This window comes from Oleiharenicola lentus (assembly GCF_004118375.1).
Classification (GTDB): domain Bacteria; phylum Verrucomicrobiota; class Verrucomicrobiia; order Opitutales; family Opitutaceae; genus Lacunisphaera; species Lacunisphaera lenta.
The window spans coordinates 2752536-2866560 of the sequence record NZ_SDHX01000001.1 but is presented as its reverse complement, the minus strand read 5'-3'; the positions used below and the strand labels follow the sequence as shown (position 1 = coordinate 2866560).

The window sequence follows — 114025 nt, the reverse complement described above, 5'->3', positions numbered from 1 at the left end:
CAGCGCAACCGATGCGCAGGATTCCGGCTTCCCGCGCGACCGGTCATCCTGTGTCTTAAGCAAAACAAACGGTCCTTTGGCCGGTCATGGAAGTATTCCGATCGCCCGGTGTCTAATTAGGCATTAACCTCCCCACGATACGCTTTGTTTCCCCATGAACGCCTTTCTCCTTCTGTCCGCTCCGGTCTGCTATCGCCGGCTTGTTTCCGTCCTGCTCGGTCTGCTGCTCCCAGCCGGCTCGCTGCTCGCCGGCAAGAATGACGCCATCGCCATCTGCTCCACCGCGGCTCCGGGCTATGTCCGGCCGCTCGACGAGAAGGGCAAGCCGGTGCCCGAGACCTACGTCTTCATGGAGGGCATTCACCTCGAGGGGGGCACGCGGGACCGGAGCGAGGAACGGATGACCTACGAGGAGATCACCCGCACCTTGGCCGTCAACCTGGCGCGGCAGAATTACTTTCCCACCCGCGATGTTTCCGCCGCCCAAGCGCTTATCCGCGTGTATTGGGGCACGACGCAGATCTATGAGGACCCTCAGCGGGATCAAAACCTCGCGGCGCTCAACAGCGCGATGGCCAATGCGCAGTCCCAGATGGAGAGCGGTGGGCAGGTGGATACGACCGAATTGAAGCAGGCGATCAACGACAATGCCCTGGCGGCGGACGGGGTGGAGGGAGCCATCGAGCGCAACGCGCGTCTGCTCGGCTACAAGCGCAGCCTGCTGAAGGAGGAGAAGAACATGATGGCCAGTGTCGCCGAGCAGACCATGCGCATGGAATTGTCGGAGGAGCGGTACTTCGTCGTCCTGATGGCCTACGACTTCCAGTTCATGAAGCGCGAGAAGAAGCCGAAGCTGCTCTGGGTTACGCGGCTGAGCATCCGCACCCCGGGCAACAATTTCACCGAGGCGCTGCCGGCGCTCGCGGTCGCCGGCGCGGAGGTTTACGGCCGCAACCTCGACGGTCTCGAGCGCATCAAGGTGCGCGACCTGCCCGGCGGCGAGGTGATCCTCGGTGACCTCAAGGTGATCGGGGTCGAGGAGAAGCCGGTCGAGAAGAAGGCGGAGAAGTGATTCGGCCTCCAAGTCACTAAGAGGTGGAACCATCGCTCCGCGCAGGTTTTCCGAACCAGCCCGCGCGGAGCGCGGACTCCACCGGTAGTGCGATTGCTCCGGCAATTCACGATTCTCCATCTCTCCCCTTGACAATCTAGGGGAGGACGGGCTCTCTCCTAGAAAATCTAGGAAAGACCATGCCGCAAAACAAAGCCGACCTCCTGCAGGGCACCCTCGACCTGCTCATCCTCAAATCGCTCCAGAACGAACCGATGCACGGCTTCGGCATCTCGCTCCGGATCCAGCAAATGTCGAAGGAGATGCTGACGGTGGAGCAGGGCTCCCTCTATCCGGCGCTCTACCGGCTGGAGGACCAGGGCTGGATCAAGTCGGAGTGGGGCGTCTCGGAGAACAACCGGAAGGCCAAGTTCTACACGCTGACGACCTCGGGTCGGAAGCAGCTCGCGACCGAGGAGCAAAGCTGGGCAAAGCTCTCTCTCGCGATCAACCACGTGCTCGGGAACGCCTGAGGCTTCGGAATTTTCACCACCAAGACACAGAGGCACCAAGGAAACCCCTGATTCGAACTTAGTGCCTTCGTGGTTCAAAATCGTCTGATTAGTTTCCCATGATATTTATCCGCCGTCTCCGCGCCCTGTTTCGGAAGGACCAGCTTGATTCCGAGATGAACGATGAGATGCGCCTGCATCTCGAACTGCAGACGGAGCGCAACAGGGCGGCCGGCATGTCGGCCGAGGACGCACGATTCACGGCGCTGCGGCAGTTCGGCAACGTGGCCAGCGTGCAGGAGCAAGCCCGGGAGCAACGCGGTTTCATCTGGATGGAGCAGATGGGCCAGGATTTCCGCTTCGGGGCGCGACAATTGCGGCGGAATCCCGGATTTACCGCCACTGCGATCGCGACTTTGGCCCTCGGCATCGGGGCCACCACGGCCATCTTCAGCGTGGTCAACGGCGTGCTGTTGAAGCCGCTGCCGTATGCGGAGCCCGCGCAGTTGGTGCAGGTTTTCGAGACCTGGGGGCCCGGCGGGCATAACCCCGCTTCTCCCGGCGCCATGCTCGACTGGCGCGAACAAGGCACGCTTTTCGAGGGTTTTGCGGCGTATACGAACGTCGCGCTCAACCTCACAGGCACGGGCGAACCGGAACGCGTCAATGGCGTGCGGATGACGGCGAACGCCCTCCACCTGCTGCGGGCGCGACCGGTGTTGGGGCGATTGCTCGCGGCGGACGAGGACCAGGCCGGCGCGCCGAAGGTCGTCGTGCTGGCCCATTCACTCTGGCAGCGCCGATTTGGCGGAGATCCCGCCATCATCGGGCAATCGGTGCAGTTCAATGGCGAGAGCCACACCGTGGTTGGCATCCTTCCTCCCGGCTTCCTGGCGCAGTCCACGCAAGAATTTGTGATCCCGTTTGTCTTCCCCAAACAATGGCGCGAACAGCGCGCCGGACACTTCCTTCAGGTCATCGGCCGCCTGAAACCGGGCGTCAGCCTCGAGCAGGGCCGGGCTGAACTTGCCGCCATCCGGCAACGGACCGATGCCCTGTATCCCGCATGGAAAAAGTCGTGGGGCACCGACCTCGTGCCGCTGCAGGAGCATCTCGCCAGTGAGCTCAAGCCGGCCTTCCTGGTCCTGCTGGCCGCGGTCGGCTGCGTCCTGCTGATCGGGTGTGCCAACATCGCGAATCTGCTTCTCGCCAAGGCGGCAACTCGCGGCAAGGAGATGGCGGTCCGCGCCGCTCTCGGCGCCAGTCGCGGACGGATCGTGCGACAATTGCTGTCCGAGAGCCTGCTGCTGGCGCTGGCGGGTGCGGTGCTCGGATTGCTGGTTGCCGTCTGGGGCGTGGATGCGCTTCGCCGGACGGTGATCGCCCTGAATGCTCCCCGGGCCCACGAAATCGTCGTCGACCCGGTGGTCTTGGGGTTCGCCTTGGGCGCCGCGATGCTCACCGGTTTGGGCTTCGGACTGGTGCCGGCCTGGCACGCCGCCCGGCCGCAGTTGCGCGACGCCTTGCAGGGGGCGCCCCGGGGCTCGACGGGCACGGGGGACCGCACGCGTCACCTGCTGATCGTGGGCGAAGTGGCCCTCGCGTTCATCCTGCTGGTCGGAGCCGGCCTGACGCTGATCAGCTTTTACCGCGTGATGAGGGAGTCACCGGGGTTCGATCCCCACCAAGGGGTGACGATGCAACTGTCCCTGCCGGAGCAGAAATACCGGAACAACGCCCAGCGCGCCGACTTCTATGCCCGGTTGCTGGAGCGGGTCGCGGCGCTGCCGGGCGTCGAGGCCGCCGGCGTTGGGAACGCGTTGTCACTCCAGGGCGAAACGCCCGATCAGTTTTTCCGCATCCCCGGTCGCTCGCCGCAGGCCGAACCCGGCTATGCCGCGGACTACATCAACTGCACTCCGGGCTTCCTGGAAGCCCTGGGCGTGCCGCTGCGTCGCGGCCGGACCTTTGCCCGGGGCGACACGAATGCGGCGCTGATCGGCGCCGCCATGGAGCGGGAACACTTTGTCGGCGAGGATCCCCTCGGTCGCCAGGTCGCACTCGACAACCAGACCTGGGAAATCGTGGGCATCGTGGGCGATTTGCGCACTCGTGGCATCACGCGGCCGGCGCGCCCGGTGGTTTTCCGGCCCATTTCCGCGGCGGACGCTCCGCGCCTCGGACACCTGGTCGTGCGCTCCACGTCGGGCAACGCCTCCCTCGTGGCGGCAATTCGCGAGGTGTTGCGCGACCTCGACCCCGCGCTGCCGATCGCCGCGGTGCGCACGCTGGAAGATGTCGTCGAGGGCTCAGTGGCGCGGGGGCGGCTGACCTTCCTGCTGCTGGCCGCTTTCGCCGGGACCGCGTTGCTACTGGCCGCGATCGGCCTCTACGGAGTGATCGCCTACACCGTCACCCAACGCACCCGCGAGATTGGCATCCGGCTCGCCCTCGGGGCGTCCCCGCGCAGGGTGCTCCGACAGGTGCTCGGCCAGGGACTGAAGCTCGTTGTCCTCGGCCTGATCCTCGGCGCGCTGGGCGCAGCCGGATTGACGCGCCTGCTGGCCTCGTTGCTTTACCAAGTGAGTCCCGCGGATCCGCTGGTCTTTGGCGGCATGGCCTTGTTGCTCCTCGCCGTCGCTCTCGCAGCGGCCTGGCTCCCGGCGCGCCGGGCGGCGAAGGTGGACCCGATGGTCGCGCTGCGCGTGGAGTGAGGAGCGAAGTAACAGGTAACAAGGATCAAGTAACAAGAAATGAAATTGCCCCGTAAATTTCTGAATCTCTTCCGTCGGAGGGAACTCGACGCCGAGATGGCGGAGGAAATGCGGCTGCATGTGGAGCTGCAGACGGAGCGCAATCGCGCGGCGGGCATGAGTCCAGAAGAGGCGCGCTACGCGGCGCTGCGGTTGTTTGGCAACGTGGCGAGTGTGCAGGAGCAGGCGCGGGAAGGGCGGGGCTGGGTGTGGCTGGAGCAGGGGTGGCGTGAATGGGGGTTTGCGTTCCGGGCGCTGTCCCGGGCGCGGGGATTCAGCCTCGCGGTCATCGGGACGCTGGTGCTGTGCATCGGGCCTAACACAGCGATTCTCTCGGTGCTGTATTCGCTCGTGCTCAAGCCGCTGCCTTTTCGCGACGAGGGGCAGCTCGTTCGGATCACCAACGTGGCGGAAAAAAGCGGCGGCGCGAAATACCAGTCCACGCTAGCCCAGTATCGGGACTTTCGCGCGAACGCGGATCGCTTTGAAAGCTTCGCCCTCTGGTCGGGGCAGAACCATACGATCGGCGACGGAAGCACGCCGGAGCGGGTCTGGGGCGCGCAAGTCACGGCGGATTTCTTCGGGCTTCTGCAGGTCAAGCCATTGCTCGGCCGCTTTTTCAGCTCCAAAGAGCAGGTTCCGGGGCAAGACCGCGTGCTCGTGTTGACGCAGAGTTTCTGGGAATCGCGCTACCACAAGGATCCCACGATTCTCGGGCGGGAAATCCTCGTAGCCGACCAGCCGTTCGTAGTGATCGGGGTGGCGCCGCGCCAGGTGGAGGCGCTTGATGCGCAGGTTCGCTTTCTGAGGCCATTCGTGGAAACTCCCGCGCGAGCCGACCCCTTGTCGCGTTATGAGGCCGAGGCCATCGTGCTGGGGCGTTTGCGAAAGGGTGTCACAGTCGAGGAAGGGCGGGCTCAGCTTCAGGTGCTGGAGCAACGATTCTACGAGGGCAGCGCGGATGCCCGCTTGCGCCGGTGGCATGATGAGGGAGGTTATCGGATCGGCGTGGGACGGGTGAGGGACGAGGAAACCGCCGGTTTGAGGTCTCGCCTGCTGATGATCCAGGGAGGGGCTTTGCTCGTGCTGCTGATCGGGTGCGTCAACGTGGTGAATCTCTGGCTCGCGCGGGTGAGCGCAAAGCGCATGGAATTTGCGGTGCGCTATTCTTTGGGGGCCGGACGGGTAGCATTGTTGCGTCAGATCTTATGGGAGAGCCTGCTGCTGACTTCTGCGGCCACCGTGGCCGGGGTCGGGTTGGCGTGGGGCGGACTGCAGATTTTCAACCAGTATCTGGCGGCGATCCAGAAAACCATCCATCCCGTGACCCTGGAACTGGGCGTCCTGGGATGCGTTTTGGCGGGGGTGGCGACCGTGGCCGTCATCGTGGGCGTGCTGCCCTGGGCGTTGCTCTCGCGGTCGGACCTGAGTGTGACCGCCTCGCGCACGGCTTCGGCCGGGCGAGTGGTCCGGCGCCTGGGTGGGGCGCTGGTGATCGCCCAGGTGGCGATCTCGATCGTGCTGCTCGTCGGGGCGGGGCTGTTGCTGCGAAGCTTTGCGCACGTGCTCGCGGTCAAACCGGGCTTCGATGCGTCGCGGATCGTTCAGGGGCGGGTCGCATTCCCGAAAGGGTATGAGGACGCCACCATCAACGTGGCAACTCAGCAACGGGTGTTGGCGGCGATGAAAGAGATTCCCGGCGTGGAGAGCGCGGCGAGCGTATCGGATTTCGGCGTCATGCCGGACTTCGGCACGCTTTCAGTGGTGGTGCGCGGCGCCGACCCGGTGGCTGGCGGACGGCAGGCAACGGGACAGTTCGTGTCGCCCGAATTTTTCGCGACGATGGGGATTCCGATTTTGGAGGGGCGGGCGTTCACCGGGACGGATTTTCTTCGGGACGGCACGGCGGTGATCGTGGACGAGGCCTTTGCCGAGCGTTACTTCCCGGGACGGAGCGCCGTGGGTCAGGAAATATCCTTTGATGCCGGCGGTCCGCCCGAAGGCGCGCCCTGGCTGCGAATTGTCGGCGTAGTCGGGCGCGCCCAGCTCACGGGACTGGAGCAGCGCGATGGGTTGCCCTTTGCTTACGGGCCGTTCAGCGGCGCGCCGGCACCGGCCATCACCCTGCTTTTGCGCACGTCGCGTCCGCTCTCCGATGTGTTGGCCGAGATGAGGGAGAAGCTCCGCGCCATCGACGCCCGGTTTCCGCTCTACGAGACGACGACCTTGCAGGACGTGCTGGATGGCTTGCTGACACCACGGCGCGGGCTCGTGCTCCTGCTGGGGATGTTTGCCGGATTGGCGCTGACGCTGGCCGGCGTCGGGCTATACGGTGTGCTCGCCTACGATGTCGCGCAACGCACGAAGGAGATCGGAATTCGCAGCGCGATCGGCGCGACGCGCGGGCAGATCGCCGGTTTGATCCTCCGGCAAGGGGTGGGCAAATCCTGTGCGGGCATCGGGCTTGGCCTGATGGGCGCATTCTATTTCACGCGTTTCTTGGAAAGCTTCCTGTTCGACGTGAAACCGACCGACCCGCTCGTGTTTCTGGGCGTGTCAGCGCTGCTGCTGGGAGTTGCGGCAGCGGCGAGCTGGCTGCCCGCGCGGCGCGCGGCGAAGGTGGACCCGGTGGTGGCGCTGCGGGCGGAGTGATCTGCGGTCGTTGAACCATTTTCATTTTCCCGGTCCTTGCAGCCCGGGAAGCCAAGAGGCTGAAAAGCCACGGGAAGGTGCCCGATTTTATCGGGGTTGGGTGCCTTCCTTATCCGGGGCCGGTTACTAAGCCTGCGGTGGGTTCGAATATTCGGGCGGGATCGGGTCCGCCGGCCTGAGGTGGTGCGAGAGGTGGCTATAGAACAGCCAACGGCCCAGGGCGGGCATGAGCAGCATCGCGCCGAGCATGTTGAAGAAAAAGAGGAAGCTGAGCAAAATGCCCATGTCGGCCTGGAACTTCAGCGCGGACCAGGCCCAGGTGCCGACGCCGACGGCCAGCGCGCTGCCGGTGAACATCACCGAGGTGCCCATCGTGGCGAAGGCGAAGCAGAGGGCGTCCTCGAAAGTCTCGCCCTGCTCGAGGCGCTCCTGGATGGCCGAGAAGAGGTAGATGCCGTAGTCCACGCCAATGCCGACACCGAGCGCGATGACCGGCAGGGTCGAGGTCTTCAGGCCGATGTTGAGGTAATATTTCAGCGCGTAGCCGAGGTAGGAGACGACGACAAGCGGGACGATGACGCAGAGCGCGCCACGCCAGGAGCGGAAGGAGAGCAGGCAGAGCACGATGACGGCGGCATAGACCCAAAGCACCATGGGAGTCTGGGCAGCGGCGACGACCTCGTTGGTGGCGGCCATGACGCCGATGTTGCCCGTGGCGAGGGCGAACTTGACGCGGTCGGACGTGTGGGCGGCGCGGAACTCCTTCACGGCGGCGATGACCCGCTTGATGGTCTCGGCCTTGTGGTCGTGGAGATAGATCATCACCGGAATCACGCTGCCGTCGTTGTTGAGAAAACCGGTGGCGGTCTCGACCGGGGAAACGGATTGCGCGAGCGCGGCGGGGTTCCGGGGGATGACCCGCCACTTGAGAGCGCCCTCATTCCAACCGGCGTTGATGGTGCGGGCGTAGTCGGTGAGCGCGGCGGTGGACTGGACGCCCTCGATGTTGCGCATGTGCCACGCAAAGCGGTCCACCAAAGACATGACGTCGTAATCGACGACGCCGTTGGGCACGGTCTCGGCCAGCACGGTGATGACGTCCACGCCAATGCTGAACTCGTGGGTGATGACCGCAGTGTCCTGGTTGTAGCGCGAATCTTGCCGCAGCTCGGGCACACCGGCGTGGAGGTCGCCGATCTTGACCTCATGCGACTTGAGCCAGCCGAAGACCAGGAGGGCCAGCGACAGGACGATGATGACGACCGAGCTGACGGGCCCGGTGGTGAAATTGGTCAGGCGGCGCCAGTAAGGCTGCAAGGCGAAGCGCCGGAAATTCACCCGCCGGCGGAAGCCCGGGGACATCTTCGTGTATGAGACGAGCACGGGCAGCAGAAACCGGTCGGTGAAGATGATGAGGAACACGCCGAGGCTCGCGGTGATGGCGAGTTCCTGGATGGTCGGCACATGAACAAGGTAGATTGTGCTGAAGCCGACGGTGCCGGTGAGGATGGCGATGCAGCCCGGCACGAAGAGATTGCTGAACGAGGCGCGGGCGGCGGCGGGTTCGTCCTTGCCCATGTTGATCTCGTAGCGGAACGACCGGAGCATCTGCGTGGCGTGGCTCAGCGCGATGGCGAAAATCAGGAACGGCACGAGAATCGAGAGCGGATCGATGCCGAAGCCGAGGAGGTTGAGAATGCCGAACTGCCAGACGACCGCGCAGAACGACGTGAGCAGGGGCAGCACCGTGAGCATCACCGACTGCGAGAAATAATAGAGCAGGACGGCGGAGATCACGAGGGCGATGCCGAAGAACACGAGAACGCCTTTGGCGCCGTCAGTGATGTCACCGATGACCTTGGCGAAGCCGATGATGTGAACGCTGATGGTGTCGGTCTGGAATCTGCCGCGGATCTTTTCCTCGAGCGCCGTGGCGACCTTGGCGTAGTCGAGCGCGCGACCGGTCTGCGGGTCTACTTCCTGCAGCGAGGCGATGACGGCGGCGCCGGTGTAGTCGTTGGCCACCAGCATGCCGAGGCGGCCGGACTTCACGATGTTCTGCCGCACCTTTTCAAAGCCGGCCGCGTCGGGCGCAAAGTCGGCGGGGATGACGTTGCCGCCCTGCAGGCCTTCCTCGACGACCTCGATGTAGCGGACGTTGGGCGTGAAAATGGACATCACCTGCGCGCGATCCACGCCGGGCAGGTAGTAGGCCTCGTCGGTGACCGCCTTGAGGGTCTGGAAGAATTCCGGGGTGAAGATGTTGCCCTGCTTCGCGACGAGGGCGATGACCACGCGGTTGGCGCCACCGAACTGCGTGCGGTGCTTGCGGAAGTTCTCGATGTATTCGTGGTCGGTGGGCAGCTGCTTGTCGAAGCTGGCATCCACGCGGGTCTTGGCGGCGAACCAGCCGAGGAAAAGCGTGATGGCAGCAAAGACCGCCAGCGTGACCAGCCGGTGGCGGAAGATGAGTTCCTCGAGGCGGGCGATCATGGGGATGTCATCGCGAGCCCGGTTTGGCCGGGCGTGGCGATCCAGCTGGATTGCTTCGTCGCGCTGCTCCTCGCAGTGACAGGCAGGGCGATCATGGGGTGCAGCGGCGGTCTATGACCGCCGACGAAAGTGACGGGGCGCACGAGCGGCGGTCATAGACCGCCGCTACAAAAGAAGGATGGCCAATGTCGGATGGGTTCATGGCAGCGTGAGGCGGGCGACGCCTTTTTCACCGGCGACGAGCAGGGCGCTGTCCGCGGTTTCCAAAAGGGCACTCACACCGCCGGTGTATTCGGTCGGTTGCCAGTGCCGAAAAGTCGCGCCGTCGTCGCGGCTGACGTGGAAATTGCCGCCGAGTCCGGCCAGCACGACCCCGCCGGATTTCAGGCGCACCCCGGCGGCGATGAGCACGGGGGGGTGCGTATCGCGGGGAGCCCAATCGGTGCCGAGATCGGCCGAGGCGAAGACCCGGCCGCGCAGGCCGTAAATCAACAGACCCTGCTCACCGAGCGGCAGCAGGCCGTAGAGCGATCCGTCGTAGGGAACCTCGAGGCGCTCCCACTTGCGGCCATCCGGGGTGACCATGAGCGTGCCGGCTTCGCCGGGCAGGTAGAGCCGACCGCCGGGGCCGGCGACGATGGCGTTGAAATGCGATTCGTCCTCCGAAACGGCAAGCGCCGTCCAGGTGCGGCCGGCGTCGGTGGTGGCGAGGCATTTGCCGTAGGCCCCGACGGCGAAGCCGCGCGTGGCATCGAGAAAGAGGACGTCGAGCAGCACGGCCTCCAGATCGAGACCGGAGTTTTGCAGGGTCCAAGATTCACCGGCATCGGTGGTGGCGAGGATCACGCCGTCGTGACCGACGGCCCAGCCGTGGCGGGTATCGCCAAAGGACACGCCGGTGAGCATGGCGCGCGTGGGCACGATGACTTGTCGCCAGGTGCGACCCTCATCGTCGGAGAGCAGCACATGGCCGCGGTCGCCGACCGCAACGAGGCGGTCGCCCGCACGGGCGAGGTCGAGCAGCAGGGATTTCGCGGCGAGCGGAGCGGGCTCGGAGGATTCAGCGGCGCGAATGGGAAGTGCGAAAGTGAGGGCGAGGATGGCCAGCATACACAGCGGGCCCATCCTGTAGCGGCGGTCTGTGACCGCCGACGGATTTTCCCGGTGGTCACAGACCGCCGCTACAGCCTGAGGCAGGCGAGGCATGGTTGGATGCTGTTTTGGGATCACGTTGGGGCAAGCCTAAGCACCGTGCATAAAATGAAAAATCCGGCCGGAGAATTGTCCGGCCGGATCGAAGAGCAGTAATCGTTGTGGGCGCCTGCTGCGCGGGCGAGGTCGGCCCAAGGGCCGACCCTAAAGCGGAACATGCCCGTTCAGCGCACGCCTTCCTGGCGGAGTTTCTGAGGCGTGTAGTCCTGCGGGGTGCGCTTCAGGTTGTAGTCATACATCTTGTTCTCGTTATCGAGACCGATGGCGAGGTAGCGGCCGGCGAGGAGGTCGGTGTGCACCTCGAGTGTGCTCCAGAAGATCTGCGCGTCATAGTAGTTGATGCAGTGCGCTTCGGAGACGCGCCAGAGCTGGCCGCGGCCGTCGTATTGGTCCACGGCGAGCACCTGCCAGCTGTCCTCGTCCACGTAGAAGGTGCGGCGCGAATAGACGTGGTTGGTGCCGGGCTTGAGTGTGGCCTCGACGACCCAGACACGGTGCAACTCGTAGCGGGTGAGGTCCTGATTGATGTGGAGCGGCTTCAGGATGTCGGCCACCTTCACGCTGTCGCTGTGCAGTTTGTAGGAGTTGTAGGGCACGAACATTTCCTTTTTGCCGACGAGCTTCCACTCGTAGCGGTCGGGGGCGCCGTTGAACATGTCGAACTGGTCGGAGGTGCGCATACCGTCGGCGGCGGTGCCGGGGTTGTCATATTCGACCGAGGGGGCGAGGCGCACCCGGCGCTGGCCGGCATTGTAGATCCAGGCGCGGCGCTTTTCCTTCACCTGGTCCATGGTCTCGTGGACGACGAGAATGGAGCCGGCGAGGCGGGCGGGCGCGGTGACGGCCTGCTTGAAGTAGATGAGCACGTTCTGCTCGGTGAGTTCCCGGGCGAGCTGTTCCTGCGGGATGTCGTCGCGGCAGTAGTTGAAGAGGAACTCGTCCTCGAACTGCACGAGGTTGTAGCTGCCGTCGCGCTGCGGGGCGGCCTGGCCGATGAAGCGCTCGGCGGCGACGCCGCGGTAGCGCACGAGGTGGTTCCAGATCACCTGGAGGCCGTTCTCGGGCTGGGTGAACGGAATGCCGACGACGCAACCGGAGATGCCGTTGCCGCCGTCGGTGAGAGCGGCGGTCGCGGCGTATTGCCGGGTGGCATCATAGATGCGCTGCGGATTCGAGGCGGAGCGGTGCGTCTTGTAGACCGGGATGGTGTAGGTCGGGTAGGCCTTGAGGAGCGCCTGCTGGCCGGCGGTAAGCTTGTCGGCGTATTGTCCGGCATTGGCCGCGGTGATGGTGAAGAGCGGCTGCTCCCCGGCGAAGGGATCGGGGTGGTGCATGCCGGGCGCGTAGCCGGCAGGGGCGGTGGTCAGGCCGCCGGACCAGGCCGGGATGGAGCCATCGGCATTGCCGGCCTTTTCGCCGCCGAGCGGCGTCAGGTCGGCCCCGAGGCGGGCGGGGTCAGCCGCGCAGACCGCGGCCACGGAGGTCAGAAAACAGAGGACGGAGGACAGGGTTTTCATGGATCGGGAGGTCGCGGTTTAGAAGGAATACTTGAGGGTGGCAGAGACGTAGTCGCGGTCGCCGAGCAGATTGTAGCGACCGGCGCCACCGAAGTTCACGTAGCGCAGTTCGACCGCCCACGCGTTCTGGTAGGTGAAGTCGGCGCCAACGGTGATGGTCTTGCGGCCGTGGAGGAAGTTGCCGAGCGGGAGCGGCGTGTTGCCGCCGACATCGTGGGCGAAGACGAGCAACGGGGAGACGTTCACGCCCGCGAACACGTTGTTGTAGTCGAGTCGGCCGACCAGCTGGTAGCCCCAGGAAAACTCGTCGGCAAAGGCGCTGGACGGTTCGGAGAGCGGCAGGGTGCCGGCGGTGTTGCTGCCGGAGCCGTTCATGTAAGCGATCTCGCCGCCGACAAACGTGCCCTGGCCGTCGAAGCGCAGGACGCGCTTGGCCGGCAGGTCGGCGCGCACAAAGCCCACTTCGCCGAGCAGGGTGGACTGGGCGGCGCCGAGGATGCCGCGGCCGACGCGGGTGGCGGTGAGCTGGCCGGTCCAGACCTTGTGGCGGCGGTAACCCGTGATGTGGGTGTTGAGCTGGCCGGCAAAGTTGCCGAGCTGGTTGTTGGTGCCGTAGGTCGGGTTGATGGAGGAGAGCGCGGCGAACAGCAGTTCGACGTCGTCCACCTGCAGGGGTTGGTTGGAGCGGTAGCTCAGCTCGCCTTGGAGGGCGATGCCCTTGATGCTGGTGTTGAAGCTGGCGCCGACGAGCCGGATATCCTCGGGGAACTCAATCAGGTAGTTGGCCGTCTGGGCGGAGGAGAGGAAACCAATGGTGCGCGCGCCGGAGGCGATCTGCGCGGCCGCCGGGTAGAAAGGCTGGAGGGTGGGGGGGAGGGCCGAGGCGGGCACGCCGGTGAGGGCGGCGCCGACCACGGTCTGCATGCCGACCGGGGCGGTGGTGCTGTTGAACAGCCCGCTCGCGATCATCGCGGGCACCAGGTTGGCCGTGCCGAGGCCGAGGGCCGTGGACTGGACGAGCGCCGGGCTGATCGCCGAAGTCGGCGTGCGGGCTGAGATCGCGGGCAGCCGGCTGTGGTAGTTCATGAAGAAGAAGCCGAACTCCGTGCTGTTGAGATCTTCCGCCAGCCAGCGCAGGTTGACGCCATACTGGCCCTGCTTGTCGGGTTCGCCGTCGGGTCCGCGGGTGACGGCGCCGAGCCCGGCGCTGTCGGCGATCGCGCCGAAGCCCAGATAGACCTTGGTGCCGCCCTTGGCGACAAAGTCGTTGGTGCTGAAATAAGTGCCGGGCGGATCAACGCGGGTGCGTTTCCAGTCGAGCAGGTAGAAGGCCTCGAGCGTGACCGTGTCGGAGAGGCTGAGCGAACCGGAGACCATGTTGACCGGCAGGAGCGCTTCCTTGAGTTCGGAGCCGGGCAGGCGGAGCTTGGCGACGTCGATCGGGTTGACCGAGTTGATGCCGTTGGGGATGAAGGTGCTTTCGCCCCAGCTCAGCACCTGCTGGCCGATGCGAAGCGTGGCGGGCATGCCGCCGACGTCGGCCTTGAAGTAGAGGTAGGCGTCGAGCAGCTCGGCGCCTTCGGCGACCAGCTTCTGGGCTTCCTTGCTCAGGGCGGTGCGCTCGCGCGTGCCGTTGGAGTTGACGAAGTCGTTGAAGTAATAGCCGCGGACGAACAGGCCGCCGTTGCGGTGATCAACCTGGAGGTCGTGGTTGGCCTTCACGAGGAAGGAGGCCATGCCGCGCTTGTAGTTCAGGTTGCCGTCATCGGCGTTGCCCGAGCGCTGCAGGCCGCCGGCGCTGATGCTGTAGTAGTCGCGCTCGGGATTCTGGAGGCGGTAGAGTCCGCCCACCGACAGCGTGGTGTCGAAGCTGCCCTTGAACTCGCCGAATTCGAAAACGAACGCGGAGGCGGTCGGCAGGGCCGTGGCCGCAGCGGCAAGCGCGAGCAAAACTGGGGCGCGCAAGCGACGGTTGATGACATGACGTAGGTTCATAAGAGTGTTCAATGAATCGATACGGCCCGGGGTAGGGCGGAGGGGTAGGGATGCGGGCATTGCGCCCGCTTATGACATGAGCATGAAGCTGCTTCCGGCACTTGAACTCAAGTTCTAAACGGCCCTGTTGGCGCAGGGACAATTTACCCCTTTGACGCGCGCACCGAATCGACAAGGTTCAGCGCGTGGACGCCGCCACTCACATCCATGTCAAGGGAGCCCGGGAGCACAACCTCCGGAACCTCGAGCTGCGCATCCCGCGCGGCAAGCTGGTCGTGCTCACGGGACCGAGCGGATCCGGCAAGTCGTCGCTCGCCTTCGACACGATCTACGCAGAGGGCTACCGGAAGTACATGGAGAGCCTCTCCGCCGCCGCGCGCCAGGTATTGGAGCAACTGAAACGGCCCGACGTGGACTTCATCCACGGGCTCTCGCCGGTGCTGGCGATCGAGCAGCGCACCGGCGGCGGCTCGCCGCGCAGCACGGTGGCGACCGTCACCGAGGTCGCCGACTATGCGCGGTTGCTCTGGGCGCTCTGCGGCGAACAGCGTTGTCCCAAGGACGGCGGGCGCGTCGAGAAACGTTCGCTCGACGACTGTCTCAACCAGCTTTTGCGCGACGCGCCCGGCGAACGCGCCATTTTCCTGGCGCCGTGGATGCACGCCAAGCCGTCGGTGTTGCGCGACGAGCTGCCGCGGTTGCGTCAGCGCGGCTTCCAGCGCGTGCGGATCGCCGGCGAGATCAAGTCGCTCGACGAGCCCAAACTCGTGCCCAACGGCGCCGAAGCGATCCCGGTCGAACTCGTGGTGGACCGAGTGGTGATCGCCGCCGACCAGCGCAGCCGGCTGGCCGACTCGTTGGAACTGGCCTTTCGCGAGGGGCAGAACCGGGCGCTCGTGCTCGTGCAGAAAAACGCCGAGTCGCCTTGGCGCGAAATTCACCTGAGCCAAAACCTGAGCTGCGTGCACTGCGGCGATGTGTTCGAGCCGCTCACGCCGCGGCATTTTTCCTTCAACCACTCGGAAGGCGCCTGCGCGGAGTGCGGCGGGCTCGGCCGCAAGCTGACCTTCAGCGAGGAACTGATCGTGCCCAAGCCGGAGAAGGCGGTGCGCGAGGGCGCGATCAAGCCGTGGCGCATCGGCGGGAAGAATCTCATCATCCGCCACAACGCCATCCTCAAGCAGCTCGCCGAGCAGCTGCCGTTCGACGCCGAAACGCCGTGGCAGGAGCTGCCGGAGGAGACGCGCCGCGCCCTGCTGCACGGCGCGGGCGAGCGGCTCTTTGTTTTCCGGCTGCGCAAGAACCAGAAGACCGAAGCCCAGCCCTTTCCCGGCGTGATCGCGCTGCTGGATGAATCGCGCCGCGAGTCGCGCAGCGACGGCTACCGGGCGCGCCTGGCGACCTTCATGGCGAGCGGTGACTGTCCGTCCTGCCATGGTCTGCGCCTCAACGCCCGCAGCGCGGCGGTGCAAGTAGGGCCGGTCTCAGACCGGCCTCTGGGTGTGACTCAAGCCGGGAACCAGCCGTTCGGAGACCGGCCCTGCCTCGGCTTCGCCGATTTCCTGCGCATGGACATCCGGGCCGCGCTTGGCTTCATGCGCGGGCTGCCCGCCACCCTGCCGGCGACCGACGCCGTACGCGAGGTGCTCGACGGGGTCACGCAACGGCTCCATTTCCTCGCGGAGACCGGGCTGGGCTACCTGACGCTTGATCGCGAATACACGACTCTCTCCGGCGGCGAGGCCCAGCGTGTGCGGCTGGCCACGCAGCTCGGCATGGGGCTGGTCGGCGTGATCTACGTGCTCGACGAGCCCAGCATCGGCCTGCACCCGCACGACAACCAGCGCCTGTTGGCCACGCTCCGCGAACTGCGCGACCGCGGCAACACCGTGCTCGTGGTCGAGCACGACGCCGACACGATGCGGATTGCCGATGAGCTCATCGAGCTCGGGCCCGGCGCCGGCACCGAAGGCGGCGAGATTCTTTTCCACGGAACGCCGGCCGAGTGCGCCAGGCTTTCACCGTCCGCCTCGCGCACCGGCGCCTATCTCGGCGGCAAACTGGGCGTGGTGAAGGATGCGAAGACCAAGGCGCCCGACGATCGCTGGCTCGTGATCAAGGGCGCGACCGAGCACAACCTGAAGGCGGTTGAGGCGCGGTTCCCGGTCGGCCTTTTCACCTGTGTCACGGGCGTGTCCGGCTCCGGCAAGAGTTCGCTCGTGAACGACATCCTGGCCGTCGCCGCCGCGCGCAAACTCAACGGCGCAAAAACCCTGCCCGGCCGCCATCGCAGCCTGAGCGGGTTGGAGCATTTTGAGAAGGCCGTGCAGGTGGACCAGGAACCGATCGGACGCAGCCCGCGCTCCAATCCGGCCAGCTACGTCGGCCTGCTCGACCTTTTGCGCGACCTCTTCGCCAAGCTGCCCCTCGCCAAGGTGCGCGGTTACAAGGCCAACCGTTTCAGCTTCAATGTCCGCGGCGGCCGTTGCGAGCGCTGCCAGGGCGACGGCCAGATCCGGCTCGACATGCAGTTCATGGCCGACGCCTACGCGCCGTGCCCGAGTTGCGACGGCCAGCGCTTCAACCGCGAGACGCTCGAGGTGCGCTACCACGGCAAGAGCATCGCCGATGTGCTCGTCCTTACGGTGCGCGAGGCGCTGGAGCTTTTCCGCGCCCATCCGCGCATCGTCGAGAAGCTCGCCACGCTCGACGCGGTCGGCCTCGGTTACCTGCAGCTCGGGCAGTCGGCGACGACGCTCTCCGGCGGTGAGGCCCAGCGCATCAAGCTCTCGCTGGAGCTCAGCAAGCGCGAACAGGGCACCACGCTGTACATCCTCGACGAGCCGACCACCGGCCTGCACTGGACCGACATCCAGCGACTGACCGACCTGCTCTTCAAGCTGCGCGACGCCGGCAACACCCTCGTGGTCATCGAGCATAACCTCGATGTGATCCGGCTGGCCGACTGGCTCATCGACCTCGGACCCGGCGGCGGACCGGATGGCGGAGAAATCGTGTATGCCGGCCCGGTGTCGGGGATCACAAAGGACGCCCGGTCGCTGACGGGTCAGGCGTTACGGTAGGTCTTTGGCCCAGAACGAAGCTGCGCGGCCAAGGGCGGCCGGGAACAACCGCGATTACCCCTGGAGCCCGGCGAACTGCGGGTGGCTCTCGATCCGTTGCTCAAAAGCGGCCTTGGCGGCGTCATCCAGTCCGGTCGGGAACTTGGCCTCGCTGCGGCGCCAGCGGGCGAGCCACTCGGCGGCGAGAAGCCTGGGGCCTGCCGGATCGTCGGGTTGGCTTGCCGGGTGCGTGCAGGCCACGGTGGTGGTGGCCTTGGGGCCGGTGCCCACGCCTTCCGCGACGAAGAAGCCGGCGGACAGCATCGCGGCGCGAACGCCGGTGCCGGCGGCGTAGGTGTAAAGTTCGGCCGGGCGGCTCCGGCAATGTTGGTGCAGGCGGGCGAAGACCCCGGGTTGCCAGAGGGCGGTGTCGGTCTTGGCTGAAAACGGATCGTAGTAGATCAGGTCGGGCGTAGGCGCGCCCTCGAGGTGATCGAGGAAATCCCCGCGCAAAAGACGCCACTCGATGAGGCCGGAGGCGTGCGCCCAGCGGCCCAGGTTAAGCAGGTCGTGCGGCGCACCGTGGCGCAGGTGCGGGAAGTGGGAGGCATGGCGCGCGGCGAGAATGAGCGGATCGAGATCGCGCTCGAAACTGATCAGCTGGAGCGGGCGCAGCGCGGCGGCGCCGACGGCCGAGAGTTCGGCCTCCAGGCGGTGGATCGCGGCCATGGCGTTCGAGGCGGCGCCGAGGCCGACGTCCCAGACCACGAGCGGCTGGTCGTCTTCCGGCGTGCGGCGCCGGAGGCGCAGCGCGAGGCGGGACTGGTCGATATAAAGGCGGTTGGCTTCGTCCGCGGGGGCGGAGACAGAGTGCATCACCTCGCCGGAGCTGCGCTGGCGGATGCTGGAAAAGCCCTGGGGCGAGGTCTGGATTTCGTAGTCACCGCGGTGCGGTGCGGATTTGGGGCGGGGTTTGGTGCGAAGGACGGAGGGATTGGCTTCGTCCTCGCGTCCGAGGACGAGGCGCTGCCGTTCGTAGTAGGCGAGAAACTCACCGCCGAGGATGGCGGCCCGGATCTCGGCCATCAGGCGCGTGTAAAAGGCGAGGTTGTGGATCGACAGCAGCTGCCAGCCGAGAACCTCGTCGGCCTTGTTGAGGTGGTGCAGGTAGGCGCGGGAGTATTTTGCGCAGGTGGGGCAGGAGCAGGCGGCGTCGAGGGGTTCCTCGGAGAACTTGTAGATGCCCCGGCGGCAGTGGATGCGGCCGTGCGAAGTGTAGGCCGTGCCGCGTTGGGCGAGCTGGGTGGGGATGATGCAGTCGAACATGTCCACGCCCCGGTGCACGGCCTCGAGGATGTCGAGCGGCGTGCCGACGCCCATGAGGTAGCGCGGGAGGTGGGCGGGCAGCTGGTCGGTGACGAGGCCGGTGAACTCGTAGCGTTGGGCGTGGGTCTCGCCGACCGCGAGTCCGCCAATGGCGAGACCGTCGAAGGGCAGGGCGCGGAGAAACTCGGCGCTGCGCAGGCGAAGGTCGCGGTGACAGGCGCCCTGGATGATGCCGAACAGCGCCTGCGCGGAGTCGCCCCGGGCGGCCAGGGATCTCTCGGCCCAGCGGTGGGTCAGGTGCATCGCCATCTCGGTCTCGGCGTGGGAGGCGGTCGAGGCGATGCACTGGTCGAGCACCATCATGATGTCGCTGCCGATGTCGCGCTGCATGGCGATGCTGGATTCGGGCGAGAGAAAATGAACCTGGCCGTCCACATAGCTGCGGAACTGGGCGCCGGCCTCGGTCATGACCCGCGAATCGGGCAGGGAAAAAATCTGGAAACCGCCGGAATCGGTCAGGACAGGCCGGTCCCAGTTCATGAAGCGGTGGATGCCGCCGAACTTCCGGAAAACTTCAGGGCCGGGACGGAGCAGCAGGTGGTAGGTGTTGGCGAGCAGGACCTGGGCATCGACGGCCTTCAGGTCCTCGACGTCCAGGTTCTTGACCGTCGCCTGGGTGCCCACGGGCATGAAAACGGGCGTGCGCACCGGGCCGTGCAGCGTCGTGAAGCGGGCGGCGCGGGCTTTGGAGCCGGGAGATTCCCTTTCGAGGGTAAAGGCGAGGCGGGACATGCGGTGGTGCGGCGCAACCACTTGGGCGGGCCGGGCCGCAATGGCAAGGGGGTCCTGCGCAATTATCTGCAACTCGGCCGCGCCCCGACGTGTGATGGAAGCACGACGACACCCCATCCACCCTCAATCCATTGTCCTCCATGAAATCCCTCCGCCTCCTCACCGCCGCTGCCAGCCTGGCTGCGGTTCTTGCTGTTTCCGCCTTCGCCGCCGAATCCGAAGCCGGCTACGTTGACATCGGGCAGCTCGTCCCCGCTGCCAAGGGCGAGTTCGTCGAGATCAACCTTTCGCCCGGCCTGCTCAAGTTTGCGGCCAAGATCGCCGCCAAGCAGGAACCCGAGGCCGCGGCGCTGATCGCCAATCTCAAGCGCGTGCGGGTCAACGTCGTCAGCCTGGATGACTCCAACCGCAAGGCCACCATCGAGCAGATCGAGGCCGTCCGCGCCAAGCTCGAGTCGCAGGGCTGGACCCAGATGGTCACGGTCCGCGAGCGTGAGGGCGGCGACAACGTCACCGTCCACGCCAAGCAGAAGGGCGACGACGTGATCGAGGGCCTGGTGGTCACGGTGATCGACGGTAAGGGCGAAGCGGTGTTCGTGAACATCGTCGGTCTCATCAGTGCCGACCAGATCGCCACCATCGCCGAGCAGCTGAACATCGAGCCCCTGCGCCACGTGAAGGTGAAGATCAAGCAGGACAAGTCCTCCGACAAGGACGAGGCCTGAAACCAATCACGAAGCATGAAGGAAGCCTGACGGGGTGTGAGCCATCCACCGACCGACTTCCGGACATTCCCCTAACTTCCTTCTCCCTTTTTCCTTTCCGCCATGAACTCTCCCGTTCCTCCCGTTACTCCGGCGGTAGCCAAGTCCGAGCGCCGGCTGGCCCGCTGGATCATCCTCGCCCTGCTGGTCATGGTGACGCCCGTCATGGTGGTGGCCCTCGGGGTGGCCTCGATGTTCCGGCTCAATGGTGAGGCGGCGCTGCTCCGCAAGGAGGTCATGACGGCCAGCAATTCGGAATGGAACACAAAGGTGCAGATCAGCGCCGGCTGGTGCGCCCTCACGACGGCCCGCACGATTTTGCGGGTGGTTGAGCACGAACACCGGGACGAGGCGCAGCTGGCCCTGGCAGCCGTGCGCCGGGCCAGTGTGGGCGTCTATGAACGCGTCGGCCGGGCGGGCGAGATGTCAGCCGGGCGCATGGTCACGGAGATCGACCGCAAGATGCAGACGCGGGGCTGGAGCCGGCTGGTCGGCGTGATGGAACGTCACGAGACCGTCCTGGTTTACACCTCCGATGAGCTCGAAACCGGTGACAAGCTGGAGATCTGCGTGGCAGTGCTCAATGGCGACGAAATGGTCGTCGTTTCAACCAAGGTTGACGCCGGCAAACTCCTCGAGCTGGCCAGCAAGCATCTCCCCGCCGAGGGATTCCGGTCCAAGCTGCTCCGGGAGACCATCTGAGCGGACAGGCGGGGCTAGGATTTGGTTTCGCGGAGACTGGCGTCGAGGCTGACCCGGTCGTCGAAGACGAAGCAGGCGCCCTCAAAGTGCGCGGCTCCGCATTCCTCGAAATATTTGAGAATGCCGCCGTCGAGTTGGAAGACGTTTTTAAACCCGGCTTGCAGCAGATACGGCGCCGCCTTCTCGCAGCGGATGCCGCCGGTGCAGAAGGTGACCACCGTCTGATCCTTCATTTCGCCCGGCAGGGCGTCGGCCGCGCGCGGAAAATCCCGGAAATGGCGGATGCCGGCGGGCCGGGCGCCGCGGAAAGTGCCGGCGGCGATCTCGTAGTCGTTGCGGGTGTCGAGCAGCGTGACCGGACGGCCCTCGTCGAGCCATTGGCGGAGGGTGCGCGGGGCCAGGCCGGGAGCCGGATGTCGCGCCGGGTCGATTCCCGGCACACCGAAAGCGATGATCTCGCGCTTGATCTTGACCAGCATGCGCCGGAAGGGCTGTTGCGCGCCGGCCGACTCCTTGGGCGTCAGGTCGGCGAGTCCTGGCACGGCGCGAATGGCAGCCAGCAGGGAGTCGAGTGCGGCGCGTTCACCCGCGACGAAGAGGTTGATGCCCTCGGGGCTGAGCAGGATCGTGCCCTTGAGCGATCCGGCTGCGGCAACCGCCTTGAGCTGGTCCCGCAACGCCGGCAGATCCGCGAGCGGCGCGAACTTGTAGGCCGAGAGATTGACGCAGGCGGGCATGGGGTGGGAGCGGAACGATCAGGTCGTTTTGACGAGGGCACGGGTGACCAGCGTCAGCAACCGTTCCGTTTCGTGCGCCGACGTCTTGGCCACAAAGCCGCGCGCATGGGCGAAATGAACGTCGGGCTCGGCGGCGATCCGCGTGAAGTCGAGCGCCGGGTGGTCGCGAAAACGTCCGAGACCGTAACCGGTGCTGCGCCGGTCGGGATAGATCAGACCGACGATTTCGCCGACGAGGTTTTGTTCCTCGATGTATTCGTCGAGGCCGAGGGAAGGTTCGTCCGGTAGGGGCTCGGTGCGCGGGACGAACAGGACCTTGCCGACGGGCGAGAGCGGCCAGAGCCGGGCGTGTTGGCCGATGAAGCCGAGCCGGGCGCGGAGGGTGCGCACGTAGCTGACCAGATCCTCGCCGACCATGCGCATCATTTCCCAGAGCGGGTCGCCAGGCGTGAGGCGCGTGGCGAGCGCGAAGCGGCGGAGCAGGGTGACGTCGATCGGGGAGTTGAGCTTGGGCAGCACGTCATCGGCCACGCCCAGCCAGCGCGCGGTGGTGACGGCGCCGCGGCAGTCGAACCACTCGGCCGATTCCAGCCACGGGCAGAACCGGCGCGCATCGGCGTAAAGGCCGAGGTGCTGGAGCACCAGCGAGAGCGAGCAGGTCGGGGGATGGTCCTTGGGCAGTTGGTGGTGGTCGAAGTTGTTGCGCTCCGGAGCGTGCTCGTGGCCAACATCGACGACGCACACGGCCGGGTCGGCCAGATCGGCCGGGGTCGGCTCGCGGCGCACGACCGGCACCGGATGCAGGGAGAGAAGCACGGAGCAGGCGAGGAATTCGTCCTTATGGGCGCCGCCGGGGTGGGTGAGGATGGTGGAGAACTGAATCATGCAACGGGCCGCTGAAAAGCGCGGCGATTTCCTTCGGACGCGAGGGAAAAATGCGCCGACGGTGTAGGGGCGTGGCTCGTCCACGCCCTCCGACCCCGGTCATCTATCGGGCGCGCACAAGGCGCGCCCCTACGCTGCTCCGCCGCCTCAGTAGAACACGTTGCGGTCCAGCGAACGGTATTGGATGGCCTCGAGCAGGTGGGGCTGCTGGATGCGGTCGGATTCGGCGAGGTCGGCGATCGTGCGGGCGACCTTGAGGATGCGGTCGTAGGCGCGGGCGGAGAGCGACAGTTGTTCCATCGCCTGCTGGAGCAGGTCGCCCAGGGTGGAGTCGAGCGGGCAGAAGCGCCTGATCTGCGACGGGGTCATGCGGGCGTTGGCGGTGAGCCGCGTGCCGCGGAAGCGGATGAGCTGGTGCTGGCGGGCCAGGTCGATGCGTTCGCGCATCACGGCGGTGGATTCGCCCGGCTGGCTGCTGCGCAGTTCCGCGATCGACAGGGCCGGCGCCTCGATGTGCAGGTCGATCCGGTCCAGCAGGGGACCGCTGATGCGGGCCCGGTAGCGTTGGATCTGGGCCGGCGAGCAGCGGCACTCGTGCTTGGCGTCGCCGAGGTAGCCGCAGGGGCACGGGTTCATGGCCGCCACGAGCATGAAGTGGCAGGGCAGGGTGACCTTGCCGGCGCTGCGGGAAATCGTGACGTGGCCGTCCTCGAGGGGTTGGCGCAGGACCTCGAGGGCGGAGCGTTTGAACTCCGGCAACTCGTCGAGAAACAGCACGCCCTGGTGCGCGAGGGAAATTTCTCCCGGACCGGGCACAGTGCCACCGCCCAGCAGGCCGACATCGGAGATGGTGTGATGGGGCGCGCGGGCGGGACGTTGCAGGAAGTGGAGACCGCCCTGCATGGTCTGGCCGGCGGCGGAGTGGATGCGCAGGATTTCGAGGTATTCCTCCAACGTGGGCTGGGGCATGATGCCGGGGATGCGGCGGGCGATCATGGATTTTCCCGAGCCGGGCGGTCCGATCATGATCAGGTTGTGCCCGCCCGCGACCGCGACCTCCACGGCCCGCCGGACGGCGTGCTGGCCCTTGATGTCGGCGAAGTCGGTTTCCGGCACCCCGGCCGGCTCGGTCGCCGTGCGCCGCGGCGGGGCCACGGGGGAAAGCTTGGCGCGGCCATCCAGGAAACGGGCTGCCTGGTCCAGGGACGTTATCTCGTAAACCTCGATGCCCTCGACCAAGGCGGCTTCCTGCGCGGCGAGCGGAGGGAGCAGGACCGTTTTACGGCCGGTCTCCCGGGCCAGGACGGCCATGGCCAGCCCGCCTTTGATCGGGCGAGTGGCGCCGGAGAGGCTCAGTTCGCCGGCGATGAGGTGACGGTTCAGGCCGTCGCAGGCCAATTGGCCGGTGGCGATCAGGATGCCGAGGGCGATGGGCAGGTCGTAGATCGCACCTTCCTTGCGCAGGTCGCCGGGGGCGAGATTGATGGTCGTGCGCGTGCGCGGCATCTTGAGCCCGGAATTGCTCAGGGCGGAGAAGACACGGTCCTGCGACTCCTTGACCGCGGTGTCGGGCAAGCCGACCAGGATCAGGTTGGGTACGCCGGACTCGCCGGTGTTGACCTCGATTTGGACAGGAACGGCATCAATGCCCAGCAACGCGGCTGAGCCAACGGTGGCTAACATGGACAGGGGACGGAAACGGACGGGATGGAATTAGACCAATCCTTCCTGCAAACGCCGGCGGACCTCGATGATGTTGTCCTCCACTGCCTGCAAATACGGATTGGTTTGGCCCGCTGTCGTCAGATAGCGATGCACACCGCCGGCCTCAAAGTCCAGCATTGGCCGCACATAATTTGTCCAAAAGGCCGGGGTCATCTGCATCATTTCCCGCAGACTGTGGTAGGGACGCTTCTCGCCGGGGATCTGTTCGAAGTCGAACGCCTCCTGGAATTCCCGGTAGAGGGCCTTGAGCTTGTCCACGTAGTCGGGCGCGCTCATCTGGGCGAGGTAGTCGGCCGTCACCAAAATGAAGGCGAAGTGCCGGGCCTCCTCGCAGCGGAAGGAAATTTGGCTGATCTTGTTGCGCGGTCCGGTGCAGATGATGGCCGAGCAGATGTCATCGATCTCGGTGGCCGTGGCGCCCATGCGCGGCAGGTAATCGCGGGCGAATTCGCAGCTCCGACGCTCGTGGACAAAGGTGTAGCGGGCGCCGCTGCCACCGAGATCGTCGTTCTTCTTGAGGTAGCCGGTGTCGTGGAGCAGGGCGGCCATGACGGCGAGCTCCCAGTCCCGCTTGGTCAGCACGGGCTTGTCGGGAGTACGGCTGCGGCCGGCGAGGATATGCACCATACAGAGCGTCGCCTGCAGCGTGTGCTCGTAGTCGTGATAGTGCATGTCGATCCGCTGGTAGCCGGCGTATTCGCCGGAAAACATGCTCTGCACATCGCTGAAGAGCCGGTCCAGGAGCGGGTAACTGGCCTGCGCGCCAATGCCAGCAAAGGCTTCCTTGACGGCTTCGACCACGGCGGCGGGGTTCTTCGTGTCGATGGAGTGCGGAGGGACCATCCGGATTCACAATTAGGGGTTGCCCGGCTTCTGCCGCAAGCCCATTGTCCGCGCCAAGAAAGAAATGCTCACCAGCACCAACCTGATTGTTGGGCTCACAGGCGGAATGGGATGTGGAAAATCGACGGCCGCCGCCCTGTTTGCCGAGCGCGGATTCCGTCGGTTGGATGCCGATCAGACAATTCGCGACGAAATCCTAACCGATGCCGCGGTGGCCCGCGCCGTCGGGCAACGGCTGGGAGCGGACACCCTGGATGCCGAGGGGCGGGTGCGCCGGGACCGCGTGGCCGCGGTGGTTTTTAACGAGCCGGCCCAGCTGAAATGGCTGGAGGAACTGCTGCACCCCCGCTTGCTGGCCCGCTGGCGGGAGCTGTTCGCCGCCGCCCGCGACACAGCCTTCATCGTCGAGGTGCCGCTGCTCTTTGAAAAAGGGCTGGAGAATTGGTTTGATTTCATCGTCTGCGTGACCGCAGACTCTGCGACGCAATTGAGGCGGCTGGAGCAACGTGGCATCCCCCCGGAACTCGCCCGACAGCGCCTGGTCAAGCAACTGCCACTGGCCCGAAAATGCGAGCTGGCAGACCATGTTCTCCTAAACGACGGCTCTCCTGAGTTTTTAAGGGAACAGGTCAATGCCCTGGCCGACCGCCTCTTGAACAAACAACCCCTCCGGTCCCACGACCGCCTTCATGTCCGTCCCGCCTAAATCCGAAGAGGATAACAGCAAGTCCGGCTCCTCCGAGTCATCCGAAACCAAGCGCAAGCCGCGCACCCGCTCGCGCCTGCAGCGCACCAAGCGGAGCCCCAAGGCTGCGGCGTCCACCAAGTCGGAGGCCGCCCCGTCGGCCGAGCTCCCGTTCGAGCCGGCTCCAGCCCCTGTGGCCGAGGCGCCCGCGCCGGCGCCGGAACCCGTGCGCGAATCCGCCCCGCCGCCGGCGCCGGAACCGGTGCAGGCCCCGGCGCAGCAGGTGGCGGCCCCGACGGAATCTTCCGAGGCCCCGGCCCAGCAAGCGCAGCCCGGTGGCCAGGGCGGATATGATGACGGCGGCAACCAGGGCGGGGGACAGTTCCAAGGCGGCGGAAAATGGAAACACCGCCAGCGCGGCAAACACTTCCAGCCGGGCGGCGGCAAGTGGGGCAAACCCGGCGGCTTTCAGGGCGGCGGTGGCGGCAAGCCCCCGCAACCGCTTCCACCCAAGGAGCAGATCATCTACGGCGACCTCCCCGACCCGTCGCGTTTCGCCAATCTGGAGGCGGTCGAGAAGATCGCGGGCGAGATCGTCGATCCCAAGGCCGACCCGATCTGGCTCAACGAACTTTACGCGCTGAATCACGCCGACCTCACCGCCTTTGCCCGCAAGCTCGGCGCCAAGATCGAAGGCGTACCCAATCGCAAGCAGCTCCTCACGCTCGTGTTCGCTGCCGCGGCGGAGCAAAAGCTCCCGCTCCTGGATCGCGGCTACATCGACATGACCGATCGTGGACTGTGCTTTATCGTCCACGAGGACGTTAATTACCGGCTCTATCCCGAGGACGCCATCCTGCCCGACATCTTCGTCAAGCAGCTCGGCCTGCGCCGCGGTCATCAGGTCGAGGTCCAGTGTCAGGCCCCGCAGGGCAACGAGCGCTGTCCCGCGGTCGTGGCGATCCGATCGGTCATGGGCGGCAAGGCGACCGAGATCGCCAAGGTCCAGCCCTTCGAGGAACTCACGCCCTATTACCCGCTCAAGCGCATCTGGCTCGAGGTCCAGGGCCTCAAGGACGTTTCCATGCGCATGGTGGACATCGTCACGCCCATCGGCTTCGGCCAGCGTGGTCTGATCGTCGCGCCGCCGCGCACCGGCAAGACGATCCTCATGCAGAACATGGCGAACTCGATCGCGGAGAACTCGCCCGAGGCCAAGCTGATCATCCTGCTCGTGGACGAACGTCCCGAGGAGGTCACCGACTTCAAGCGCCACTGCAAGGGCGAGGTGGTCAGCTCGACCTTCGACGAGGCGCCGGAGAGTCACATCCACTGCGCCGAAATGGTCATCGAGAAAGCGCGCCGGCTCGTCGAACACGGCGAGCATGTGATCATCCTGCTGGACTCGATCACCCGTCTGGCGCGCGCCTACAACGCGCTCGCCTCCAACAGCGGCAAGATCATGTCCGGCGGCCTCGAGGCCAACGCCCTGCAGAAGCCCAAGCGCTTCTTCGGCTCGGCCCGCAACATCGAGGGCGGCGGCAGCCTCACCATCATCGGCACCGCGCTGGTGGACACCGGCAGCCGCATGGACGAGATCATCTTCGAGGAGTTCAAGGGCACCGGCAACATGGAGCTCCACCTCGACCGCGACCTCGTCAACAAGCGCATCTTCCCCGCGATCAACATCGACAAGTCCGGCACGCGCAAGGAGGAGCTCATCTATCACCCCGACGAGCTCATCAAGATCTACTCCCTGCGCCGCGCCATGCAGGGTGTGCCCGCCGCCGACTCGATGGACATGCTCATCGGCCGGCTCAAGAAGACCAAGACGAACACGGAATTCCTCCTCAGCCTCAACCGCTGAGCCTCCGGCCCCGCTTTTCGCCGCCGATTCCATGGAGCCTGTCTTACCCAGTCTCACCGGAATCGGAGGCGGAACCGGTTTGGCGGAGTTGGCCGGGGCCGCGGGCCTGCGGCGGGTGGAACTGGGCGAACGGTCCATCGCGGCGGATATCCTGGCCGCGATCCCGCGCGACCTGGTGTTTGCGCACACGGTCATCCCCTTTGCGCGCGAGCGTGGCGTGCTGCAGGTCGCCGTGGCGGATCCGGCGGCGGTTGAGGTGCTGGATGACCTGGCCTGGACCGCCGGCGAACCCGTGCAGGCGAGCTTGGCCGATGAGGCGGACATACGCCGCGCCATCACGCGTTGTTACAACGACCACCTGCGCGACGAAGCCGCCACCGCGGCGGATTCGCGGGCCCCGTTGCCGGGGGGCGGCCAGGAACTGGAAGTGGCGGAATCCGACGCCCCCGTCATCCGGCTGGTGCAGGACATGATTGCCGATGGCATTCGCCGCCGCGCGTCGGACATTCACCTCGAACCGCTGGCGGGCCGGCTTCGCGTGCGGCACCGGGTGGACGGAGTTTTGCAGGAGGGCGAAACGCCGCCGCGGCGACTGCAACTGCCCGTTGTCTCCCGGCTCAAGATCATGGCCGGTCTCAGCATCGCCGAGAAGCGCCTGCCGCAGGACGGCCGCATCGCGGCCGAGGTGGATGGCCGCCGGCTGGACTTGCGCGTCTCGTCGCTGCCCACGACGCACGGCGAAAGCATCGTCATGCGCGTGCTCGACAAGGAGAGCCTTCGCCTCGGGCTGCCGGAACTGGGTTTCCTGCCCGACGATCAGGCGGTTTTTGAGCGCCAGATCGCGTCGCCCGACGGCATGGTGCTGGTGACCGGACCGACCGGATCCGGCAAGACCACGACGCTCTACGCCAGTCTGCACCACCTTAACCAGGCGGACCGCAAGATCATCACCGTCGAGGACCCGGTCGAATATCAGATCGGCGGCATTAACCAGGTGCCGGTGAATGCGACGACCGGGCTGACCTTTGCCACTGCCCTGCGTGCGATGCTCCGCCAGGCCCCGAATACCGTCATGGTCGGTGAGATTCGCGACGCCGAGACCGCCGAGATTGCGCTCAATGCCTCGCTCACCGGTCACATGGTCTTCAGCACGCTGCACACCAACGATGCGCCCAGCGCCATCACCCGGTTGATCGACATCGGCGCCAAGCCCTTTCTGCTCTCGGCCGCGCTGCGGGCGGTGGTCGCTCAGCGCCTGGTTCGCCGGATTTGTGCGCGTTGCCGGCGGCCGCATCAGCCGGCAGCTTGGGAACTGCAGCTGTTGGGCTTGGATGAACGCTGCCGCCTCGAAGCCCGGTTCGCGCGCGGGACGGGTTGCGCCGCCTGCCAGGGCACGGGTTACCGCGGACGGTTGGGGATTTTTGAAATCTTTCTCGTCCACGACGGAATCCGCGCCATGCTCGGAGGCCAAGTCACGGCCGCCCGCCTGCGCCAGCAGGCCCGCGCCGACGGCATGCGCACCATGAGAGAAGACGGAATTCGCAAAATTTTCGCCGGCCACACCACCATCGAAGAGGTTGTGTCCGCGACCGTGACCGATCAACTTTAGCCATCCTCAACCCATCCATCGCATGAGCTATGAAATGAACGACCTCCTCGAGCTGGTCGTCGAGCAGAAGAGTTCCGACCTTCACCTGCAGGTGGGCGTGCCCCCCTGCCTGCGCCTCCGCGGCAGCATGACGCCCATCGACGGCCCCGAGCTGAAGCCCGAGGACACCGAGCAGCTCATGCTCTCGATCACGCCGGACAACCACATCCAGAACGTGAAGCTCAACGGCGGCACCGACTTCGGCTTCGCCTACGGCGACAAGGCCCGCTTCCGCGTGAGCGTGCTCAAGGCCAAGGGCAACTACGGCCTCGTGCTGCGCCAGATTCCCAACCAGCTCTTCGACCTGCGCACCATCGGCATGCCCGACAAGATCAAGGAGCTGCTCTACCGCCCGCGCGGCTTGTTCCTCGTCACCGGCCCGACCGGTTCCGGCAAGTCCACGACGCTCGCCTCGATGATGAATTACATCAACGAGAACCGCGACGGCCACATCATCACCATCGAGGACCCGATCGAGTATTACCACCCGCACAAGAAGTGCGTCGTCACCCAGCGCGAGGTCGGCTCCGATGTGCCTAGTTTCTCCGAGGCCATCCGCCGCGCCCTGCGTCAGGACCCCGACGTCATCCTCGTCGGTGAGTTGCGCGACCTCGAGACCATCGAGGCGGCCATCTCCGCCGCCGAGACGGGCCACCTGGTTTTCGGCACCCTGCACACCAACAGCGCCGCCAAGACGGTGGACCGCATCGTGGATGCCTTCCCGGCCAACATGAAGGAGATGATCCGCACCCAGCTCTCCACCTCGATCATCGCCGTCATCTCCCAGACCCTCTGCAAGAAGAAGACCGGCGGACGCATCGCGGCCTACGAGATCATGGTGAACACCTCGTCCATCGCCTCGCTGATCCGCGACAACAAGACCTTCCGTATTCCGTCGGACATCCAGACGGGTGCGAACCTCGGCATGATCACGCTCGACACGCATTTGATGAGCCTGGTCAACCGCGAGCTGATCGACCCGGACGAGGCCCTGGAAAAATCGCAGGAACCGGTCGCGATGAAGGACAAGCTGATCAGCATGGGCTTCAAGCTGCGCGAAGTCTGATTTCCCAAACCTAATCCGGCCGGGCCAGGCCGGGTTTCCTCATGTTCGAGGGACACGACCTGGCCATTCAGCAACTGCTCACCGCCCGAGGGCTGGTGGGATCCGGCGCGCTGCAGCAGGCGGCGTTGGACAGCGGAGCAAGCGGGCGTCCTCTGGCACGCACCATCGTTGACCTCGGTCTGGTTGACCAGGCTGTGCTTCTGCGGGAGGTGGCCGGTTATCTCGGGCACGGCTACGTGGAGCAGCTGCCGGAGGTGCTGTCGGCGGATATCGCCGGGCTGCTGGACGGCGAATTTGCACGGAGCCGGGGCGTCGTGCCGGTGGAGGCGGACCCCGGGGCGGTGTCTTTTGCGACGACCCATCCATTCGATGGGCAGCTGGGCGACGATCTCGCCTTCAAAATCGGGCGACAGGTCAGGTTGCTGGTGGCCGATCCCGAGCAGGTGCAGCTACTGTTGCGTCGCTACTACGGTGGTGAGTTGAACGCGGACGAGGCCGCCCACGGTTTTTCGGTCACGCCGGATGGGGCGCTTAGCGACACCGACCTGGAGAAGATGGCGGGCCAACCGCCGATCGTCCGTTTCGTGAACCTCGTGCTCGGGCAGGCGGTGCGGGACGGGGCCTCGGATGTACACTTTGAGCCGTTCGAGGGGGAGTTTCGCATCCGTTGCCGGGTGGACGGCACGCTGCGCGATCTGACGCCCCCGCCGCACTCGCTCGCCTTGCCCGTCATCTCGCGGTTGAAGGTCCTGGCCGGGCTGAACATCGCCGAACGCCGCCTGCCACAGGACGGACGGCTGCGTCTGAAGCTGGCGGGGCGTTCAGTGGACCTCCGGGTCTCCACGCTGCCCACCCAGTTCGGCGAGAGCGTCGTGCTGCGCGTGCTTGATCAGTCTGCGGTCCGGCTGGAACTGAACCAGCTTGGATTGCCGCCGGCCATGCTCGCGGGCGTGGAGGCGGCCATAGCCCGGCCCAACGGCATCTTTATCGTCACGGGGCCGACCGGCTGCGGCAAGACGACCACGCTTTACAGCTGCTTGAACCGGCTGAATCAGCCCGAGGCCAAGCTGCTCACCGTGGAGGACCCCGTGGAATACGAAATCGACGGTGTCATGCAGGTGCCGGTGAACAACGCGGCCGGTCTGGGCTTCGCCCGGGCCTTGCGCACCTTCCTGCGGCAGGACCCCGACATCGTGATGGTGGGCGAGATTCGCGACGCCGAGACCGCGCGCATCGCCATCCAGGCGTCGCTCACGGGACATCTCGTGCTCACGACATTGCACACCAACGATGCCGCCTCGGCCATCACACGCCTGGTGGACATGGGCATCGAGCCGTTTCTGCTGGCCTCGACGGTGGAGGCCGTGCTCGCGCAGCGGCTGGTGCGGCGGAATTGTCCTTCGTGTCGCTCGGCGTATGTGCCGCCGCCGGAGACATTGTGTTCGCTGGGCTTGGCGGCAGGAGCCGGCGCACCGCCGGTGTTTCAGCGGGGCCAGGGCTGCGCGGCGTGCGACGGCACGGGTTTCCTCGGGCGCATGGGTATCTTTGAGTTTCTGCGCATGACCGAGCCGTTGCGCGAGGCGGTCGCGCGCGGGGCCTCGTTGATCGAACTGCGGCAACTGGCCGCGGGCGAGGGCTTGGCCGTGTTGCGACAGTCCGGCCTCGCCGCCGCGCTGGCCGGCGAGACGGCCCCGGAGGAAGTGCTCAGGTTCACCTGAAAGGAAGCACGCAATGCCAGCATTCAGCTACAGTGCGATGGACGGACAGGGACACGAGCGGACGGGGGCTTTGGAGGCCGCGGATGCGCGGCAGGCGGCGGTGGTCCTGCGCGGGCGCGGCCTGTTTCCGACGCGGGTTACGGCGCGAGAAGGTGAGGGGGGCGCCAAGGCTGGGCCCACAGGGGCGGGGGCGATGACACTGGCCGTGTTCGGTTCCTTGAGCGCCAAGGAACGGGCCTCGTTCACACGGCAGCTGGGAACGCTCCTGCATGCGGGCATGCCCCTGCTGCGCGGCTTGGAAGTGCTCGGCCGGCAGGTTAAGAACCCGGCCTTCGCAAAGGTGATAACGGCCCTGGCGGATGGCATTCGTTCCGGCGAGGCCCTGTCCGAGGTGATGGGCCGGCATCCGCGGGCGTTTGACCGGCTTTATGTAAGCATGATCCGGGCGGGCGAGGCCGGCGGTCTGCTTGATGTCGTGCTCGACCGGTTGGCGCAGTTTCAGGAAAAAAGCCTGCAAGTGCGCGGCAAGGTGAAGGCGGCGATGGTCTATCCGTTCATCGTGCTCGGCGTGGCGGTGGGCATCCTCGTGGCGTTGCTCGTGTTTGTCGTGCCCAAGTTCCAGCAGATTTTTGCCGATCTGCTCAAGGGCGCCCCTCTGCCGCCGCTGACCCGGGCGGTCCTGACGGTGAGTGACGTGGTGCGCAACCACCTGCTGCTGGTGGTTGTGGGGAGCGCGGTTGCCATGGTCGGGTTTCAGCTCTTCCGGCGGAGTCCCGCCGGAGCGAGGATCATCGACACGCTCACCATCCGGATGCCGCTGTCCGGCGAGCTCTTCCTGAAGGTCGTGGTGGCGCGCTTCGCCCGCACGCTGGGCACCCTGTTGTCGAGCGGCGTGCCGATCCTGCCGGCGCTGCTGATCACGCGCGACACCTGCGCTAACGCCCGCATCGCCTCCGCTATCCAGGCAATTCATGACCGCGTGAAGGAAGGTGCCTCCGTGGCCCGACCGCTGGAAGCGGCGGGTGTTTTCCCGCCCATGGTCGCCAGCATGGTCGAGGTCGGCGAACACTCGGGCCAGCTGCCCGAGATGCTCCAGAAAATCGCCGACATCTACGAGGGCGAGGTGGACAACGCCGTGGCCGGCCTCAGCTCGCTCATCGAGCCAATCCTGATCCTGTTCCTCGCCCTCGTGGTCGGCACGATCGTTATCGCGCTGTTCCTGCCCATTATCCGCATCGTGCAGATGCTGACATGAGCTAACGTTCTTCTGGTTTGTCTTGGGCGTTCCTACCCCAGATCAATCGGATCAACAGCGCTACGCAGAGCTCTAGTTCATAGGGGACAACGATCCAGAGCGCTCCGATTATCAGTGCATTGAGCCATGTTGGCAGCAGGTGGTCAAAAAGCCAAAAAGTGCAGGAAAGTGTATGAAAGGAATGCGAGCCCGACCAAAACGGTGGCAATCATTTCCTTCCCACGTTTTGTGCCGGACAGCTTCCGCGGCTGCTCGTCGTAAGATTTCATTTTTGCGGCTTCGTCAGCAGCAGCTGCGAGTTCAGGCCGAGGTGGCGGTCGGAGAATTGGTCGGCTTCGCCGGCCTGGCGGAGGAGGCGCTGGACCATGCCCATCTTGGCGTCGAGGTCGTCCACCTTGGCGACAAAGACGGCCTCGGGCGTGGCGGCGATGACGGCGGCGCCCCATTCGAGTTCGCCCTGATGGCTGAGCACGATATGTTCGAGGCGCTCGAGGAGGTCGCCGTTGAGCTTGGACTTGATGCCGGCCTTGCGGACGAGCTGGTAGCCGAGCACGACGTGGCCCTGGAGGATGCCCTTGCGGCTCTTCGCGGTGACGAGGTCACCCTGGTATTCGATGACCTTGCCGGTGTCGTGGACGAGCACGCCGGCCATGGCGAGGTCGGCGTCCACCTCGGGGTAAAGCGGGAGCAGCGCCTTGGCGGCGCGGGCCATGTGGACGGTGTGCTCCAGCAGGCCGTGGCGATACGCATGGTGCATGCTGACGGCAGCGGGAGCGGTGCGGAACTGCTCCCCGATCTCGTCGAAGAGCGCCTGCACGGTGGCGCGGAGTTCGGCGTGCTGGATGGAGGCGATGTGCTGTTGGAATTCGGTCCAAAGCGCGTCGGCGTCTTCAGGCGCGGTTTCCACGAGATTGGACATGAGCGGCGAGCCGGCGAGCTGCTCGTTGGAAATGGCCTCGGCGCGCAGCAGGCGGGGGGAGAGACGTTCCTGGAAAAATTCCACCTTGGCCTCGATGCGCACCACGCCGCCTTCCTTGAGGCCGGTAAACAAGTCAAAGGCCGGGCTGTCGCCGAAAACGTTTAAATTGAGGCTGCCGGTCTTGTCGCCCAGTTCGACGCTGAGGAAGGCGTTGCCGTTCTTGGCCGTCTTGCTGGTCACGCGGCGCACGAGGAGCACGCTGCTGAAGGTGTCGCCGCCGGAGAGGGTTTTCAGATCGCGGACGGTGAGCGGAACGGGGTGGTCGGACATGGCGGCAGCGAATGCGCAAGTAACAAGGATCAAGTAACAAGTGGCAAGAGGGCAAATTCGAGCCGGCTATCCGTCTGCGGGGGCAGTCAGTCCTTGGCCCGAAATTAAACGGGCGGTTCGCGAACCATGGTGGTCCGGTCGACTCCTGATACTTGGTCCTTGCTACTTGGTCCTTCGCGCATGGCGCCTCAGCGCTTGAAGTAAGTTTCCCGCGCCTTCACCTGCACGATTTTCTTTTCGGGCAGGATGTAGGCAGTGAGGAAGCCGCCCAGCACGCAGGCGGTGTCGATGCCGAGGGTCCATTTGGTGCGCACGACATCCTCGCGCGGGGTGTGGCCATAGACCACGAAAGGTGGCCCCTCCCAGAGCGAGGACCAATGCGGGGCGTCGGGCATCTCGGAGCGCTTGTGGGGTTCGCCGTCCTTGCCGACCACCTGGATGCGCGTGACGATGCGTGCCGGCTGCCGTTGCCAGGGGCGGTCGGGCAGGAAACCGCCATGCACGAAGACCACGCCGAGTTCCTCGTCCTCATAGGTCAGCTTCATCTCCTCGAGGTAGTCCCAGTCCTTGCCGCGGAGCTGTTCCATCGTGGCGTAGTCGTATTTTTTGAGATGGGTCGGGTCGTCGGTGCGCCGGTAGTTCAGGTGGCGCAGCTCGTGATTGCCCAGCAGCGAAGCCGTGGCGTATTTCCGCGCCAGTTCGACCACCTTGCCGCTGTCGGGACCGCGGCTGATGAGGTCGCCCAGCAGGATCAGCCGGTCATCCTTCCTCAGGTCCAGCTTGTCGAGGAGGTCCTCGAATTCCTTGTGGCAGCCGTGGATGTCACCCACGGCGATCAGGCGTCCGTTCATCGCAGAAATTGACTAGCTTTCACCGGGTGCGGGGGTAAACAAGAAATCGCCCATGGAGCTGAATCTTCACGCGATTGCCACAAAGTGCTACGTCAGCGGACGCGACTTCGCCGAGAACGACCGTGTCGTGAGCTACCTCGTGCGCGAGGCCTCGGGCGAGGTCGCCCGCCGCGACTTGCTGGAGAGCGAGGACCCGTCTTCGCCCGGCTCCGCCGAGGCAAACGGGCCCCGGTGGATGCCCCCGGCGTTTATCTTCTGCCGCTGGGTCGTGGCCTTCAAGCCGCGGCGCGGGGACGAGAATTCCGAGCGCAACCTCAAGCTCACGGCCGAAAACCTGTTCCTCAACCTCGCGATTCCATCCGGTGCGACGAGCGAGACGATCGACGACAGTTCGCAGGGCATCAACACGCCGCTGCTCCAGTTCCTCGCGCTCATGATGGAGCGCAAGCGGCTCATCAAGCCGATCGGCCTCACCGAGGATGGCGCCCGCCAGATCTACGAGCACCGCGCTTCGCACCAGCGCTACGAAGTGCCGGTCGGCGACCTCAACCAGGAATTTTTCATGAAGATCCAGGAGCATCTCGGCGTGCTCGTTGGCACACCCAAGCCCAAGGCCGCACCGGCGACGGAAGCGGCGCCGGCCGCCGCGGCGACACAGAAAGTGCCGGCCGATTCGACGGCCTGATCGCGACTCAGATCACCCGCTCCGGCGGAGCGGACAGGGCGGCGATGCGGTCCATGATGCGCTGGGCCGCGAGTTCGTAACGGGCCTTGCCGGCCTTGGGGTCGTCATAGTCGGAAGCGGGAATGGGCGGACCGAACACAATGCTCACCGGGGTACCGAAGCGCGGGATGCTCGTGCCCTTGCCGAAGGCCTCGAAGGAACCGAAGAGCCGGCAGGGCACCACGGGCACGCCGGTCTTGCAGGCCATGAGGCCGACCCCGGGCTTCGGTTTTTGCAGCTGACCGTCCTGCGAGCGGGTGCCCTCGGGGAAGAGCACGACGGCGCGGTTCTCGGCGAGGGCCTGGAGCACGCGTTTGATGGCGCCGATGTCGCCGCTGTCCCGTTCGACGGGGATGGTTTCCACCTGGTTCATCCACCAGCCGAGCATACGGTTGTTCCAAAGGCTCTTGCGGGCAAAGAAGCGCATCTGCCGCGGCACATGGCTGCCCACGAACGGCGGGTCGAGGTGGCTGGCGTGGTTGGAGGCGATGAGGAACGGGCCGTCAGTAGGGAAATTTTCTGTGCCGGCGACTTCGCCGCGGAAGCACATGCTGTGGATGGTGGCCGCCAGGTAGTGGAAGAAGCCGTAGAACGGCGTCATCGTGAGTTGGTCGGGAGTCTGCGGCATGCGGGTCAGAGATCAGAAGTCAGCTTTCAGAGGATGGAGGGCGCAGGATTGAATGGCGGCGCTGGTGTGTTGAGTCAGGTCAGTTTCGGCGCAATCAGCCCGGCCAGTTTTTCCACGACCTGTTCGAGGGTCAGGAAGGTGGAGTCGATGTCGATGGCGCCGGGCGGGCAGGCGAGGGGGGCGGTCTTGCGCGAGGAGTCGAGGCGGTCGCGCTCGGCGATGGAGTCCTGCCGGCCCTCGGCCGCGCGGCGCTTGACGCGTTCGGCGGGATCGGCGTGCAGGAAGAAGCGGAAGTCCGCGTCGGGGAAGATCACGGAGCCGATGTCGCGGCCCTCCATCACGAGACCGCGGAAGCCATGCTGCTTCGCGACCTCGGTTTGACCGCGCTGGTAGTCGAGCAGGATCGCGCGCACCTCGGGCACGGCGGCGTAGTGGGAGACGTGTTCGTTGACCTGCTGGCTGCGGATCTCGTCGCCGGCCGGTTGCCCGCCGATAAGCATGCGGGCGGAGCGGCCTTCGAGCCGGGTGGAAAAGTTGAGCGAGGGCAGGGCGGCGAGCAGGGCCGTGCGCTCGCCGGAGGGCACGTTGCGCCGGAGCAGTTCCCAGGTGATGTGACGGTAAAACGAGCCCGTGTCCACGTGCAGCAGGTTGAAGCGCTCGGCGAGCAGGCGCGAGGTGGAGGACTTGCCGGACGCGGCGCCGCCGTCGATGGCGACGATGATGAGAGGAGGTGAGCCCATGCTGTGGCTCAATGAGAGCCCGCGCGCAGCCCCGCCAGCAAGTCAAAGAATGCCGGGAAGGTCTTGGTGCAGCAGGCGGGGTCCTTGATCGTCAGCCAGGGCTGGCCGTCGCCCCGCAGGTCGTGGCACCCGAGGATGCCGAAGCTCATGGCGAAACGGTGGTCGTGGTAGGTCTCGATTTCCACTCCCGGGACGAGGGGGCGCGGGTGAATTTCCAGCGAATCCTCGGTCTCGACGACGTGCTGGCCGAGCTTGGTGAGTTCGCGGGCCATGCCGGCGACGCGGTCGGTCTCCTGCTTGCGGGTGTGGGCGATGCCGGCGATCTTGGTCGGGCCGTCCAGCAGCGGCGCGATGGCGGCAAGCGAGAGAAAGGTATCCGAGAAGTCGTTGAAGTTGGCGATCACGCCGTGCCGGGCGGGAGCGTGGGAGACGTGGCGACCGTTGCAGCGGATCAAGCCGCGCGCCGTCAGCAACCGGTAGAACTCAATGTCGCCCTGCAGCGCGTCGGGCGCGGGGTTGAGGCCATTCACCTCGACCGAACCTTCCGTGACGATGGCCAGTGCGGCGAAGTAGCTGGCTGCGGTCGCGTCACCCTCAATGGCGTAGTCAGCGGGCGAGGCGGCGAATTGGGCCACCATGCGCTCGGTCATGGTGACGAAGGGCTTGGAGACGGTTTCGCCCTTGAGGCTGACCGTGAGCGGCGATTTTGCATGTGGGGCTACCATCAGCAGCGCCGAGAGCAGCTGGCTGCTTTCCGAAGCGTCGAGCAGCACGGTGCCGCCGGGCAGCCCGGCCGTGCGCAGCGTGAACGGGAAACTGCGGGCGCTGGCGCGGGCGCCTTGGGCTTCGAGCGCCTCGAGGAGCGCGCCGATCGGGCGGCGACGCATGGCCTCATCGCCATCGAAGTGATAGACGCCGTCGGGCCGCAGGCAGACGAAGGCGGTGAGAAAGCGCGCGGCCGTGCCGGCGTTGCCGACCTCGATTTTGGCCTCGCGCACGGGGATCTCGCCGCCGCGTCCCTCAATGCGAATGGTCAGCGCGGATTCATCGGTTGCAACGGCGAAGCCCAGCTGGCGCAGGGCGGCGACCATGATGCGTGTGTCGCGGCTGAAGAGAGCGCCGCGCAGCGTGACGGTCTCCCGGCCGAGGGCGGCGAGGATGAGCGCGCGGTTGGTGATGCTCTTCGAGCCGGGCAGGGTGGCACTGCCGCGCACCGGCCGGGTGAAGGGCGGGATGGGAAGTTTTTCCGGGTAGGTGCTCACGGAATGGGGCGGAATTGTTCCCGGTAGGCGCGGCCGCGCTCGAGGATGGCCTGCACTTCGAACCAGTCGCGGTTGGCGAGGGCTCGCTCCATGCCGTGCAACTCATCCTGGTAGGCGCGCAGGGCGCGAAGCACCTCGTCGCGGTTTTGCTCGAGGATGGTTTTCCAGAGCTTGGGATCGCTGCCGGCAATGCGGCTGGTGTCGCGCAGGCCGCCGCCGGAGTAGTTGCGCCACTTCGGGTCGCGTTTCGCCAGACTCGCGCAGAGCGTCGAGGCCAGCACCTGCGGCAGGTGGCTGATGTGCGCCACGATCTCGTCGTGCGCGTCGGGCGCAAAGCCGGCAACATCCGACCCCAGCGCGGTCCAGAAGGCGGCCACGGCTTCGGCGGCTTTCGGGTCGGTCTCGGGCAACGGGGTGACGAAGGTCACGCGGCTCTGGAAAAGGTCGGCGCGCCCGTGCTCCCAGCCGGTTTTCTCGGATCCCGCCATGGGGTGGGAGCCAACGAAGTGCCGGCCGGCCGGCAGGGCCTTGTGGCCTTGGCGGCAGATCTCGCCTTTGACGCTGCCGACATCGGTAACGATCGCACCGGCGGGCAGGGCGGGGGCGATCTCGCTGGTGAGGGCGACAATCTGGTCCACCGGGGCGCAAACCACGGTCAGGCTGGCCTGGCGCGCGGCGTCGGCCGGGGTGTCGGCCACGGCGTCGCACCAGGGTTGCGACTTCAGCTGCACGCGCACCTCCGGGCGCCGGGCCCAGAGCGTGATGCGGCGGGCGGCGCCGAAATGGCGGGCGGCCCGGGCCACGGAGGCGCCGAGCAGGCCGGGAGCGAGAATGGCGAGGTGATCGATCACTGGCGTGACGAAAGCGGGCGCGGCGGGTTTGTCGAGCCCCGGGCGGGTCAGCCGGAGCCGAGCTTTTTGATGCGGACAAACTCGGCGGACTTGAGCGGCATCACCGACAGGCGGCCTTGGCGCACCAAGGCGATGTCCTTGAGCACGGCCTCGGCCTTGATCTGGGCAAGGGTGACCGGCTGCTTGAGCGGGGCGACCGGTGCGAGCTCGACGGCCACCCAGCCGTCTTCGTCGGCCGTGGTGTCGGGGAAGGCGGGCTTGGTCACCCGCGCGATGCCGACCACGCACTTGCCCTCGTTGCTGTGGTAGAAAAGGACTTCGTCGCCGGGGCGCATGGCCTTGAGGTGGAGCCGGGCGGCGTAATTGCGCACGCCGGTCCAGTCGGTGCGCTTGTCGCGCACAAAATCGGCCCAAGAATATGTCTCGGGTTCGGACTTCACGAGCCAGTATTGCGTTGTCATCAGGGAGAGGTGTTGGTCGGATGCGGCCAATGAGCGAGCAGCCGGACCCCGAGCTAGAGAAAAAAGCCCAGCGGGCACAAATGATTCTTTATGGGGTCATGCTGTTCATGCTCGTGCTGCCCTTTGTCTTGCTGTGGTTGAAGAACCGCGGAGTATTCGGCCAGCCCTGACCCCGTCGCATGAACAAGACCCTGCTCGTCATCCGGTTCATCTTCATCTTCCTCTGCATCGCGGCGAGCTGGCTGGTGTGCTACACGATCAAGGAATGGGATGACCACCGCGGCCTGGCGATGGCCATAGGGCTGCTGATCGGTGTCTTGGTCGTGCTGGTGGACGTATTGCTGAAGGGATTTTCGCTGCGTGGCCTGACGGCCCTCACCTTCGGCCTGGGCATGGGGCTGGTGATCTCCTGGATGCTCAGCAATTCGCCGCTGCTGGAGGAAGGGGATCCGCAGGTTCTTTATCTGGTGCGGCTGGCTCTGTTTGTCATCTGCACCTATCTGGGGACGGTTATTGCCCTGCGCGGCAAAGACGATTTCAACCTTGTGATTCCCTACGTGCGCTTCGTGCCGCACGAGGTGGACGTGCCGCTGGTGGTCGTGGACACCAGCGCCCTGATCGACGGGCGGATCGCCCGGCTCTGCCAGAGCCAGTTCTTCAGCTCTGCCCTGATCATTCCAACCTTTGTGCTCAACGAGCTGCAGCAGGTGGCGGACTCGCCCGACCCGGTGAAGCAAGCCCGGGGCCGCCGCGGTTTGCAGGTCCTGAACGAGCTGCGCGCGATCAAGCACCTCGACATTCGCATCCATCCAAGCGAAGTCGCCCGCCGGCAGGACATCGAAGCCAAGCTGGTATTCCTCGCGCAGTCCATGCGCGCCAAGCTGCTCACCACCGACACCAACCTCGCCTCGATGGCAAAATTTCAGGGCGTGCCGTGGCTGAACGTGCATGCGCTGGAAGAAGCGCTCAGGCCCGAACTCGTCATCGGCGAAAGCATCACCGTGGAACTGCTCAAGCCGGGCAAAGACGAGGGCCAGGCGGTCGGCTATCTGTCCGATGGCACGCTGGTCGTGGTGAACAGCGGCCGGGCGTTTGTAGGCAAACGCGTCAGCGCGGAGATCATCGGTGTGCTGCCCAGCGGCAACGGCAAGATGATCTTCGCGAACCTGCTGGGTGAGGCTACTGCGGCCTGATCGGCAAGACGGCGTGCTTTGCGCAGAACCGGTGGGCAAACCCGCGCAGGAGCACAGGCCCCCCATCTCAAAAAGTCCCAAAAAACGCTTGCCGTTCTAACTGTACTAGTGCAACTAGAACGGCATGCTCCCGTTCAGCATTGAGCTCAAACCCGGCCTGCCGATCACCGAGCAGGTGATCTTCGCGGTGAAGAAGGCCGTGGTGGCCGGGCGGCTGAAACCCGGCACGGCCTTCCCTTCCGTGCGGGCGCTGAGCCAGGAACTGCGGATCAACCCCAACACCGCGCACAAGATCACTGCGACGCTGGTGGCCGAGGGGGTGCTGGTGACCACGCCGGCCGTCGGCAGCATTGTGGCCGAGCCGGCCGGTGACGACCAGCGCGCCAAGACCGCGCTGCTGGAGGACGAACTGGAGCGCCTCGTCGTGGAAGCCAAGAACCTCGGCCTTGGTCTCGACGAAGTGCAAACCGAACTTGCCGCCCACTGGAAGCGTCTCGGCAAAAAATGATTTCCCCATGAACGCCATCGAAACCCAAAATCTCTCGCATCGCTACTGGCGCACGGAGGCGTTGCGCGATCTGAACCTGGCCGTGCCGGTGGGCAGCGTGTTCGCCCTGCTCGGGGCCAACGGGGCCGGCAAGACCACGGCCATCAAGGTGCTCATGAATCTTCTCCGGCCCAGTGCAGGGGTCGCCCGGGTCCTGGACACGGATTCGCGCCGCCTGGGCGAACGCGAGTTCGCCCAGATCGGTTATGTGTCGGAGAACCAGCAGCTGCCGCTTTGGATGACCGTGCGGCAGTTGCTGGACTATTGCCGGCCGTTCTACCCGACCTGGGACCGGGCGCTGGAGGCGAAGCTGCTGGCGCAATTCGAGCTCCCGCCGGAGCGAAAGCTGAAACAGCTCTCCCGTGGCATGCTGATGAAGGCGGCGCTGCTTTCGTCACTTGCTTACCGACCCAAGCTGCTGGTGCTCGATGAACCGTTCAGCGGGCTCGACCCGCTTGTGCGCGAGGAGTTCACTCATGGTCTGTTGGAAACCTCCCGCTTGGGCGACTGGACGGTGTTCATCTCGTCGCACGACATCGAGGAGGTTGAACGGCTGGCCGACCACATTGCGTTGTTGGAGAACGGAAACCTCCGTTTCACGGAAACAACGGAAAGCCTGCTCAGCAGATTCCGGCGAATTGAAGTGACCTTCGAGGGAGCAGTGCCGGCAGGCATCCTGCCGGCAAGTTGGCTGGGATGGCGAGGCGAGGCAGGACGGGCGTCATTTATTGAGTCCGCCTACAACCGGGAGGCGACGGAGCGAGCTTGCCGCGAACATTTCCCCGAAGCCGCCGTTCAGGCGCATCCCATGAGCCTGCGCGAAATTTTCATTGCATTGGCGCGTGCCAAGTCGATCACCGCGAAGGTGTCGGCCGTATGAAGCTGACCTGGCACATAGTCTGGAAAGACTTTCGGCGCCTTGCCCTGCCACTCGCCCTCTGGCTGGGGCTTACCTTGGCGCATACGTTTTTGCTCGCGGCTTACTGGGGCGACAACCAGGTGGGTGGGGAGGCTTTCGAGGGACTGCGCTACTATGCCTTCAGTCTGGGCGCGCTGATCATGGGTGTGGGTTTCGTGCTCGCGGCCTGGCTGGTGATGGAGGACAATCTGGTGAGCACGCGAGCATTCTGGCCAACCCGGCCGATTAGTGGAGGACGGCTGCTGGCCGCCAAGGCCCTCGGGGCTATCCTGATGTTCAGCGTGGCCCCAGTGTTGGTGTTGCTGCCGGTGTGGATTGGATGCCGTTTTTCTGGCTATGAAATCGGGTGCGCGGCATGGCAGTTGGCCTCGTCGCAGGGCCTGTGCTCGGTTGCAGCCTTCGTGATTGCCGCGGTTACGGCGAACAGTCGGCAGTTTTTGGTGCGGGCCGTGGGAGCCGCGATCATCCTGCCGATGTTGCCAGCGCTGCCGGCGATCCTGAGCGACAAACTCGGCGTGCCCCAAGCGAATCTGAGCCCAGGCGTCCTAGTTTCGCAGAGCTGGCTCATCCTTGCGACGGCTTTCATCGCTCCTCTGGTCCTGATCGTGCATCAATACCTGAGTCGATTGACGTGGCGAAGCTGGGCTTTGGGTGGATTGGCTCTAGTGGTGATCGTGGTTTTGCCATTCATCTGGAAATGGGACATCAGCGATCTAGTCCAACCGAGCGGGGGGCAGGACATCGCCGAGGAAGCATACGCCCGGAATGTGAAGGTGGCTATCGTGAACTCACAGATCAGCCCCAGTATGAGCAGCCCGGAGCGAAGGCATATTGTCCTCGCGGGAACGGTGAGCGGGGCGTCGGCCGGCACGTATGTGCAGTTCAAAGTCTCACGGGCGGAATGGCGGGCCGGTGACCGGAGGGTGGCGTTGCCCCGTTTTATGCGGCCGCGACCGGAGGCCAGCCAGAGGATCTCAACGCTGGCTTTGCAGGTGGCCGGTTTGAGTCTTCATGCGCAGGAGGAGGAAAGCGCACCGTGGTCGATGGAGACTGACGAAGAGGCCGGGAGTGTGGCGACCGCACTTCGCACGAACCGGTCGCTGGCGGTGACCCTCGATTTAAACCTTATGCGCGGGCAGGTGGTCGGTGAATTGCCCCTGCAGGTGGGCGCCGAACTTCGGACCGGTGCATGTCTCACGCGCCTCATCGGTCTCGAGCGCGACGGGGAAAAGATTTCTGTGCGCCTGGAGGATAGGGATTTCAGCTCAAACATTCTCTTTGCGTCCACGCGCCCGGGCGGCGGGCCAAGCTTGATCCCACACCGGCCGGGGGAGGATTGTTTTATCCTCGTTTACCGTGGTCCCGTGAAGGACGTGATCGGAGGGCTGCAGGCCACGACGGGAGGCAAAATAGGGGCGCTGCATATCAATGCCATCATGGTTGGGCAGCGCGCATTGAATCTCACGGTGCCTGCCCGCCAAGAAAATGGGACGCTCGTCGAGATTCCCGATTGGGAAAAGGACTCCGTTCTTCTCCAGGTCCGTTTCCGGCCCGACGTTTCCTTCACCCGGTTGCTGACGACCAAATCCTTCGCCCCATGAAACACATCTGGCACCTCATCAAGTATGACGCCGCGCGCGATGGCGGAGCGCTGCTGCTTTGGGCGCTCCTGTTTGTCGGGCAGGTGGTGCTCGGCGTTGTGGCTAGAAACCCACGCGAGTTCGATCTCAATCAGACCGTCTATCTACAAATGGGTAACACGGGTCTGGTCATGGTGCAGATAGTCATGGGTTATGTGCTCGTTGCCCGGCTGGTCCAGGCAGACACACTTGCAGGGACGACGGCCTTCTGGCGGACGCGTCCGATTTCATCGCGCCGACTGCTCGTCGCCAAGGCACTGGGCTCGTTTCTGCTGTTTGGCTTGATGCCGGTTATGCTGTTGTTGCCTTGGTGGCTGTATTGCGGCTTTGGTTGGAGGGAGATTCTCTGGGCTGGGATCGATACACTTGGCTGGCAGTTGCTGATGATTGCCCCGGCTTTTTTGATCGCTTCGCTGACCGATGAGCTGGGCCGACTCCTGCTGTGGAGCTTCATGCTGCTGATTGGCCTTTTGTCTTGGGCGCTGCTATTGCAGGTGGTTTGGGGTTCAGTGGAATGGCGGGGGCGCGTTATTGGACTTGGCGCCGGTGTCATGTATACCCGGCTGTGGGTGGGTGCGTTGGTTTTCGTGTTAGGTGCCGGGGCGATTGCCGTGCATCACTATCTGACTAGTCACCTTCTGCGATCGATAGTTTTGGTGGCTGGTTGGCTTGGCTTGATTTGCGTGGTCGGACTTGGAGTGACCTGGAATTGGAGCGGAAGATTCGCAACGTTGGCCGAACTCAAGGCAGAACAGATCGCCAACCCGGAAGAAAGAGTGTCCATCAAATGGGAGTCGGCGACGGGGAACATGGTGCGCTCGACCAGAAAGGGCGTGGTTTCGACAGAAGAAGCCCGGCTTCAGGTGATATTGCGAGCGAGCGGCATTCCCGACGACACGCGCCTTGATGTGCAATCGGCTCAACAAAACTGGACATGGGCTGGTGGCCCCACCCTCAGTCGTGGCGGGTTCTTCGGAAACGAATACCAAGGCTACGTATTTCCCGACGGAGATCACACCCAGGCTGGGTTCATCCGTCTCCGGTATTCGTTGCCGACTCCTGAGCAGGACGAGGAAACCCGCCAGGCATTGGCGGTTACGCAGCAAAAAATGGATGAACGAGCGCGGGCTAGGGGGGTGAACATTTCACGACCGCTGTCCCTGCCGGAGGACAAACAAGGCCTTTTATTCGATCAAACCAGAGTGCCGAACTCCCTTTTTGCCAAGATGCAGGCGGAACCGCCGGCGTATGAGGCGAATTTGCGCTGTGTGCTTTATCGCCCGGAAGTCACCGTCGCAGTGTCCGTCGCCGATGAGTCCGATGCTACTGGTCAAGGCGAAGCTCTGCATTTTCGCCGTGTGGGCAAAGACGATGAAGCGCTGGTCGTGACTCTGCCGTCGGTGCGGGTTTCGGGCCTCTGGTTTTCGAACACCGTGAGCGAGCGGACTCGTGGTGCACGATGGAAGCGTAATATCCTACAGGTGAATCGGGTTACCGGCGACGTCGTGGTGGGACGTAATCTCATGCGAGCCCAAGCCCAGATGGCGATTGCGGGGGTCTCGCTCTATTGGTCTGTCTTCGACCTGAAATCGCCGAAGACTCTTCGCAAAGGTAAGCTGGTCGCGAAGTATCCCGAGTGGCAAAGGGATACCTTCCTGGCCATGATCGTTGAGCGTGAGGTGGGACGATTCGACCAGACGGTGAGGGTTGAGAAGTTTGAAGTGACAACCCAAGCGGATGGTCTCTGACCCTTGCCTTCAGGACTTGGCGCTCGCGGCGCCAAGCCAGTCGCGCAGATCGGCTTCGCCGTCGATTTCGCGGTAGAACTGGTAATCGGCGGCGAGCAGACTGGCGTAGGAGGGCTCGGCGAAGCGGCGGCAGTGGAGCAGGACCTTGGCGCGCTGGCCGGGGGCGCGCACGAGGCGGCCGAGGGCTTGGTTCACCTTTTGCAGGCCGGGAATCTGATAGACGCGCCGGAAGGCGGCGTCGCGGCCGAGAGCATCGAATGCGGCCAGCTTTGCCTTCTGCACGGCGTTGACCTCGGGGAGGGCCGGACCGACGACCATCGCGTGCGTGATGCGTCCGCCGAGCAGGTCGATGCCTTCGGCAAAACTGCTGCCGAGCACGAGGAAGAGGACGTCGCTCAAGGCGAGGTTTTCCTCCACCCAGGCGGTCTGCGCGGCGAGATCGGGCAGCTTGGGCTGAAGGGCAACCCGCAGGGTTGCGCCGTAGTCAGCGAGGGTCTTTGCAAGCACCTCGGCGTAGGCGTAGGACGGAAAGAACACCGCGATAGCGCCGCGGGCGGCTTCGTGCACGGCCACGATGGTCGCGGCGGTGTCGGCGTAGTGGTTGGCGCGTTGGCGAAAGGTCGTGTTCACCCGCAGGTCCACCGCGATGTCGTAGGCGCCGGCGCGCCAAGGGGTGGGGGCGGAGTGGGTGGTGTAAGGGTGGAGCGCAGCTTCCACCTCAAGGCCGCAGGATTCCGCAAACTCCGCATACGGCTGCAGCGTGGCTGACATGAGAATCGCGCCGCCGAACAGGCGCAACGTCTCGCCGATGGCGGGGGCGGCGTCCACGCAGGTGAACTCCAACTGCCCGGGGCGGGAGACCCAGAGGAGCTTGGTCAGCTTCGTGTCGGCCAGGAACCCGGCGAGCGCGGCAAATTGCCAGAGTGTCTCGCTGTGGTGCGGGCCGAGAGCGGCGTAGTCCAAGGAGGACTCGGTCGCGAGCCGGGCGAGGCGCTCGAGCAGATCGCCGATCTCAGCTTCTGTGACCGGGTCGAGGGATTCGCTCGGTTGCAGGGAGTCGAGCAGGCGCACCCATCCCTCAAGCGCAAGCACGAGCGTGGCGGGCGCATCGAGGTGATCGAGCTCGGCGAGCAGGAGATGGGCGTCGCTCAGGTTCGCGGTGTGAGAGTAGGCTCCGGCGACGCGGGACGGCAGGTTGTGCGCTTCGTCCACCACGAGCAGCGTCTCGGCGGGGTCGAAGCCGGGGCGTTCAAAGAAAATGCCTCGGTTGTCGGGGGCGAAGACGTAGTTGAAGTCGCCGACCCATACGTCGTGGAAGGGCAGGGCGGCGCGGGTGATTTCGTAGGGGCAGATCTTGGCGGCGCGGCCGGCGGCGCGCAGGGTGTCGAGGTCGCGTGGCTGCTGGTCGTCGGCGTAGAACCGGGCGAGCCCGCTGCCGGGCCAGCGCTCCGCGCAGTCGCGGAGATAGTCGCAGCCGTCGCGGACGCAGTGAAACTCATGGTTCACACAGTGCTCGGATTTGTTGCGCACCTGCCAGGCGGGCAAAGGAGAAACCTGAGGCTTGAAACCTGAAACCTGAGGAGAGGCAGGCGATGAGTGCGTGGTCATCTGGTGCAGCGTGTGCATGACCTGGATCTGGCCGGTGGATTTGCCGGTCAGCCAGACGAGGCGGGCGAAGCGTCCGGACTTGAGCTGGCCGAGCGCGAACTCGAGCACGCAGCCGGTCTTGCCGTAGCCGGTGGGAGCCTCCAGGAGGAGAATTCTTGATTTTTGATTCTCGATTTTCGTTTGGTCGAAAAAAGCAGCCAGGTCTTGCTGGATCGTCTCCTGGCCGGGGCGGAGCGTGGTGAAAGGGGAGTGAAACTGCAGCGCGCGACGACGCTCGGTGGCGCGCAGGCGCAGGTTGAGGAACTCGACGATCGCGTCGAGCTGGTGAAACACCAGAGCCTCGTCGAAGGGCGTGAGCGCGACGGTCTGAACAAATCCCGAGCCGGTTTCAACGAAGAGTAACTCGGCGCCGCTGGCCGCTTGGCCGAGGGTGCGCCGCATCACGGCATAGGCGGCGAGCTGGAGAAAGTAGTCCGGATAGTCGGTGCGCAGGGCGGGCTCGTCGGCGGGCAATGGGCGGGTGACGCTTTTCACTTCGCGCAGCAGCCCGCCGATCTGCTGGTCAATGCGCCCCTGCAGGTCGAAGTGCCAGCCGCGGTGGGTGAGACGGCCCTCGATCGGGATTTCGAAACGGACATCGGCGCGGACGATTCCGTCGATGCTGAATTCCTGCTCGGCGCGTTTCCGCAGTTCGTTGTGCCAATGCTGGCCGAGTTGCGCGCGCCAGAGTCCCTGCGGACCTCCGCCGCTCTCCTGCGGCCCGAGACGAAAGCCGGCGAATTCGCCGACGCTCAGGCTGACAGTGCGGTGTTCGAGGGAGAAATGCATGCAGGGGTGCCCACGGAACACACGGAATACACGGAAGGGAAGAAGGAAGGCGCGCAGCGGCCCGAAGAATTGGGAGAACACCGTTAAGCGAAGCAGCCAAGGGACTCGGCGTGGTCCCCGATATCATTCGCTCCTTAGCAGCTTGTGTTCTCCGCCTACAGTCGGATCTCGGTTTCGGCGGCGACCCAGTCCTCGAGGCGGCGGACGATGCGGGCGACGTCCGCCGTGCCTGCGGTCTGCGCGGCGAGGGGCTGGTTCAGCAGGTGGGCGGCGGTGTCGCGGTCGCTCTCGGCAAGTTGCGGCCACCATTGCTGTTTCACCGGATAGCCTTCGTCGCGGAGGAGACAGTAGAGGGTTTTGAGCCAGACGAGGTCAGGGCGACCGCCGGCGGCGAGGGCCGAGAGGCTGGTGCGAAGCAAATCGGTGACGGCGGGGCGCGATTCGTCGGGCACAGGATTGCGCGACAGGAGGGAGCCAACCGCAGCGGCGGTCTTGAGCGCGTCGTAGGAACGGCCGATGCCTTCGTGGCGTTGCAGGTGCCGGTGTTCCTTGATGAACCAGGTGCGGCCCTGGCTGGGGGATTCGAGCCAGAGTTCGGCTTCGTCAAAAAGATCCAAGGGCGTGGCGGACGTCTTGCTCTGTTTGAGTCGGCGGAGCAGATGCAGCACGCCGTGCTCGGCGGAGAAAGCGGTTAGCTGCTCGAAGGTGTCCGAGCCCGAGGGCTGGCGGGCGAGGATGAAGCCGGCGGTCTGGAGCTGCTGCCCGGGCATGGCGAAGGAAAGAAGACGGGAGACTGAGGGCGGTCCGGCCGCGCGGGAGCTCGGCCCTCCATCAGGATTGGCGGAGCGCCTCCTTGGCGGCGGAGGGGTCGGACCAAGCGGGCAGCACGGCCCCGCAGGAGATGATGGTCTTCATGGCGTCGCCGACGGGCAAGTCGAGTTCCACGATCTCGGAGCGGGGCAGATACATGAAGAAGCCGTTGACCGGGCTGGGGCAGGTGGGGATGAAGACCGCCCAGTGTTCGGTGGCAAAGTGCGCGTGCGGTTCGCCGCGGGCGGTGTTGGTGAGGAAGCCGAGGCTCCAGGAACCGGCACGCGGGAACTGTACGAGCACGACCTTGTTGAACTGGGTGCGGTCCTTCGTGCCGAAGGTTTCGATGAACTGTTTGACGCTGGTGTAGAAATTACCGACGCCGGGGATGCTTTGGATGAAACGCTCGGCTGCCGCGCCGAGAAGCCGGCCGAGGAAGAGCCGCGAGACGTAACCCAGCAGGGTGATGAGCGCGAGGGCGATGATGGTGGTGACGACATCCCAGAAGATCGCCGGCAGGTGTTGCAGGGTCTCGGGCAGATAGGGGGCGAAGAGCGGCGTGATGGAGCCGCCGACCATGCCAATCAGGGCGCGGACGGCCCACACGGTGACGACCAAGGGAGCGACCAGCAGGAGGCCGGTGAGGAAGGCGTTGCGGAGGGAGGTGAACCGGGTTTCGGACATGAACTCTGGAGTGAACCACAGTCAGGCGCGGTTGCACACTGATTTTTATGGAGCGAGTCGCAGCTGCGCCGGACGGCGGTCACAGCCCGCCGCTACAGAAACCGGAAGGAGGGCATGGCCTTGGCGGCGTGCAACAGCTTCATCGCCCGCGCCTCGGCGGCGCGCATGCGGCGTTTCTTGGCGGGTTGCAGGTCGTCGTAGCCGGCAAGATGCAACCAGCCATGGACGACGTAGAGCGTGAGTTCGGCGGAGAAGGCGGCCTGGAGGGTCGGCCTCCGTGCCGACCGTGGCCGGTGCGGAGACCGGCCCTCCACCAAGCCCACATACTTCCACGCCGTGTCGGCCGACACACAGACTTCTCCGGCAAGACCGGCGGTGGCGTCGCCCTCGAAGGTGATGACGTCGGTCGCGGTCGGGTCGTCCATGAAATCGGCGTGGATTTGGGCGAGGGCGGAGTCGGTGAGGAAGACAAGGGAGAGCTCGCCGGGCGGGCAGCCGCCGAGGAACTTGGCTGCGTGCGAGTCGAGCAAAGTTATCGCGCCGGCGATTGCGCGGCGGTCAAGGCGCAGGCGCGGGTGGCGGTTGGTGATGGCGATTTCGCGCGTCATCGAGAGGCCCCTGTTGGGTGGGGCGCGGCTCAGCTGGAGCTGAGCCCTCCACTTTCGGCCGTCTTTGCCTGTTCGTAGGCGTCGATGATCTTCTGCACGAGCGGGTGACGCACGACGTCGGTGGCGGTGAAGTGGTGGAAGTCGATGCCCGGGATGTTGCGGAGGATGCGCGGGGCCTGCACGAGACCCGAGGCCTTGCTGCGGGGCAGGTCGATCTGGGTGATGTCGCCCGTGACGATCATGCGCGACTCGTCGCCGAGGCGGGTGAGGAACATCATCATTTGCTCGGGCGTGGTGTTCTGCGCCTCGTCGAGGACGATGTAGGCGTTGGCGAGGGTGCGGCCGCGCATGTAGGCGAGCGGGGCGATCTCGATCAGGCCTTTTTCGGAAAGCGTGGATACATCCTCGGGTTCGAGCATGTCGTGCAAGGCGTCGTAGAGCGGGCGGAGGTAAGGCAGGATTTTTTCGCGCAGGTCGCCGGGGAGGAAGCCGAGAGCCTCGCCGGCCTCGACGGCGGGGCGCGTCAGCACGATGCGTTGCACCTGGTTTTTCAGCAGCGCCGAGATGGCGGCGGCCATGGCGAGGTAGGTCTTGCCCGTGCCCGCGGGACCGATGCCGAAGACGATCGGGTTCTTTTGGATCGATTGGAGGTAGAGTTTCTGCCCGAGCGTCTTTGGGACGATGCTCTTGCGGCGGGTGGCGATGACGACGGGATCGTTGATCAGTGAACGCAGAGCAGCGCCGTCGCGGGCAAAGAGGTCGAGCAGACGGAGGAAGTCGGGCGTGCGGTAGGCCATGCCCTGGTTGCGGCCGGTGTTGAGGAGCGTGAAGAACTCCTCCGTCCGCGCCACGGCCTCGGCGGGGCCGTCGAGCTTCACCCAGTCGTCGCGCGTGACGAGGCGGACGCCGAGGGCCTTTTCGGTGCGGGCGAGGTTGTCCTCGCTGCCGCAGTAGAGCTGACTGGCGTGGCGGGCGCTGGGGTAGGTGAGGGTCTTGGAAGCGGGCACGGGGTTTTCGAGAGAGGGTGTTCGAAGGTCGGGTTACCTGGCCGAGGGAGAGAGGTTGTCGGCGCAGGTCTTGAGGCGGGCATACATGGCCTCAAGCGACTGGGGCAGGACCCTGGTTTTGCCGATGACGGGCATGAAGTTGGTGTCCCCGTTCCAGCGGGGGACGATGTGGGCATGCAGGTGCGGAATGCTGCCCCCGGCGGCGGAGCCGAGGTTGAAGCCAACGTTGAAGGCGTGAGGATTCACGGCGGCTTTGAGCGCCTCTTTACCGAGGATGATTTCGTCCATCAGATCGGCGCGCTCGGCAGCGGTGAGTTCAGTGAGGTCCGTGGCGGCCCTAAACGGGATTGCGAGCAGATGGCCCGGATTGTAGGGATACCGGTTGAGCATCAGGTAGGAAAGCGGGCTGCGATGGACGATGAGGGCCTCGGCGTCGTTGCCGAGCTTGGGGAGTTCGGCGAAGGGATTGGCGCCCTCCGGCAGGCGGGGGGCCTCGATGTATTCCATGCGCCAGTAGGCGTGCAGGTGGTCCATGTTCTCGGCGCAGGTTTGCGCTGCGGGCGGGGGATGTCAAAGCGGGTTTGGTCGCTCGACAGGCAGGCGGGGGTGGGGTTTGTTGCCGGGATGTCGGACATCCTATTGCAGGTGGCGGGCAAACGCGGTGTGCCGGTCCCGCCGCCACCGCACACGCCCGCCGTCATGGGCGAACTGGCGGCGTCCATCTTCCTCCATCCGATGCGCGTCACCCGGCGCATGCCGCGGGAGCTGGCCTATCTCGAAGGGGCACGACGGCGAACGATGCCGACCTCGGCCGGCGACCTGGCCGCTTGGGAGTGGGGTGAGGCCGGGCGACCGCTGGTAGGGTTGCTGCACGGCTGGGAGGGACACGGGGCGCAACTCGGCGCCTTCGCCGCGCCACTGCTGGCGGCGGGTTTTCGGGTGCTGACCTTCGATGCGCCGGGGCACGGGGACTCGCCCGGCGATGAATGTAGCGCGCCACTGCTGGGGCGGTTGCTGGTGGAGATCCAGGCCCAGGCGGGAGGAATCTTTGCGCTGGTGGCTCACTCGATGGGCTGCGCGGCGGCGGCCATGGCGGTGGTGAATGGAGTGTCCGTCAGGGGCTTGGTGTTTCTGGCGCCGCCCGTGAGCCAACTGGACCGGGTTGAACGGATGTGCCGGCGCATGGAGATCAAGGCCGAGACGGCCGGATATTTTCGGGCGGCGGTCGAGCGCCGGACGGGAATGCTTTACACGGAGGCGAACATGTTCCCGGTGGCGCAACAAGCGCCATGCCCGCTGCTGGCGCTGCATGATCCGGCTGACGACAGCACCGACTACGCCGCGACGGAGCAATTCGTGGCGCAATGGCGTGGGGCGCGGCTCGTGCCGTGTCCGGGCCGGGGGCATTATCGGCTGTTGTCCACGCCGGAGGTAGTGAGGCAGGCGGTGGAATTCATCGCCGGCTTGCGGTGAGAAGGCGCGCGCGCATGCTCCGGCCGTGCTGCAAGAATTCAAACGTGTGAAACAGGAGCCGGGTGTGAGCGGTCGGCGCCGTTGGTTTCAGGGAGCCGCAATGGAGTTGATCGTCTGGCTGGACACCGATGAGCAGCCGGAGGGGTTTCAGATTTGTTACACCGGTTTCGGGCAGCAGGAGCACGCGCTCACCTGGAAGCGGCAGAGCGGCTTCGTGCACAACCGGGTGGACACCGGGGATACGCGACCGGACAAAAATCTCACGCCCATACTGGTGACCGACGGGGCGGTGCCGTGGGAGCGGTTGCGGCGAGATTTTTTCGAAGTGAGTGAAGGGGTCGATGCAGCCTTGAGGCAGTTCGTGGCGGCGCGGCTGGCGGAGGGAGGTCGCTGATGGACCGGAGACTTATCTGGTTTTGCGTATTGCTCGTCCCGGTGCTGGCCTGGTCGGCCATCGGGCCGCATGACCGGCTAACTTGGTTTTTGGAAGTTGTGCCGGTGCTGATCGGGGTTCCGATTGCGTTGGCGGTCCAAGGACGGTTTCCGCTCTCGTTACTGCTGCTGGGGCTTCTTTGGCTGCACAGCGTGATCCTGATCGTGGGCGGTCACTACACCTACGCGCGCGTGCCGTTGGGCGACTGGGCGATGGAGTGGTTCGGTTGGACGCGCAACAATTACGACAAGATCGGACACTTCGCGCAGGGCTTCGTGCCGGCGATCCTGGCGCGTGAAATTCTATTGCGGACATCGCCGCTGGGCAACCGGGGTGAGGGCAAGGCCAGCCGGTGGCTGCCCTTTTTATGCGGGAGCGTGTGTCTGGCGTTCAGCGCCTTTTATGAGTTGATCGAATGGTGGGTGGCCGAGGCGAGCGGTGCTGCGGCCGATGACTTTCTGGGCACTCAGGGCTATGTGTGGGACACGCAGTCGGACATGGCCTGGGCTCTGGGTGGGGCGATGGCGGCCTTGGTTTTGCTCGGTCGCTTGCACGATCGGTCCATGCGCAAACTCAGGCCCGGGGCCTGACCGCGGCGTCGGAAACAGATGCAGCATTGACTTTTACGCGGGATTTAAGTTTCTGTCTGGCCGGTTCCGGTTGGTGTAACACACCTGCGTCTTGCGCTGTGTCGGCGGGAGCGTCTCTCCCAAGCATTTCACCCCCGGTAAGATAGTGCTTCCGACCGTTCCCGGATCATAGCTAGGCAACTCAGCGTTTCAGCCGACTTGGCAGTAATTGTCCCGACAAGCGCTGCGCAGGAACCCCGTGGACTGGAATCCAGTCCTAAATATTGTCGGTCCTATCGGTTGTTAGCCCCCAAACCTCATCATGATCGCAACCGCATTCATCATCGTCGCAATCACGCTGGCCAGCGCAGCGGTGATTGTCTTCCTCCTCAATCTGGCGCGTGCGCCGGAGGGAGTGGAGGACGAGGCGGGCTTTCACTACGTGCAGCAGCCCGTGGTTGAAAGCACCCGTCACTACCGGGCCAAGGTTTCAAGCCGGCCCGCGACGAAGGCTACTCCCCGCCTCAAGGCGCACATCCCGGCGGCTTGAGCAGTAGCGCAACCCGGCCCGATGTGGGCCGGGGAGGCTTTTGATTTTTTGCTTCTAAGCACTGCAGAAGCCGGAAACAGTCCGGCATGTCCGTCAGCCTGAAACTCAAGCCCAACGCCAATGCCCGGGTTCTCAAGGGCCATCCGTGGGTGTTTGCGAACGAATGCGAGGCCCTGTTGCCCGCTGAACACGACGGCAGCGTTGTCGAGTGCCGCGACCGCACCGGACGCCTGCTCGGCACCGGCATCTGCAACAGCAAGTCGCAGATCGTCTGGCGCCGGCTGAGCCGCGAACGCGTGACGCTGGACGAGACCTTTCTACGGGGCGCGCTGGAAAAGGCCCTGGCGCGACGACAAGGCCTGGGCAGTTTCAGGCGGCTGGTGTGGTCGGAGTCCGACGATCTGCCGGGGCTGGTGGTGGACCAGTTTGGCGACACGCTGGTCGTACAGATCCAGACGCTCGCGATGGACCGGCAGGCTGCACGGCTCGCCGACCTGCTGGCCGGGCTGACCGGCGCGGCGGAGATCATCTTTCGCAACGATTCGAACCTGCGCAAACTGGAGGGGCTGGCCCCCTCGGTGACCACGCGTTCCGGGAAAAACTGGGAGCCGCGCTGGGCGGAGATCGACGGATTTCAGTACTGGCTCGACCTGCAGGGCGGACAGAAGACCGGATTCTACCTCGACCAGCGTCTGCAGCACGCCGCGGTGGCAAAGTATGCGTCCGGCCGGCGCGTGCTCGATGCGTTCTGCAACCAGGGCTCATTTGCGCTGCATTGCGCGAAGGCGGACGCGGCGACCGTGCTCGGCCTCGACAGCGCATTCGACGCCGTGGCCCAGGCGAAGAAGAACGCCGACCGCAACGGGCTGAAGGCGGATTTCCAGGGTGTGAACGTGTTCGACTGGTTCACCGCGCAGCGCGATGCGGCCCCGGCGTGGGATTTGATCATTCTCGATCCGCCGCCGTTCGCCAAGTCGAAGTCGGCGCTCGAAGGCGCGCTGCGCGGCTACAAGGAGCTGAACCTGCGGGCCATGAAAGCCCTTACGCCCGGCGGCGTGCTGGCGACCTACACCTGCTCGCATCACATGCAGGATTCACAGCTTCGTGAAGTGCTCGCCGACGCAGCCGCCGATGCCAAGCGCCGCGTGCATGTGCTGGAATTCTGCCACCAGCCCGCGGATCATCCGGTGCTCGTGACCATGCCCGAGAGCGAATACCTGCGGGGGTATATCCTGCGGGTGGAGTAAAAGCCAGGCGGCCGCCGCTTAAAACCGCTGCGCGGCCGGATCGTCGAGGTTGCGGCGGGTTTTGCGCAACTGCTCGATCTCGGCGGCCATCATCTTCCGTTCCTCGATCGTGGCCGGGCGCTTCATGGCCTCGAGAACCATGCGTTCCTGCTCAAGCAGCATGACGCGGCTGGCGGCGACAGCGGAGAGGTGCTCGGCCGAGTTACCGCCAAAGATGGCGGCGGCCTTGGCGAACTTCTCATTGTTGAGGGTCTTGTCGAGTTCGGTGGGTTTGATCTTCTTCCGCTCGCGGGCGATCAATTTGTCCAAGCGCTTGAGCTCCTTGTCGATTTCCTTGGCGCGCTGGGCGGTGACTTCCAGCTTGGGCAGAACCATCACCTCATCCTTGGGCGCAGGCGGCGTGACGGGCTTGGTTTCCGCGGCGAGGCCGAGGCCGGTGCCGAGGGAGAAGACGATGGTGAGCAGGAGCAGGCGATGAGTGCGAGAATCCACGTTGTGAGTGTGTTGCTGGACTGAGGTCGGGCAAGATAGATGCCCGGGGCGGAGCGAAGTTCCCCAAAAGGAAAAGGCCGGGCGTCTTGCGACGTCCGGCCTTACCTTGGTGTGTGTTCTTACGGTGCCGAGGGGTAGGCGGCGTCGTAAAGGATTACAGCTGGCCGCCGTAGATCGCGGAGGCGCCGAGCTCTTCCTCGATGCGGAGGAGCTGGTTGTATTTCGCGACGCGGTCGGTGCGGGAAGCGGAACCGGTCTTGATCTGGCCGGCGTTGGTCGCAACGGCGATGTCGGCGATGGTCACGTCCTCGGTCTCACCCGAGCGGTGCGAGATGATGGTCGTGTATTTGTTCTTCTGCGCGAGCTCGATGGCGTCGAAGGTCTCGGTCAGGGAGCCGATCTGGTTGACCTTGACCAGGATCGAGTTGGCGGTGCCGGTCTCGATGCCCTTCTTGAGGAACTCGACGTTGGTGACGAAGAGATCGTCGCCGACGAGCTGCACGCGATCGCCGATGGCGTCGGTGAGTTTCTTCCAGGTCGTCCAGTCGCCCTCGGCGCAGCCGTCCTCGATCGAGACGATCGGGTATTTGGCGACGAGGTCCTGGTAGTAGGCGACGAATTCGTCGCCAGTGAAGCTGCGGCCGTCGGACTTCTTGAAGACGTAGGTCTTCTTCTCCTTCACGTAGAACTCGGAGGAGGCGACGTCGAGGGCGAGGAAGATGTCCTTGCCCAGCTTGTAGCCGGCGCCCTTCACGGCCTCGGCGATGGCGTCGAGCGCGTCGGTGGTGGAGGCGAGGTTCGGGGCGAAGCCGCCCTCGTCGCCGACGGCGGTCTGGAGGCCCTTGGACTTGAGCACCTTCTTGAGGGAGTGAAACACCTCGGCGCCGGCGCGGAGAGCCTCGGAGAACGAGTTGAAGTTCTTCGGGACGATCATGAACTCCTGGAAGTCGATGGGGGCGTCCGAGTGCGCGCCGCCGTTCATGATGTTCATGAGCGGCACGGGGAGCACCTTGGCGTTGGGGCCGCCGAGGTATTTGTAGAGCGGGACATTCAGCGCGGCGGCCGAGGCCTTGGCGACGGCCATGGAGACGCCGAGGATCGCGTTGGCGCCGAGCTTCGACTTGGTGGAGGTGCCGTCGAGCTTGAGCATCGCACGGTCGATGCCGAGCTGGTCCTGCGCGTCGTAGCCGATGAGCGCGGGGGCGATCTTGGACTTCACATTGGCGACGGCCTTGAGCGTGCCCTTGCCGAGGTAGCGCTTCTTGTCGCCGTCGCGGAGCTCGATGGCCTCGTGCTCGCCGGTGGAGGCGCCGGAAGGCACGGCGGCGCGGCCGAGGTGGCCGGAGGCGAGGCGGACATCAACCTCGACAGTGGGATTGCCGCGGGAGTCGATGATCTCGCGGGCGGTGATGGCAGTGATGCTGGTGTTCATTCTGTTGGGAAAAGAAGGGCGGATTGGAGGCAAAACCCCAGCAGGAGGCGAGCCGCAAAGCTGGCATACGTCATTTTCGCCAAGAAACGCCCAACGGGCGGCGGCTCAGCCGAAAGGCGGGCGCGAAAATCCGGTTTTGTAGAGGATTTTCTGCACCATGCTCGGCGGCTTGGGGCGAAACTCCACCGGCAGCTGATCGGTGTGGCCGTTGTGGATGGCGGCCCCGATCGGGGTGCCGCCGGTGTAATTTCGGATCGTCAGCGTGGCCTGGTTCAGGAACTCGCGGGGCACATCCTTGAGGTGGCCTTCCACGGCGGCGGCATGGAGTGGGGTGTCACCAAAGTCGTTGCGGGAAATGAGCAGATCGAGGGTCAGCCGTTCGCGCGGAATTTGTCCGAGATTGCCGGACTCGGCGGCGGCATGGATGGGAGTGTGCCCCGACTTGCTGGCGAGCACCAGATTCTGATGGGTTAAAAATTCGGGCGGCACCTGGTCAAGGTGGCCGGAAATGGCCGCGGCATGCAGGCAGGTGTCGTGGTTGGCGGTCTTGCGGAGGAGGGTGTCGGCGGTCAGCAGTTCGCGGGGCACCTGGTCGAGGTGGCCGTTGAGCGCGGCGACGTGCAGCACGGTTTCGCCGCTGACGTTGGTCGAGGTGAGCGTGGTCAGGGTGATAAACTGCGTGGGGATCCGGTTCAGCGCCCCATTCTCGGCCGCCTCGTGCAGGAGCGTGTTGCCGGTGTCGGTCCGGGTGAGCAGCAGCTCCATGGTCAGCAGGCCCGCGGGCAATTGGTCGAGAAAGCCGGAGGCGGCGGCCTGGTGCAGCGGGGTGAGTCCGCTGTTGGAGCGGGTCAGCAGGTAATCGCGGGTCAGCAGCGCAGGGGGGACTTCCGCCAGGGTGCCTTCGCGGGCAGCCAGATGGAGCGGGGTGTAGCCGGCGTCGTTTTTAACCAGCAGCAGATCGGGCGTGAGCAGGCCGGTGGGCAGCTGGCTCAGGTGGCCGTATTTGGCGGCGATGTGCAGCGGGGTGTTTCCGGAGGCATTGCGTGCGGTCAACGCCTCGGCCGTCAGCAGACCAGGGGACAGTTCGGCAAAGCCACCCTTGCGGGCGACGGCGTGCAAATCGGCTTTCTCCATGCCGGCCAAAGCAAAGAAAATACCGGACGCGGTAGCAAGCCTCATAGTGCTCCATGTCCACGCCGGACAAGGATTTGAGTTTGCCAACCTGCGCGGGCGTTTCCACGATGCAGGAGAAAATGACCACTCCCACCTCTGCGACCGAGACTCCGAAGGCCAAGCTGGGGGCTGTGCTGCTGGTGGACGACGAGAAGCCCTTGTTGGAACTTTATGCCGAGGCGCTTTCCCCGTATTTTGATGTGGCGGTCGCGACCAGCACCAAGGAGGCCGGTTATCTCCTGCACAAACGAGTATTCAAGGTTGTGGTGAGCGATCATCTCATGCCCGGAGGCAACGGCCTGAGCTTCCTGGTGGACGCGCGCGAGGAATACCCGGAAATGCAGCGGGTCTTGGTAACCGGATACATGAAACCGGAAATGCTCCTGCGCAGTGTGAACGAAGCCGCGCTCTATCGCTACCTGCTCAAACCGGTGTCACTGCCCGAGCTGATCAAGACGGTGCAGGAAGCCGCCAAGCTCTACGATCAGGCGACGGCGGGTCGCGCCTGAACCAGTCCATGGCCGAAGCCGCTCCAGTCTCCCGGCCGGCCCTTTTGCTCGTGGAGGACGAGGCGCCGCTGGCGGCCGCGCTCAGCGAAAATCTCAGCATGGAGTATGAGGTGGAAATCGCCGGCACCGTTGAGGAGGCGCGCCTGCTGCTCAGCACACAGAAATTCGCACTGATTCTCTCCGATCACATGCTGCCCGGCCGGGCGCAGGGGCTGGATTTCTTGGTGGAGGCCTTGCAACGTCAGCCGGAGGCGAAACGCATCCTGATGACCGGCTACCTGAACCCCGATTTGATCGGTCGCAGCGTGTCCCTCGCACAGCTCAGCGCCTGTCTCATCAAGCCGGTGGACATCGCGCGATTGAAACAGGAATTGAGGCGGGCGCTCGCCGGTTGAGCCGGCGGCCTCCGGCTCAGTCGTAGCGGCGGCGCAGGTTGCTCGGCAGCAGGCCGAGTTCCTCGCGATACTTGGCCACTGTGCGGCGGGCGATCTTCAGGCCCTTCTCATCGAGCAGACCGACAATCTCCTGGTCGCTCCGCGGCGCGCCGGGATCCTCTGCGGCGATGATGTCGGCGATCATCTCCTTCACGCTGGTGTTGGCCACCGCCTCGCCGGCCTGCGACTGGTAGCCGGAGGTGAAGAAGAATTTCATCTCAAAAACACCGTGCGGGGTCTTGATGTATTTGTTGGCGAGGGCGCGGCTGACCGTGGTCTCGTGGACGCCGATGATATCCGCGATCTGGGTCATCGTGAGCGGCTTCAGCTTGGAGACGCCCTCCTCGAAGAATTCGTGCTGGTGCTTGATGATCTCGCGGGTGATGCGCTCGATGGTGCGCTGGCGCTGCTCGATGGCGTTGATGATGAACTTCCCCGAGCGCAGCTTTTCCCGGAGGTAGTCGCCCTCCTGCTTGGAAAGTTTGCCCTTCGCGATGAGATCCTTGTAAGTGCTGCTCAGGCGCAGGCGCGGGATGTAGTCCTGGTTGAGGAAAACCTGCCACTCGCCATTTTCCTTTTCGACGCTGACGTCGGCCACGACGACGCGGTTGGAGTCGTCGGCGAAGCGCCGGCCGGGGGCGGGGTCGAGCGTGCCGATGATCTCGACGGCTTCCTGGATGATTTCAGGCGACAAGCCCATCTTGCGGGAGAGATCGGGGATGCGGCGACGGACCAGCAGGTCGAAGTGGTCTCGCACGATACGGGCGGCAACAGATTTTCCGCGGCCTTGGTGCTGGAGCTGGGTCAGCAGGCAGTCGCCCAGATTTTCCGCCCCGATGCCCGGCGGGTCAAAGCTCTTGAGCAGCTTCGAGGCGGCCTGCACGGTGTCGAGGGGCAGGGTGCTGAGCAGGGCAATGTCGGCGAGCGTGGCGGTCAGGTAGCCGCGGTCGTCGAGGCTGCCGACGAGGTAGCGCAGCGCCTCCAGCACCCCCGGCGGGCAGTCCGCCAGCTCGGCCTGCTGCATGAGATGCTGTTGCAGGGAAGTCTCCGTGGTGAGCGAGTCGTAGAAGTGCTGGCGGCGTTCCTCCTCCTCACTGGAACTCTGCCGCACGCCGCCCGTGTCGGACATGTGGTCGCGCCAGTCCTGCCCGATTTTTTCGAGCATCTGGAAGTCCTTGCCGAAATCCATCTCCGCGCGCGGATCGTCGTCGGGCGCGGCGCCCTCGTCGTTGTTCGGGGTGGTCTTCTCGAGGCTGACGTCGTCCATCGGCATCTCCTCGAGGGTGGGGTTGGCCTGCAACTCCTCCTGGATGGTGGCGCGGAGATCGAGTGCCGCCACCTGCAGGATCTTGAGCGACTGCCGCATCTGCGGCGCCAGCATCAGTTGCTGGGTCTGCCGCTGCTGGAAGCTCTGGTTGAGTCCGGGGCCGCTCATGAGGACGGAAGAGCGCCGTTAGCCGCGGGTTTGATAGGAGGCCGGGACAGAGGGGGTGGTGTCGGGCTTGTCGGGCGGGAATATCTCGGCGAGATATACCGCCAGCTTCTCGTTGGTGGGGCCGTAGCGGTCGCTGTAGAGGTAAAGCTCCAAATCCGTCAGCATCTCGTAGGCGTTCTGATAACGCTTGTCGCGGTCGCGCTGGAGCGCCTTGAGCAGGATGGTCTCGAGTTTGGGGTCGATGTCCGCCCGGAGCGTCGCGAACTTCGGCAGCGGCATCGTGAGGATGTTGCGCCGGGACTCGAGGCGGCTGGTGCCGCGGAAAATGTTCCGGCCGAGCAGCATTTCGCTCAGCACGATGCCCAGGGCAAACAGGTCGGAACGGCCGTCGGTCACCGCGTAGCTGGCGCCCTCGGTGGAGAGATACTCGTCCTTGCCCGGGATCACCTTGCCTTCCTCATTATACATGAGGTCGAGGGCCTTCGCGATGCCGAAGTCGGTGAGCTTCACGTCGCCCTCGATGGCGAGCATGACGTTTTTGGGGTTCACGTCGCGGTGGACGATGCCGAGGAGGCGGCCGTCGCTGTCGCGTTTGCTGTGGGCGTAATTCAGGCCGCGGCAGACGCGAGAGGCGATGAAGGCGGCGATTTCTACCGGGATCTGCCGTCCCTGCTCGGTGTGGCGCTCGATGAACTGCTCCAGATTAACCCCCCGGACGAATTCCATCGTCATGAAATACTGCCCGCCCACCTGGCCGAGGTGATACGTCTGGACGATGTTGGTGTGGATGAGGTCGGCCACGAGGCGGGCCTCGCCGATGAAGTTCTTCTGGAACTCCGGGATGCTGGAGTACTCCTCCCGAATCAATTTGATGGCCACGACCTTGCGGAAATTGCCGGAGCCGCGCTGGAGGGCTTCATAGACAAGCCCCATGCCGCCTTCGGCAATCTTCCGGGTCAGCTCGTATTGGATTTCGTTGAAGATGTGTTTGAGGCCGGACACAGGCTTACAAAAGCGCCGGCCATGCCGCGTGGCAAGAACTCTGCATCAATATTGCACGATTCCTGCTGTGTGCTTGATTTGCCTGCAACCCGACGGGTTGACAGGCATGAAGCGCATCGTAGGTTGCGCCGCATGATCACCCTTACTTCCCGCGCGGCCCGTCAGGTGCAAAGCATGCATGCGGCCCAAGGTGACGCGCAGAAAAAGCTGCGCGTCTTTGTGGAGGGCGGTGGCTGCTCCGGATTTCAATACGGCATGGCCTTCGACCTGCCCAAGGCGGACGATCAGACCATCGAGACCGAGGGCGTGCAGGTGCTCGTTGATCCGACCAGCCTGGCCTACCTTAGCGGCACGAGCATCGATTTCGACGACGGACTGCAGGGCAAGGGCTTTGAAATTCGCAATCCCAACGCGCAGAGCACCTGTGGCTGCGGCAAGTCGTTCAATTGATTCGCGCATCGGCGCGACTCATCCTGACCGAGACCGAAAGATCTGATCAGGCGACGGCTTCGTGCAGGGCTACGATGCCGAAAGTCAGCGGCATGGCCCGCACGACAGTGAATCCCGCGCGACTTATTTCCATGCTCATGGCCTCGCGATTGGGGAATTTCTCGATCGAACCGCACAGGTATTCGTAGGCCGAGCGGTCGCCGGTCACGATGCCCGCCACGAGGGGGAGCACGAATTTGAGATAAGCGTAGTAAACCGGGCGGAACCAGAAAAAGGGCTGAGAAAATTCCAGCACGAAGAGGCGCCCGCCCGGCCGCAGCACCCGGCGCATCTCGGAGAGGGATTTGTGCCGGTCGGCCATATTGCGCAGGCCGAAGGAAATCGTGACCACATCAAAGGTCTGATCGGGCAGGGGCAGGGCCATGCCGTCGCCTTGCCGGAATTCGATGCCGGACCACCGGTTGTAGCCGGCCTGCTTTTTAACCGCCTCATCCAGCATCGGTTGGCAAAAATCCATGCCCGTGATTCGCGCACCCTCAGGCAAACCGTCTGCCAAGGCAAAAGCCACATCGCCACTGCCCGTAGCGAGATCTAGGAGCGCGCTGGGTTTGGTGTCGTGCACCAAGCGGACGAGACGCTGGCGCCACCAATAATCCACCCCGCCACTCAGGAGGTGATTGGCGATGTCGTAGCTCCCGGCGATGCGGGCAAACATGCTGTTTACGGCCTTGGGATCGGGCATGGATGAACCTTGGTCTTTGTGCGGCTTTGCGATTGACGCAAGCACTGGGTAGTGAATTATTTGTGCCGTAAGACTCCCACGAACTTAACTTTAACCCCAGCTCGCCATGTCCACCAACCTGACAAAACGTGAGATCGTTCTGGAAATCTACGAGAAGACGGGATTTCCGCAGAAGCAAATCCAAGACACGGTGCAGATGACCCTTGATATCGTGATGGATGCGCTGGCCGCCGGCCGGAATGTCGAGCTACGCAATTTCGGCGTGCTCGAGGTTCAGGTTCGCAAGGCCCGCGTCGGCCGCAACCCGAACAAGCCCGAAACCGAGGTCGTCATCCCGGAGCGCGCCGTGGTGAAGTTCAAGTCGGGCAAGATTTTGAAGCAGAAGATCAAGGCGCTGAGCCTCGAGAAGCTGAAGGCCAACCCGCCGGCTCCGGCCTCGGCTGATGGCGAAGACGACGAGGCCTGAGCCCGCGTCTTCTCGCTGTAGTCCGCAATGGCCGGTTTTCAGTCGCTTCCAGGCTTCCGGGAGTTCTACCCGGAGGATTTTTCCCGTCGTCAGCATATTTTCCACGGCTGGCGCAAAGCCGCCAATGCGTTCGGCTTCCAAGAATACGACGCGCCCGTGCTCGAGCCGCTTGAGCTCTATACGACAAAGTCCGGCGACGAGATCGAGGGTCAGTTATTTGCCTTTACGGACAAGGGTGATCGTCAGGTTTCGCTGCGACCGGAGATGACCCCGACGGTGTGCCGCATGGTCGGCGCCAAGGCCGGAGCGCTGAAGCGCCCGATCAAGTGGTTCAGCATCGCGGAATTCTACCGCTACGAGCGCGCGCAGAAAGGCCGGCTTCGGGCTTTCAACCAGTTCAATGCCGACATCTTCGGCGAGGCCGGCCCCGAGGCCGAGATCGAACTCATCGCGTTGCTTATCCAGTGCCTGGCCGGGTTCGGGCTGACGAAAGAAGATTTCTACGTGCGGCTCAGTGATCGGAATCTTTGGTTCTATTACCTCGAAGCGCTTGGATTCGACGAGGCCCAGACGCGCGGCATCCTCTCGGCGGTGGATCGCTTCGAGAAGATGGGCGACGACGCCTTCAAGGGCTACGTGGAGGCGCACGGTGCGCTCGCCGACGACAAGCAGGCCAAGGTGCTGGCTTTCCTGAAGATCAAGAGTCTGGCGGAACTCGAGGCCGCGCTGGCGCCCTTCAATTCAGAGAAACTTGCCGCGCGCCTGTCCGACTGGCGCAAGGTCCTCGACGGCGTCGCCGCGATGGGCTTGGCCGAGTTCATCGCGGTGGACCTCGGCGTTGTGCGCGGGCTGGCCTATTACACGGGTTTCGTGTTCGAGGCCTTCGACCGCAAGGGCGACTTGCGCGCCCTGGCCGGCGGCGGCCGCTACAACGATCTCGTCAAGAAACTCGGTTACGCCGATCTGCCGGCGGTGGGCTTCGCGATTGGCGACGTCACGACCGGTTTGCTGTTGGAGCAGCGCAAACTATCTCCGGTCTACGTAGGCGGCCCAGAAATCTACGTGGTCATCGGCGGCGAGGCGGAACGCAAGGCCGCCTTCGCCGATGTGCAGGCGCTGCGGGCCACGGGCCTGCGGGTCGAGTATCCCTTCAAGGATCTCGCCTTTGGCAAGCAGTTCAAGGCGGCCGCGGAGTCCGGCGCGAAGCTGGCTCTCATCTACGGCGGAGACGAACTCGCCAAGGGGGTCGTGAAAATCCGCAATCTCGCCGACCGCAGCGAACGCGAAGTGCCGCGCGCGGAGGTGCTTGCCGATGTAAGGAGCGCGCTCGGCAAGGGTTGAGGCCTGCCGTTGCACATTGGAGTGGATTCTTCGTTATGCGCAGAGTGACATGCTGAAGATGCCTGACATTCTGCTCAGTCTCGGTCGCATCCTGATCCTCCTGGCCGGCGTCTATGTCATTTGTGCCGTCGGGGCTCACTTTCTCGCGCGATCAATGCTCTTCCCGCGTCCGCCGCTGAAATACTCGCCCGGACCGGAATACATCACGCTCACCGCGCCGGACGGCGTGAAGATCATGGCGCGTCACTGGCCCAATTCCACGGCCAAGCACACGCTGTTCTACCTGCACGGCAACTACGAAGACCTCGGCAGTCTCGGCGAATACCTGCCCGAGTTCGTGAAGGCCGGTTATGCGGTTTTTGCGTTCGACTACCGGGGCTACGGACTCAGCGGCGGGACTCCGGATGAATTGAACGTCTCTGCCGACTCGCGGCTGGCTTACGACCACCTGCGGACGAAGCTTGGTGTGCCGGCTGAGCAGATTGTCATTTTTGGTTACTCTCTGGGGGGCGGGCCGGCGGTGGACCTGGCGAGAAACCGACCTGTGGCCGGGGTTGTCCTCCAGGGCGCATTCGTGAGCGCCTATCGCGTGATGACGCGCATCCCGGTCTTCCCGGCCGACAAGTTCGAGAACTTGGAAAAAATTCCGGAGCTGCGCAGTCCGATCATGATCATTCACGGCACGGCCGATGACACGGTTCCGTCCTGGCACGGGGAGCGGCTTTACGACGCTATCACGGCGCGCAAAGCCAAGCTCATGGTCGAGGGCGGCCCGCACAGCGGCCTCGCCGACTTCACGGGCCCGCGTTACTGGGAAGAGCTGAGGAAGTTTACGGATTCGCTCTAGTTTTCCGATCCGGACGGCTCGCAGCAGGGCCCCTCTGGGGCGACCGTGCGCACGAGGTCGCCGCAAGCGGCGACCCTGCATGGAATCACTTCAAATCCTCCGGCCCGAATGCCGCCGGCAGCAGTGATCCGATCGAGCCGTCAATGCGGTCGAGTCCGTCACAAAAGGAGTGCACCCGAATCTTCCGGCCGAACTCGTAGATCACCTGCCGGCACGCGCCGCAGGGCGCCGTGGCGGTCTTGGTCGGGGTATAGACCACGACGCATTTGAACTCGCGCTCGCCGGCGGCCACGGCGCTGAAAAGCGCCGTGCGTTCGGCGCAGTTGCAGAGCCCGTAGGAGGCGTTCTCGACGTTGCAGCCGCGGAAAATCTTGCCCGTCTTCGTGATGACCGCCGCGCCGACCCGAAACTTGGAATAGGGCGCGTAAGCCTTCGCCGCGGCCGCCTTCGCGGCGGTCCGGAGTTTCTTCAGCTGGGCGGGCGAGGGCATGTCAGAAGCCAAATTCCTGCTTCACTTCGGCGAACTTCTCAATGGCAAACGCGAGATCTTCGCGACTGTGGGCGGCGGACACCTGGGTGCGGATGCGGGCCTGGCCTTGGGCTACAACCGGGAAGAAAAAGCCCACGGCGTAGAGCCCCTTTTCCAAGAGGCGCGCGGACACTTTTTGCGCGAGCACGGCGTCGCCGAGCATGATGGGCACGATGGGGTGTGTGCCCGGCTTGATCGTCAGGCCCGCCTTGGTCAGGCCTTCGCGATAGAAACGCGTGTTCGCGTGCAGTTTGTCGCGCAGGGCCGTCGAAGCGCTCAGCATTTCCAGGCACTTGAGAGCCGCGCCGGCGACGGCCGGTGGAATGGTGTTGGAGAACAGGTAGGGGCGCGACCGCTGACGCAACAGGTCGATGATCTCCTTGCGCCCGCTGGTGTAACCGCCGCTGGCGCCACCGAGGGCCTTTCCGAGCGTGCCGGTGAACACGTCCACGCGGCCCATGACGCCGCAATGTTCGTGCGTGCCACGGCCGGTGGCTCCCATGAAGCCGGCGGCATGGCTGTCGTCCACCATGAGGATCGCCTGGTATTTGTCGGCGAGATCGCAGATGCCGCGCAGGTCGGCGATCGTGCCGTCCATGGAGAACACGCCGTCGGTCGCAATGAGCTTGAAGCGCGCCTTGGCCGCGTCGGCCTCCTGCAGCTTTGCCTCCAGGTCGGCGAGGTTGTTGTTCCGGTAGCGGTAGCGCTGCGCTTTGCACAGGCGGATGCCGTCGATGATTGAAGCGTGGTTCAGCTCGTCGGAAATGACGGCGTCCTCCGCCCCAAGCAGCGTTTCGAACAGGCCGCCGTTGGCGTCGAAGCACGAGGAATAGAGGATGGTGTCGTCGGTGCCGAGGAAGCGTGCGAGCGCAGTCTCCAGGTCGCGGTGGATTTGCTGCGTGCCGCAGATGAAACGCACCGAGGCGAGCCCGTAGCCCCAGCGGTCGAGGGCCGCGTGGGCTGCCGCGATCAACTCCGGGTGGTCGGCGAGGCCGAGGTAGTTGTTGGCGCACAGGTTCAGCACTCGGCGCTCCGCCGACCCCGAGCCTGTCGTGGGGCTTCCAGCCACGGCAATATGCGCGGTCTGGTGCGTGGTGATGATGCGCTCGCGCTTGGTCAGGCCGGCGGCGTCGATCTCAGCGAGGGTCTTCTGCAGGTGGGCGGTGAAGGAGAGATTCATGATTGGTGGCTTTGGGGAGGGCACATCGCCTGATGTGCCGCGGCCCAGCGGGAGCTGGGCCCTCCAGGTGGGTTCAAAATTAATCCCAGCTCAGCACGATCTTGCCTGAGCGGCCGGAGCCCATGAGGTCAAATCCCTGCTGAAACTCCGCGATCGGCAGGCGGTGGGTGATGACGGGCGTGATGTCCATGCCGCCGAGCACGAGGGCGGTCATCTTATACCACGTCTCGAACATCTCGCGGCCGTAAATGCCCTTCAGGTGAAGCATCTTGAAGACAATCTTGTTCCAATCGACGGTCGCCTCGCCGGGATGGACGCCGAGCAACGCGATGCGTCCGCCCATCACCATGTTGTCGATCATCTGGTTCAGGGCGCCAGAATTGCCGGACATCTCCAGCCCGATGTCGAAGCCCTCGGTCATGCCGAGTTCGTTGTGCCAGACGTCGGACAGATTTTCCTTGGCGACATTCACCGCACGGATCGGGCCTAGTTTCTTGGCCAGTTCGAGGCGCGAGTCGTTGACATCGGTGATGACGATGTGCCGGGCGCCGGCGTGCTGCGCGACGGCGATGGCCATGCAGCCGATCGGGCCGGCGCCGGTGATGAGCACGTCCTCGCCGACCATGTCAAACGAGAGGGTCGTGTGCACGGCGTTGCCGAGCGGGTCGAAGCAGGCGACGACGTCGGTGTTCAGGCCGGCCGGCACCTTCCAGACGTTGGTGGCGGGGATGGAAACGTATTCGGCAAAGGCACCGTCGCGGTTCACACCGACGCCGACGGTGTTGGGGCAAAGGTGGCGCCGGCCGGCGAGACAGTTGCGGCAGTGTCCGCACACGATATGCCCTTCACCGGTCACGAGCTGGCCCTTGGTGAAGCCGGTCACGCCGTCGCCGCACTCCTCGACCGTTCCAACGTATTCGTGGCCGATCACCAACGGCGGCTTGATGGTGCGCGCGGCCCAGGCGTCCCACTTGTTGATGTGGACGTCGGTGCCGCAGATGGCGGTCTTGCGGATCTTGATGATGACATCGTTCAGGCCGGGGCGGGGAACCGGCACGTCGCGCATGACGAGACCGGGACCGGCAGCTGGCTTCACGATGGCGCGCATGGTTTGGGGCATGGGGCAGGTTTGGTTGCCGTTGAACTTAGGTCCAACGCCTTATGACACAACAGCGAAGGCGATGTCTGAGCAGAGACCACGGGTTAGGGACAACAGACCACCGAGGCAATTAGGGGCACCAGCTGACTGTCTTTTATCGCGTTGTTGTTGCGGTCAGTGGTCCGTTGTCAGTGGTCTGTCTTCACTCGACCTCACATCAGCCACAGCCGCGCGATGCCGAGGAAGAAGCCCATGCTAGCCACGTCGGTCGCGGTGGTGAGGAAGATGCTCGAGGCCGTCGCCGGGTCGGCGCCGAATTTCTTGAGGGTGATCGGCACCATCACGCCCGACACACCGCTCAGGAAGCAGCTGCCCATCATCGCCAGAAACACAATCGTGCCGAGTTGGTAGGGCGACACGGCGGTCTGCTGCCACGTGGCGTAGAAAAACATGCCCAGGCCGGCGGTGATGCCGACGAGCGCGCCGTTGGCGAGGCCGAGCGCGGCCTCCTTCACGAGGAACTGGCTTTCGCGGCCGGCCTTGAGTTCGCCGAGCGTGATGCCGCGCAGCGACACCGCCAGCGCCTGGCAGCCGGTGTTGCCCGACTGGCCGGCGAGCACCGGCAGGAACACCGCGAGCACGACGATCTGGTCGATCGTGTCCTCGAACAGCCCGACCACCGCGGCCGCGATGAAAGCGGTGAGCAGGTTGAACTGCAGCCAGGGGTGCCGGAACTTGAGGCTGCGGAGGAACGGCGTGTTGACGCGTTCCTCGCTTTCGACACCCACCATCGCGCCGGGCTGGGCGCTGATCTCGATGGCCTGTTGCTCGAAAATCCGCGAGCCGCGGGCGATGCCGAGGAGCAGGCCCTGATCGTCGCACACGGGGTAGGACGGGTAGTGCCGGTTCACCGTCTGACGCATTGCCTCCATCAGCGGGTACTCCGGCCGCAGCACGAAGGGGTCCTTAAGCATGAAGGAGTCTAGCCGCGTCCCTTTCTCATGCAGCAACAGATCGCGCATGGTGACCACGCCCTTCAGCACGCCCTGCGGATTGACGATGTAACAATAGGTGAACAGTCGCTTGGCGGCGAGTTCTCGCACGCGTTCGGTCGCCTCGGCGACGGTCAGGGACTCGGGAAAGACCGCGATGGGATCTTCCATGAGTCGGCCGATGGTGTTCTCGGGGTAGGTGCCGGGGCGGAATGGCGCGGAGGTCTCTTGCATGGAGGGATGAAGGGAAAAATCAGGGAGTGTCGAGGTGCCGCCAGAGATACCAGCTGGCAACCGAGCGATACGGCTGCCAGCACCGGGCGTGCCGGAGGATCACGGCGGGCGACGGGTCGATACGCTTGCGGTAAAGCTGCTTGAAGGCGAGCCGGATAGCGAAGTCGCCGGTCGGCATCACGTCGGCCCGGCCGAGGGTGAAGATCAGCAGCATGTGCACGGTCCACGGACCGATGCCGCGGACCTCGGTCAGTCGCTCCTCCAACTCGGCGTCGGTGAGCCGGCCCGCATCCTTGAGCGAGGGCACGGTGCCCGCCAGGCACTTGGCGGAGAGATCGCGGACGGCCAGCAGCTTGGCCCGCGAGAGGCCGGCCGTTCGCAGGGCTTCGTCGGAGACGCGGATAAGCGCCTCGGGGATCGGTCCACCATGCTGGCGCAATTGCGCCAGCACGCGTCCGTGAATCGTGGCCGCCGCCTTGCCGTGCAGTTGCTGATAGACGATGGAGCGCAGCAGGGCCTCAAACAGGCTGTGGGAAGGCGTGAGCTTGAGTGCGAACGGCCCCACGCGCTTGGTCAGCGTCGCCATGACCGGATCAGTCGCGCGCAGGTGCGCGACGGCGTCGACAGGATCAAACTGGAAACGTTGCCTCATGGCTTAATTGTCATCGCGAGGGCGGCAAAGCCGCCCGTGGCGATCCAGTCCCTCGACAGGCTCGGGACCTTGAGCTTGTCGAAACAGCTGGATTGCTTCGTCGTGTCGCTCCTCGCCATGACAGGATTCATTCCGACAACAGCTCCGCGCCTTCGAGCACGAGCAGACGGGTCTTCGTGCGCACGCCGCCGGGGGCGGAGAAGCCGGTCATCTTGTCGCTGGCCGACACCACGCGGTGACAGGGCACGATCAGAGGCCAGGGATTGGTGGCGAGGGCCACACCGACGGCGCGCGCCGCTTCGTTGCCGAGGGCCATGAGCTTCGCGATCTCGCCGTAGCTCTTCTTGTAGCCGGGCTTGATGGCCAGCGCGTGGCGATAGACGGCCTGCTGAAAATCGCTCACCCGGGACCAGTCGAGACGCGCCTGCTCGAAGTCCTGCAGCTTGCCGTCGAGGTGCTGCTGCACGCGGGTGATGAGCGCCTGCACCCAGTCGGGGGTGGGGCCGGACTCGCCGGTGAGGCGGTCCTTCGCGGCGATATGCTGGTCGGTCAGTTCCTCGGTTGCCTCGGGCAGTTGGAAGCCCGTGAGCCCGGTGTCGTTCCACGCAATGCCACAGGTGCCGAAGGCCGTGGGGAAAAGCGTGTGAGGCATGGTCGGCAGGCTAGGGGGCGCGTTCAGGCGTGCAAGCCTCCGCCGGGTGGCCGATCGGCCAAGGACGGTGCTACGGACCACAGACCACTGACTACAGACAACGGACCCGGCCCGGAACCGGGATGATTGTGACTTCGTTGGGCTGGCATGGACGGTTCGGCTGCAAGGGCGGGTTCAGGTCCGTGGTCTATGGTCCGTTGTCCGTGGTCACGCTCCGCCTCACTGCCATTCCGCTCGCCTCGGCGGCGGCGGCCTGTTTTCGTCCGCGTTCACCGCCATGCCGACAAACCGGTTCTATAACGAGTTCGACACCCAATGCTGGAGCTCCAGCCGGAAGCCCGACTACCGCACACCGTTCCAGATCGATCGCGACCGCATCATCCACGCGCACGCCTTCCGCAAGCTCCAGTCGAAGACCCAGGTGTTCCTCAGCGGCGAATACGACTTCTACCGCACGCGCCTCACGCATTCGATGGAGGTCGCCCAGATCGGCCGCTCCATCTGCAGCTACCTGCTCAGCCGCGGCGACCCGTTGTCGGATGACTTCTACATCGACGCCGACCTCGTCGAGGCGAGCTGCCTGTCGCACGACATGGGGCATCCGCCGTTCGGCCACAGCGGCGAGCGCACGCTGCAGGAGCTGATGAAGCGCCGCGGCGGCTTCGAGGGCAACGCGCAGACGCTGCACCTCCTCTGCGAGACCATCTACCAGAACGAGAGCGGCGTGAAGGGCATGCAGCCCACGCGCGCGCTCCTCGACGGCGTGCTGAAATACAAGAAGCTCTACACCGAGTTCGCCACCCCGCCGCTCAACCACTTCATCTACGACGGCCAGGGCGGCATCCGCGACTGGGTCTTCGCCGGCGCCCGCATCCCCGGACCGCTCATGCGCGGCGAGGCGCTGAATGACTTCAAGAGCGTCGAGTGCCAGATCATGGACTGGGCCGACGACGCGGCTTACTCACTCAACGACATCGTGGACGGCGTGCGTGCGGGCTTCCTCACGGTCGAGCGCGTCGAGCGCTGGGCCGCCGGCGAGGCCATCGGCGCGATCGAACAGAAGCACCTTGACTCGTTCTTTGACGCCGTACGCAAGGACCGGCTCGAAAACACCTTTTCCAAGAAGATCGGCCACTTCATCCAGGCCTGTCGCCTGAAGACGCGCGACAACTTCATGGCCGAGAAGACGAATCGCTACAAATACGACCTCATCATTGAGGAGACGGCGCGCGGCGAGGCGGAGTTCTTCAAGAAGATGGCCAACGACATCATCTTCGAGAGCCCGCAGCTCGAGCAGCTGGAGCACAAGGCGCGCGTCATCATCAACGCCCTCTTCAACGCCATCTGGGAAAACTACGTCCAGCGCAACGAGCGCATCATCCGCATCCTTCCCGGCAACGTCAGCCGCCTGATCGAGGCGGAGAAGACCCAGGACGGCAAAGCTCGCCGCATCTGCGACTTCATCGCCGGCCAGACCGACGGCATGATCGTGCGGACCTACCGGCGGCTGTTTGATCCGGAGTTTGGGAGTTTCAGGGATTTGAGCTGAGGAGGTTCTTCACAGCAGTCACGCAATCCGCGGCGTGGGTCATGGCAATCAAGTGGCCACCGTCGATCACATGCTCGACATGCTTTGGCAGTGGTATGACCAAGTCGTGCCGGCCATGGATGCGGTGGATTGGCACGTATTTTTCGATGCCTTTCCAGTTCACGATGGCCCGACACATAGCACGAATGAAGTCGGGGTCGCTGTCTTTGAACATCTGCATCAAATCCATCGGAGCTTTGCCTGCGAGTTGCTGAATGAATGGCAACGGGGCGAGGTCGATCAACGGCGAAACTGCGCGCAGCAAAGTGCTGACTTCGTCTGGTGACCGAGCGCTGCCAATCAGTATAATTCCCCTGAGCGGCACCATCATCGCTATTTCGGTCGCTACCATGCCACCGAGTGAAGAACCGGCCAGCCATGCACCCTCTTCGATCGAATGACGGCGAACGACGCTCTCCGCTATTTCGCTCAATGATTGTTCGCCCGAGTAGTCGGGCCAGTTAAGGAAGGAGCAATCAGGCAGAGTGTCCCACGGTGCTGGATACATACGCCGGTCGGCACCCATACCGGGAAGAACATAGATCATACTCAGTCTATCCCCTGCATCGCACTGAACGCCCGTGAGCGCAGTGGCGCGTGGCGGATGAGGTCGGCGTTGGTGAGGCCGCGGACGGCATCGGCAGAGGGCGGGACGTATTCGAGGCGAAAGCTGGCGTTCCAATCCCAGTTATCCCTTTGCGACATAGCGGCAGGGGGGATTTCCGGTTTGGTGATGTCTCGAATCCACCAATCCCGATCCGTGAGATCGATCTGGATGGCAAGGCTCTCGCCGGGTTTGAGCACGATGATGTTCTCCGCCCGGGGGGCCGGCACCGCAAAGTCCGCGGGCGGCGCCCACACGAAGCGGTTGTGGTTCATGAGCGCATTGGGCACGAGGCGGAAGGAGCGGCCGCCGGGGAGATCCACGATGGCGAGGTTCTTGTCGCCGTAGTTGTGCAGCGTGGCGATGACGGCGTTGATCGGACGCTGGATTTGTTGCGACGGGCGGGTCGGGTCGCGCGATTCCGTCGGCGGCCGCTGCAGCGTGATGGTCAGGCCGAGCGGTTCCCAAGCGAAGTTCTTCAGCACGGCGGTGCCATTGCCGCCGACGGCAACCGAGACGGCCATCGGGGCGCCGGCCCTTTCCTTGATGGCCATGGATTCGGTGCGCAACGCGGCTTCCTTCGACATGAACATCGCCTCGATGCCGTAGCGCACGCGGATGTCGTCATGGTCCACGCTTACCACGCGGCCGCGCAGGAACGGGCCGCTTGCGGGCGGTTGGTCGCTGAGCGCGACCAACTCGGCGATGCCGTGCTCGTTGATCTTCAGGGCGGCATAGACCACGCGGTCATGCAGCCGGCGCTGCTGTCGCCAGTCGCCGGTGAACTTGACCCATTTGGCCGTCTCGCCCCGGCAGAGCGCGGCGGGCACGACGCTGATGTCGTAATTGAGTCGCACGTAGGCGCCGCGCATCGGGTCGTTGGGATCGATGGGGGCGGTGCGCAGCGTGAGCGGCGTGCCGGTGTGCATGATCCACTCGCGCTGCCCGGCCATGAAGGCGAGCACGAGCACCTGCAGGACGGCGACGGTGATGACGAGTTTCAATTTCATGCGCCGCCTCCTGTTTCGCGCCGAACTTTTCGGTAATACATCGCCTCGGCGAAGAAGATGCCGCCGAGGATGATGAAGGCCACGCCGCGCGAGGCCATGCTCTCAAAGAGGTCGAAGTAACGGGCAAACACCACGAAGCTCAGCAGCACCGAGCCGAGCACCGTCGGTCGTAGCAGGCTCTCGCGACAACCGCGCCACATCCACATGATGGCCACGCCGAGCAGCATCAGATTGAATGACCAGGCGACGAAAAGCTCCAGCGCCTGCACGCCGATCACCGCCAGACCGAAGCAATAGACCAGCGCGATGGGCAGCAGCCAGTCCTCGACCGGGACCGAGATGCTTTTCAACACGAGGGCGCGCCGGGCCAGCAGCACCCAGGCGATCAGACCGGCGGCAAAGAGGCTCCAGCCGAAGCCCGCGGCAAGAAAGACATCGGAACCGTTGCTATTCGACCAGTCGAGCAGGTCGTCGGCCGCCTCATGAAACGATAGCACGTAGGCGCACACGAGAAACGCGCCCCAGCCGAAGAAAGCCATCACGCTGGCACCGCCGCCAAAGTCGGGCCGATAGATTGTGCACCAACGGGCGGCGGCCAGCAGCAGCACGCCGAGCGCGAGGCTGGTAGTCAGCGAGTGAGCTTCGCCACCCCAGTAGGTGGCGTTGACGGCGATGAGGAACTGGATGACGGCCAGAGCGGCGGCGAGCAGGAGGGCGGAGCGCTGCCGCCACGCCAGTGGCACGATGCCACCGACGACCAGCAGCACGGCCCAGTATTGGGCGTTGTTGAAGCCAAACGTCTCACTACAGCCCCAGATCAAGATCAGCACCGTGGCCATCAGCCCCTGAGCCGTCGAGCGAAGCGCCCAGGCCATGGCGAGTGCGCCGAGCGCCCAGAAGAGGAAGCCGTTGGGGTAGTGTTCGTCGATGTGGTAGATCTGTGCGACCAGCCAGATGCCGGCGCCGTAGAGCATGGTGCCGAGCACAGTCAGCGCCTCGCCCAGTTTCGCCTGCCAGCCCGCACGCGCGAGCAGCCGGATGCCGAACGTGTGCGCGGCGATCACCGAGCCGAGGACGAGGGCCAGCTTGCCGAACTTGGAAATTTCATCCCAGTTGTAGGCGAAGAGGAGAATCACCCCAAGGCCGACGACGATTGCGCCAGCCGTGGCGAAGACCAAAAGTCCCCACGGAACTGCAGGAGCAGTGGAGGCGTAGCGGGCACGGAGCTTTCCGGCCTGTTCGACGGACACAACACCCTCCGCCTCCCAGCGGTCGATCTCGGTCATGAGCCAACGAACGTGTTTTTGCATGAGGTAAGCGGCCCGCTTGTCAGCCCAGCCAAGCGGGGGTTCGAGCGGCCGGCAACGCCATTTATCTCTTGGGACTCACAGCACCAGCTCCCAATATCCGACGTCGATCCACTGGTTGAACTTCCAGCCGACTTCCTTGAAGTGGCCGATTTTTTGGAAGCCGAGTTTCTCGTGCAGGGCGATGCTGCCGGGGTTGGGGATGGAGATGCCGCCGATGAGGGCGTGGTATTTCTGGGCGCGCAGGGCCTCGATCAGGGCGGTGTAGAGCTTGCGACCGAGACCGCGGCCGGTGGCGTCCTGGTCGAGATAGACCGTCGTCTCGAGCGAGTAGCGGAACGAGCAGCGCGACTTCCATTTGCTGGCGTAGGTGTAGCCTAGCACGCGGCCGTTATCCTCCCACACCAGCCACGGGATGCCGGCGCCCTGCACTTCGCGGATGCGGGAGACAATCTCGTCGGTGGTCACGGCCTCCTCCTCGAAGGTCACGATGGTGTGCAGGACGTAGTGATTGTAGATCGCCGCAATGGCGGCGGCATCGGCAGAAGTGGCGGCGCGGAGCATGGGAGGAAAGGGAAGAAAAACCTGAAACTTGAGACCTGAAACCTGAAGATTGAGAAGGGCAGCGACGGACTCGAAATACACGAAGGGGCACGAAATCCAAGTCAGGGTTGACCATCGATGACACAGATGAGCACGGATTGGAACGGGGCAGTCTCTTCTTCGTAGGGTCGTTGCTTGCGACGACCTGGCTCGGCAATCGCGACCGAGGTCGGCGCAAGCGCAGACCCTACAATCGAGCCAGCCCGCGCAGAGCGCGGGCTCCACCATTTGGGAGTCGGTCGGTGCGGAGACCGAACCCCTCTACTTCGCGGTGAGGCTGACTTCGGTTGGGGCGAGGCCGGGGGAAGTGGCGCGGAGGGTGATCGGGCCGAACTCGCCGGTCTTGGTGCGGATCACGACCAGCACCAGGCCGTTGAAGGCGGCGCGCTCCTTGGACTGGAACGACTCAAAGCTCGTCGGGTCACCGTTGTCGGTGGCGATGATCTCGGCCGGGCCGCTGACCGCAAAAGCCACGCGGTTGGCCGCGCGCGGGGCGAGCACGCCGTCGGCGTCCTCGATACGCACGGTGACGAATGAGAGGTCCTTACCGTCGGCGGTGATCTCGCGGCGGTCAGGCATGAGCTTCAGCCTCGCGGCGGGACCGGCGGTGCGTTGCACGGTTTCGGCCCATTTGGCGCCGGCCTTGTAGGCGACCAGCCGGACTTCACCAGGGGCGTATTTCACGTCGTCCCAGCGCAGCCGGTATTCGCCCTTCGCGAGTTTCTTGCGGCCGAGCGACTGACCGTTGACCCAGAGCTCGGCCTCGTCGCCCGAGGTGTAGGCGTGGACCGGCGTGACATGGCCGACGCGCTCGGGCCAGGTCCAGTGTGGGAGCAGGTGGGCCATCGGCAGGTCGGGGCGCCAGCGGGCTTGGTAGAAGTAGTAGCGGTCCTTCGGGAAGCCGGCGAGGTCCACGATGCCGAAGTAGGAACTGCGCGACGGCGTCGGGATGCGGCCGAGCTCCTCCAGTTGCTTCTTCTGGCGTTCCTTTTCGGCGGGGTCGGAGAAGTTGAGCAGGTTGGTGAGGTCAGCGTTGTAGGGGGTCGGTTCGCCGAGGTAGTCGAAGCCGGTCCACACGAACTCGCCCGCGTAGCCGGGCACGGCGTCGGCCGCGCGCCACTCGACATCGGGCGGCGTGGCCCAGGGTGCCGCGTAGAGATCGTAGCTGCTCACCTGGAAGTCGGCGCGGCTGGCGGGGTCGATCTTGTTGTCGCTGATCGGGAAGAAGTACACGCCGCGCGAGCTCAGGGCGGACGCGGTCTCGGCGCCGAAGAGCGGGACGGTCGGGTTGATCTGTCTGAAGCGGGCGTATTCGTTGATGCGGTAGTTGTAGCCGATGGCGTCGAGCACATGCTGGAAGCCGTTGTAGCCGCTGATCTCGCCGTTGAAGCCGGCGCTGACGGGGCGCGTGCGGTCCTCCTCGCGCATGATGCCGGCGAGGCGGGCGGCAAGTTTCCAGCCTTCCTGGCCGTCGGCCCACCACTGCTCGATCACTTCGTTGCCGATGCTCCAGAGGATGACGCTCGGGTGGTTGCGGTCCCGGCGCACGAGCGCGCGGAGGTCGGCTTCGTGCCAGTCGGGGAACTGGACGTGGTAGTCCTGACGGTTCTTGCCCTTGCCCCAGCAGTCGAAGGCTTCGTCCATCACGAGGAAGCCTAGCTTGTCGCACAGGTCGAGCAGCTCGGGTGCGGGCGGGTTGTGGCTGGTGCGGATGGCGTTGCAACCCATGGCACGGAGAATCTCCAGCTGGCGCTCCAGCGCGCGGACGTTGATCGCGGTGCCGAGCGCGCCGAGGTCGTGGTGATTGCATACGCCGCGGATCGGCACGACCTCGCCGTTGAGCAGCAAGCCGCGGTCGGCGTCGAAGGCGATGCTGCGGATGCCGAAGGGCGTCTCGATACGGTCCACAACGCGGCCGTCCTGGCTGATGGTGGTAACGGCGACGTAGCGGTGTGGTGCGCTCACGCTCCAGAGCTTGGGTTGCGTCACGACCAGCGACTGCGTGGCCGAGGCCTGTCGGCCGGGTTCGATGCCGACCGAAACCGGAGCGCCAGTGGCGGCTGGGGCGGAGGATTTGCGGTCGCTGGCATCGAGGGCGAAGACTTCGGTGGCGATGCTCAGGCTGGCCTTCGCCGCGGAGTCGTTGTCGGTGATGACCTGCACGCTCACGTGTGCGGCGTCGGCTGTGATCTTAGGAGTGGTGACGACGGTGCCCCAATGGGCGACGTGGATGGGGCCGGTCTTGGTGAGCCAGACGTTGCGGTAGAGGCCACCGCCGGGATACCAGCGCGAGGATTCGGTCGGGTTGTCGAGGCGGATGGCGATGACGTTTTTTTCGCCGGGTTTAACGAACGGGGTGAGGTCGAGCTGGTAGGAGGTGTAGCCGTAGGGCCAGCCGCCGACGAAGTGCCCGTTGAGCCAGACGAGCGAGTGGGCCATGGCGCCGTCAATCTCGAGAACGAGCCGGCGGCCTGCATCGCTGGCGGGCACGTCGAAGTGCTTGCGATACCACGCGACACCCCACCACGGGAGCTTGCCGGTGTCGCCGGGGTATTCCTGCTTGAAGGCGCCCTCGATGCCCCAGTCGTGCGGGAGGTTGAGTTTGCGCCAGTCGCTGTCGTCGAAACCGGGCTGGGTGTGCGTGAAGTGTCCGCCGAAGTTGCCGCGGGGCTGAGTGATCCGCGGGCTGGTGGGACCGAAGAGATCGGCCGCGGAGGCGAGGAGCCAAGGTTTGGAGTAGGCGTAGTCGAGCTGACCGAGCACCCATTCGGCGTCGGTGCGGCTGAAGAGCCAGCCGTCGTTAAAGGAGACGCGCTCACGGGGCGGGGCGTCGGCCCGTTCGACAGGCTCAGGGCTGGCGGCGATAACACGGAGCGAAATCAGGGCGAACAGGGCGACGAGGATCAGGGGCGTGCGCATGGCGGGGAGGGGGATGCTCCAAGTCTGGCCGCGTGGGAGCGAAGTGGCGAGGCCACCGGCATGCCGTCCGCTGGCTTTTGCTGCCCGGATTTTGCGGGGAATTTCAGGAGGGCTGGCTGCCGGGCCAGCCGCGGTCGGTGCGGAGACCGACCCTCCACCTCAAGATTTCGGACCCGGGGCGAGGTGGCCCTTGGCGACGGCGTCGTCGATCATCTTCACGGCGTATTCCCAGATCGCGGTAGAACCTTCGGCGACGTGGGCGTTGCGGGCGCGGACGCGGTCGTGGGTGACGCCGTGCTTCTGCCAAGCGTGGCCGTCGGTGAGGCAGTTGAGCAGCATCGGGTGAAACCGGTCGCAGGCGGCGGCGAAGCGTGCCTCGGGAGTCGCCCGCGCTTCAAACTCGTCCCACAACGCGCGAAACTCCGCGGTTTGGTCCGGCGGCAGCAGGCCGAAGATCCGGTCGGCGGCGCGGGCCTCGCGCGCGTGCTGGTCGGCCATGTTTTTCGTGTCGTAGGCAAAGGTGTCACCGGCGTCGATTTCCACGAGGTCGTGGATGAGCACCATCTTGAGGATGCGCAGCACGTCGAGCGGCTGGTGGTTGGAATGCTCCGCGAGCACGATGATCATGAGCGCGAAGTGCCAGGAGTGTTCGGCGCTGTTTTCGGCGCGGCGGCTCTGCGTGAGGATGGTCTGCCGAAAAATCTCCTTCAGCTTGTCCACTTCGGTGATGAAGGCGATCTGACGGCGGAAACGTTCGGCGGGGGAGAGGGATGATGGGTTGCCCACGGAAAACACAGAAGACACGGAAACCGGGGAAAGGAAGAATTAAGAAGGAGGAAAGAAGAAGTCAGAGAAGCAGAAGAAGCTCTTCCGACCTAACACTTACTTGGCCGTGATATGCGGCGCGAGGACCTTGGTCCAGATGGCGTAGCCGGCGGGGTTGAGGTGCAGCTGGTCCTCGACGAACAGTTCCGGACCGGGGGCGGGTTTGTCGCCGGCCATTGGCGTGTTGATGTCCACGAAGGTGCAGCGCGGGTCGGTGGCGCAGTCGGCGGCGATGAGCCGGTTGGCCTTGCGCATGGCGTCATGGATATTGGCCCGTGAGGGCGCGAGCGTGATGGAAAGGTAGAGCAGCTTCGCCTCGGGCAGCGCGGCGTGCAGCCTGGTGCGGAAAGCCTTGAAGTCGGCGGCGACCGCCTCGGGCGTCCTGCCGTTCTTGAGGTCATTAGTCCCGGCGAACACGACCACACGTCGCGGCTGGTAGGGCAGCACGACGCGATCGAGGTAGAAAACGCTGTCGGCCAACTCGGACCCGCCAAACCCGCGATTGATCACCGGGACGCCGGGAAAATCCTCGGCCAGTGTTTTCCACAGACGGATGGACGAACTGCCCACAAAGACGACGCCGCCCTTGGCCGGAGGCTGGGTGGCGTCGTGGGCGGTGAGCGCGTCGATTTCCTTGAGCCAGGCCTCGGGCGCGGCGGACGCGAACAGGGCGAGCAAAGTGGAGAGCAGCGTGAAGTGGAGAAGCAGGCGGGGCAGGACGGGGTGTTTCACGGCTGTCAGCAAATACCAGAATCGCGTGGGTGCAACCGGGGAGCAGCGCAGAAGGTCGGAGAAGACGCCGCTACGCATTGGGGTGTGACTTCAGACCCCTTAAATCCTCGAAATTGTCATCCTGAACGAAGTGATCCAAGATAATGTCTGGTGACGGTTATGCAGCTGGATCCTTCGCGCGGCTCAGGATGACGGTAGGGACGTTCGATGACAACCGCACCTTGGTAAGTTCCGTTCGAGTCCTCATCTTCTTGGGCGAATCAGACTAAAATCGCATCCTGGTTCTTCCGCTCCGTTTGCGAAACCTGTCGGTCTGGTTACATCGCCCGCATGTCACTTCTGCATCAGCCCTTGAAGGTCGGCGCATGGTCGCTGCCGAATCGCGTTATCATGGCCCCGCTCACCCGCTGCCGCGCGGGTGCCGGACGGGTGCCCACCGAGCTTATGGCCGAATACTACGTCCAGCGCGCGTCGGCCGGTTTCATCCTGAGCGAGGCGACCGCGGTGGATCCGATGGGCGTGGGTTATCCCGACACGCCGGGCATCTGGTCGGAGGAACAGTTGGCGGGTTGGAAGAAAGTCACGGCGGCGGTGCATGAGGCGGGTGGACGCATCCTGCTTCAATTGTGGCACGTCGGCCGGATCTCGGACCCGATCTATTTGAATGGTGCGTTGCCCGTCGCTCCGAGCGCGATTGCGCCTTCCGGACACGTCAGCCAGGTCCGGCCAATCAAGCCGTATGTCACCCCGCGGGCGCTGGAGTTGTCCGAACTCGCGGGCATCGTGGCGGCTTACCGGCGCGGAGCGGATAATGCCCTGCGCGCCGGCTTCGACGGCGTCGAGATCCACGGGGCCAACGGCTACCTGCTCGACCAGTTCCTGCAGGACCGCACGAACCATCGCACGGATGACTACGGCGGCCCCGTCGAGAATCGTGCGCGTCTCGCGCTCGAGGTCACCGACGCCGCGATCAGCGTATGGGGGGCGGATAGGGTGGGGTATCATCTCGCCCCGCGCGGCGACTCGCATGACATGGGCGACAGCGACCCGGCCGCGACGTTCGGCTACCTCGCGCGTGAACTCGGGCGGCGCAAGATCGCCTTCCTGTGTGCCCGCGAATCGCTCGATTTGCCGCGTCTGGGTCCGGGACTGAAGCGTGCTTTTGGTGGGGTTTACATCGCGAACCAGGGTTTAACTGCCGCAACGGCAGCGCAGGTGCTCGCGGCGGGAGAGGCGGATGCCGTGGCTTGGGGCAAATTGTTCATCGCCAACCCCGATCTGCCGCATCGCCTGAAGATCGGCGCACCCTTGAACGAGCCGGATAACGGCACGTTTTACGGCGGCACTGCGCGGGGTTACACCGACTATCCGACATTGGCGGCCTGAGAGGCGTCCAAGCCGGGGTATTGCAACCAGATGCACAGCAGTGTGTGGGCGCTCTTCAAGGAGTGCGCCTGCAAGCGGGTTGCCCATGGGTTCACCGCGACAATTATCCTCAGTGGCAGTGAACTGGTCTCCCCGCGTTTCCTGTTGGGGGCCGCGTCATAACCCCCGGAGGCTAACTGTCTGGATTGTCTGGAAGGTTGCATTTTGGGCGGGGGGTCTGCTTACCTGACCCTTTCCCATGAAAATCCTCGTTGCCGACAAGATCTCACCCAAGGGCGTTGCCTTCCTGCGTGCGCAGAAAGGCTTTGAAGTAGTCGAGGCATACGGCTCTTCCCCGGCCAAGGTGCTGGAGTTGGTGAAGGATGTGCAGGCGATCGCGGTCCGCTCGGAGACCAAGATCACGGCCGAGGTCATCGCCGCCGCGCCGCTGCTGAAGGTCGTGGGCCGCGCCGGCGTGGGCGTGGACAACGTGGACGTCGATGCCGCCACCGAGCGTGGCGTGATCGTGATGAACACGCCCTCGGGCAACACGATTGCCACCGCCGAGCTGACCTTCACCCACATCCTGTGCGGCGCCCGTCCGGTGCCCCAGGCCGCGCAGTCCATGCGCGACGGCAAGTGGGACCGCAAGAGCTTCTCGGGCATCGAGCTGTTCAAGAAGACGCTCGGTGTCATCGGTCTCGGCCGCATCGGCGCCGAGGTCGCCAAGCGCGCGCAGGCCTTCGGCATGACCGTTGTGGCCTATGATCCCTATCTCGCCCCGAGTCGCGCCAAGGCCATGCAGATCGAGGCCGTATCGCTCGACGACCTGCTCAAGCAGGCGGACTACATCACGGTCCATATGCCGCTGACCGAGCAGACCCAATACATGATCGACGAGGCCGCCTTGGCAAAGTGCAAGAAGGGCGTTCGCCTCTTCAACTGCGCCCGCGGCGGCATCATCAAGGAGGCCGCCCTTGTGGCCGCGCTCAAGTCCGGCCACGTCGCCGCCGCCGGCCTCGATGTGTTCGAGGAGGAGCCGCTTGCTGCCGACCACGAGCTGCGCAAGTTCCCCAACGTTTCCCTCACGCCGCACCTCGGTGCCTCGACCGCCGAAGCGCAGGACGCCGTGGGCGTGGAGGTCGCCGAGCAGATCGCCGACGTGCTCGCCGGCGGCGTCATCCGCAACGCCGTCAACATGCCCTCGCTCGACGCCGCGACCCTCAAGCTCATCGGGCCTTACCTCGAACTTGGCGGCAAGCTCGGCACGCTGGTGCAGCAGCTGGCCACCGACCGCGTCGAGAAGCTCCGCATCACCTACTTTGGCAAGATCGTCGAGCTCGACGCCAACCCCGTCACGCGCGCCGTGCAGCGCGGCTTCCTCAGCCGCATCAGCAGCGAGAGCCTGAACTTCATCAACGCCCCCGTGGTGCTCGAGCGCCTCGGCGTGCAGGCCGAGGTCGTGAAGTCCAACGCCGAGACCGACTACACCGAGCTGATGCTGGTCGAGGCGGTCACCGCAGGTGGCGAGGTTTTCTCGGCCGCCGGCACGCTCCTCGGCAAGGGCAACAGCCCGCGCATCGTGGCCCTCAACGGCCGCGAGATCGAGGCCGAGCCGAAGGGCGCGTTGCTCGTCTATGTGAACCACGACGAGCCGGGCATCATCGGCATGGTCGGCACCCTGCTCGGCCGCGAGAAGGTGAACATCGCCGCCATGTCGCTGAGCCGTAACAACGCCGGCGGCACCGCGCTCTGCGTGCTCAATCTCGACAGCGTTCCCACGGAAGCGACGGTTAAGGAGTTGACCAGCCATCGGGCCATCAAACAGGCTCAGGTCGTCAATCTCTGATGCTCCTCGGACTCCTCGTCGCCGCCATCATCGGATACTTTCTCGGGGCCTTGCCTTTCGGGGCGATCGTGGCCCGGGCGCACGGCGTCGATATCTTCAAGGAAGGCAGCGGCAACCCCGGCGCCACGAACGTCAAGCGCGTGCTCGGCGAGAAGTTCGGCGCCAAGGGCAAGCGCGCGGGCAACCTGGTGTTCGCGCTCGATGTGCTGAAAGGCGCGCTGGCGGCCGCCTGGGCGCTGCTGGAGCGGACCGGCGGCACGGTGAACTACACCATCGACAGGTGGGGAATCGACACCGCCGGACACCTCGCGGGTGCCGACTGGCGCCTCATCGGTTTGACCGGTGCCGTGGCCGCGGTGCTCGGGCACTCGTTCTCGATTTTCACCAAGTTCAAGGGCGGCAAGGGCGTCGCCACCGCCGCCGGCGGCGTCCTGGTGCTCGTCCCCGTTTCCTGCCTGATCGGCGCCGCCGTGTGGGTGGTCACGTTCTACGCCACGCGCTACGTCTCCCTCGGCTCGATTCTCGCCGCCGTCGCCGTGCCTGTGGCCAGTTGGTTGCGCGGCAACCCGGTTTACCTCAACGTCGTCGTCACCGCGCTGGGCCTTTTCGTCATCATTCGCCACCGGGAGAACATCAAGCGCCTGATGGCCGGCACAGAGAGCAAGTTTGCGAAGAAGACGGCTCCGACGCAGTGAGTCATTTTCGACTCTCGCATATCAACTACTATGAACGGGAAACTGGCTCTTTTTTGCTGCCTGCTGTGTGTTGCGGCGGCTGAGGTTCGACCGAAAGGTGAACAGCCAGCCGTTTTGATCGCAGAAGGGAAAGGGGCTGGAACGACAGAGGTGTGGATCAACGGCGAACCCGCCTTCTTTGCGAATGGCAATTTTCGGAGCACAGTATCCGACTTTCCGTTGAAGAGCGGTATAAATGCTCTGCACCAGAGCGGACCCGGAGACTACTCGATCTCATTGCTGAATGCTATCAGCGGGGATGCCGTGGCAATCTCCCCAAGTGGACAGTTCTCAATTTACGGACGCAGCGTTTTCTCTGAGCGAGACTTTAGTCCGTTAGGCAGAAACAACGATGCAGGCCCGTTTCTATTGGCGATCTCCAGCAAGATAAACCGAGCATTGACCATTGGAGATCGCGCCGCGTTTGCCCAAATATTTGAAGGTGATCCTCAAATCACATCGACGGTTTTCCCTCCGGGCGTTTACCGGGAGAGACAGTGGCTGCATCGAAGCAGCATTGAGCCTGATGCGATGCGGGTAGTATTCGGAGCATATTTCGCAATGGTGATGCCCGATACGAGCAAGCTTAAGACTGACCAGGCGTGGTTGGTCAGGTTGGATAGCGGGGACTTCAGGCTTGAGCCGAAATCCTACCTGTTTGCACGTAACCTGAACGGGAAATGGATCTTCTACCCGAACGGTGTGTTATACGGAACGAATCCCTCGGCCTTTATCATTAAGCAGATGCTTGTCTCAGGTGGAACTCCCTGACGAGGCACGCATCGTTCAGAAGTGAACGAGTGCCACTGCTTTCCGGCGCAAACCGTAAACACACAGACAGTTCGGCGCTTGTGATATGACGTGAGGGTGCCAATCCCGCCTTGCCAAGGCGCGGGGGGGCGCGCCATTTAGTTGGGTTTACGACAATGGCTCTCATCGTCCAGAAATACGGCGGCACCTCGGTCGGCGACATCGACCGGATCAAGAACGTCGCCCAGCGCATCAAGAAGTCCCGTGACGAGGGACACAGCCTCGTGGTCGTCGTCTCGGCCCGTTCCGGCGTCACGAACGAGCTGATCGCCAAGGCCAAAGCCATCACCGACCGGCCCGACACGCGCGAGATGGACATGCTGTTGGCCATCGGCGAGCAGGAGACCATCGCCCTGACCGCCATGGCGCTGCACGCCATCGGCATCCCGGCCGTTTCCTACACCGGCGCGCAGGCGGGCATCGTCACCGACCAGGTTTTCACCAAGGCCAAAATCAAGCAGATCGCCCCGAAGGGCATCATGGCGGACCTCAAGGCCGGCAAGGTGTGCATCGTCGCCGGCTTCCAGGGCATCAACGAGCACGGGCAGATCACCACGCTCGGCCGCGGCGGCTCCGACCTCACCGCCATCGCGCTCGCCGCCGCCTGCAAGGCCGACAAGTGCGAGATCTACACCGATGTGGACGGCGTCTATACGACCGACCCGCGCATCGTGAAGGAGGCGAAGAAAATCCAGGAGATCAGCTACGACGAGATGCTCGAACTCGCCAGCCTCGGCTCCAAGGTCATGCAGTCGCGCTCCGTCGAGTTCGCCAAGAAATACGGCGTCGTGTTCGAGGTCCGCTCCAGTTTCAACCACAACCCGGGAACCATCGTGAAAGAAGAAGTCGCCTCCATGGAAAAAGTAGTCGTCCGCGGCGTCGCCGTGGACAAGGACCAGGCCAAGGTCGTCATCACCGGCCTGCCGGACAAGCCGTCCGCCGCCGCGACCATCTTCACGGCGCTCGCCGAGGCCACCATCAACGTGGACATGATCGTGCAGAACGCCGCGCACACCGGCGTGGCCGACATCACCTTCACCGTGCAGCGCGACGAGGCCCAGAACGCCGTGCGCGTGCTGCCGGCCGTGCTCAAGAAGCTCGGCGGTGGCGAGATCAAGGCTTTCGACAACATCGCCAAGCTCTCCGTGGTCGGCGTCGGCATGCGCACGCACGCCGGTGTGGCCGCCACGCTCTTCACCGCGCTGGGCGAGAAGGGCATCAATCTCCAGCTCATCAGCACCTCGGAGATCAAGATCACCGTCGCCGTGGACCGCGCCAAGGCCGACGAGGCCGTGCGCGCCGCCCACGCGGCGTTCGGGCTGGAGAAGTGACGCGACGCTGTCGTCGCGTCTTCCTGCGCCCGCGCAGAGGGCGCAGGATCCCGAAAATGACGTGCATGCCCCTGGAATATTCGCTTCGCTCAGAATGACTCGCACCGAACGATGAAATACGTCTCCACCCGCGGCCTGACCGATCCCGTTTCCTTCAACGAAGCGGTGGCCATCGGGCTCGCCCCGGATGGCGGGTTGTTTCTGCCGGAAAGCCTGCCCGACATCAGCCCGCGGCTGCCGGCCTGGAAGAACCTCAGCTACGCCGAGCTTTGCACGGAGTTCCTGTCGATCTTTGCGACCGACATCCCGGCGGACGTGCTGGAGCAGATCGTGCACCGTTCCTACGGCACGTTCACGCATCCCGACATCGCGCCGCTGCGCAAGATCGACCCTAAACTCTACGTGCTGGAGCTGTTCCACGGACCGACGCTCGCGTTCAAGGACTTTGCCCTGCAGTTTCTCGGCAACCTCTACGGCTGGCAGTGCGCGCAGAAAAATCGCAGCATCAACGTGCTCGGCGCCACCTCGGGCGACACCGGCGCCGCCGCCATCCACGGCCTGCTCGGCAAGCCGCTCACCGCGATCTTCATTCTCTATCCCGAGGGCCGCGTGTCGCCGCTCCAGGAGCGGCAGATGACCTGCACCGGCGCGGCCAACGTCCACGCGATCGCCATCGACGGCAGCTTCGACGACGCGCAGCGCGTGCTGAAGGACATCTTCGCCAACAAGAGCTTCGCCACGCAGCACAACCTCTCGGCGGTGAACTCGATCAACATTGCCCGCGTGCTGGCACAGTCGGTTTATTACCTCTACGCGTGGCTGCGGCTGCCCGAGGCCGACCGCGAGAAGGTAGAGTTTGTCGTGCCCACGGGCAACTTCGGCAACGTCTTTGCCGGCTGGCTGCTCCAGCAGATGGGCGTGCCCATCCTTGGCTTCAAGGTGGCCACGAACCGGAACGACATCCTGCACCGGCTGTTCACCACGGCCGAGTATCGCAGCGGCGAGGTGCATCCGAGTCTCGCTCCCTCCATGGACATCCAGGTGGCGTCGAACTTCGAGCGGTTCCTCTACTACGCGCTCGATGAAAGCCCGACCCGCGTCAACGCCGTGCTCGCGCAGATCAAGGCGACCGGTTCCTACCGCTTCGACCTGCTCAACAAGTCGGTGTTCAGCTCCTCCGCCGCCAGCGACGAGGACATCGCGGCGCTGATCAAGCGCGTGTATGAGCGTTACCGCTACATCGTGGACCCGCACACGGCCTGCGCCTTCAAGGACCTCAACCCGCAGCGCGTGAGCGTGGTGTTGTCCACCGCGCATCCGGCCAAGTTTCCCGCCGCCATCCACGCTGCCATCGGCCAGGAGCCCACGGCTCCGGCGCTGGATGAGCTGAAGTCGCGCCCGATCGTGAAGCACCGCCTGCCCGCCGACGCCGAGGCGATCAAGGCGTTCATCACGCAGCGGGCGGTGTGAGGCCATAACGGGCGCTTAAGGGGTCGCACTGGATTTTATTATCCGGGCTGCAAACCCGGCACCCGACCGGAGAAGCTCTCGCGCTTTCGCCCGGGAAGTGGGAAACCGAAGAACGTGAGCTTTCAGGATCATTTCTCGACGCAGGCTCGCGGTTACGCCAAGGCGCGGCCGGTTTATCCGTCGGAGTTGTTTGCGCATCTCGTCCGGCTGGCTCCGGCGCACCGGTGCGCTTGGGATGCGGGCACGGGCAATGGTCAGGCCGCGGTGGCGCTGTCCGCCCATTTTGAGCGTGTCGTGGCGACCGAGCCGAGCCGGGCCCAACTCGCGCAGGCCGTCGCGCACCCGCGGGTGGAATACCATCTTTCGGCCGAGACGGCTCCGATGCTCGAATCCGCCTCGGTTGATTTGGTGACCGTGGCGCAGGCGGTGCATTGGTTTGATCGCGCGAGTTTCTATGCCGAGACCAAACGCGTGCTGCGCCCTGGCGGCGTGCTGGCCATCTGGTCCTACGAACTGTGTCTCATCACCCCGGCGATCGATGAGGTGTTGCAACGCTTCTACCGCGGCGCGATCTGGCCGTGCTGGCCGCCTGAACGACGGCATGTGGAGGCCGGCTACCGGGATTTCGACTTTCCCTTTGAGGAGATCCCATTCCCCGCCAGCACGATGGAGCACGCGTGGACCCTGGCCGAACTCGCCGCCTACCTGCGGACGTGGTCGTCGGTGGTCCGCTACACGCGGGAGAGCGGCGAAGACCCGGTGACGGCTCTGGAGATGGAACTGGTTCCCCTGTGGGGTGTTGGCCGGCGCCGGATCGTCTGGCCGCTGGCCGGCCGGGTGGGGAGGCACACCGGGTAACGTTCAAAAAGAGCGAAGGCGGAGACGTTAATTTTTCCGCGATTGCCCTCGCTACCGAGGACAAGACACCCACGCTCACGCCCCGTGAAACTCAATCTTCCCACCGAGCGCATCAACTGGGTCAACAGCTCCTTCCTCATCGGCACGGCGCTGGTGACCTGCACGGTGGTGCCGCTCTACCTTTGGCACTACGGCATGGATGCCTTTCAGGTGGCCCTGTTCTTCGGATTTTTTATTGCGACCGGTCTGAGCATCACGCTCGGCTACCACCGGCTGTTCGCCCATGTCGCGTTTCAGGCCAGCTGGCCCGTGCGGCTCGCGACGCTTGTCTTCGGCGCCGCGGCCTTTGAGAACTGCGCCCTGGCCTGGGTCTCCGACCACCGGCGGCACCACAAGCATGTGGATCACGACGACGATCCCTACGACATCTCCAAGGGATTCTGGCACGCCCACATCGGCTGGATCCTCTTCAAGCTCGATCCGGCTCCGCCGTGGGACAACGTCGCCGACCTCCGCAAGGACCGGCTGGTGATGCTCCAGCAGCGGTTCTACGTGCCGGTGGCTGTGCTGGTGGGCTTCGCCCTGCCGGCGGCCCTCGGTTGGTGGCACAACGGCTGGATCGGGGCGCTGGGCGGCTTTCTCATCGGCGGCGTCGCGCGCGTGACCGCGGTCCAGCACATGACGTTTTTCATCAACTCGCTCTGCCACACCATCGGCAACCAGCCGTATTCCAACAAGTGCAGCGCGCGCGACAGCTGGCTCATGGCGATTTTCACCTTCGGCGAGGGCTATCACAACTACCACCACGAGTTTCAGCACGACTACCGCAACGGCGTGAAGTGGTGGCAGTGGGATCCGACCAAGTGGACCATCTGGACCCTCGAAAAGCTCCGTCTCGTGCGCGGGCTGCGCCGGGTTTCCGAGGACAAGATCCTGCTCGCCCAACTCACCGACACCCGCCGCCGCCTCGGCGAGCAGATCGCCTGTCCGAAGGTCACCGCCAACGCCCGGCTGCACGACCTGCTGAAGGCTTCCGACGTGAAGCTGCACGAACTCGGCCAGCGCTGGGAAGCGCTCAAGGCCGAATACGCCGGCAAGGCCAGTGCCCTCCGCACCGAATACTCCGACCGCGCCCAGGCCCAGTTCGATGAGGCGCGCCATGCTTTGGAGGAAATGCGCCGCGAAGTCCGCCAGGCGACCCGCCTGCTCAGACACGCGTCCGCGGCGGCCTGAGTCCCAGGTCATTTTTCGAGAGAGGCGGGGCCGGTTCAGCCCCGCCTTTTTGTGGGCGCAATTCGACGGCTGGTTCAACGAACCCGGAGACCCATATGCGTCCCGCATCCGTGGGACGAAAGCGTGGCCGCGGTAGAACCACGCTGTCGCTCCGCTCCAGCGCGGCTGCATTTCGAGCTGAGTTCCCCGATCTGACCGGACCGCAGTCCGGCACGCACGGAAAGAGCCCGCGGCCGCTCAGAGCAGCGGCGCCAGCAGGCGGGCGATTTCCTCCCCGATGGCGGGGAAGAAGCGGCGGGCGCGCGGTTTTTCCGGCAGCGGGCGGCTCTGGGCGAAGACTTCCTCGCACCAGCTGCGCACGACGGAGGCCTCTTCCGCGGAGTAAGCCACCAGGCCGATCTCGAAGTTCACGAACAGACTGCGCAGATCCATGTTGGCCGAGCCGAAGAGCGTGGTTTCGCCGTCCACGAAGAGCAGTTTCGCGTGGTTCATGCCAGACTGGTAAAGCAGGACTTTGACGCCGGCCTTCTGGAGTTCGCGCAGGTGGTGGCGACGGGCGAGGTCGGTGATGCGGTGATTGGAGCGGGCGGGGACCACGATGCGCACGTCGAGTCCGGCGCGGGCCTGCACCATCAGCGAACGCTGCAGCACCTCGTCGGGGATGAAATAGGGCGTGACGATCCACACGCTGCGCTGCGCCTGCTGCACGAGGGACAGGATGCCCTCGTAGAGCGGATCACCCGTTACGTCCGGTCCGCTGGCCACGACCTGGAGGCTGGCATTGCCGGCCGGGCGCGGCCACTCGGGCGGGAGATCCCGTTGCAGGGAAAGCAGCGAGTCGCCGCTGGCGTAGGCCCAGTCGGCCAGGAAGATCTCCTCGATCTGGCGCACGGCCGGGCCCTGGATGACGGCCCCGAGGTCGCGCCACCGCCGGCGCAGCGGCTGCGGGCCCATGTATTCGAGCGCCAGATTGCGGCCGCCCACCGCGGCAAACTGATGGTCGATGATCGCGATTTTCCGGTGGTTTCTCAGGTTGGCCGAGCCGCGGGTTTGGAGCGGAAACACCGGCATGAACTTCACCACCTCGCCGCCGGCCTCGCGGATCGGATCGCAGAAGCGGCCGCTGGTGCGGAAGCAGCCCAACGCATCGAGCAGCAGACGGACCTTCACGCCGGCGCGGGCGCGCCGGGCGAGGAGCTGCACGATCCTCCGGCCAACCTCGTCGTGGCCGAGGATGAAGGTCATGAGGTGGATGCTCTCCTTCGCCTCGAGGATGCCTTTCTCCAGCGTGGCAAACGAATCCTCGCCCGTGGTGAGGAAGCGCACCCGGTTGCCGCCGATTGGCGGGCAGGCGCCGTCCCGGGTGAAAACCCGGGCGGCAAAGCCGGCGTTGTCGGGCACGGTGACCGCGCCCTGGCTGGTGGGACAGAGCCGGGCCTTGCGTTCGGCGAGTTTGCGGATTTTGCGTCCGCCGAGCAGCAGGTAGAGCGGCACGCCGAGGTAGGGGATGAAGGCGATGGCCAGCAACCAGGCGAACGTGTTGCCGGGCTGCTTCCGCTGACTCATGAGCCGGGCGATGGCAAAGACCGCGAGCAGGAAGCCGATGACGGTCAGCAGGTGCGAGAGAAGGCCGCTCGCCACCGGGTGCGCGGCCATGCTTTCTAGGGCCTGATCGACCTCATCCATGATTTGCATCGTCGGCGGCCGGACCGGGCTTGGCAAGGCCGCTGCGGGCAAACAAAAGCCCGCATCCCTCGGGGGATGCGGGCTTTCTCAAAGTGGTGGTGGAGACTGGAGTCGAACCAGTGAACGGCAAGAGCCGAATTGATTTACAGTCAACGTCCTTTGGCCACTTGGATACTCCACCATCAAATGAACGAACGGTGAAGGTATGGGAGCGTTTCGAGCTTTGCCAAGAGGTTTTTTCCCGAAACCCCGATTCGGCGAAATCAGAGCACGCCCGCCTCACGGAAGCTGTAAAAACCGCGTCCCTGCGGGTCGGCGCCAGCCTGGCCGATGATGACGTGGTCGAGCAGCGCGATGTCGAGGGCCTTCGCGGCTTCGCGCAGCTGGCGCGTGACCTGCACGTCGGCCGCGCTGGGCGCCGGGTCGCCGCTGGGGTGGTTGTGGACGCAGATGACCGAAGTGGCGCCGTGGTGCACGGCCTCGCGAAACACCTCGCGCGGATGGGCCAGGCTGCTGGTGGCGGTACCGGAGGTAAGCTCGACCTGCCGGATGAGCCGGTTCTTCCGGTTCAGGCAGAGCACCCAGAATTTCTCCACGCTCAGTCCGGCCGTCTGGGCCCGGTAGTGGGCAAAGACGAGTTCCGGGCGGTTGAGCAAGGGGCGTTCGCCCTGGTCAGAGGCGGCGACGCGGCGGGCGATTTCCATGACCGTGATGAGCTGGAGCGCCTTCACGCGCCCGATGCCGCCCACTTTGCGGAAATCCGCCTCACGCCAGCGGGTGAGTGCGGCCAGCGAACCGGCTTCGGTGACCAACTGCCGGCTGATGCTCAGCACGCTGTGGCCTTTCCGGCCGCTGCGCAGCAGCATGGCGAGCAGTTCGGAGTCGCTGAGGGCGCCGGGGCCGAGCTTTTCGAGGCGCTCCTGCGGCCGTTCGCCGACGGCGAGATCCTGGACGCGGGGAGCCGGGTAGGCGGGGGGAGATGGATTCATGGGCCGGGGTGTGTCACCCGCTGGCCCACGGGCGGTGCACTCAGAAGTGCTTCACGTAGGCGTTGCGCCTGAGTTTTTCCAGCCAGCGCTCGGTGGCGCGGCGGGAGCCCTGCTGGACGAGGGCGCGCTCGATGTCGGGTCGCACGTCGTCGATCGGCATGTTGCCGGCGTATTTGCGGTCCTCGGCGTAGAAGATGAAGGCGCCTTCGGCGGTGATGAGCGGCTTGCTGCGCTCGCCCTTCTTGAGCTCGAAGATCACATCGCTGAATTCCTTGCGCAGGTCGGGGCGGCGCTGCCAGCCCCAATCGCCACCGCGGCTCTTGCGGGGATCGTTGCTGTATTTGCGGGCCACATCGGGGAACGTGGCGCCGCCATCCATCTCGGCGATGACGGCGTCGGCCTTGGCGCGGAGGGTGTCGTCGGTGTCTTCGGGGGTGCGGTTGATCTGGATGAGGCGCAGGTGCACGCTGTCTTCCTGGAAGAAACGTTCCTTGTTCTCGTTGTAGTAATCCTCGATGCGGACCGGGCTGACCGTGCTGCCGGACTTGGCCTGTTGCTGGCGCATGAAATTGTAGATCATGTCCTCTTCGATCTCCCGGCGGTATTCCTTTTGCGAGATGCCGCGGGAACGGAGATAGGCGAGGTATTTGCTGCGGTCGCCCTCGAACTGGGTGATGATCGTCTCGGCCAGCTGGTTGTCGATGTAGCTGGCGGGCACGCGGCGCTTCTCGTCCTTGTAGAATTCCTTAACGATGAGCACGCGGTCGATCAGGTTTTGAATCACTTCGTTCTGCAGGCCTTCGAGCTTTTCGTTGAATTCCTGCTCGTTGCGGGCCTGCTTTTGGAGCTCACCGATGAGTGGTCCGATTTCGCGGCGCACATCGTCCACGGTGATGATCTTGTCCTCGGCGATCGCGACTATGCCGTTGGCATAGCGCAGGTTGAGGTTGTCGGCGGGAGCCTGCTGGGCTTGCGCGATACCGACAACACCGGCGGCGAGGGTCAGGATCGTGAGGCGGAAGCGGCGGAGACTCATCATTTAGCGGGGAGATTGTGCAGAAAGGTGATTATTTCTTTCAACCTTGCAAGGGGGGTGGGGGCGGTCAAGCGGGGAAAGCGACTGCTGAGCTGGATGAAATCATCGCGGCGGCCCGAGTGGCGCAGGCACTTCAAGCGGTTGCCGTCGGTTTCGACGGACAGGACGCCTTTTTGTTCCGCGCGCACCCGGATTTCGGTGACGAGGAGCAACGCGCGGACCGGTTCGCCAAAGCGCCCAAAGCGGTCGCGCAGTTCCTGTTCGAGGTCCTTCAACTGTTTGGTCGTCTCGGCCAGCGCCAGTTTCCGGTAAAAGTCGATGCGCAGCCGGGTCTCGGCAATGTAGGCCGACGGCAGGCGGGCCTGGATGCGGTCGATCTCTCCCTCGCTGCGCTCGGCCTGACGGAGTGCGCTGAAACTCCCGGTGACCTCGGCGTGTGGAGCCTCGGTGTCGGCACCTTCGCCAACGAACACGAAGTCGAGCTTCACGTTGGCGCGGACATGGGCGGCCTGCTTCTCACCCTTCAGGCGGGCCACGCTTTGGCGGAGGAGCTGGCAGTAGAGCTCAAAGCCCACGCCGACGATATGGCCGCTCTGTTCCGCGCCGAGCAGGTTGCCCGCGCCGCGCAGCTCGAGGTCGCGCATGGCGATGCGGAAGCCCGCGCCGAGCTGGTTGTGCTGGCGGATGGCCGTCAGGCGCTGGCGGGCGAGGTCCAACACCCGGGCGTGGCGGTGCAACAGCAGATAGGCGTAGGCCTGGTGCTTGAAACGACCGACGCGCCCGCGGAGCTGGTAGAGCTGCGACAACCCGAAACGGTCGGCGCCCTCGATGATCAGCGTGTTGCAGTTCGGGATGTCGAGGCCGCTCTCGATGATCGTCGTGCAGACGAGCACTTGGTAACGCCCGGCGACGAACTCGGTCATCACGCGCTCGAGGCCGTCGGAGCCCATCTTGCCGTGGCCCACGCCCACGGTGACACCGGGCAAAAGCTGCCCGAGACGCGCGGCGACGAGGTCGATGGTCTGCACCCGGTTGTGCAGGTAAAACACCTGGCCGCCGCGCCGCAGCTCGTGCTGGATGGCTTCGACGACGAGTTTCTCGTCGTAGCTTTTGACGATGGTCTGGATGGGCAGGCGGTTGGTCGGCGCGGTTTCGATCGTGCTGAGGTCCCGCGCACCGGTGAGCGCCAGATAAAGCGTGCGTGGAATGGGCGTGGCGCTCATCGCGAGCATGTCCACATGGGCGCGCCAACGCTTGAAAACCTCCTTGTGCTTCACGCCGAAGCGCTGCTCCTCGTCCACGATCACGAGACCGAGGTCCTTGAACTTCACGTCGTCCTGCACGAGCCGGTGCGTGCCGACCACCACATCGATCTTGCCCGCGGCGAGCGCGGCGAGGATGCCCTCCTGCTCCTTGCGTGTGCGGAAGCGGCTGAGCATCTCGATCGCGATCGGGTAGCCGGCCATGCGCTCGCGGAAACTGTTCAAATGCTGCTGCGCGAGCACGGTCGTCGGCACGAGCACGGCGACCTGCCGGCCGCCCAGGACGGCCTTGAACGCGGCGCGGATCGCCACCTCGGTCTTGCCGAAGCCCACGTCGCCGCACACGAGCCGGTCCATCGGACGCGTGCGCTCCATGTCGGCCTTCACGTCCACGATGGCCTTCATCTGGTCGGGCGTCTCGGTGAAGGGGAAGGCGGCCTCGAACTCGCGCTGCCAGACGTTGTCCTCGGCGAAGGCGTGGCCCGGCTGCGCTTCGCGTTTGGCCTGGATCGCGAGCAGTTCCGCGGCGAGGTCGAGGGTGGCGCGCTCGGCGGCCTGCCGCGCCTTTTCCCAACGACCCGAGCCGACGCGCCCGAGCTGGGGCTTGGCCTTGGACAGCCCGACGTAGCGGCTGATGAGGTGCGACTCTTGCAACGGCACGTGCAGGGTCACGTGGTCGTCGAACTCCAGCGAAATGACCTCGCGCACGCCGTCGGCGCTTTCGAGCTTGGTCAGGCCGCGGAACTGGGCGATGCCGTGCTGGAGGTGGACGACGAAGTCGCCTTCGACCAGCTCGGAAAAGTCGAGCAGCTGGTCCACGGCCGACTGCGCGGCGATGGCGCGCTTCGTTAGGGAGCGACGCTGGCGCTTGCGGCCGAAGATCTCGGTTTCGGAGACGACGACGAGGCCTTTCGAACCCGGCCGCGCCGGAGCTTGGCCCTCCTTCGGCGGGGAGACCTTGGCCTGGATCGCCGAGCTCCCGCTCGGCCGCGCGGTCACGCGAAAACCTTCACTCAGCGCGCCGCGCAGAAAACGCGGCTTCAGGGCGCGCAGTTCTTTGTCCTCCTCCAACAGCTCGCGCACGCGTTGTTCTTCGCCTTCCTTGGTCACCACGAAGTCCACGGCGTAGCCCGCCTGCTGCCAGGCCAGCACTTTCTCGAGAAACTCGCGGCGGGCTTCGTCCTCGGCTTGCAGGCGTTCATGGGCGAGCTGGCGCTCCTCGGGGTAGGAGCGGTGATGGGCGAGTGATTCGGTGTCCCAAGTCTCCTCCTCTCCAGCGCCGTCGAAGAGTTCGCTGGCCAGGTCGAGATCGCTGAGCCCGAAGAGGCGGGCGCACGTTCCAGACAGGACGGTAAGACCCTTCAACGCTGCCGCTCCATCGGCGGGCGGTGGCGTGTCCGCCCGGCCGCCCAAATCAAACAGCTCCTCGACGGCCTTGGGCTCGATGATGGCGGCGTGCGCGGCGGAACCGAGGTAGTCGAGCAGGCTGGCCTGCGCCCCGCCGGTGTGGACGCGGGCGGCGGCGGTCAGGGTGATGCGCTCGACTGCTTCGCCCGAGCGCTGCGTGACCGGGTCGAGCGCCTTGATCTCTTCCAGCGTGTCGCCGAAGAAATCCAGCCGGTAGGGTTGGTGCGCCGTGATCGGGTAAACGTCCACGATGCCACCGCGCACCGCGTATTGCCCGGGGGCCTCGCAGACCGCTTCGCTGTCGTAATCGTAGGCGCGGAGCAGATCGAGGAGGGCCTGAAACGGACGGGCTTCACCGCGATGCAGGTTCGTTTCGCGCGAAGAGAAGTCCTCCGGGGGCGGCACGGGCTGGAGCAACGCGGCGGGGGTGGTCAAAACCAGCAGCTGGTTTTGGGGTCTCGGATCCTGGGGCGCGGATTTCGGATCCGGGTTTTGAGATCTATCGCGGGCGCGCAGCCTGCTCAGCACGGCGAGACGGTCGCTGGCGGCGTTGAAGGCCTCGCGCAGCTCGCGGTTGTCGGTCTGGGCTTCGGGGAAGGCGAGGACGTCGAGAACGGGTCCGCCGCCGGCTTGGCAAAACAGCGCGATGTCCTCGGCCAGTGAATCGGTGCGCGCGGCCTCCTCGTGGATCACCAGCCAGACCGGGGCAGGGTGTGTGCGGACCAGTTCCGCGAGGGCATGGGGGTGCGCTGCCGGACAAATTCCGGTGAGCTTGTGGCGTGGAGCTGTAGGCTGACCTGTCACCAAACGAGCGCTCCATGTCATTCTGAACGCAGGGAAGAATCCAGCACGATAATCACGGGCGCCGAGTCCCTTGGATCCTTCGCTGCGCTCAGGATGACAAGCTTCGGGCTACTGGGATGTCGTGCGCAACGTTACGAGCGCGACCCGGGCGGCGGCTTCCTCGGCGGCTTTCTTGGAGGAACCGGTGCCACTGCCGATCTTGCGGTCCTTCAGGAAGACCTCGACCTCGTAAACCTGGGCGTGGCGCGGGCCGGTGGTGGCACTGACGAGGTAATTCAGGGCGTTGTTGCCGTGTTCCGGCTGGATCAGCTCCTGCAGCCGGCCCTTCGGGTTCTCGGCGTCCTCGGATACGGCCAGTCGTTCGGCGAGCGGGCCATACCACGCGAGCACCAGCCGCTGGGTGGTGGCCAGGTCACTGTCGAGATAGACTGCGCCGACGAGCGCCTCGAAGGCATCCTCAAGGATCGAGGCGCGTTTGCGTCCACCGGAGTCTTCTTCGCTCTTGTTGAGGCGCAGACTGGCGTCGAGGCCGAGGTCCCGCGCCATCTGTGTGAGGAATCCGCCCTTCGACAACACGGCCCGGCGGCGGCTCATCACGCCCTCGCGGTCCTCGGGGAATGTGCGGTAGAGTGCGTCGGTGAGGATAAACTGGAGCACCGAGTCGCCGAGGAACTCGAGCCGCTGGTTGTGAGCCCCCGCCTGCGCGTTGTCCTGGAGAAAAGAGGGGTGGGTGAGGGCCTCAATCAGGAGGGACTCATTGCGAAAGCTGTAGCCGATGGTCTTCTGCAGGGCGGCGACAGTTTGATCAGAAGAGCCCATGTGAAGTAACAAGTATCAGGTTCCAGGTATCAGGTGAAGCGGAAGCCACGGTCATGGATAACCCTCTTGTTACTTGATCCCTGATACTTGTCACCTGTTCGTTCACGAACTCGCGCTCGAGTAGCGGCGCAGGCCGCGGTGGAAGACGAAAACCGCCAGGCCGAACCAGAGGACGGTGATGGCGACGAGGCCCGCAGCCAGTTGCCCGTTCAAGCCGTGAAGGAGGGTGCTGGCCGGGGTGTTGCTGACGACCACCACCGGAAGCACCCACACGAACGCGACCTTGGCCAGGCCGACGAAGGCGGCCCGGGGCAGGCGGGAGAATTCGCTCAGGGTGAAGTAACTCCCTTCGATGCCCTGCACGCTGGTGATCCAGAAGGCCGGCGCAATGCACAGCACGAGCATGCTGTAGTGGATGATCACGCCGCAGGCCACCATCAGCCCGTAGGCCAGGATATCGATCCAGTCGGGTTGCAGGCCAAGCTGCCGGGCCGAATAGATGACCACACCGAGCGCCACGAGAGAGTTGATCAGGCTGTCGGGGTCGATCTTCCGGGTCGTGGCGGTGAACATCACGTTGCCCGGCTGAGCCACGAAGAAGTCGAAATGCCCGCTGCGGATGTTGCGTCCCATCTCGAAGATGCTGCTCCAGAAAAAGCCCATCAGGAAACGCTGGATCAGGAGCGAGGTGCCGACGAGCAGCATCATCTCGTACTTGGTCCAGCCTGCGACGGTGTCGGTGTGCCGGTAGATGACCGAGACCATGAGCAGGTTCACCGTCATCCAGAACAGCTCGACCAGCGCCCACACGAAGAAGTCGCCGCGGAACATCATCATCCGCATGATGCAGTAGCGGGCGGAAGTCAGCCAGAGGCGGGCGTAGTGACTCATTATGATTTCAGATTTACGATGGACGGTTTACGATTTCCCCGAATCGGGAGCGAACAATTGTCATGAGGCGGAGCGTGAATTCGCGAGCGTGTCACAATCGTAATTCGTAAGTCGTAATTCATAAATCCCTCAGCCGCCGACCGCCGTGTGCAGGCGGAGGCCGCGGCGCCAGAGCATAGCGCCGATCCCAAGGATGATGACGGCCCAGCAAGCCTGGATGCCGAGGCCGACCAGCGCGGCCGAGGGGTCGTTGAGCCGGCCGGTGAAAATCGCGACGGGGAAATACATCTGGTAATAGTAAGGCAGGAACTGCGAGACGCGGAAGAGCCACTCGGGCATCAGGTCGAGCGGGAAGATTTGTCCGCCGAGCACCGATTCCAGCGCCATCGAGAGGATCACGAAGCCCTGGATCTCCAGGAACCAGAAGCTCAGCAGGCCGAAGCAGTAGGCGATGCCAAACTGGATGATCGCCGACAGGAACAGCGCCGGCAGGCCGACGGCCAGGCGCCATGGGTCGGCCGGCAGCACGAGGTGTTCGCCGATGAGCGGCAGGCTCACGATGAGCGGCAGCAAAATGAGCAGACCGGTGACCAGCCGCGCCGCCACGTAGATGCTGAAGCGGTAGGCGAAGTAGTTCACCGGTTTCAGGAGAAACTGGTTGATCATGCCGCCGCGAATTTCCTCGCTGATCTGGTAGTCCTCGTTGAAGGCCCCGATCATGAACTGCGCCACGAGCAGGGCGACGAAGTAGGTGAAGGTCTGCGCGAAGTTGAAGCCCCCGATCAGCGGGCTGCCCGCGTAAGCGGCGCCCCAGAGGATGAATACCACGATCAGGTGGAAGAACGAAAAGAAGCCGCGCACGGCAAAGTTCACCCGGTAGATCAGGTTGCTTTGCAGGCCGACCAGGAAGGTCACCCGGTATTTGTTGAGCGTGGCGAGCATTACTAAAGGCGGATGGAGGAAGAAAGAGGGAAGAAGTCAGCAGTCAGAGGACGAAGGGGCAAATCGCAAGCCAGCTGTCGGGGAGGGCTCGCGTCCCGGCGAGCCGGGTTCCCTTGGAGGGCGGGTCTCCGCACCCGCCGGGTCATGACTCTTACATGGAGGGCCCAGCTCCAGCACGGCCGCGAACGCGTTATCGGTTCCGTGAAACGGCTCAGCTGGAGCTGAGCCCTCCGCCAGGCAACACAACATGCCCAAGCCAGCCCGCGCGGAGCGCGGGCTCCACCTCACACCGTGGCTTCCTTCAGGTTGAACCGCTCGGCGACCTCCTTGGCGAGATCGCGGTAGGCCTTGGCGCCGGGGCTGTTCGCATCGTAGGCGAAGATCGGTTTGCCGAAGCTCGGGGCCTCGCTCAGGCGGACGGTGCGTGGGATGAGCGTCTGGAAAATCTTGTCGGGCAGGTGCTGGCGCACTTCCTCAACGACCTGCTTGGCCAGGTTGATGCGGCTGTCGAACATCGTCATGACGATGCCGCCCACGTCGAGAGTGGGGTTGACGCCGGCCTGCTTGAGGCGCTCGACAACCTTAAGGATCTGGCCGAGGCCCTCGAGGGCCATGTATTCGCACTGCAGGGCGATGAGGAGATGGTCGGCGGCGGCGAGGGAGTTCATCGAGAGCATGCCGAGGGCGGGCGGGCAGTCGATGATGATGGCGCGGTAGCCGCCGGAGTTGCGCAGGGGCTCGAGCACGGAGCGCAGGCGCATGAGGTAGTTCTGCTGCTGGGCCAGTTCGATCTCAATGGCGGCAAGGTCCTGCTCCGAGGGGATGAGCGCGAGGTGCGGCCAGGCGGTGGGCGTGAGCATCTCGAAGGCACTGCCTTCACCGTGGAGGGGACCGTAGAGGCTCTTGCCCTCCTGTTTCTCGACGCCGAGGGCGCTGGTCGCGTTGGCCTGCGGGTCGAGGTCCACCACGAGGGTGTGGATCTTGCGCTCGGCGAGGGCCGCCGCGAGGTTGACGGCGGTGGTGGTCTTGCCGACGCCGCCCTTCTGGTTGGCGATGGTGAATACAGTGCAGCCCATAAGGCGATTAACCGGAAAGCGGACTGGGGAGTCTAGCGCGAAGTGCGTCCGGGCTCGTCGAGTTCGCTTAATCCGTCGTCTTTCGGGCGGTAGGCAAGAACAGGAAAGAGGTCAGTGCGGCAATCGAACGCAGGTAGCTGCGGTCAGTGTCGCGCCATTTTCGAACAGCCCGTCGGTTCTCACAGCAGATGATCCCGTATGGTTCCATGTCCTGGTGCATGATGAAATCCAGAAGGGACTTGATGCCGTGTGGCTTGAAATAGCTATCGAGGAACTCCTTGGTGGCGGAGTTTTGGGTGACGTCATCTGCCGCAACGATGTTCTGCTCGACGATCTGCTCAAAGTAGAGCGGACAGGATGATCGCTTGAGTGATTGCCCGCTCGAGAAGTGCTGCGAAAGAGCGTCATAGGCGCACAGGCAGTTGATTTGATTTTGATCGTGCTCGAACGTCCAGACGCTCACCTGATCGACATCGAGATCGCCGGCTACATCAAGGCAGAGGGCGCGAAAGAATTCACTCGGGGCAATGCCTTTAGGTGCGGCGCAGAGTGCGCGGGTCCGGGCCATCGAGATGCTTGCTGCCATGGGAATTGTGGTCTGCATGGCGACAGTGACAAAAGGTGTCAAGTGTCTGGCCGCCAAGCTGCTCGGTCATCATTCCGGATTCCGCATCCGGGTCACAACCCGGGCTCCAGAGCGTCGGCTCGCTGTTCATCGCGACAACCCTGCCCATGTGCTCGATCTCGACTAGATTGAGCCGGTGCCACTCTCGGCCTTGATGGCTTCGCGCCCATCGAGCGCGCAACAGCAGGCCACTGCCATCTTGCCCGCCCCGAGAACAACGTGCGACAGGTCCTCTCCATGGCCACCGTAGTTGCCGTCCGTCACAATCCCAGGCTCGCCGCCTGATCCGCGCGGTCGGTGGCCACCGGTAACCTCAAGCCGACCGACTTCGTGGCTCTCAGGCGCAAAATGCTGGAGGCGCTCAACGTGCTCCTCGCCGCCCCTGACTTTGTCCTCCTCTGTTATCACCCCTGCTTGGTGGTTCGACTAGTTGACACGATGGATGGCGGGCAGGGACACGAATCAGAGAGGAACTATTCCGTGCAGATCAGTGTAATCCGTGACCATTTGCCCGGATTCATCCTCTGAATTTCAGTTCTTGCGGAAGGCAGAAAATTGGCCCAAGTATGCGCGCTCGTTTGGTCCGGTGCGGTAGCCAAGTGGTAAGGCCGAGCTCTGCAAAAGCTCTATTCGGCGGTTCGATTCCGCCCCGCACCTCCACTTAAAGGCCGTTGCGCCACAAGCGGTTGGCGAAGTCACTACCGGCGGGAGTATGACCGTCAGGCCGCCGCAGGAGAATCGGAAAACCGCCGACCGGAGGGGGGTATCAAAAAATCGGAGCGATCTGTTGTTACTACTGGGGGTGCCCAGCCTCGCATCCGATCCCATCGCAGCAGCCTACCTGCGTGCGGGAAGTAAGTGGGGATGTATTCTTGCCGGCCGAGGAATGGGACCCAGCGAAACGGTAAGCTTTTTGCGGAGCCAAAGTGGCTTCGTTATTCTCAATTTCGCGACCTGTCAGTTGCCGGCTGGCACAAGATAACGAAGAAAAATCACTCGGCAGAGGTATCTGTCTTTTCGGACGGCATTTTCGAGCGCTTCTTTGTTCCTTCGAACTGCTCATAAAGGAACTCGCACACATCACTGATTCGAGCACCGCTCCACGGATAGGCAGCTTCGACCTGTGTTGTTAGGCCATAATGTTTCGCTACAGCATTGATCGATTTGTCCAAATACTTCGCTGCATTCATCATGATGCTCGGCTCCCCAGCAAAATGTGGGATGTTCGGCATCCGCATGTTCTTGTGCAGCGGACTGGGAGAGGGCACCGCATTGAACTTCCCCAAATGATTCCAAGTATTGTGCGCTGAGAAACTGTAAGGCGTGTATGCGAAATTATACAGATCGATGCAATCGGCATCGAGAGCCATTTCGCGCGTATTCTTTCCGGTCCAGTTCCCGAGGTTGACTGTAACGAAGAACAAGAAGCTCTGGCTTTCTACCCAGGCGCGACTCGCTTCGATCATTTGACGATACCCTTCCTTCTCCCCTTCGTCCTCCGCCTCGTCCGCCAGCCGTTCGTAGTGCGCCATCCATAGCTTCTCCTGGCCCAAGCCGTGCACGATGTAGAGTCGGCTGCGTTCGTCTGGTTTCCCCAAAATCCATGCTAGCGTGATGTAGCAGTCTGTCATCGCCCGCAGGTATAGAGGCCCGATGTCCCAGTTCCAGACTTCGAAATTGTCGGCCAACGCTACGGCCAACGTCGCTTGACGCGCGAGCAAAGCATTAATGACCGTGTGTTCCTCCTCCGAAACAGTGTTTAAGATGACCTGTTCGGAGACCTCTTTCACCAAGGCCGCGGCTAAATGATGGAAGCCCTGTCTGAACCTCACAACCGGATTCCCGCCCGCGGGTGCCTCATCAGGTAACCGGATGTGCCCTCGCAACGGATCGAGTTCCAGTCCTCGCCGCCAGAAATACTCGGCCCAGGCATTGCCTAGGCGATCCTTGTAGTGGGCATATATCGCCGACGTCGATGTGCGTGCATGCGAACTGGCGCGTTTTCCTTCCGGCGAATCGAAATCGCTAACGATTGCTTCGAGATTCGGTGGTTTGACGTTTTCTGTGTAGTGTAACCGGCCGGTGCAGTGCTCGCCATACAGCACGACGGCTTGCATCAGTGTGCCCTCGGGTGACCAGCGGTTAAGGCGTGGGCCAACCACTTTGCGCGCCGTTTCGACATCAGCGTCTGAATGGCAAGGGAGCGCGGCATCCCAGAGATATGTCAGGGGATTGTCGTTGTGATAGCAGCGGACAAATGGCTCCAGCGCCTCCCGTAGTTCGTCCAGTTGACCCGCGGACCGCAGCCTTTCGCGCACGGCTGCTTTCGCCTCGTCGGTCAGTTCTCGATGGGCGCTAATGAAAGAAAATTCGGGTTGGGGGTGTTTCGTCGCCGCATGGAAGGCGGCTTCAATAAGCGCGGTCGCCAGCGCAATTCCCTTTTTACTACCGTGCCGTTGCAGCACGAATCCGATCCAAACAATTTCTGGGAAGATTACCTCAACGAAATCCACGCGGCTCCAGTCCTGCCCGAACTTCGGAACGAACTTCTTTCCCTCCTTATTATGGTCTTCGAACATGCACCTAACTTTTCACTAAATGTGTCTAAAGGCGCCACTCCATAAAACCTGAGCCGTATGGAGGGTTTGCGAAGTCGGACGTTAACCGGTCAATGGTTTTTCGGGTAAATCCAGGAAACCCATCATCCCCTTGATGGGAATGGCTGCCCGGGCTGGGATCGAGCCATTGGCCAGGTGATTAACAGTCACTTGAGGCGGTTGTAGCGCTCCTGTTCTTCATTCCCCTGAAATGCCGGAAATGGCCCGGGGCGGATTGGTGCAAGGTGGTCGCCTGAGCTGATGAATGATCCGGGGTGGAAGAGGGGCGGTGGGCTGGGCTAATTGACTCCGGAGAGTTCTATTCGCGCAGGGGCAGGGGTAAGTAGTCGTATTCGGTGATCATTTTCTCCTGCAAGGCGGTCTTTAGGCGATACTCGATGGCGGCGACCTCGGGCTTGCCGGCCAGGTTGTTCATCTCGGCCGGGTCTTCTTCCATGTCGTAGAGTTCGACGATGGGACGGGGCAGGCGGAACCACATGGCGGAGAAGCGGGGGTCAAGCTTGCCGGTGCCGTGCAGGGCCGCGATGCGATGCCAGCCGGGTTCAATCCGGCTGTCCGTGGGTGCGTAGGGCATCCAGGGCGTATAGTTAATGATGAGCTTGTAGCGGTCTTCCCGCACCATCCGACCGAGATCGAAGCCGCTGGAGGGCGTGGACTCGTTGAAGATGGATGCCCCGTGGACGCCGCGCATTGCGAAGAGATGCTCGCGCGGGCGGTAGGCGTCGTCGTTGCGTAGTAGCGGCAGAAAGCTGCGGCCGGTCATTACGCGGGGCGGTTGGAGCCCGGTGGCCTCGAGGAAGGTCGGGGCGAAATCCTCCCCCGAGACGAGCGCGGGCGTGCGGCGCCCGGCAGGTGCGCCGGCGGGCCAGCGCACGATCAAGGGCACGTTTACGCCGCGCTCGTGAAGGGCACCCTTGCCCCTAGGCAGGGGCGAACCGTTGTCCCCGACGAAGACGACGATGGTGTTTTGGGCCAGGCCACGACGTTCGAGTTCATCCAGCACCCACTGGACCTCTTCATCGAGACGGGAGATCTCATCGAGGTAGCGGGCGAAGTCACCACGCAACTCGGGTAGATCCGGCCAGTCGGCTGGCATTGGGAGCGAGGACGGCTCATGCACTTTAGGGGCGTTCCATGGGTGGTGCGGATCATTGAAATTAATCCACAGGAAAAACGGTTTGGCGGCCGGCACCCGGTCGAGAAATTCGCGCACGATGCCCGGAGTCGAGGTGCGGTCGCCAGTCATGTTGACGTAGTCAAAACGGGCGGGCACGGACAGCATGTCGTGCTTCTTCCAGATGGCCGGGGACAGTTCGTTGGCGGAATCGGTCCAGCCATCGAGGTGGTGCGAGCGCCGGCAGATGCCGGTGAAGTAGCCGGCCTCGCGCCGGAGGATCTCGGGGAACGTCTCGATGTCGCGGGGCAGCGGCGAGGAGAAGCGGGTAACGCGGGCGGCCACGGCCGAGCGGCCGGTGGCGAAGCTCGCGCGGGAGGGCGCGCATTGCGGCGCGGTGGTGAACATCCGGTCGAACAACACGCCTTGGGCGGCGAGGCGGTCGAGGTTAGGCGTCCGGACGGGAAACCCATAGGCGCCGATGTGCGGCACACTGTGGTCGTCAGAGACCATGAAAACGATGTTGGGCGGCACGGCCCGGAGCCAGCCGGTGAGGACGAGGAGCAGCAGGATTGGACGCATATATTTCAGGGAGAAGGGGAGCGTGGGTCGCGCACGCCGCGCAGGACCCAGATACTGACGAGGGCTGCGGCGATTGCGACAGGCCAGGCCAGGCGGTAGTCGTTGCCGAAGGCCCCGATCAGGGCACCGACGGAGACCAAGGCCAGGGTGCGACCGGAGGCGTAGAAAATATTGATGGCCCCGGCCAGCTGGCCGACCTGATGGACGGGATAGAAATCGCTGACCAGTGACTTGTAGCCGATCTCGATGTTGACCCAGGCCAGACGCGTGATCACGAACGCCACGGACAGCCAGGCCAGGGAGTCGGCCATCCAGCCGACTGCGTAGCCAACGGCGGAAAGCAGAAACGCGGCCATGAGCACGCGATCCCGGGCCAAGCGGTCGGTGAGGAGGCCGGCCGGCCAAACGAAGACGAGAGCCAGCAGGGGCAGCCAGCCCATTGCGCGGGCATAGTCCGCCTTGTCGGCGGCGAGGGTTACGGTGCCGAAGAGCACCAGATAGCCGGTGCCGGCCGTGACCATGAAGGCACGCAGAAAATTGACCCAGCCAAGTCGCACGAGGCCGGGTTGAGCGCGAAAATCGCGCACATATTGGCCCGGGGTGAGCCGGGGGCGCTTCATCACGGGCAGGCGGCGTTCCCACAGGAAGAACGCGAGACCCATGACCAACCCCACCTGAATGGCGGCGGCGGCCCAGTAGATCGGCGCGCCGAAGAGATCGCCGCCGTGGGTGCGCTCGTGTGCCGCGGTCCAAGCCAGGCCGGCGCGCGTGACGAACACCGCGCCCAGCTGGTAGGCGACCCCGATGGCGGCGCCGACGATGCCGCGCTGGCGGGAGGGAAACAGATCGGCCAGCAGCGGGTGGTCGCTGCCCCAGAGCACGTCCTGGAAAAACTGGTAGATGACGACCAAGACGACGAGCTGCCAGAGGGCCGAGGCCCAGGGCACGAGGAAGAGGCAGACCGCCACGACCGGGGCACCGGTGATCAGGAAGAAGGCGCGCCGACCGACACGTGTCCATACGCGGTCGCTGAGGACGCCGACCAAGGGCTGGGCGATGAAACCGAAGAGCGGATTGAGAGCCAGCACCAGGCCGATGACCAGCGCGCTGCCCATGGTGAACACGCCGTCCGGCGCGAGGCCGGGAAGGCGGAAGGGCAGGTCCACGCTCCAGCTGAAGTCCGCGGTCATGCGCTGGAGCGTGAGCGGCAGCACGTTGTTGCTGACCTCCTCGGTCACGCCGAGGCCGAAGAAGATCAGCGCGAAGATGAGGATGCGGCCGGCGCCGGCGCGTGGCACCTCGCTGGTCGTGGGGGCGTGGGGAGCGTCGGAGTCTCTCATCGGCGGGGCCGGGCGCGGGCCGGTGGACGGGAAGCGCGGCTCATCGGAAAACGGGGTTCTCGACATTCCGTTGTTCGAGTGGCGCAAAGTCCTCAAGCGTGCTGGCCTTCCGGCCGCCCACGGTGAAGTTGTCGAAAACGAAACCGCGGACGCCGGTGCGGCCGCTCAGCACGTTTTGGACCTCCTCGTAGTGCGGCTCCCGGGAGAACCAGATGTCCTTGAGGACAAAATTATCATAGTCCACCTCGCCCGTGCGCGATCCGAAATAGAACAGGCGGTTCACCTGGGTGTCGACGCGGATGTCCTCGAAGGTTTTGTTCCGCACGGTGAACGCCCGCCCGGAGCGGAAGGTGCCCGCGAAGACGCCGCGGTTGGCGGAGGCGTTGCGGCGGTCGGCCGGAGGGGCGTCGGCCGGTGCGCCGATGCGGTCCACGCCGGGATTGGGGATGTTGTCCCACTCGCCGCGCACCACGTCCACCCGTCGCACGTGGACCAAGGCGTTGTTGTCGCGGTTGAGGCCCCAGCCGAGCTGGAACACCGCGCCGTTGACCATGCCCCAGTAGGTGCAGTCCTCGATCGTGCCCTCGTTGGCGTAGGTGGCGTCGTCGTTCACGCGCATGAACGAGCCGCGCTTGTGCGGGCCGTGGATGCCATCACTCGAGAAGCGCCAGCCAAAGGTCTTGAGGTTTTCGTTATACCAGGCCCAGCCGACGCAGAAGTGGTAGGGGTGGGCCACCAGCACGCCCTCGAAGCGGCCGGAAGTATCGTCGCGGTCGCCGGGCAGCTTCATCGAAAGCAGCGGGCGCACCCATTCACCGTCGGGGCTGATCCAGGCGGGGTAGCGTTTGCGCCAGTCGGGCGTGGTCTTGGCGAAGGGCCAGCGGGAACCGATAATCATGCCCCGGCCCGCGACCGTGAAGCTGGGTTTGCGGATGTCCACTCGCCCGTCGATGATCGTGTCCTGCGGGATGTAGAGCGCGTCGTAGGGGCTGTCGGGCCCGATGAGGAGGCGATTGAGGGAGTCGAGGTGGGGGGAGTGTTCGTTGATGACGCCGGGTGGCAGCACCAGCACGTTGCCGGCCGGCATCTCCGACGGCGGGTTGAGGAAGAACAGCAGGCCGTCCTGCAGCGCCTCGGCATCGTGTGCCGGGGCGTTGATCTCAACGAGCACCGTGCGGGTATAGCGGTAGGGCTCGACCTCGAACTCGACCCAGGTCTCACCGCGGCGGACGGTGGCCGCGAGTTCAGCCAAGCGGGAGGGCTTCAGGGCGAGAGTGCGAATCGCGGAGCCATCGGTGAGCTCGACGCGCACGCGGACGCGCACGTTGCTGTCGGCCTGCGCGACATGCACGGCGGTGCGTGCGTGCTTGGCCGGCAGGGTCTCGGGATCCACGTAGTCGGGCCAGAGCTTGTAGGTGGCGGTGGTGTCGCGGGCCCGGTCCCAGGATTCGGTTTTCGCCGCGGGTTGGACGAGCACGCGATAGCGCGGGGACGCCGCCACGCCGCGCGGGTAGGCGGCGGTATCGGGCACGGGGGTGAAGCGGGTCAGGCCGGCGGCAAGAGGGCCGGCCACCGTCAGAATGATCGCCAGCAGGGAGATGGACTTCATGGTTTGGCTGAAGCGGGCTTGTCGGCTTGAGCCGGTGGGAAGGCCGCGATCAGGGCATCGTGCTCCGCTCGCGAGATCGGCATCATGACGCCGTGCCGGGCCACCGGCGGAACTTGGTAGGTGTTGATCCATTCCTGATACCAGGGCCCCGCGAGGGTGCGGGCCGTGGAGATCTTGTATTGGATGCCGGGGTATTGCTCGTGATACAGCAGCCAGCCCGGACCATCGGCCCGGGGAATGAGGGTGGGCGCTTCGTGGTAGTTGGGCGATACAGGTTGCCCCGGTTCGCTCCATGGACCGAGCGGATGCTTGGCGTGGGCGAGTCGGATGCTCTTGCCCGTGGGATGATCGAAGGTGGGATAGCGCTCGTCCTTGATGATCGCATAATACCGATCACCCTCGCGACGGATGATCACATCGATGGTAGCCAGATCATACTGGAAAAGCGGGCGGGCCTCCGACCAGGTCCGTAGGTCGGGCGAGGTCATGACAAAGGTGCGCATGTCGGACCAGCGGGCCTCGTTGACGCCGTGGACGATGTTCGGCGGCAGATCGCGGCGCGCGGCGTGCCAGGTGAGGTAGTAGAGCCCGGAGATGTCATCGTGGAACAGCTTCGGCGCGCCCAAGTAGGGCGGGCCACCCTTGCGGTCACCCACGTCGAAACGCGGGCCATCGATTTCGGGGCCGCGGGTCCAACCGATGAGGTCGCGCGATTGCCAGAAGACCACGCCCGGGTTGTCGCGCGGGCGCACGCCGACGAGCCAATACGTGCCGTCGGGCGCGCGGGTGATTTCCGGATGGCCGAGGTAGTCGTCGCCCATCACCCGCTGGCCGCCGTTGAGCAGGGTCCAGTGACGGCCATCGGTGGAGACGGAGTAATAGAGGCGGCCGTAGTCCTCCTTCGTCATGTGGGCGAAGAGGTAGGCCTCGGGTCGTGCGGGTGATCCCTGCACGATCAGAGGTGTGACTAGGACCAGGGCGAGCAGGCAGCCATGAAACCAACGGGGCGGGGTAGAGAGCCAACGCGTCATGCTGAGGGAGCATGGCGAGCGAAATCGCCCGTGCGAGTGGGTCGGTGCTGGTCCGTCACTCAGGAACTCGCATCTTGTCGACGCGCGGGTTCGCGTTTCAGGGTCTTTTCTTGGGCAGGACTTGGTGCGTCTCCGCCCATTGTTGCCAAGCGGCGGTCATCTTGGCGATTCGGGCTGGCTCGCTGATCGCCAGGTCATGCAGTTCCGTGCGGTCCCGGGACAGATCGTAAAGTTCCCAGGGACCGTTGCTTTCGGCCGGCTGAACTGCCTTCCAGTCTCCGTGGCGGACGGCCTTGTTGTTGTATTGTTCCCAGAAGAGCCAGCGAGTCTGGTCGGGGAAGGGTTGAGCTGCAATGGCCGGGCAGAGGCTGCGGCCAACGAGGGCGTAGGGCGCTTCGCCGGAGCGGGTTTTGGCGGGATACGTGGCGCGAGCGAGTTCGAGCGCGGTGGGCATGATGTCGGTGAGGTAGCCGGGGGCGGAATTGATGGAGCCGGGTTTGGCTTTCAGGCCGGCGGGCCAGTGGACGATGAGCGGCGTGGAGATGCCGCCCTCGTGGAGGCGGGACTTGTAGCGGCGGAAGGGGGTGTTGGACGCATTCGCCCAGCCGGTGCCGTAGGCGGAGCCGCCATCGCCTTCGGCGTTTTTGTTGCCGGGGCCACCGGCGGAGGGCTTATTGATCGCGCTGAAGGCGCCGCCGCCGAGGTCGGTGTAGGGCTCGGCGCAGCCGCCGTTGTCGGACAGGAATAGGATGACCGTGTTTTCGAGTTTCCCGGTGGTGCGCAGATGCTCGACGAGGCGGCCGATGTTGTGATCCATGCGATGCACCTGGGCGGCATAAACGGCCATGCGGTAATCAAGCTGTTCCTGCTGCTCGATGGAGAGTTCGTTCCACGCGCGGGCGCCATCATCCCGCGGTGATAGGACCGTGTCGGTGGGAATCAATCCCAGTTGTTTCTGCCGCTCAAAGCGCGCGGCGCGGAGGTTGTCCCAGCCGCCGCGATATTTTCCACGGAACTTTTCGATGTCTTCAGCGCGGGCATGAAGGGGCCAGTGCGGTGCGGTGAAGGCGAGATAGAGAAAAAACGGGCGGTCGGCGGGGGATTCGCGCAGGAACTGGAGCGCATGGTCGGTGAATGCGTCCGTGGTGTAGTAGGTGGGGTCGGCGGGGGTGGGCAGCGGCGTGTTGTCGAGCGTGAGACCACGCGCTCCCTTCGGACTGAAGTAGGAGCTGGCGCCGGAGATGATCCCGTAGAACCGGTCGAAGCCCCGCGCCAGGGGCCATTTGTTTTCGCCGTGGTAGCCGAGGTGCCATTTGCCGCTCATGAGCGTGCGGTAGCCGGCTGGGCGGAGGGCCTCGGCCAGGGTGACGCAACGGTCGTTGAGGTATTCCTGATAGCCCGCAGCCGCGTCGGGTTTGGCCTGCTTGCCGGGGTCCTCGGCGAGCGTGCCCATGCCCGCTTGATGCGGATTCAGTCCGGTCAGCAGCGCGGCGCGTGTCGGGGAGCAGCGGGCGGTGTTGTAGAATTGCGAAAAGCGCAGACCGTGGGCGGCAAGGGCATCCAGGTTTGGTGTCGGGATTTCGGAGCCGTAGCAGCCGATATCGGAGTAACCCATGTCATCGGCCATGATCAGGACGATGTTGGGCCGGGAGGGAGATTCGGCGGCGGTCAGGAATGCGCCGAGCAGGGCGCAGGTGGATAGGGCGGTGAGCAAGGCTTTCATGGATGGGGGGAGAAGGAGGCGCGCCACTGGCGGAGCAGGCGGAGGGAGGCGGCGTGGTGTTCGCGAGGGGCGCCGGGGATTTTCCAGTTTTGCACGCCGACCGGGCCGGTGTAGCCGGACTGCACCAACAGACGGTAGAAGCCGGCGACATCAAAGGCGCTGCCGGTGAGCGGCTGCACGACGTCGCTCCAGTCGTTCGACCCGCGGTTGATCCGGTCGGGAAGGTTCGCCCCGCTGACCGAGACGAGGCGGACTCGCGGCATGACGCGGGCGACGACCTCGGCGAGCCGGTGGGCGTGACCGGCGCGGAGTTCCTGGTGCAGGTGGAGGCTGTTGAAAAGATTGGGGCGGTCCGCGGCCGTGATCAGGCGGTGGGCGTGCTCGGCGTCGAGGCAGTGGTGGTTGTCGTGCGGATAGTAGATGACCTCGAGGCCATGGGTGGCGGCCTCGTCGGCGAGCTCGCGGAGGAGGGCCGTGACGTTCTCATCGCTGGCGCCGGGAGCCTGCATGGTGATCCAGAGCGGGGTGCCATGCGGCCGGCACAGGCTGAGAATACGCGAGGCGAGAGGGCGGTGCGCGGGATTCGTGAGGGTGTAGGGAAAATAGACGCCGAAGACGCGGAGTCGGCGGGAGGCGACGGCGTCGCTGGCGAAAGTTTTTCGAGCCGGGCGAACAGATCGTCGTTCCACACGTGGACGGCGATGCCCTCGTATCCCGCTTCCGCGAGCCAGGCCGTCTGTTCCGGAGGCGTGAGTTCCGTGAAGCCGTAGCTCATGGCGAAGAACGGCGTGGCGGAGGCGGGGACGGCCAAGGCGGCGGCAAGGAGGGCGGCCAGCCCGTGGCGCGGCTGCGAAGTTGGGGAATCAATGGGCAAAGGAGGGCGGGAATGAGCGGGGGACGATTCGGAGCAGGGACACGGTCAGCGGGGATTTTTCAACGGGCCGAGGGAGTGGGTTTCATCAATCCGAGGCTGTCGAGCCAGTCGGCGAGACGCTGGTTCCAGGTATGCACGGGCTGGCCCAGGTCTCGCATGCCGTAGGCGTGTCCACCCCGGCCGTAGAGGTGCAGCTCGGCCGGCACCTTGTTCGTCAGCAAGGCGCTGTAGAGGGCGATGGCCTGGCGCGGCTTGTCGCCGTCATCGGTGGTGCAGATCAGGAAGGTCGGCGGCGCATTGGCGGGAATGGCATCGGGGGCGGTGAAACCGTAGACGAGGACCTGGAAATCCGGGCGCGAGCTGACGCGGTGCAGGGGATCGGTCGCGGTCGGATGGCCTTCCTGGAAGCGCAGGCCGGCATCGGCAGCGAGGCGTCCGCCGGCGGAGAAACCAAGGACGCCGATGCGATCGGGACGGAGGCCCCATTCTGCAGCGCGGCTGCGCACGAGGCGGATGGCACGTTGGGTGTCGGCGAGGGCGTCGTCCATGGTGTAGGTGGAATCGGGCTCCCGGGGCAGACGGTATTTCACGACAAAGGCCGCAATTCCGCGCTCGTTGAACCATGAGGCGATTTCCGAGCCTTCGAGGTCGATGGAGAGAAACTGGTAGCCGCCGCCCGGCAGGATGAGCACGCCGGTGCCCGTGGCGCGGTCCGCGGGCGGAAGATGGACGGTGAGCGAAGGGTGATGAATCTGCGAGACGCGCAGGTAATCGTTTTTTGGGCTCGGCACGGTTTTCTCGGGGCGGT

General features: G+C 64.6%; 98 protein-coding genes and 2 tRNA genes (1 of these 100 running past the window's edge). 41 read left to right on the top strand and 59 right to left on the bottom strand.

What is annotated here, in order from left to right:
* Nucleotides 1-154 precede the first annotated feature (154 nt).
* The 4 genes from ESB00_RS11740 (at nt 155) to ESB00_RS11725 (ending at nt 6968) form a co-directional block, all read left to right on the top strand.
* Nucleotides 155-1072, top strand: a complete 918-nt coding sequence (locus tag ESB00_RS11740; protein ID WP_129047872.1) for a hypothetical protein — start codon at nt 155-157, stop codon at nt 1070-1072.
* 179 nt (nt 1073-1251) lie between these two features.
* Nucleotides 1252-1584: a PadR family transcriptional regulator gene (locus ESB00_RS11735; protein WP_129047871.1), complete on the top strand. Its 333-nt coding sequence runs from the start codon at nt 1252-1254 to the stop codon at nt 1582-1584.
* Nucleotides 1585-1682: 98 nt separating this feature from the next.
* Entirely contained in the window at nt 1683-4277 is a 2595-nt protein-coding gene (locus tag ESB00_RS11730; RefSeq protein WP_129047870.1) for an ABC transporter permease, read from the top strand.
* Between the two features lie 39 nt (nt 4278-4316).
* Complete coding sequence (locus ESB00_RS11725) at nt 4317-6968, top strand: ABC transporter permease (RefSeq protein WP_129047869.1); 2652 nt, start codon at nt 4317-4319, stop codon at nt 6966-6968.
* Between the two features lie 126 nt (nt 6969-7094).
* Here ESB00_RS11725 and ESB00_RS11720 read toward each other — a convergent pair whose 3' ends face one another.
* From ESB00_RS11720 to ESB00_RS11705, 4 genes are all read right to left on the bottom strand, one after another.
* Nucleotides 7095-9461 (bottom strand): efflux RND transporter permease subunit, encoded by a 2367-nt coding sequence (locus tag ESB00_RS11720; RefSeq protein WP_129047868.1) that lies wholly within the window; start codon nt 9459-9461, stop codon nt 7095-7097.
* Between the two features lie 198 nt (nt 9462-9659).
* A complete protein-coding gene (locus ESB00_RS11715; protein ID WP_129047867.1) occupies nt 9660-10667 on the bottom strand; it encodes a WD40/YVTN/BNR-like repeat-containing protein in 1008 nt (335 codons plus the stop codon).
* 170 nt (nt 10668-10837) lie between these two features.
* Nucleotides 10838-12190: a DUF1329 domain-containing protein gene (locus ESB00_RS11710; protein WP_129047866.1), complete on the bottom strand. Its 1353-nt coding sequence runs from the start codon at nt 12188-12190 to the stop codon at nt 10838-10840.
* An 18-nt stretch (nt 12191-12208) separates the two neighbouring features.
* Complete coding sequence (locus ESB00_RS11705; RefSeq protein WP_164976175.1) at nt 12209-14185, bottom strand: DUF1302 domain-containing protein; 1977 nt, start codon at nt 14183-14185, stop codon at nt 12209-12211.
* Nucleotides 14186-14370: 185 nt separating this feature from the next.
* On the opposite strand from ESB00_RS11705, the gene uvrA reads away from it, so the two are divergent.
* Nucleotides 14371-17268 (top strand): excinuclease ABC subunit UvrA, encoded by a 2898-nt coding sequence (gene uvrA, locus ESB00_RS11700; protein ID WP_129047864.1) that lies wholly within the window; start codon nt 14371-14373, stop codon nt 17266-17268.
* A gap of 54 nt (nt 17269-17322) precedes the next feature.
* Here the strand turns inward: uvrA and tgt are convergent, their stop codons facing one another.
* Complete coding sequence (tgt, locus tag ESB00_RS11695; protein WP_129047863.1) at nt 17323-19365, bottom strand: tRNA guanosine(34) transglycosylase Tgt; 2043 nt, start codon at nt 19363-19365, stop codon at nt 17323-17325.
* A 140-nt stretch (nt 19366-19505) separates the two neighbouring features.
* On the opposite strand from tgt, the gene ESB00_RS11690 reads away from it, so the two are divergent.
* Both ESB00_RS11690 and ESB00_RS11685 read left to right on the top strand, forming a co-directional pair.
* Nucleotides 19506-20090 (top strand): DUF4252 domain-containing protein, encoded by a 585-nt coding sequence (locus ESB00_RS11690; RefSeq protein ID WP_129047862.1) that lies wholly within the window; start codon nt 19506-19508, stop codon nt 20088-20090.
* A gap of 102 nt (nt 20091-20192) precedes the next feature.
* The gene (locus ESB00_RS11685) at nt 20193-20831 is read left to right on the top strand and encodes a hypothetical protein (RefSeq protein ID WP_129047861.1); all 639 of its coding nucleotides are present in this window, start codon (nt 20193-20195) and stop codon (nt 20829-20831) included.
* A 14-nt stretch (nt 20832-20845) separates the two neighbouring features.
* Here the strand turns inward: ESB00_RS11685 and trhO are convergent, their stop codons facing one another.
* The 4 genes from trhO to ESB00_RS11665 form a co-directional block, all read right to left on the bottom strand.
* Entirely contained in the window at nt 20846-21568 is a 723-nt protein-coding gene (gene trhO / locus ESB00_RS11680) for an oxygen-dependent tRNA uridine(34) hydroxylase TrhO (protein ID WP_129047860.1), read from the bottom strand.
* An 18-nt stretch (nt 21569-21586) separates the two neighbouring features.
* Nucleotides 21587-22453, bottom strand: coding sequence for an MYG1 family protein (locus ESB00_RS11675; RefSeq protein ID WP_129047859.1), 867 nt, complete (start codon nt 22451-22453; stop codon nt 21587-21589).
* 147 nt (nt 22454-22600) lie between these two features.
* Nucleotides 22601-24136 carry a YifB family Mg chelatase-like AAA ATPase gene (locus tag ESB00_RS11670; protein WP_129047858.1) on the bottom strand — a complete coding sequence of 512 codons (1536 nt, stop codon included), beginning with the start codon at nt 24134-24136 and terminating at the stop codon, nt 22601-22603.
* A gap of 30 nt (nt 24137-24166) precedes the next feature.
* Complete coding sequence (locus ESB00_RS11665; protein WP_129047857.1) at nt 24167-25021, bottom strand: HD domain-containing protein; 855 nt, start codon at nt 25019-25021, stop codon at nt 24167-24169.
* 19 nt (nt 25022-25040) lie between these two features.
* Between ESB00_RS11665 and coaE the strand changes: the two genes are divergently transcribed.
* From coaE to ESB00_RS11635, 6 genes are read left to right on the top strand one after another with little or no spacing between them, the layout of a single operon-like run.
* On the top strand, nt 25041-25727 hold the full coding sequence (coaE, locus tag ESB00_RS11660) for a dephospho-CoA kinase (protein WP_246026473.1): 687 nt from the start codon (nt 25041-25043) through the stop codon (nt 25725-25727).
* Nucleotides 25711-27573 carry a transcription termination factor Rho gene (rho, locus tag ESB00_RS11655; protein WP_129047856.1) on the top strand — a complete coding sequence of 621 codons (1863 nt, stop codon included), beginning with the start codon at nt 25711-25713 and terminating at the stop codon, nt 27571-27573. The genes coaE and rho overlap by 17 nt, the downstream gene beginning before the upstream one ends.
* Nucleotides 27574-27604: 31 nt before the next feature.
* A complete protein-coding gene (locus ESB00_RS11650) occupies nt 27605-29182 on the top strand; it encodes a GspE/PulE family protein (protein WP_129047855.1) in 1578 nt (525 codons plus the stop codon).
* 22 nt (nt 29183-29204) lie between these two features.
* Complete coding sequence (locus tag ESB00_RS11645; RefSeq protein WP_129047854.1) at nt 29205-30287, top strand: type IV pilus twitching motility protein PilT; 1083 nt, start codon at nt 29205-29207, stop codon at nt 30285-30287.
* 41 nt (nt 30288-30328) lie between these two features.
* Nucleotides 30329-32005, top strand: coding sequence for a GspE/PulE family protein (locus ESB00_RS11640; RefSeq protein ID WP_129047853.1), 1677 nt, complete (start codon nt 30329-30331; stop codon nt 32003-32005).
* A 13-nt stretch (nt 32006-32018) separates the two neighbouring features.
* Nucleotides 32019-33260: a type II secretion system F family protein gene (locus tag ESB00_RS11635; RefSeq protein WP_129047852.1), complete on the top strand. Its 1242-nt coding sequence runs from the start codon at nt 32019-32021 to the stop codon at nt 33258-33260.
* A 265-nt stretch (nt 33261-33525) separates the two neighbouring features.
* On the opposite strand, the gene ESB00_RS11630 is transcribed toward ESB00_RS11635, so the two are convergent.
* Nucleotides 33526-34509: a 3'-5' exoribonuclease YhaM family protein gene (locus ESB00_RS11630; protein ID WP_129047851.1), complete on the bottom strand. Its 984-nt coding sequence runs from the start codon at nt 34507-34509 to the stop codon at nt 33526-33528.
* A 188-nt stretch (nt 34510-34697) separates the two neighbouring features.
* A complete protein-coding gene (locus ESB00_RS11625) occupies nt 34698-35360 on the bottom strand; it encodes a metallophosphoesterase (RefSeq protein ID WP_129047850.1) in 663 nt (220 codons plus the stop codon).
* Between the two features lie 52 nt (nt 35361-35412).
* Between ESB00_RS11625 and ESB00_RS11620 the strand changes: the two genes are divergently transcribed.
* A complete protein-coding gene (locus ESB00_RS11620) occupies nt 35413-36045 on the top strand; it encodes a hypothetical protein (RefSeq protein WP_179954382.1) in 633 nt (210 codons plus the stop codon).
* A 7-nt stretch (nt 36046-36052) separates the two neighbouring features.
* On the opposite strand, the gene ESB00_RS11615 is transcribed toward ESB00_RS11620, so the two are convergent.
* The 5 genes from ESB00_RS11615 to ESB00_RS11595 all read right to left on the bottom strand — a co-directional run bounded on the left by ESB00_RS11615 (nt 36053) and on the right by ESB00_RS11595 (nt 40026).
* The gene (locus ESB00_RS11615) at nt 36053-36712 is read right to left on the bottom strand and encodes a lysophospholipid acyltransferase family protein (protein ID WP_246026470.1); all 660 of its coding nucleotides are present in this window, start codon (nt 36710-36712) and stop codon (nt 36053-36055) included.
* A 74-nt stretch (nt 36713-36786) separates the two neighbouring features.
* Entirely contained in the window at nt 36787-37452 is a 666-nt protein-coding gene (cmk, locus tag ESB00_RS11610) for a (d)CMP kinase (RefSeq protein ID WP_129047849.1), read from the bottom strand.
* 8 nt (nt 37453-37460) lie between these two features.
* Nucleotides 37461-38714 (bottom strand): 3-phosphoshikimate 1-carboxyvinyltransferase, encoded by a 1254-nt coding sequence (aroA, locus tag ESB00_RS11605; protein ID WP_164976174.1) that lies wholly within the window; start codon nt 38712-38714, stop codon nt 37461-37463.
* Nucleotides 38711-39565: a prephenate dehydrogenase gene (locus ESB00_RS11600; RefSeq protein WP_129047847.1), complete on the bottom strand. Its 855-nt coding sequence runs from the start codon at nt 39563-39565 to the stop codon at nt 38711-38713. Before ESB00_RS11600 ends, aroA begins: the two co-directional genes overlap by 4 nt.
* A gap of 47 nt (nt 39566-39612) precedes the next feature.
* Nucleotides 39613-40026: an EVE domain-containing protein gene (locus ESB00_RS11595; RefSeq protein WP_129047846.1), complete on the bottom strand. Its 414-nt coding sequence runs from the start codon at nt 40024-40026 to the stop codon at nt 39613-39615.
* 29 nt (nt 40027-40055) lie between these two features.
* Between ESB00_RS11595 and ESB00_RS19670 the strand changes: the two genes are divergently transcribed.
* The 6 genes from ESB00_RS19670 to ESB00_RS11570 all read left to right on the top strand — a co-directional run bounded on the left by ESB00_RS19670 (nt 40056) and on the right by ESB00_RS11570 (nt 46073).
* Entirely contained in the window at nt 40056-40196 is a 141-nt protein-coding gene (locus ESB00_RS19670; RefSeq protein WP_164976173.1) for a hypothetical protein, read from the top strand.
* A 9-nt stretch (nt 40197-40205) separates the two neighbouring features.
* On the top strand, nt 40206-41219 hold the full coding sequence (locus tag ESB00_RS11590; protein ID WP_129047845.1) for a PIN/TRAM domain-containing protein: 1014 nt from the start codon (nt 40206-40208) through the stop codon (nt 41217-41219).
* A 124-nt stretch (nt 41220-41343) separates the two neighbouring features.
* On the top strand, nt 41344-41727 hold the full coding sequence (locus ESB00_RS11585; protein ID WP_129047844.1) for a GntR family transcriptional regulator: 384 nt from the start codon (nt 41344-41346) through the stop codon (nt 41725-41727).
* Nucleotides 41728-41734: 7 nt separating this feature from the next.
* Complete coding sequence (locus tag ESB00_RS11580) at nt 41735-42646, top strand: ABC transporter ATP-binding protein (RefSeq protein WP_129047843.1); 912 nt, start codon at nt 41735-41737, stop codon at nt 42644-42646.
* Entirely contained in the window at nt 42643-44286 is a 1644-nt protein-coding gene (locus ESB00_RS11575; RefSeq protein WP_129047842.1) for a hypothetical protein, read from the top strand. Before ESB00_RS11580 ends, ESB00_RS11575 begins: the two co-directional genes overlap by 4 nt.
* On the top strand, nt 44283-46073 hold the full coding sequence (locus ESB00_RS11570; protein ID WP_129047841.1) for a hypothetical protein: 1791 nt from the start codon (nt 44283-44285) through the stop codon (nt 46071-46073). The genes ESB00_RS11575 and ESB00_RS11570 overlap by 4 nt, the downstream gene beginning before the upstream one ends.
* Nucleotides 46074-46082: 9 nt before the next feature.
* Here the strand turns inward: ESB00_RS11570 and ESB00_RS11565 are convergent, their stop codons facing one another.
* The 6 genes from ESB00_RS11565 to ESB00_RS11540 all read right to left on the bottom strand — a co-directional run bounded on the left by ESB00_RS11565 (nt 46083) and on the right by ESB00_RS11540 (nt 52152).
* The gene (locus tag ESB00_RS11565) at nt 46083-48509 is read right to left on the bottom strand and encodes an ATP-dependent DNA helicase (protein WP_129047840.1); all 2427 of its coding nucleotides are present in this window, start codon (nt 48507-48509) and stop codon (nt 46083-46085) included.
* 155 nt (nt 48510-48664) lie between these two features.
* Nucleotides 48665-49279, bottom strand: coding sequence for a hypothetical protein (locus ESB00_RS11560; RefSeq protein ID WP_129047839.1), 615 nt, complete (start codon nt 49277-49279; stop codon nt 48665-48667).
* A gap of 61 nt (nt 49280-49340) precedes the next feature.
* Nucleotides 49341-50003 carry a DUF502 domain-containing protein gene (locus tag ESB00_RS11555; RefSeq protein WP_129047838.1) on the bottom strand — a complete coding sequence of 221 codons (663 nt, stop codon included), beginning with the start codon at nt 50001-50003 and terminating at the stop codon, nt 49341-49343.
* Between the two features lie 92 nt (nt 50004-50095).
* Nucleotides 50096-50611: an rRNA maturation RNase YbeY gene (gene ybeY / locus ESB00_RS11550; RefSeq protein ID WP_129047837.1), complete on the bottom strand. Its 516-nt coding sequence runs from the start codon at nt 50609-50611 to the stop codon at nt 50096-50098.
* A 29-nt stretch (nt 50612-50640) separates the two neighbouring features.
* Nucleotides 50641-51618: a PhoH family protein gene (locus tag ESB00_RS11545; protein WP_129047836.1), complete on the bottom strand. Its 978-nt coding sequence runs from the start codon at nt 51616-51618 to the stop codon at nt 50641-50643.
* A 33-nt stretch (nt 51619-51651) separates the two neighbouring features.
* Entirely contained in the window at nt 51652-52152 is a 501-nt protein-coding gene (locus tag ESB00_RS11540) for an HIT family protein (RefSeq protein WP_129047835.1), read from the bottom strand.
* A gap of 90 nt (nt 52153-52242) precedes the next feature.
* Here ESB00_RS11540 and ESB00_RS11535 point away from each other — a divergent pair, with 90 nt between their 5' ends.
* The 5 genes from ESB00_RS11535 to ESB00_RS11515 all read left to right on the top strand — a co-directional run bounded on the left by ESB00_RS11535 (nt 52243) and on the right by ESB00_RS11515 (nt 55890).
* Entirely contained in the window at nt 52243-53091 is an 849-nt protein-coding gene (locus tag ESB00_RS11535; protein WP_164976172.1) for an alpha/beta fold hydrolase, read from the top strand.
* Between the two features lie 25 nt (nt 53092-53116).
* Nucleotides 53117-53485, top strand: a complete 369-nt coding sequence (locus ESB00_RS11530; RefSeq protein WP_129047833.1) for a hypothetical protein — start codon at nt 53117-53119, stop codon at nt 53483-53485.
* Entirely contained in the window at nt 53485-54114 is a 630-nt protein-coding gene (locus ESB00_RS11525) for a DUF2238 domain-containing protein (RefSeq protein ID WP_129047832.1), read from the top strand. The genes ESB00_RS11530 and ESB00_RS11525 overlap by 1 nt, the downstream gene beginning before the upstream one ends.
* A gap of 301 nt (nt 54115-54415) precedes the next feature.
* Entirely contained in the window at nt 54416-54643 is a 228-nt protein-coding gene (locus tag ESB00_RS11520; protein WP_129047831.1) for a hypothetical protein, read from the top strand.
* A gap of 86 nt (nt 54644-54729) precedes the next feature.
* The gene (locus tag ESB00_RS11515) at nt 54730-55890 is read left to right on the top strand and encodes a class I SAM-dependent rRNA methyltransferase (RefSeq protein WP_129047830.1); all 1161 of its coding nucleotides are present in this window, start codon (nt 54730-54732) and stop codon (nt 55888-55890) included.
* 18 nt (nt 55891-55908) lie between these two features.
* Here ESB00_RS11515 and ESB00_RS11510 read toward each other — a convergent pair whose 3' ends face one another.
* From ESB00_RS11510 to ESB00_RS11500, 3 genes are all read right to left on the bottom strand, one after another.
* Nucleotides 55909-56382, bottom strand: a complete 474-nt coding sequence (locus ESB00_RS11510; RefSeq protein WP_129047829.1) for a hypothetical protein — start codon at nt 56380-56382, stop codon at nt 55909-55911.
* Between the two features lie 154 nt (nt 56383-56536).
* A complete protein-coding gene (eno, locus tag ESB00_RS11505) occupies nt 56537-57814 on the bottom strand; it encodes a phosphopyruvate hydratase (RefSeq protein WP_129047828.1) in 1278 nt (425 codons plus the stop codon).
* Nucleotides 57815-57919: 105 nt separating this feature from the next.
* Nucleotides 57920-58948 (bottom strand): ankyrin repeat domain-containing protein, encoded by a 1029-nt coding sequence (locus ESB00_RS11500; protein WP_164976171.1) that lies wholly within the window; start codon nt 58946-58948, stop codon nt 57920-57922.
* A 119-nt stretch (nt 58949-59067) separates the two neighbouring features.
* Between ESB00_RS11500 and ESB00_RS11495 the strand changes: the two genes are divergently transcribed.
* Nucleotides 59068-59496, top strand: coding sequence for a response regulator (locus ESB00_RS11495; RefSeq protein WP_218938737.1), 429 nt, complete (start codon nt 59068-59070; stop codon nt 59494-59496).
* 8 nt (nt 59497-59504) lie between these two features.
* The gene (locus ESB00_RS11490; protein ID WP_129047825.1) at nt 59505-59891 is read left to right on the top strand and encodes a response regulator; all 387 of its coding nucleotides are present in this window, start codon (nt 59505-59507) and stop codon (nt 59889-59891) included.
* A 16-nt stretch (nt 59892-59907) separates the two neighbouring features.
* On the opposite strand, the gene rpoN is transcribed toward ESB00_RS11490, so the two are convergent.
* Both rpoN and ESB00_RS11480 read right to left on the bottom strand, forming a co-directional pair.
* The gene (rpoN, locus tag ESB00_RS11485) at nt 59908-61365 is read right to left on the bottom strand and encodes an RNA polymerase factor sigma-54 (RefSeq protein WP_129047824.1); all 1458 of its coding nucleotides are present in this window, start codon (nt 61363-61365) and stop codon (nt 59908-59910) included.
* 18 nt (nt 61366-61383) lie between these two features.
* Entirely contained in the window at nt 61384-62367 is a 984-nt protein-coding gene (locus ESB00_RS11480) for a serine/threonine protein kinase (protein WP_129047823.1), read from the bottom strand.
* Nucleotides 62368-62499: 132 nt separating this feature from the next.
* On the opposite strand from ESB00_RS11480, the gene erpA reads away from it, so the two are divergent.
* Nucleotides 62500-62817 (top strand): iron-sulfur cluster insertion protein ErpA, encoded by a 318-nt coding sequence (gene erpA, locus ESB00_RS11475; protein ID WP_129047822.1) that lies wholly within the window; start codon nt 62500-62502, stop codon nt 62815-62817.
* Nucleotides 62818-62863: 46 nt separating this feature from the next.
* Here the strand turns inward: erpA and ubiE are convergent, their stop codons facing one another.
* A complete protein-coding gene (gene ubiE, locus ESB00_RS11470; protein ID WP_129047821.1) occupies nt 62864-63559 on the bottom strand; it encodes a bifunctional demethylmenaquinone methyltransferase/2-methoxy-6-polyprenyl-1,4-benzoquinol methylase UbiE in 696 nt (231 codons plus the stop codon).
* A gap of 106 nt (nt 63560-63665) precedes the next feature.
* On the opposite strand from ubiE, the gene ESB00_RS11465 reads away from it, so the two are divergent.
* The 3 genes from ESB00_RS11465 to ESB00_RS11455 are packed head-to-tail and all read left to right on the top strand — an operon-like array spanning nt 63666 to nt 66213.
* Nucleotides 63666-64025: an HU family DNA-binding protein gene (locus ESB00_RS11465; RefSeq protein ID WP_129047820.1), complete on the top strand. Its 360-nt coding sequence runs from the start codon at nt 63666-63668 to the stop codon at nt 64023-64025.
* Between the two features lie 27 nt (nt 64026-64052).
* Entirely contained in the window at nt 64053-65366 is a 1314-nt protein-coding gene (gene hisS, locus ESB00_RS11460) for a histidine--tRNA ligase (RefSeq protein WP_129047819.1), read from the top strand.
* 49 nt (nt 65367-65415) lie between these two features.
* Nucleotides 65416-66213, top strand: coding sequence for an alpha/beta hydrolase (locus tag ESB00_RS11455; protein ID WP_129047818.1), 798 nt, complete (start codon nt 65416-65418; stop codon nt 66211-66213).
* Between the two features lie 85 nt (nt 66214-66298).
* Here the strand turns inward: ESB00_RS11455 and ESB00_RS11450 are convergent, their stop codons facing one another.
* From ESB00_RS11450 to ESB00_RS11425, 6 genes are all read right to left on the bottom strand, one after another.
* On the bottom strand, nt 66299-66703 hold the full coding sequence (locus ESB00_RS11450; protein WP_129047817.1) for a cytidine deaminase: 405 nt from the start codon (nt 66701-66703) through the stop codon (nt 66299-66301).
* 1 nt (nt 66704) lies between these two features.
* Nucleotides 66705-67922 (bottom strand): glycine C-acetyltransferase, encoded by a 1218-nt coding sequence (locus ESB00_RS11445; protein WP_129047816.1) that lies wholly within the window; start codon nt 67920-67922, stop codon nt 66705-66707.
* A gap of 79 nt (nt 67923-68001) precedes the next feature.
* Nucleotides 68002-69030 (bottom strand): L-threonine 3-dehydrogenase, encoded by a 1029-nt coding sequence (gene tdh / locus ESB00_RS11440; protein WP_129048346.1) that lies wholly within the window; start codon nt 69028-69030, stop codon nt 68002-68004.
* Between the two features lie 203 nt (nt 69031-69233).
* A complete protein-coding gene (locus tag ESB00_RS11435; protein WP_129047815.1) occupies nt 69234-70247 on the bottom strand; it encodes a magnesium transporter in 1014 nt (337 codons plus the stop codon).
* A 19-nt stretch (nt 70248-70266) separates the two neighbouring features.
* On the bottom strand, nt 70267-70899 hold the full coding sequence (locus ESB00_RS11430) for a DNA-3-methyladenine glycosylase family protein (RefSeq protein ID WP_129047814.1): 633 nt from the start codon (nt 70897-70899) through the stop codon (nt 70267-70269).
* Between the two features lie 127 nt (nt 70900-71026).
* A complete protein-coding gene (locus tag ESB00_RS11425; protein ID WP_129047813.1) occupies nt 71027-71551 on the bottom strand; it encodes a methylated-DNA--[protein]-cysteine S-methyltransferase in 525 nt (174 codons plus the stop codon).
* A gap of 277 nt (nt 71552-71828) precedes the next feature.
* Between ESB00_RS11425 and dgt the strand changes: the two genes are divergently transcribed.
* Complete coding sequence (gene dgt / locus ESB00_RS11420; protein WP_129047812.1) at nt 71829-73100, top strand: dGTP triphosphohydrolase; 1272 nt, start codon at nt 71829-71831, stop codon at nt 73098-73100.
* Here dgt and ESB00_RS11415 read toward each other — a convergent pair.
* The 7 genes from ESB00_RS11415 to ESB00_RS11385 all read right to left on the bottom strand — a co-directional run bounded on the left by ESB00_RS11415 (nt 73084) and on the right by ESB00_RS11385 (nt 81139).
* On the bottom strand, nt 73084-73686 hold the full coding sequence (locus ESB00_RS11415) for an alpha/beta fold hydrolase (RefSeq protein WP_129047811.1): 603 nt from the start codon (nt 73684-73686) through the stop codon (nt 73084-73086). The genes dgt and ESB00_RS11415 overlap by 17 nt on opposite strands.
* Before the next feature lie 2 nt (nt 73687-73688).
* Nucleotides 73689-74753 (bottom strand): GDYXXLXY domain-containing protein, encoded by a 1065-nt coding sequence (locus tag ESB00_RS11410; protein WP_129047810.1) that lies wholly within the window; start codon nt 74751-74753, stop codon nt 73689-73691.
* Complete coding sequence (locus ESB00_RS11405) at nt 74750-76063, bottom strand: DUF2157 domain-containing protein (RefSeq protein ID WP_129047809.1); 1314 nt, start codon at nt 76061-76063, stop codon at nt 74750-74752. The genes ESB00_RS11410 and ESB00_RS11405 overlap by 4 nt, the downstream gene beginning before the upstream one ends.
* A 75-nt stretch (nt 76064-76138) precedes the next feature.
* Complete coding sequence (locus ESB00_RS11400; protein ID WP_129047808.1) at nt 76139-76624, bottom strand: arsinothricin resistance N-acetyltransferase ArsN1 family B; 486 nt, start codon at nt 76622-76624, stop codon at nt 76139-76141.
* A 300-nt stretch (nt 76625-76924) separates the two neighbouring features.
* Nucleotides 76925-79582, bottom strand: coding sequence for a beta-galactosidase GalB (gene galB / locus ESB00_RS11395; RefSeq protein ID WP_129047807.1), 2658 nt, complete (start codon nt 79580-79582; stop codon nt 76925-76927).
* Nucleotides 79583-79741: 159 nt separating this feature from the next.
* On the bottom strand, nt 79742-80386 hold the full coding sequence (locus tag ESB00_RS11390) for an HD domain-containing protein (protein ID WP_129047806.1): 645 nt from the start codon (nt 80384-80386) through the stop codon (nt 79742-79744).
* A 78-nt stretch (nt 80387-80464) separates the two neighbouring features.
* Complete coding sequence (locus ESB00_RS11385; protein WP_164976170.1) at nt 80465-81139, bottom strand: SGNH/GDSL hydrolase family protein; 675 nt, start codon at nt 81137-81139, stop codon at nt 80465-80467.
* 330 nt (nt 81140-81469) lie between these two features.
* On the opposite strand from ESB00_RS11385, the gene ESB00_RS11380 reads away from it, so the two are divergent.
* The 8 genes from ESB00_RS11380 to ESB00_RS11345 all read left to right on the top strand — a co-directional run bounded on the left by ESB00_RS11380 (nt 81470) and on the right by ESB00_RS11345 (nt 90789).
* Nucleotides 81470-82525, top strand: coding sequence for an alkene reductase (locus ESB00_RS11380; RefSeq protein ID WP_129047804.1), 1056 nt, complete (start codon nt 81470-81472; stop codon nt 82523-82525).
* A 238-nt stretch (nt 82526-82763) separates the two neighbouring features.
* Nucleotides 82764-84353, top strand: coding sequence for a phosphoglycerate dehydrogenase (gene serA / locus ESB00_RS11375; protein ID WP_129047803.1), 1590 nt, complete (start codon nt 82764-82766; stop codon nt 84351-84353).
* On the top strand, nt 84353-85048 hold the full coding sequence (gene plsY / locus ESB00_RS11370; protein WP_129047802.1) for a glycerol-3-phosphate 1-O-acyltransferase PlsY: 696 nt from the start codon (nt 84353-84355) through the stop codon (nt 85046-85048). The genes serA and plsY overlap by 1 nt, the downstream gene beginning before the upstream one ends.
* Nucleotides 85049-85078: 30 nt before the next feature.
* Complete coding sequence (locus tag ESB00_RS11365) at nt 85079-85858, top strand: hypothetical protein (protein ID WP_129047801.1); 780 nt, start codon at nt 85079-85081, stop codon at nt 85856-85858.
* A gap of 155 nt (nt 85859-86013) precedes the next feature.
* Nucleotides 86014-87228 carry an aspartate kinase gene (locus ESB00_RS11360; RefSeq protein ID WP_129047800.1) on the top strand — a complete coding sequence of 405 codons (1215 nt, stop codon included), beginning with the start codon at nt 86014-86016 and terminating at the stop codon, nt 87226-87228.
* 111 nt (nt 87229-87339) lie between these two features.
* Nucleotides 87340-88698: a threonine synthase gene (gene thrC, locus ESB00_RS11355; RefSeq protein WP_129047799.1), complete on the top strand. Its 1359-nt coding sequence runs from the start codon at nt 87340-87342 to the stop codon at nt 88696-88698.
* A gap of 114 nt (nt 88699-88812) precedes the next feature.
* Nucleotides 88813-89556 (top strand): class I SAM-dependent methyltransferase, encoded by a 744-nt coding sequence (locus ESB00_RS11350; RefSeq protein ID WP_129047798.1) that lies wholly within the window; start codon nt 88813-88815, stop codon nt 89554-89556.
* Nucleotides 89557-89640: 84 nt separating this feature from the next.
* Nucleotides 89641-90789: an acyl-CoA desaturase gene (locus tag ESB00_RS11345; RefSeq protein ID WP_129047797.1), complete on the top strand. Its 1149-nt coding sequence runs from the start codon at nt 89641-89643 to the stop codon at nt 90787-90789.
* A 237-nt stretch (nt 90790-91026) separates the two neighbouring features.
* On the opposite strand, the gene cls is transcribed toward ESB00_RS11345, so the two are convergent.
* The 10 genes from cls to ESB00_RS11295 all read right to left on the bottom strand — a co-directional run bounded on the left by cls (nt 91027) and on the right by ESB00_RS11295 (nt 102305).
* Complete coding sequence (cls, locus tag ESB00_RS11340; RefSeq protein WP_129048345.1) at nt 91027-92445, bottom strand: cardiolipin synthase; 1419 nt, start codon at nt 92443-92445, stop codon at nt 91027-91029.
* A gap of 123 nt (nt 92446-92568) precedes the next feature.
* Nucleotides 92569-92656: transfer RNA gene (locus tag ESB00_RS11335), tRNA-Tyr, on the bottom strand.
* A gap of 82 nt (nt 92657-92738) precedes the next feature.
* Nucleotides 92739-93464 carry a RadC family protein gene (radC, locus tag ESB00_RS11330; protein ID WP_129047796.1) on the bottom strand — a complete coding sequence of 242 codons (726 nt, stop codon included), beginning with the start codon at nt 93462-93464 and terminating at the stop codon, nt 92739-92741.
* Nucleotides 93465-93504: 40 nt separating this feature from the next.
* Nucleotides 93505-94503 carry a peptidylprolyl isomerase gene (locus ESB00_RS11325; RefSeq protein WP_246026468.1) on the bottom strand — a complete coding sequence of 333 codons (999 nt, stop codon included), beginning with the start codon at nt 94501-94503 and terminating at the stop codon, nt 93505-93507.
* Complete coding sequence (gene mfd / locus ESB00_RS11320) at nt 94500-97862, bottom strand: transcription-repair coupling factor (RefSeq protein WP_246026467.1); 3363 nt, start codon at nt 97860-97862, stop codon at nt 94500-94502. The genes ESB00_RS11325 and mfd overlap by 4 nt, the downstream gene beginning before the upstream one ends.
* A 219-nt stretch (nt 97863-98081) precedes the next feature.
* The gene (gene rnc / locus ESB00_RS11315; protein WP_129047794.1) at nt 98082-98792 is read right to left on the bottom strand and encodes a ribonuclease III; all 711 of its coding nucleotides are present in this window, start codon (nt 98790-98792) and stop codon (nt 98082-98084) included.
* A 102-nt stretch (nt 98793-98894) separates the two neighbouring features.
* The gene (locus tag ESB00_RS11310; protein ID WP_129047793.1) at nt 98895-99683 is read right to left on the bottom strand and encodes an ABC transporter permease; all 789 of its coding nucleotides are present in this window, start codon (nt 99681-99683) and stop codon (nt 98895-98897) included.
* Nucleotides 99684-99812: 129 nt separating this feature from the next.
* On the bottom strand, nt 99813-100625 hold the full coding sequence (locus tag ESB00_RS11305) for an ABC transporter permease (RefSeq protein ID WP_129047792.1): 813 nt from the start codon (nt 100623-100625) through the stop codon (nt 99813-99815).
* A 284-nt stretch (nt 100626-100909) separates the two neighbouring features.
* Nucleotides 100910-101701: a ParA family protein gene (locus tag ESB00_RS11300; RefSeq protein ID WP_129047791.1), complete on the bottom strand. Its 792-nt coding sequence runs from the start codon at nt 101699-101701 to the stop codon at nt 100910-100912.
* Nucleotides 101702-101768: 67 nt separating this feature from the next.
* Nucleotides 101769-102305, bottom strand: a complete 537-nt coding sequence (locus ESB00_RS11295; protein ID WP_129047790.1) for a GAF domain-containing protein — start codon at nt 102303-102305, stop codon at nt 101769-101771.
* Nucleotides 102306-102911: 606 nt separating this feature from the next.
* Between ESB00_RS11295 and ESB00_RS11290 the strand changes: the two genes are divergently transcribed.
* Nucleotides 102912-102986, top strand: a tRNA-Cys gene (locus tag ESB00_RS11290).
* A gap of 332 nt (nt 102987-103318) precedes the next feature.
* On the opposite strand, the gene ESB00_RS11285 is transcribed toward ESB00_RS11290, so the two are convergent.
* The 8 genes from ESB00_RS11285 to ESB00_RS11250 all read right to left on the bottom strand — a co-directional run.
* Nucleotides 103319-104905 carry a DUF5677 domain-containing protein gene (locus tag ESB00_RS11285; RefSeq protein ID WP_129047789.1) on the bottom strand — a complete coding sequence of 529 codons (1587 nt, stop codon included), beginning with the start codon at nt 104903-104905 and terminating at the stop codon, nt 103319-103321.
* 337 nt (nt 104906-105242) lie between these two features.
* A complete protein-coding gene (locus ESB00_RS11280) occupies nt 105243-106640 on the bottom strand; it encodes a sulfatase family protein (RefSeq protein ID WP_129047788.1) in 1398 nt (465 codons plus the stop codon).
* Nucleotides 106641-106645: 5 nt separating this feature from the next.
* Entirely contained in the window at nt 106646-107980 is a 1335-nt protein-coding gene (locus tag ESB00_RS11275; protein WP_164976169.1) for an MFS transporter, read from the bottom strand.
* A 40-nt stretch (nt 107981-108020) separates the two neighbouring features.
* Complete coding sequence (locus ESB00_RS11270; RefSeq protein ID WP_164976168.1) at nt 108021-109589, bottom strand: hypothetical protein; 1569 nt, start codon at nt 109587-109589, stop codon at nt 108021-108023.
* Nucleotides 109586-110620: a glycoside hydrolase family protein gene (locus ESB00_RS11265; RefSeq protein WP_129047785.1), complete on the bottom strand. Its 1035-nt coding sequence runs from the start codon at nt 110618-110620 to the stop codon at nt 109586-109588. Before ESB00_RS11265 ends, ESB00_RS11270 begins: the two co-directional genes overlap by 4 nt.
* Nucleotides 110621-110717: 97 nt before the next feature.
* On the bottom strand, nt 110718-112343 hold the full coding sequence (locus tag ESB00_RS11260; RefSeq protein ID WP_129047784.1) for an arylsulfatase: 1626 nt from the start codon (nt 112341-112343) through the stop codon (nt 110718-110720).
* Nucleotides 112340-113032 carry a sugar phosphate isomerase/epimerase family protein gene (locus ESB00_RS11255; RefSeq protein WP_129047783.1) on the bottom strand — a complete coding sequence of 231 codons (693 nt, stop codon included), beginning with the start codon at nt 113030-113032 and terminating at the stop codon, nt 112340-112342. The genes ESB00_RS11260 and ESB00_RS11255 overlap by 4 nt, the downstream gene beginning before the upstream one ends.
* 244 nt (nt 113033-113276) lie before the next feature.
* Nucleotides 113277-114025, bottom strand: partial view of an alpha/beta hydrolase gene (locus tag ESB00_RS11250; protein WP_129047782.1) — the 3' portion only. Its footprint extends 127 nt past the window's final position; 749 of the gene's 876 nt are visible here — the last part of the coding sequence; its start codon lies off the right edge, out of view; its stop codon occupies nt 113277-113279.

What these genes read in the sequence shown, in the direction of transcription:
- ESB00_RS11740 (WP_129047872.1), top strand. Translation starts at nt 155, where the DNA reads ATGAACGCCTTTCTCCTTCTGTCCGCTCCGGTCTGCTATCGCCGGCTT.
- ESB00_RS11735 (WP_129047871.1), top strand. Translation starts at nt 1,252, where the DNA reads ATGCCGCAAAACAAAGCCGACCTCCTGCAGGGCACCCTCGACCTGCTC.
- ESB00_RS11730 (WP_129047870.1), top strand. Translation starts at nt 1,683, where the DNA reads ATGATATTTATCCGCCGTCTCCGCGCCCTGTTTCGGAAGGACCAGCTT.
- ESB00_RS11725 (WP_129047869.1), top strand. Translation starts at nt 4,317, where the DNA reads ATGAAATTGCCCCGTAAATTTCTGAATCTCTTCCGTCGGAGGGAACTC.
- ESB00_RS11720 (WP_129047868.1), bottom strand. Translation starts at nt 9,461, where the DNA reads ATGATCGCCCGCCTCGAGGAACTCATCTTCCGCCACCGGCTGGTCACG.
- ESB00_RS11715 (WP_129047867.1), bottom strand. Translation starts at nt 10,667, where the DNA reads ATGCCTCGCCTGCCTCAGGCTGTAGCGGCGGTCTGTGACCACCGGGAA.
- ESB00_RS11710 (WP_129047866.1), bottom strand. Translation starts at nt 12,190, where the DNA reads ATGAAAACCCTGTCCTCCGTCCTCTGTTTTCTGACCTCCGTGGCCGCG.
- ESB00_RS11705 (WP_164976175.1), bottom strand. Translation starts at nt 14,185, where the DNA reads ATGAACCTACGTCATGTCATCAACCGTCGCTTGCGCGCCCCAGTTTTG.
- tgt (WP_129047863.1), bottom strand. Translation starts at nt 19,365, where the DNA reads ATGTCCCGCCTCGCCTTTACCCTCGAAAGGGAATCTCCCGGCTCCAAA.
- ESB00_RS11690 (WP_129047862.1), top strand. Translation starts at nt 19,506, where the DNA reads ATGAAATCCCTCCGCCTCCTCACCGCCGCTGCCAGCCTGGCTGCGGTT.
- ESB00_RS11685 (WP_129047861.1), top strand. Translation starts at nt 20,193, where the DNA reads ATGAACTCTCCCGTTCCTCCCGTTACTCCGGCGGTAGCCAAGTCCGAG.
- trhO (WP_129047860.1), bottom strand. Translation starts at nt 21,568, where the DNA reads ATGCCCGCCTGCGTCAATCTCTCGGCCTACAAGTTCGCGCCGCTCGCG.
- ESB00_RS11675 (WP_129047859.1), bottom strand. Translation starts at nt 22,453, where the DNA reads ATGATTCAGTTCTCCACCATCCTCACCCACCCCGGCGGCGCCCATAAG.
- ESB00_RS11670 (WP_129047858.1), bottom strand. Translation starts at nt 24,136, where the DNA reads ATGTTAGCCACCGTTGGCTCAGCCGCGTTGCTGGGCATTGATGCCGTT.
- ESB00_RS11665 (WP_129047857.1), bottom strand. Translation starts at nt 25,021, where the DNA reads ATGGTCCCTCCGCACTCCATCGACACGAAGAACCCCGCCGCCGTGGTC.
- rho (WP_129047856.1), top strand. Translation starts at nt 25,711, where the DNA reads ATGTCCGTCCCGCCTAAATCCGAAGAGGATAACAGCAAGTCCGGCTCC.
- ESB00_RS11650 (WP_129047855.1), top strand. Translation starts at nt 27,605, where the DNA reads ATGGAGCCTGTCTTACCCAGTCTCACCGGAATCGGAGGCGGAACCGGT.
- ESB00_RS11645 (WP_129047854.1), top strand. Translation starts at nt 29,205, where the DNA reads ATGAGCTATGAAATGAACGACCTCCTCGAGCTGGTCGTCGAGCAGAAG.
- ESB00_RS11640 (WP_129047853.1), top strand. Translation starts at nt 30,329, where the DNA reads ATGTTCGAGGGACACGACCTGGCCATTCAGCAACTGCTCACCGCCCGA.
- ESB00_RS11635 (WP_129047852.1), top strand. Translation starts at nt 32,019, where the DNA reads ATGCCAGCATTCAGCTACAGTGCGATGGACGGACAGGGACACGAGCGG.
- ESB00_RS11630 (WP_129047851.1), bottom strand. Translation starts at nt 34,509, where the DNA reads ATGTCCGACCACCCCGTTCCGCTCACCGTCCGCGATCTGAAAACCCTC.
- ESB00_RS11625 (WP_129047850.1), bottom strand. Translation starts at nt 35,360, where the DNA reads ATGAACGGACGCCTGATCGCCGTGGGTGACATCCACGGCTGCCACAAG.
- ESB00_RS11620 (WP_179954382.1), top strand. Translation starts at nt 35,413, where the DNA reads ATGGAGCTGAATCTTCACGCGATTGCCACAAAGTGCTACGTCAGCGGA.
- ESB00_RS11615 (WP_246026470.1), bottom strand. Translation starts at nt 36,712, where the DNA reads ATGCCGCAGACTCCCGACCAACTCACGATGACGCCGTTCTACGGCTTC.
- cmk (WP_129047849.1), bottom strand. Translation starts at nt 37,452, where the DNA reads ATGGGCTCACCTCCTCTCATCATCGTCGCCATCGACGGCGGCGCCGCG.
- ESB00_RS11595 (WP_129047846.1), bottom strand. Translation starts at nt 40,026, where the DNA reads ATGACAACGCAATACTGGCTCGTGAAGTCCGAACCCGAGACATATTCT.
- ESB00_RS19670 (WP_164976173.1), top strand. Translation starts at nt 40,056, where the DNA reads ATGAGCGAGCAGCCGGACCCCGAGCTAGAGAAAAAAGCCCAGCGGGCA.
- ESB00_RS11590 (WP_129047845.1), top strand. Translation starts at nt 40,206, where the DNA reads ATGAACAAGACCCTGCTCGTCATCCGGTTCATCTTCATCTTCCTCTGC.
- ESB00_RS11585 (WP_129047844.1), top strand. Translation starts at nt 41,344, where the DNA reads ATGCTCCCGTTCAGCATTGAGCTCAAACCCGGCCTGCCGATCACCGAG.
- ESB00_RS11580 (WP_129047843.1), top strand. Translation starts at nt 41,735, where the DNA reads ATGAACGCCATCGAAACCCAAAATCTCTCGCATCGCTACTGGCGCACG.
- ESB00_RS11575 (WP_129047842.1), top strand. Translation starts at nt 42,643, where the DNA reads ATGAAGCTGACCTGGCACATAGTCTGGAAAGACTTTCGGCGCCTTGCC.
- ESB00_RS11570 (WP_129047841.1), top strand. Translation starts at nt 44,283, where the DNA reads ATGAAACACATCTGGCACCTCATCAAGTATGACGCCGCGCGCGATGGC.
- ESB00_RS11565 (WP_129047840.1), bottom strand. Translation starts at nt 48,509, where the DNA reads ATGCATTTCTCCCTCGAACACCGCACTGTCAGCCTGAGCGTCGGCGAA.
- ESB00_RS11560 (WP_129047839.1), bottom strand. Translation starts at nt 49,279, where the DNA reads ATGCCCGGGCAGCAGCTCCAGACCGCCGGCTTCATCCTCGCCCGCCAG.
- ESB00_RS11555 (WP_129047838.1), bottom strand. Translation starts at nt 50,003, where the DNA reads ATGTCCGAAACCCGGTTCACCTCCCTCCGCAACGCCTTCCTCACCGGC.
- ybeY (WP_129047837.1), bottom strand. Translation starts at nt 50,611, where the DNA reads ATGACGCGCGAAATCGCCATCACCAACCGCCACCCGCGCCTGCGCCTT.
- ESB00_RS11540 (WP_129047835.1), bottom strand. Translation starts at nt 52,152, where the DNA reads ATGGACCACCTGCACGCCTACTGGCGCATGGAATACATCGAGGCCCCC.
- ESB00_RS11535 (WP_164976172.1), top strand. Translation starts at nt 52,243, where the DNA reads ATGTCGGACATCCTATTGCAGGTGGCGGGCAAACGCGGTGTGCCGGTC.
- ESB00_RS11525 (WP_129047832.1), top strand. Translation starts at nt 53,485, where the DNA reads ATGGACCGGAGACTTATCTGGTTTTGCGTATTGCTCGTCCCGGTGCTG.
- ESB00_RS11520 (WP_129047831.1), top strand. Translation starts at nt 54,416, where the DNA reads ATGATCGCAACCGCATTCATCATCGTCGCAATCACGCTGGCCAGCGCA.
- ESB00_RS11515 (WP_129047830.1), top strand. Translation starts at nt 54,730, where the DNA reads ATGTCCGTCAGCCTGAAACTCAAGCCCAACGCCAATGCCCGGGTTCTC.
- eno (WP_129047828.1), bottom strand. Translation starts at nt 57,814, where the DNA reads ATGAACACCAGCATCACTGCCATCACCGCCCGCGAGATCATCGACTCC.
- ESB00_RS11500 (WP_164976171.1), bottom strand. Translation starts at nt 58,948, where the DNA reads ATGGAGAAAGCCGATTTGCACGCCGTCGCCCGCAAGGGTGGCTTTGCC.
- ESB00_RS11495 (WP_218938737.1), top strand. Translation starts at nt 59,068, where the DNA reads ATGACCACTCCCACCTCTGCGACCGAGACTCCGAAGGCCAAGCTGGGG.
- ESB00_RS11490 (WP_129047825.1), top strand. Translation starts at nt 59,505, where the DNA reads ATGGCCGAAGCCGCTCCAGTCTCCCGGCCGGCCCTTTTGCTCGTGGAG.
- rpoN (WP_129047824.1), bottom strand. Translation starts at nt 61,365, where the DNA reads ATGAGCGGCCCCGGACTCAACCAGAGCTTCCAGCAGCGGCAGACCCAG.
- erpA (WP_129047822.1), top strand. Translation starts at nt 62,500, where the DNA reads ATGATCACCCTTACTTCCCGCGCGGCCCGTCAGGTGCAAAGCATGCAT.
- ubiE (WP_129047821.1), bottom strand. Translation starts at nt 63,559, where the DNA reads ATGCCCGATCCCAAGGCCGTAAACAGCATGTTTGCCCGCATCGCCGGG.
- ESB00_RS11465 (WP_129047820.1), top strand. Translation starts at nt 63,666, where the DNA reads ATGTCCACCAACCTGACAAAACGTGAGATCGTTCTGGAAATCTACGAG.
- hisS (WP_129047819.1), top strand. Translation starts at nt 64,053, where the DNA reads ATGGCCGGTTTTCAGTCGCTTCCAGGCTTCCGGGAGTTCTACCCGGAG.
- ESB00_RS11455 (WP_129047818.1), top strand. Translation starts at nt 65,416, where the DNA reads ATGCTGAAGATGCCTGACATTCTGCTCAGTCTCGGTCGCATCCTGATC.
- ESB00_RS11450 (WP_129047817.1), bottom strand. Translation starts at nt 66,703, where the DNA reads ATGCCCTCGCCCGCCCAGCTGAAGAAACTCCGGACCGCCGCGAAGGCG.
- ESB00_RS11445 (WP_129047816.1), bottom strand. Translation starts at nt 67,922, where the DNA reads ATGAATCTCTCCTTCACCGCCCACCTGCAGAAGACCCTCGCTGAGATC.
- tdh (WP_129048346.1), bottom strand. Translation starts at nt 69,030, where the DNA reads ATGCGCGCCATCGTGAAGCCAGCTGCCGGTCCCGGTCTCGTCATGCGC.
- ESB00_RS11435 (WP_129047815.1), bottom strand. Translation starts at nt 70,247, where the DNA reads ATGCAAGAGACCTCCGCGCCATTCCGCCCCGGCACCTACCCCGAGAAC.
- ESB00_RS11430 (WP_129047814.1), bottom strand. Translation starts at nt 70,899, where the DNA reads ATGAGGCAACGTTTCCAGTTTGATCCTGTCGACGCCGTCGCGCACCTG.
- ESB00_RS11425 (WP_129047813.1), bottom strand. Translation starts at nt 71,551, where the DNA reads ATGCCTCACACGCTTTTCCCCACGGCCTTCGGCACCTGTGGCATTGCG.
- dgt (WP_129047812.1), top strand. Translation starts at nt 71,829, where the DNA reads ATGCCGACAAACCGGTTCTATAACGAGTTCGACACCCAATGCTGGAGC.
- ESB00_RS11415 (WP_129047811.1), bottom strand. Translation starts at nt 73,686, where the DNA reads ATGATCTATGTTCTTCCCGGTATGGGTGCCGACCGGCGTATGTATCCA.
- ESB00_RS11410 (WP_129047810.1), bottom strand. Translation starts at nt 74,753, where the DNA reads ATGAAATTGAAACTCGTCATCACCGTCGCCGTCCTGCAGGTGCTCGTG.
- ESB00_RS11405 (WP_129047809.1), bottom strand. Translation starts at nt 76,063, where the DNA reads ATGCAAAAACACGTTCGTTGGCTCATGACCGAGATCGACCGCTGGGAG.
- ESB00_RS11400 (WP_129047808.1), bottom strand. Translation starts at nt 76,624, where the DNA reads ATGCTCCGCGCCGCCACTTCTGCCGATGCCGCCGCCATTGCGGCGATC.
- galB (WP_129047807.1), bottom strand. Translation starts at nt 79,582, where the DNA reads ATGCGCACGCCCCTGATCCTCGTCGCCCTGTTCGCCCTGATTTCGCTC.
- ESB00_RS11380 (WP_129047804.1), top strand. Translation starts at nt 81,470, where the DNA reads ATGTCACTTCTGCATCAGCCCTTGAAGGTCGGCGCATGGTCGCTGCCG.
- serA (WP_129047803.1), top strand. Translation starts at nt 82,764, where the DNA reads ATGAAAATCCTCGTTGCCGACAAGATCTCACCCAAGGGCGTTGCCTTC.
- plsY (WP_129047802.1), top strand. Translation starts at nt 84,353, where the DNA reads ATGCTCCTCGGACTCCTCGTCGCCGCCATCATCGGATACTTTCTCGGG.
- ESB00_RS11365 (WP_129047801.1), top strand. Translation starts at nt 85,079, where the DNA reads ATGAACGGGAAACTGGCTCTTTTTTGCTGCCTGCTGTGTGTTGCGGCG.
- ESB00_RS11360 (WP_129047800.1), top strand. Translation starts at nt 86,014, where the DNA reads ATGGCTCTCATCGTCCAGAAATACGGCGGCACCTCGGTCGGCGACATC.
- thrC (WP_129047799.1), top strand. Translation starts at nt 87,340, where the DNA reads ATGAAATACGTCTCCACCCGCGGCCTGACCGATCCCGTTTCCTTCAAC.
- cls (WP_129048345.1), bottom strand. Translation starts at nt 92,445, where the DNA reads ATGGCCGCGCACCCGGTGGCGAGCGGCCTTCTCTCGCACCTGCTGACC.
- radC (WP_129047796.1), bottom strand. Translation starts at nt 93,464, where the DNA reads ATGAATCCATCTCCCCCCGCCTACCCGGCTCCCCGCGTCCAGGATCTC.
- ESB00_RS11325 (WP_246026468.1), bottom strand. Translation starts at nt 94,503, where the DNA reads ATGATGAGTCTCCGCCGCTTCCGCCTCACGATCCTGACCCTCGCCGCC.
- rnc (WP_129047794.1), bottom strand. Translation starts at nt 98,792, where the DNA reads ATGGGCTCTTCTGATCAAACTGTCGCCGCCCTGCAGAAGACCATCGGC.
- ESB00_RS11310 (WP_129047793.1), bottom strand. Translation starts at nt 99,683, where the DNA reads ATGAGTCACTACGCCCGCCTCTGGCTGACTTCCGCCCGCTACTGCATC.
- ESB00_RS11305 (WP_129047792.1), bottom strand. Translation starts at nt 100,625, where the DNA reads ATGCTCGCCACGCTCAACAAATACCGGGTGACCTTCCTGGTCGGCCTG.
- ESB00_RS11300 (WP_129047791.1), bottom strand. Translation starts at nt 101,701, where the DNA reads ATGGGCTGCACTGTATTCACCATCGCCAACCAGAAGGGCGGCGTCGGC.
- ESB00_RS11295 (WP_129047790.1), bottom strand. Translation starts at nt 102,305, where the DNA reads ATGCAGACCACAATTCCCATGGCAGCAAGCATCTCGATGGCCCGGACC.
- ESB00_RS11285 (WP_129047789.1), bottom strand. Translation starts at nt 104,905, where the DNA reads ATGTTCGAAGACCATAATAAGGAGGGAAAGAAGTTCGTTCCGAAGTTC.
- ESB00_RS11280 (WP_129047788.1), bottom strand. Translation starts at nt 106,640, where the DNA reads ATGCGTCCAATCCTGCTGCTCCTCGTCCTCACCGGCTGGCTCCGGGCC.
- ESB00_RS11275 (WP_164976169.1), bottom strand. Translation starts at nt 107,980, where the DNA reads ATGAGAGACTCCGACGCTCCCCACGCCCCCACGACCAGCGAGGTGCCA.
- ESB00_RS11270 (WP_164976168.1), bottom strand. Translation starts at nt 109,589, where the DNA reads ATGAAGTCCATCTCCCTGCTGGCGATCATTCTGACGGTGGCCGGCCCT.
- ESB00_RS11265 (WP_129047785.1), bottom strand. Translation starts at nt 110,620, where the DNA reads ATGACGCGTTGGCTCTCTACCCCGCCCCGTTGGTTTCATGGCTGCCTG.
- ESB00_RS11260 (WP_129047784.1), bottom strand. Translation starts at nt 112,343, where the DNA reads ATGAAAGCCTTGCTCACCGCCCTATCCACCTGCGCCCTGCTCGGCGCA.